The sequence below is a fragment of the Peribacillus sp. NPDC006672 genome (assembly GCF_050274955.1).
GTDB lineage: Bacteria > Bacillota > Bacilli > Bacillales > DSM-1321 > Peribacillus.
In genome coordinates this window covers 115,344-230,686 of record NZ_JBNNOR010000006.1, presented here as the reverse complement: position 1 = coordinate 230,686, position 115,343 = coordinate 115,344, and the positions used below count along the sequence as shown (strand labels likewise).

Sequence of the window (115,343 nt, the reverse complement as noted above, 5' to 3'; positions counted from 1 at the left end):
CCGTTGCAATTTGGACCCAATGAGGATTTTGAAACATATCCACGTGATTTGGAACGGGATGAGAACGTCGCAGCAAAGGCTGGAGTGGATTATCTCTTTTATCCAACAGTCCACGAAATGTATGGTGAAGAACCATCGGTTAAAGTTATTGTCCAAAGCAGGACGGATTGTTTATGCGGAAGGCAAAGGCCTGGACACTTTGATGGTGTAGCGACAGTCTTAACGAAGTTCTTCAATATCATCCTCCCTGATAGGGCTTACTTCGGTAAGAAGGATGCCCAGCAAGTTGCCGTGATAGATGGATTGATCCAAGACTTTAATTTCCCGATCCAGCTTGTTGCTGTAGATACCGTACGTGAAGAAGATGGGTTAGCGAAGAGCTCGCGTAATGTATACCTATCAGTTCAGGAACGCATGGAAGCTAAAGAGTTGTACCAAAGTTTATTAAAGGCAAAAGAGGCGGTTGAATCAGGTGAAAGAAATGCTGCAAGCGTCACTGCTCTAGTAAGTGAACATATTTGTGCACATACAAGTGGAGTGATTGACTATATTGAAGTCTATCAATACCCGGAACTTAAACCAATTGAAACGCTATCAGGAAACGTCATCATTGCAATGGCCATTAAGTTCGAGCATGCAAGGCTAATTGATAATATCACTATTAATATAGAATAAATAATGATCAGGGGGGAAATTAAATGTTTCGAACGATGATGAATGGAAAAATCCACCGTGCAAGGGTAACTGAAGCAAATTTGAACTATGTTGGCAGCATTACAATTGATGAAGACATAATTGATGCGGTGGGAATTCTGCCAAACGAGAAAGTCGCCATTGTGAATAATAATAATGGTGCGCGTCTTGAAACGTATGTGATTGCGGGTGAACGGGGGAGCGGTGTTGTCTGTTTGAACGGAGCGGCAGCAAGACTGGTGCAGCCGGATGATATCGTGATAATCATTTCTTACGTGATGGTATCAGAGGATAAACTGGGAGATCACAAACCAAAAGTTGCGATTATGGATGAAAACAACAAAATCATTGAGCTGATTTCAAACGAACCTGCAGCAACAATCATGTAAGCGGAAGGCCGGCACATGTGCATGAATCATGCATACGGGTGCCGGCCTTTTTCGTCTAGAGATGAATGGCGGAATTTTTGGGAACTTGTTTTTTAGAATGGGTTTGATGAACGGCTTGTTTCCTTTATTACGATTATTATGGTATAAAAAAGATAAGAGAATTCCATCAGGAAGTGGAGAAAGCGAAGTTTGAGGTGTACAATTCATGACGCAACGATATGTAGTGGTCGATTTGGAAACAACAGGGAATTCCCCAAAAAAAGGGGATAGGATTATTCAATTTGCTGGCGTGGTCATCGAAAATGACCAAATTGTCGATGAATACTCGACATTCATCCACCCTGGTCAGGAAATTTCCTTGTTTATTGAAGAATTGACCGGAATAAGCAACGAGACCGTAAAAAATGCACCTGACTTTGAAGATGTCGCAGAAAATATTGCCCGGCTGATAGAAGGGGCTTGTTTTGTTGCCCATAATGTTTTATTTGACTTATCTTTTTTACAGGAGGAACTAGTACGCTGTGGATTTGAGCCGTTTTATGGTTCCACCCTTGATACAGTGGAGTTAGCAAAAATATTAAAACCAACATCCGATGGATACAAGCTGCACCAACTGGCTAAAGAAGAAAACCTAGATCATTCCAGGCCCCATCAAGCGGATAGTGATGCATATGCCACCGCTTTATTATTGTTGGAATTGAAAAAAAAGCTGATGAAACTTCCGGTGATGACGCTTAAACAGTTATATCGATTATCTTATTCCTTACAAAGTGAGATTTCCGAATTGATAGATGCTTGCATTGCAAGCAAACTTGCTAAAGCAGAAGTCCATTCACCTGAACTTATAACTTATCGGGGCCTTGCATTTAAAAAGGCAGACGTAGAAAGTGATCATAAAGACACGGAGTCAGAATTCCCGCTCGATAATGAGGAAAAAATAGCCATGCTTCAACGTGCATTTCCTGCTTTTGAAGCAAGGAGCGGACAGCTTGATATGATGAACATGATTCACGATTCCTTCGAATCCAGCCATGATGCAATCATTGAAGCTGGGACAGGTATTGGAAAATCCTTAGGTTATCTGCTTCCAGCCGTTTATTTTGCAAGAAAACATCAAAAACCGGTCGTCGTTTCGACATATACGCTTCAGCTACAGGATCAACTTCTCCAAAACGAGGTTCCTAAGCTGAAGGCAATCCTTCCCTTCACCTTTCAAGCTGTTTTGTTAAAGGGGAGAAGTAATTATTTGAGTTTGGCAAAGTTTGAAAGGGCGTTGCGTGAAAAGGAAGATAATTATGAAACGGCATTAACGAAAATGCAGATATTGGTTTGGCTTACTGAAACTGTAACAGGAGATAAAGATGAATTGAATCTTACAAGCGGTGGTCAGCTGTTTTGGAATAGACTGCAAAGTGATGGTCTTACATACGCCGGTTTAAAACAGCCCTGGCTTGAATTGGATTTTTTTGAAAGGGCAAAAAGAACGGCGGTCAAGGCGGATATCATCATTACAAATCATTCATTTTTAATGACGGATCTACTTACAGAAGACGCTTTGATTCCCAAGAAAGGGTATCTGATACTCGATGAAGCACACCATTTTGAACAGGCTGCATCTAAACAACTAGGAAGCAGGCTTAACTATATTTCGGTGAAGACGGTTTTGAACAGAATAGGGACATCAGATCAAAAGCAATTATTGTACAAACTGGACAGGTTACTCTTAAATAATGGACTGACAGATGGGAAGCCTACGCATGAATTAGACCAAAAGCTGAATGATTTCTCCTATGAATTCGAACAGCTATTTTATTACATCTCCAATCAAGCGGAAAAACTTTCACGTTCCATGAGTCCGAAACGACTTTCATTCAAAATAGATGATGGTAGATGGGGTAAAGCGATCCTGGTTGCTGAGCGATTGGTGGACTTGTTAGGATATATCATTACGGAGTTAGAGAAAAGATTGGCTCTTTTATTGAATAATGAGTCCCCCTTAGGGAAAAATTCATTATTTTACTTAAATGATATCGAAGTGCTGCTTGGACAATTGCAGGACACAAGGGACTCCTTACATGAATTTTTCATTAAGCCGCATGAAGAGAATATATATTGGCTTGATTATACGAATGCGGCACCTCAGCATGGGGTGACACTGACGGTTCAGCCGATTGCAGGAAGCAAATGGTTGTGGGATTCCTATTTCGGGCACCAAAAAAGTGTAGTAATGACATCAGCGACCCTTGTCGTGAAGGATTCTTTCAATTATTTTAAAGAGCAACTCGGTTTAGAGAATGAGCCAATGCAGACAGCAAGATTTCCTTCACCTTTTCCATATAAGGAACTCGTAAAGGTACTGGTTCCAAGTGATATACCGGATATCAATTGCTTATCAATGGAGGAATTTTCCGAAACCGCGGCAAACCACATTATTGCGGCCGCTCAGGCAGCCAAAGGCAGGATGATGGTATTATTCACCTCTCATGAGATGCTGCGGGCAACCTATTATTCCATCAAAGACACTGGGGTTCTGGATGAGTTCACCCTGTTTGCACAAGGGATTTCTGGTGGAAGCCGTATGAGGCTGCTCAGGAACTTCCAAAACTTCGAGAAAGCCGTCCTTTTTGGGACAACAAGCCTTTGGGAAGGCGTCGATATTCCAGGCGAGGATTTATCTTGTTTAATCATTGTCAGGCTGCCTTTTTCTCCACCGGATGAACCAGTGACAGCTGCAAAATGCCAACTTCTTGAGAAGCAAGGGCGTAATCCTTTCTCTGCGTATTCTTTACCAGAAGCCTTGTTAAGGTTCCGGCAAGGCTTCGGCAGGCTTATACGCACTCCAGAAGATAAAGGGGTTTTGGTTATTCTCGATCGCCGCATCGTCACGGCCAAATATGGTCATGAATTTCAAAAGGCCATTCCGCAGGTCGACTGGCACCAAGCCTCAATAACAGAAATGGCTGATATGATAGAAGAATGGATTTAATGAATCTTTAGATGATTCATTATGCTAATTGAATTTTTATGAATTTATAAAGAAAAATAACTTTTGAACTGGTATAATGTGAAAGGTGGTAAAGCCTTCAAATCCTATTCATACCAGTGGTTGTTGACAAATTTTAAAAATGGAGGGGCGTTTCATGGAAAGTAAAATAGAAGTAATTTCGACAGTCAGGTTGCAACATTCTCCTGATTTGTATAAAATTGTGGATTCTTTGAACCGAACATTGAAAAGAGATGACTTAATGTTCGGTCTGGCATTGGATTCCCAAGATCAAGAAAAAGCGATATTTACAATTTATCGTACATAGAAAGAGGGAAAAGCAGCTTTGAAAAAATGGTTGATTATTGCTTCTATCCTAGTCCTTTGTTTTATCGGATTTGTCGGCGGGGCATATATTAAAGCGTTGCAGCCTAAAAAAGAAGCTGGTAATGAGGCTTTTAAAAAGGCGAAGGAAAAAGGCGGCCTTGTGACCATGGATGAATTCTACCTTTATAATGGAAAGGATTCATACTCCGTCATCATTGGTAAGGGAGAAAAAGGGACTAAAAAAATAGTCTGGCTTCCTGAGGACAAGAAGAAAGAAATAGTAGTGGAAAATTATAAAGATGGTAAAACAAAAAAAGAAATATTAAGCATTGTCAAAGATAAGCTCAATCCTCAAGAAATCATTTCAGTTAAGCTGGGCATGGAAAAGAACGTTCCGCTTTGGGAAGTAACTTATCTTGATGAATCCGAGCGTTATAACTATGATTATTATGATTTTAAAACTGGGGAATGGCTTAAGTATTATCGAAGCATTTGAATGGGGGATTAATTTAAAATGAAATTAGCTAACCGAGTTCAGTCATTAACGCCATCAACAACATTGGCCATCACGGCAAAAGCAAAGGAACTTAAGGCTCAAGGTCTTGATATTATTGGTTTGGGGGCAGGTGAACCAGACTATAATACGCCCAAACATATTATAGATGCAGCTGTTCAATCCATGAATGAAGGTCAAACTAAATACACGCCATCTGCAGGCCTGCCGAAGCTAAAAGAGGCAATTGCAGCTAAATTGAAGCGTGATCAAGGCTTGGAATACAAACCGTCTGAAATTGTAGTTGGCTCAGGTGCAAAGCATGCGCTTTACACATTGTTTCAAGCGATCCTGGATGAAGAAGATGAAGTCATCGTTCCGATACCATATTGGGTGAGCTATCCTGAGCAAATCAAGCTTGCTGATGGTAAGCCAGTTTATGTAGTCGGTACAGAAGAAAATCAATATAAAATCACTAAAGAACAATTAGAACAAGCAATCACCGAAAAAACGAAAGCGGTTATCATCAACTCGCCAAGCAATCCAACTGGCATGCTTTATTCCAAGGAAGAACTAGCGGCTATCGGGGAAGTTTGCCTAGCTCATGATATCTTGATCATTTCCGATGAAATTTACGAAAAATTGGTTTATGGAAATGCTAAACATACATCCATTGCAGAGATTTCACCTGAATTGAAAAAGCAAACGATCATCATCAATGGTGTTTCTAAATCGCATTCGATGACCGGCTGGAGAATTGGTTATGCAGTTGGTGAAGAGTCCATCATTAAAGCAATGACGAACCTTGCTAGCCATAGTACATCAAACCCTACGACAACTGCTCAATATGGGGCGATTGCCGCTTATGAAGGTACACAGGAGCCTGTTGAAGAAATGCGTCAGTCATTTGAAGGCCGTTTGAATAAGATATATGATAAATTGGTTGAAATTCCAGGGATCAGCTGCATTAAACCACAAGGAGCATTTTACTTATTCCCGAATGTTAAGCGTGCAGTTGAATTAACGGGGTACAGCAATGTCGAGGAATTTACGACTGCGTTGCTGGAAGAAGCTCAAGTGGCTGTTATTCCAGGTTCAGGGTTTGGTGCACCTGATAACATCAGGCTCTCTTATGCAACTTCATTGGAATTGCTGGAAGCAGCCGTTGAAAGAATCCATTCATTCGTTAAATCAAAAATGGCATAATTTTTTTAAAACCTGCAGACTTCCTGGCTACATGAGGGTCTGCAGGTTTTTTAGTTTGAAAAAATCGAAATAATTCATTTGGGAAGAAGGCATGATAATGCATTCTTAGGTTATTTCAAAAGGCGAGGAAAAAGTGACAGGCTCAAGGATTTCCTGGAATTATTAAACCCATCCCTTCACCAAGGGAGTTTTTCTCATTTGCATACGTAACCGATCATAATGAGAATCAGGATTTGCAAATAAAAAAGAAAATCATATATGATATTTTATAAAAACCAATTGCAATCATATATGATTTCATATATGATAAAAATATGGAAGATAAAAACAAAAACCCCAGCAAAAAGCAAATTGCTTATGAGCACCTTCGTAAATTAATTTTGGATGGAACATACGGTTCCGGACAGCGGATCATTATCGATCAGATGGCAAAAGAACTTAGTTTAAGCCCGATTCCTGTCAGGGAAGCGATCAGACAACTGGAGTCTGACGGCCTTATTCAATATAAGCCTTATAGTGGAGCAGTGGTTACAAGTATTAATGAAAGCGAATACATTGAAACCCTTTCTGTTTTATCTTTGCTTGAAGGCTATGCAGCTGCTCTCAGTTCTTTAACGATGAATGATCATGATTTTGATCATCTAATTAAATTAAACAAAGAAATGGAAAAAGCGCTACATAACTTTGAATTAGAGCTGTTTGGTAAGTTAAACGAATGTTTCCATGCGGAAATTTATGAAAAATGCGGAAATTCCTTTTTATTAGAGGAAATTAAACAGGCGCAACAAAGAATGAATAGAGTCAGAAAATCCATGTTCACCATGGTGCCGCAACGAGCAGTCCAATCCATTCGTGAACATGAAAGCATCATAAAGCTTCTACAGGAAAAAGCTTCTTTTGAAGAAATTGAATCATTGGTAAGAAAGCATAAATTGAATGCCATCAGTACATTCAAGCAGAGGGAGGAATCTAATCACGATCAGGCACTTTGATGACCTAGGCTTTGTTTTATGATAGTCGATCGATTATTTATAAAAACAAAGCCGATTTTTTTACTTATATTAATCCGAATATTCAAATAATGAAAGGGTGGAAGAAAAAATGTATGAGGATATCAAAAGTCGTTTAAGAGGATCCATCGCTCCAGTAATCACTCCGTTCGATGAAAAGATGGAAGTGGATGTAAAAGCAATTGAAAATCTAGTAAACTGGCATATTGAAAGCGGTTCCCATGGAATCTCGGTATGCGGGACTACCGGCGAGCCGAGTTCACTAACGATTGAGGAACGGGAATTAGTGATGGAAACGGCAATTAAAGCAGCAAAAGCCCGTGTTCCAGTTGCACCAGGCACTGGATCTGCCAATCAGAAAGAAACGTTGCATTTGACAAAAAGGGCACAGGAAATGGGTGCGGATGCTGCTTTAGTCATCGTTCCTTATTACAATAAACCGAATCAACAGGCACTTTACAATCATTTTAAGACGGTAGCTGATTCTGTTGATATCCCGCTTATCGTTTATAACATCCCCGGAAGAACGGCGACGAATTTAGAAGTGAAGACATTGGCACGTCTTGCTGAAGATTGTAAGAATATTATTGGTGTAAAGGAATCAAATAAGGATTTTGAACATGTGAACCGTGTCTTATTGAATTGTGGAAGGGATTTTCTCTTATATTCGGGCATCGAATTATTATGCTATCCAATGTTGGCTATTGGAGGGGCAGGACATATAAGTGCTACAGCTAATATCACTCCTAAAGAAGTGGCGGAAATTTATAACCATTGGGTGGAAGGTGATGTTGATAAGGCACTTGACCTCCATTACAAATTAATGCCATTGAATGATGTGTTGTTTAAAGAAACCAATCCAGGACCATTAAAAGCTGCGATGGGGATGATGGGGAAAATCAATCCTGCATTAAGGCCGCCTATGGGGCCGCCTTCGGAACCATTGGAAAAAGAACTGCGTGAAACCCTTCAATCATACGGGCTGATTGACCAAATAATCCAGTCATAATTGCTAGATTGGGAAGATTGCAGAAATCCTAACGATTATTGTCATCTTCCCGAATTAATTTTTAAAGGAGGATTTATCATGCAAACTTTTCCCGTGCAAGATGTCAAGCATTACATCAATGGTCAATTTGTCGATGGTATCTCAGGAAAAACATTTGAAAATATAAGCCCTTTTAATAATCAAGCAATCAATAATGTGGCAGAAGGGGTTAAACTGGACATTGATCAAGCGGTAGCTGCTGCAAGAGCTGCATTCGATAACGGTCCATGGAGAACGATGAAAGTGGAAGAAAGATTGAAGTACATTAATAGGATTGCTGATTTAATTGAAGAAAATGCCGAAGAAATTTCCTATTTGGAATCACTTGATACAGGGTTGCCGATTAGCCAGACAAAAAAACAGGCAGCTAGAGGAGCGGAGAATTTCCGTTTTTATTCTGAAATGGTGAAAAGCAGGCTTATAGGAGAATCGTATCAAATGGATGATACTTTCATCAATTATACGATTCATAAACCGATAGGAGTAGCGGGATTAATCACTCCTTGGAATGCGCCTTTCATGTTAGAAACCTGGAAAATCGCCCCGGCCCTTGCAACAGGTAATACTTGTGTCCTAAAACCGGCGGAATGGTCTCCTTTAACAGCCAATAAATTGGCTCAAATCATTGATCAATCCGGTTTACCAAAAGGCGTATTCAATATCGTACATGGTTTTGGGGAGACAGCAGGGGCATCCTTGGTTGCCCATCCTGAAGTCCAATTGATATCCTTTACCGGGGAAACGACGACTGGCACTGAAATCATTAAAAATGGCGCGGATACAATGAAACGTTTTTCCATGGAACTCGGAGGTAAATCACCAGCGATCATTTTTGAAGATGCCGATTTAGAAAAGGCCCTGGATTCAGTGGTTTGGGGAATCTATTCATTCAATGGGGAGCGCTGTACAGCTAATTCCAGGTTATTTGTCCATGAATCGATAATAGACCAGTTCGTTGCAGAATTGAAGGAACGTGTTCATAATATCAAAATTGGAAATCCAATGGAATCAGGAACGGAAATCGGACCGCTGATCCATCGAAACCATTTTGATAATGTCTCCCGTTATCTGGATATAGCAAAAGATGAAGGTGCAGATATTGTAAGCGGTGTCATACCGAGTGAATTTAAGGAAGGGAATTATATCGCCCCGACGCTTCTCCTGAACTGTACAAATGATATGACGGTGGCACAGGAAGAGATTTTTGGACCAGTCATGGCAGTCATTCCTTTTAAGTCGGAAGAGGAAGTACTGAGAATGGCCAACGATGTAAAGTATGGGCTTGCTGCTTATGTATGGACCAATGATATGAAGCGTGGACATAGATTTGCTCAAGCTGTCGATAGTGGGATGGTCTGGGTGAATTCACAAAATGTAAGGGATTTGCGGATACCTTTTGGAGGATCGAAATATAGTGGGGTAGGACGTGAGGGTGGCCATTATAGCTTTGAATTCTATACAGAAACACAGGTTATCCACGTGGCAATTGGAGAACATCACATTCCAAAATTTGGGGATGTAAAACAAAATGCCGTTTCTTCTGCTGAAAAATAATCCGGGTTTCATTTAAGAAGGGGAGAATACTATGAACTTTTCTATTATTCGTGTTGCGAGAACGATACTTAATGTCACAGATTTAGACAAATCAAGAGCCTTTTATGTGGATGCTTTAGGTTTTATTGAAACGGAACGAACAAATGATCACATATATTTACGTGGTTTAGAGGAAGCGCATCATCACTCGCTTATCTTGCAAAAGGCAGAAAAGCCAAGCGTGGAAGTGATAGGATACAAGGTTGAAAAAGAGGAAGACCTTAAAGAATTGGAAACTTTTTTCCTTTCCAAGGGAATGAAAATGAAGTGGATGAAAGAAGGAACACAGCATGCACTGGGCAAATCCCTCCGAGTTCAGGACATTTCCGGATTGCCAGTGGAATTTTTCAGCAAAATGGATAAAGCCGAAAGATTGCTGCAACGATTCGATTTGCATAGGGGTTCAAGGGTCCAAAGGATCGATCATGTGAATTGTAGTGTTCCAGATGTACAAAAAGCCCATGATTTTTATGTAAAAGAATTAGGCTTTGCCTGTTCAGAAGATACTGTCGATGAGTCGGGTCAATTATGGGCCACCTGGCTACATAGAAAACAAACTGTCCATGACCAAGCATTCATGAACGGAATCGGTCCAAGACTTCATCATGTAGGCTTCTTTCTGCCAGATCCCCTTGCACTTATCCATGCGTGTGATGTGCTGGCATCACTCGGATATGCAGGGTCCATCGAACGCGGACCCGGAAGGCATGGCCTATCCAATGCATTCTTCCTATATTTAAGAGACCCGGATGGTCACAGAATCGAATTATACAATGGGGATTACTTAACGTCTGACCCAGATACCGAACCGATTCATTGGAATCTGGATGATCCAAGGCGGCAGACATTCTGGGGGGCAAAAGCTCCGGATTCATGGTTTGATGAGGCTTCTGCTGTCCTTGATATAATATCAGGTCAAGAAGTTTCTCTTGAGGAACCGATACTGGAAAAAAGCAAGCCTGAATTCATTATCTGATTGAAGCGGGGGTTAGCGGGTGAATGGTCGAGTGTCTCAACAAAACTGACTTGACATTAAAAGGCCAATTTGGAGAGAGTGCTAATTCAATACCTGTTTCAATGACTACTGAATCTTAGAACCAATCCTTTTGTTACTGGTTAAGAGATGGACTAAGGAAGGTCTGTCTTATGAAGTTTTTAATGGAACCTTTCAAGAAGCAATGAAAGGAAGATGGATTTGGATTCATTCATGTACAGCACTCACTTTCCAATATTAATATACAAGCAGAACCGTTTGTGATGGCTCTTGCAGTTTCGAGGGAATTCATTTGTGACATCAAGAATTTATAAGCGAAAAGCATTGTTTTACAGCAAGATTTGAAATTGGCGGTCATGACATTTCCTCACAAGGAAAATCATGGATCGATCAACACCTAACATTACTTCATTAGAGCAAAAAGTAAAATTAATGCAGGAATTAGGTGTAGGAACCTTTATAGAGATCATTAAGGGCAAATGCACGCCTACTAAAAGATATGGTCTGGGGCAGGGCAGCAGTGGGTACTTACTGCTGCCCTATCTGTAAGCGTCAGACGGAAGGAATTCGGGTTGTGAACCGAGGAGCAAAAGGAGTGGGACCTTAGAACCTCTTACAGTAGATTTTTTTATCCCCTGACTTGCAATTCATTTGAAATCTGGCAATTGGATGGAGGAAGGGGATATATCCCATTGAAGAGAGATGCCTACAATGGTGAAGATCAAGACTTTTGCTAAGTTACCGTCCTTGGAAATATAAATACCAGAAGAGGTGTGAAGTGATGGTTCAGTTTGAAAAACAAAACCCTGAAGAATCGGAACAAACCAATCTATTGGATTATGAAAAGATTGTTGTTTCCAAAGAGTTTCAGCAAATGATTTCCGATAAAAAGAAATTTGTCATTCCTTTTACGATTTTTTTTATGGGATATTCGCTTCTTCTGCCCTTCTTAGTTTTTTACACAGATATCCTGGATCACCCTTTCATTGGAGACATAACATGGGCATGGGTGTACGGTGTCTCCATTACGGTTATGTCTGTATGGGTTTGCAGCATATATGTAAGGAAATCAGAAAGAATCGATGAACAAATTAAAGAAATCATCGAGAAAGAAGGGCTTTAACATGAATTGGACAGTTATTATTCTATTTGCGCTAATGTCGATAGGCACCCTTTTCATCACGTATTTCGCATCCAAAAAAACTAAAACGGCAGGTTCTTTTTATACGGCTGGGGGCGGGTTGACAGCTAGGCAAAATGGACTTGCATTGGCCGGAGATTTTATGTCTGCTTCCACGTTTTTAGGATTGATTGGGGCATTTTCCCTAACGGGGTATGATGGTTTTTTCCTTATGTACGGGGCACTTGTTTCATTCCTGGTCGTTTTATTCCTAGTAGCTGAACCTTTACGGAACTTAGGGAAATACACATTGGCCGATATGGTGACTACGAGGTTTAAGTATAAACAGGTCCGGGGAGTGACCGCCTTTAATACTCTGGTGATATCAGTCATGTACATGCTGGGTCAACTTGTTGCGGCAGGTGCTTTATTTAAATTGCTTTTAGACATCCCGTATAATGCATCTGTTATCATCGTAGGTATTGCAATGTTGGTATTTGTTCTTTTTGGAGGAATGACGGCAACAAGTTGGGTGCAGATCATTAAAGCCATCCTGTTAATTGGCGGGGTGTTTATATTATTCATGATTGTCATGTGGAAGTTGAATTTTAATTTCGTCGGGATTTTCACGGCTATGAAAACAGCGACACCTATGGGTGCAGATTATTTGAAAGCAGGTATTAAATATGCCAGTGGTTGGGATGCAGCTTCCTTGTCACTAGGCCTTATTCTAGGAACAGCAGGTCTGCCTCACATTTTAATACGTTTTTTGACTGTCCCGAATGCACAAGTGGCAAGAAAGTCGGTTGTTTGGGTGATGTGGATTATGGGTGCTTTTCACATCATGGTCATTTTTCTCGGATTCGGTGCAGCGAAGTTGGTTGGAACATCGAATATCATAGCTGCAAACCCAGCGGGGAACATGGCTGCACCTTTATTGGCCCAACTTGTGGGCGGGGACATTTTATTCGCCTTTATTGCAGCGGTATCATTTGCAACGATACTCGCAGTAGTTGCGGGAATCGTATTAACAGGTGCTACGGCTTTTTCACATGACTTTTATAATGAAATATTAAAAGATGGAAAAGCGACGGAAAAACAGCAAATGATGATGGCAAGATGGGCTTCCGTAGGCGTGACGGCACTTGCGATCGTTTTATCATTAGGTCTGCAGGAATTCAATGTAGCGTTTCTAGCATCGATTGCCTTTACATTGGCCGCAAGTTCGAATTTGCCAGTCATCCTTCTTACGATCTATTGGAAAAAATTCAATAAAACCGGTGCAATATTCGGTATGATGACTGGTCTTTTAGGTACACTTTTACTCGTAGCCTTAAGTCCAAATGTTTGGAACCCTGTTCCGGGAGCCACCATTATTACAGGTAACCCGATTTTTCCTTTGAATTCACCAGGGATAGTGTCCATTCCGCTTGGGTTCCTGGCATGCTATTTAGGTGCCCTGTTCGGTAACCGCCGGTCAAATTTAAAAACGGTTACAAAAGATAATTTTAATGAAATCCTCGTAAAGTCCAATACTGGGCATGACGTTAAGGGTGTTGTGCGACATTGAAGGATGTAAAAGCATGCCTATAAGGATTTCAATGTTATGGTTAAATAAGGAGCAAGTTACTGCCCTTGTGAATGAACTGGGAAAAATCAGCCATCTACCTTAAGGTTGATTTTCCCTTTTTTTTTTGAATAAAATTCAAATCCAGACAAAATTGATCGATGAATGAGGTACAAATGAAATGAAGATCCATGGATAACTGGCAACTCATTCAGAAAATGTTTCCAGAAATTTGATGGCACCTTTGGAAAGATAGCGTTCTTCGAGCCATATAAGGGCGGCTTCCGATTTTACTTCACAATCTTTGAATTTGACTATTTTTATACCCTGAGTTGAAAAAGACTTGGAGGTGGTGCGTGGCATGATGGTAGCACCTATTCCTTCTTTCACTAAAGATAGTATCATTGCTGCATCAGGACATTCACATACAATGGCAGGTTCAAATCCATGTCTGAAGCATTCATCCACGATAAGTTCATAAGTACCTTGGCCGCTTACCCTATGCAGCAATAAAAGGGGAAATTCTTTAATATGTTTAAATTCAATGGAGTCTGGGATATCCCAATCTATTGGGGTGACAAGCACAAAATCTTCAGGTGGAAGATTGATCGATGAGAATTGCTTACCGTTAATAGGAAGTCGTACAATGGCCAACTCGATTTCCCTATTTATTAAACCTTCCGTCATACGGAACGTATCGCCTTCCATTAACCTGAAGCGTATGTCAGGGTAATTTGCTCTAAAAGTTCTCAACCTTTGCGGAATGTAAGAAAAGCAAGTTTTTACAGACCCTATGGAAAGAGTGCCCTTTAACCCTTTACTGACCTCCTTCACTTCCAAAAGTGTTTCTTCAAACTGGTTTAATAGAGCTTCAGCTTTTTTATAAAGGACCTTGCCAGTTTCAGTAAGTTCAAGTTTCTTTCCATTGCGATCGAAAAGCTTTTCACCTATTTCCATTTCCATTAATTTAAGCTGCTGGCTAAGAGGCGGTTGGGCCATATGTAATTTTTTTGCGGCTTTTGTTACTTGTTTTTCCTGAACGATGGTCACAAAATACTTTAACTGCCGGATGTCCATTTTATACACCTCATACATATGATTTACATATACAGATTGAATTTTTTAAGTATTTTATATATATCATAACACATGGTATATTTTGTTATAGTAGTTAATTAATTGGAATTCAATTATTTGTAAGCGCTTCATTTATATTTTAAAGGGGGATGCAATCATGCCGGCAAAAACAGGTGAAGAATATATTAATAGGGTAGACAACGCAAAGGCGAATGTATGGATAAATGGGGAGCAAGTAAAAGATAAAATCAGTGAACACCCAGCTTTTAAAGGGGTCATGAAAACACAGGCCGAATTATATGACCTTCAGCATGATCCCGAGAAAAAAGATATCATGACTTATATTTCACCAACTTCCAATGAAAGTGTAGGGGCCTCATTCATGCAGCCTCGGACTAAGGAAGATCTTGAAAAAAGGAGGAAAATGATTCAAGAATGGGCAAGACATAATAATGGAATGATGGGCCGTTCTCCTGATTATATCAACAGTGGAATGATGGCGTATGGTTCCGCGGCGGATATGTTCGGCACTCAGGATTCGGCATTTGCTAAAAATATGAAAGATTACTATGAGCTCTGCCGGGAAATGGATTTGTCGTTGACACATACCCTGATTCAACCCCAGGTTAATAGGGGAGTTAGTGCGGCAAAGCTTCCGGACCCTTACATCGCTGCACGGATTGCTGGCAAGGATTCAGAAGGCCTTATTATAAAGGGAGCCAGATTATTAGCTACACAAGGCGGAATCACGGATGAAATCATGGTTTTTCCTTCAACATTGCTTAAACAATCAGAAGAAGAAAACCCTTATGCATTCGCATTCTCCATACCGAATAATACACCGGGGGTAAAATTCATCTGTCGTGAATCATTCGACTATGGCAAATCAAATTTTGACCATCCACTTGGTTCACGATTTGAAGAAATGGATACTATAATCGTTTTTGATGATGTAGTCGTTCCTTGGAATCGGGTATTCGCATATGGTGATGTCGGCATTTGCAACCAGGCTTATAATGAAAGCAATGCGGTTGTTCATATGACCCATCAGGTGGTATCGAAGAATATTGTCAAAACCGAGTTCATTCTGGGTATTCTGCAACTAATGGTGGAAACGATCAATATTGGGCAATACCAGCATGTTCAGGAGAAAATCTCGGAAGTCATCATAGCGCTTGAAACGGTAAAAGCTTTCATTACAGCTTCGGAGGCAAACGCCAAAGTGGATAAGTGGGGAATAATGACACCTGATTTCACACCGTTAAACATTGCCCGTAATTATTATCCAAAGATTTACCCTAGATTCAGTGAAATAATGCAGCTTCTTGGGGCTAGTGGCTTAATGGCGATACCAAATGAAGCCGATTTCAATTCGGAGCTTCGACCGGATTTGGATAAATATCTTCAAGCCGCTAATGGCGGAGCGTATGACAGGGTTAAATTGTATCGTCTCGCATGGGATGTATGCATGAGTTCATTTGGAACAAGGCAAACACTGTATGAACGCTTCTTTTTTGGAGATCCGGTTCGCATGGCCAGCGCTTTATATGCCGGCTATGATAAACAGGAACATGTGGACCGTGTCAAGGAGTTCTTAAACCGTTCTGAAAATCTTGCAGAAATCAACTGAGCCCTATAGCAGTATGTAACCATAAAGGCCTTCCAGATGCTAAGGAAGGCCTTTAAATATGAAATCTTTTATTTAAATCGGTTATGGATATTATTCTTTTTATATGTGCCAAAATCACTGAACTCCGTGAGCTCCATGGAAAGGGCAAGATATCTCTTTGAAAAGAGGGCTGCCAAATGGGATTCCAGCGTTTCAAAAAGTTGGTCACATACTTTGGTTTTATCCTTGTCATGGCGTCCAGCGCCAATTTTTAGTATGGCATGAATAAAGGCATCATCCTCTGAACCATCGGCAACACGATAATGCTTTAATTCAATGGCTCGAGATCGAATGCCGCCAATTGGAAAGATGGAAGGATAGGAGATTAATACATCATTCACTTTCTTTAATAAACCGTCAATCTGGAGTTCATCTTTTATATTATCCGTATATTCTATAATTATATGAGGCATGTGATCATTCCCTTCCGTTAATTGTGAATTTTTAAATGCGACCGATCCCCGTCTTCTCTAAATATATCGTCACCGACTATTGTGCTAACGAGTTTTCCGATCCCTTCAATTTCAGTGGTGATTTCATCACCTACAGCAGTATCCGCCAATCCTTCGGGTGTGCCTGTCAATATGATATCGCCTGGACTCAATGTCATGAAGCTGCTGAAATATTCAATTAAATCAGCAATGCTGAATATCATGTCTTTCGTGTTTCCTTCCTGAGTCAATTTTTCGTTGACGTATGTCTTGATTGAAAGATTCGAAGGATCTGGAATATCTTCGGCATCCACTAGCCAAGGTCCAATTGGGGTGCAGGTATCGCGATTTTTGACCTTTAAGTTTGGCCGGTAGTAATTCTCCAGATAATCCCGTATTGCATAATCATTTGCAATGGTATATCCACTTACATATTTAAAGGCATCTTCTTTTTTTATGTTCTTCGCCTTTTTACCGATGACGACTGCCAGTTCACATTCATAATGCATATAAGATGCATCAGAAGGCCGTCTTGTCTGTCCCCGGTGCCCGATAAAGGTATTGGGCCCTTTTAAGAACGCGAGGGGTTCTTCCGGGGCTTTAAAAGCCAGCTCCTTCGCATGGTCGGCATAATTCAAGCCAAGCGCGAATACAGTACGGGGTTCCACAGGGGGAAGCCAGACAACATCTTGCTCATTGACAATCCGGCCATCCGTTAATTGGAGCCGGCCATTATATTCACTTGCTAGATGTATGGCACCTGCATAGGCTACACGGGCTCTCTTCATAAAACCCCCTCCTTTGATAGCTTTACTTCAGAAATGATTGTATTTTCCAAATATCCGATTTCATCAATTTCAATTCTTATATGATCATCGGCTTTTGCCAGTGGTGCATTCTCAGGAACTCCAACTAGAAGGACGTCACCCGAATTCAGAGTCATGAAGTCTGTTACATCCTCAATGAGTTCGGAAATGGAGCGAATTAGATTTACAGTTGAATTTTCTTGCCTGAGCTCCCCATTTATAAATACACGGATTCCTAATGAATCGGGGTTGGATATGGATTCCTTGGATACGACCCAGGGACCGATCGGGCAAAATCCATCTCGGGCTTTAAAGCGGATCGCAGGACGGTAAACGCTTTCATGCGGGATGCTAATATCATTGACGATCGTATAACCTTCTATATAATCCGATGCATGTTCTTTCTTGACCCTTGTGGCCGTTTTATTGATCACTATTCCAAGTGCCGCCCCGATTTCCAATTCAGGTATGCCATTTGGAAGGGGAACTGGATTTGAAAAAGAAGAAAACGTGTTTCTAGGTTTAATATAAAGGATCGGCCCTTTAGGAGGCTCATTATAAGGAGGATGGTCGACCTTTTCCTTCAGTGCTTCCAATGATCCTTTATAGTTTAATAATGTCCCATATACAGTTCCTGAAATAGGGATATCCAACTTTATTTGGGATACATCGTATTTTTCACCGTTCATTAATATATAACCGTTCGACAATATATCCGTTTCCTCTGAATAATCTGATTTTTTTAGTTTCACTCTTGCTTTTGCCATGGAAAATCCCCCCTTGATTTTTTATTAATCATATATGATATCGTATATGATTTTTTGTTTAAGTTCAACATTTTTAGATTATTCAGTATAATGAGGTAAAAACTGTTAAGTGAAAAGGTTGGTTTCAACAGAAAAATGCCCTGAACATTTTGTTAGGATGGAGCAAATATCAAATCAACAAATTCGCTAGTGAAAAAGTGTGCAATATGGCGGATGCACTTTGAAAAATTGATAAGAGTGATATAAAAGGGAAGCAACTTCCGCTCCAATTGATTTATTTGCTTGTAAGCAGGGCTATGGGTATAATAAGTAGAGTAAATTCCTTAGTGAGTTAAGCTATTTTTGGAGGGAAATCCCGTGAAAATTACAATAAAAGATGCTAGCAAATTCGTTGATCAAGAAGTTACCATTGGAGGCTGGCTTGCCAGCAAACGTTCCAGTGGTAAAATTGCATTCCTTCAAATCCGTGATGGCTCAGGTTTCATTCAAGGTGTCGTCGTGAAAGCTGATGTGGGTGAAGAAATTTTTGCACGTGCGAAATCGCTTTCGCAAGAGACATCCTTGTATGTAACAGGTGTCATTCAAAAGGATGAACGCTCGCCGTTCGGTTTTGAGTTACAAGTGAAAGATATTGAAATCATTCATGAATCATTGGATTATCCCATTACACCTAAAGCGCATGGTCCTGAATTCTTAATGGATAACCGCCATTTGTGGCTGCGTTCAAAACGACAGCATGCAGTCATGAAAATCCGGAATGAAATAATCCGTGCTACATATGAATTCTTTAATGAAGAAGGTTTCGTTAAAGTCGATCCCCCAATTTTAACAGGAAGCGCACCAGAGGGAACGAGTGAATTGTTCGCCACTAAATACTTTGATGAGGATGCATACCTTTCACAAAGTGGTCAGCTTTATATGGAAGCGGCAGCAATGGCACTAGGGAAGGTATTTTCCTTTGGGCCTACTTTCAGGGCGGAAAAATCCAAAACAAGACGGCATTTAATCGAGTTCTGGATGATTGAACCAGAAATGGCTTTCATCGAATTCAAAGAAAATCTGGAGGTTCAGGAACAATTCGTATCTTCCATCATCCAATCTGTTTTGAAAAACTGTCAGCTTGAGTTGAATACGCTGGGCCGTGACACAGCGAAGCTTGAACAAATTAAAGCTCCTTTCCCGCGTATTACATATGATGAAGCCATTAAGTTCCTTCATGAACAAGGATTTGATGATATCCAATGGGGTGATGATTTTGGAGCACCGCACGAAACTGCGATAGCAGAAAGTTATGATAAGCCAGTCTTCATAACTCATTATCCAACCAAAATCAAACCTTTTTATATGCAGCCTGCTCCTGACAGGGAAGAAGTCGTTCTTTGTGCCGATTTGATTGCTCCGGAAGGGTACGGAGAAATAATTGGAGGCTCGGAGCGGATACATGATCAGGAATTGCTTGAACAGAGAATCAATGAGCATGGCTTGAGCGAAGATGCTTACAAATGGTATATGGAATTAAGAAAATACGGATCTGTTCCGCATTCAGGCTTCGGTTTGGGGTTAGAACGTACCGTTGCTTGGATCAGTGGTGTTGAACATGTCCGTGAAACCATTCCGTTCCCACGTCTATTAAATCGTTTATATCCTTGATCTTGTAATGAAGCGGTTATCCTGTCATATTGGGCAGATAACCGTTTTTTGTTAAAATTATAAACTTATTAGGGGAGCCATATTCATGTTATACTTAATCAGAGGTGTCCAATAACATGAATAAAGAACATTTATATGCGTGGTTTAAGGAAGGAACGATAACGATTCCATCCTTTTTGTTGACTAACTATAAGACAATGGGACTGAATGAACAAGAAATGGTCCTATTATTACAACTGCAAAGCTTTATCGATAAAGGTAACCATTTCCCTGCACCATCGCAACTATCTGATCGAATGACATTACAGGAAACGGAATGTCTATTCTTAATTCAGCGTTTGGTTCAAAGGGGATTTGTTGAAATGGTGGTTGAAGGGAGTCAAGAAATCGGACAGGAAAAATATTCGTTGGCTCCACTTTATGAAAAAATGATGGACTGTTTCTTAAAAACTTTGAAACAGTCAGAGTCAGCTGAGGTCCAAAAAGCGGGAGAGAGCCTTTATACGATTTTTGAACAGGAGTTCGGCCGCCCACTATCTCCATTTGAATGTGAGACATTGGCAATGTGGATGGAGGACGACCATCAACCTGAAATCATTAAGACAGCTCTTAGGGAGTCTGTCATTTCCGGTAAATTGAATTTCCGATACATTGATCGGATTTTGTTCGAGTGGAAAAAGAATGGAATTAAAACCTTAGAACAGGCAAGGGAGCAAGGAAAAAAATTTAGAGTTCATCAAAAGAGGGAACGAAAGACGGAAACTGCACAACCATTGAAAGATGTGCCCTTTTATAACTGGCTCGAGCAGTAATGTAAATTGAAGGAGAACCAATATGTTGAATAAAGCTCAAATTCGATATTGTCTGGATACAATGGGTGAAATGTTTCCGGATGCCCATTGTGAGCTGAATCACTCCAATCCATTTGAATTGGTGATTGCTGTTGCTCTTTCAGCTCAATGTACGGATGTATTAGTAAATAAAGTCACGAAGGATTTATTTCAAAAATATAAAACGCCTGAGGATTACATAAGCGTTCCGATAGAAGAGTTGGAAAATGACATTCGCTCAATCGGTTTGTTTCGTAACAAGGCTAAGAACATACAAAAGTTGTCGCGAATGCTGATCGAAGATTACGGTAAGGAAGTTCCCAGGGATCGGGATGAGCTTGTTAAATTGCCTGGCGTAGGCAGAAAGACGGCGAATGTAGTCGTTTCAGTTGCGTATGATGTGCCAGCGATAGCTGTGGATACCCATGTAGAGCGGGTTTCCAAGCGCCTGGGATTATGCCGTTGGAAGGATAGTGTCCTTGATGTTGAGAAAACGTTGATGGCTAAGATACCAAAGGATGAATGGTCCGTTACACATCACCGTCTGATATTCTTTGGACGCTATCATTGCAAGGCCCAGTCACCAAGATGTGAAACCTGCCCACTCCTTGAATTATGCCGTGAAGGAAAAAAAAGAATGAAAAGGAAAGAGGCCAAGTGACGCAGTCCATATCATTAAAAGTCCCGGCCGAATTGGACCATCCGTTCTTTTTCCCTGAAAAGGAAATCATCTTGGAAAAAGAATGCTATACAGGATGGAATGGGTCAATCCCATTCGAGGCTTTCCCGTATGAGTTACTTTACTATAATAATGTAGAGTCGTATGCTCCTTGGTCTAAGGGGGCAATGCATATAAAGGAACTACTGGAAAAATGGAAGGGAATAGATACTGAATGCAGCCTACTATTTTCAGAGCGAAAAGTGGGAAGGACCTTGGGACTCATGAAGCAGGGTATCGGTTTATTTTTAAATGCAGTCTTCTGGATGCATGGAAAGCCAGTGGTATTGAGTGATTGCCGAGTACAAATAGAGTCCTTTAATAATATTCCGGTGAACGTGGCTGAAAGGGTTTCTTTTATCCTTGCAAGACCCGCTTCTTTTCATTCTTATAGACAACTTAGTGAGTTGTTCCGAGAATTTGAGAAACTATATGTGAAGTTCATGATCATAAATAAGAATAAAAAAAACGTCTAAGCTTTTAGCTTAGACGTTTTTTAGTCAGTCTTTGTTTTCTTTATCCTTGTCTTTCTCTTTTTCTGGATCAGGGTCCGGGTTAGGGTTAGGGTCAGGGGTTTCGCCTGGTTTTTCTTCTTCTACATTCCCAGGGTTGGTGACAGTATCCCCACCTTCAACGTCTTCATCATCCTTATTGCCTTTTCCATCATCAGTATTGTTTCCATTTCCATTATTATCAGTGTTTCCATTTCCATTGCCGTTGTTGCCGCTGTTATTTTTATCTTCGTCTTGCTTATCTTCTTCACCTTCAGCTGGAGTTTCTTGTTCCGGATTTTCACCCTCTGCCGGATCTTTAATCTCCTCGTCAGTACCCTCAGAATCTTCCGCTTCTGCAGGGATTTTGACGGATGTACTTGCAGGATCACTTTGTTGGTTATCCACTATGGCTACCACTGAGAAAGTATATTTACTTCCAGGTTTTGGATTAGGGATCGTTAAACTAGTATCCTTCGATTTTTTTAACACGCTTTGAGCTCCGCCATCAACGGACATCTTAACCTCGAACTTGGCATTACCTTTAGGATATGACCATGATAGCTGAATTTCATTGCTTTCTTGATTATAGGAAGCGTTGATACTAGGTGAGTCCACTTTCTTATATTCCGTAGTCACTTGTGTTGGTTCGTGCCCTTTAACATAATATTCATATGTGATTTTATCACTTGGCGTATATTCATTTGCTTTAATAGCTGGATTCGAACCTTTTATGATGCCTACTTTTACTACACTGTCAGGTTGTTCAAAGTCTTTCGTTTCTTTTGATTGAGCCATATGTTCCATCAAATTCTTAAAAATTGATTTAGGGATCCTTTGAGATGAATCGCCTAGATATTCCATTTTCTTACCTGGTGCATTATCATATCCAGCCCATACTGCAACTGTATAATTGGTTGTATAACCCGCCATCCAGCTATCTTTTACACCGGAGGATGGGATGTTGTTCTTTGCACGCTGTTCAGGCGTGAAATTGGTTGAACCCGTTTTACCGGCTAATGGAAGATTAGGTATATTGGCTAGCCTTCCTGTTCCATAAGGTTCTTTAATGACGCTCTTCAACATGTCCGTCACGATGAAAGCCGTGGAATCTTTCATGACCGGTTTCGATTCCGTCTTGTTTTTGATAGTGGTTTTGTCACGTAAAACAATCTTTTTCACACTATGCGGTTTATTATAGATACCATTGTTTCCGAATGAACTGTATGCACCGGCAAGGTCAAGTGTAGAAACGTCCTGCCCGCCGCCAAGTGCAGCAGGTTCATATATTTCCTCATTAAAAGGGATGCCAAGGTCAATGGCAAAATCACGTGCCCGGTCCAAGCCGACTGCTTGAAGCGTCTTTAAGGCAGGGATATTTAATGACCGTGCTAGTGCTTCGCGAGTCGTTACAGTACCATAATGTCTCCCGGAAGCATTTTTAAGCGGTGTTCCATCACTGTAAGTATATTCCTCATCTTTGATTTGATGATAGGTGGACCAATTTAAATATTCTACAGCAGGACCATAATCCAGAATTGGCTTAATGGTCGAACCTGGTGAACGCTTGGCATCCGTTGCATAATTCCAGCCGCGTTTAACCGTCGTGTTCCTGCCGCCGCCCACTGCTTTAATTTCACCAGTTTCAGTATCTAGTAAGGTGACTCCAGCTTGGAGATCTTTACTTGGATAATTGATGATTTCATCACTGTTCAACATTTTATAGACATATTCTTGGGCATCTTTATCAATGGTCGTTTGGATTTCCAAACCATCGGTAAAGACGTTATAGTCACCCATATTTCCAACTTCTTCAATGACCAAATCGATGAATGCATCATAAGCAGTCGTGTCTTTTTGGCTTTTATCGATTTCTTGAAGTCCTTCTGCTATATTGATGCTTTGTGCATCTTTCATTTCCTTTTCAGTGATATATCCATGTTTATTCATTAAGTGAAGGACGATATCACGGCGTTCTTTCGCGCGTTCAGGGTGTTTATAAGGGTCATAACGGTTTGGGCTTTGCGGTAAACCTACAAGCATGGCCGCTTCGTTCAATTTCAATTGGCTTAGATCTTTTCCATAATAAGTTTGGGAAGCAGTTAAGATCCCATTGGCGCGGTTTGCAAAGAAAATCTTATTCACATACATTTCGAAAATTTCTTGTTTTGTATATTTTCTTTCAAGCTGTATGGATAGCCACATTTCCTGGACTTTCCTTTTAATGGTCTTATCAGGTGTTAAATAAGAACGCTTGATAACCTGCTGCGTCAATGTACTTGCACCCTCTGAGCCGAATCCGTGTTTGACGTTGGCGATGACGGCACTGCCTAGACGTAAGAAATCCACCCCGTGGTGTTCATAAAAGCGGGAATCTTCCGTAGCCAGGAAAGCATTTTCGACAAGATCGGGAATGTCTTCATAATTTACATAATCCCGGTTTTCTGTTCCGACTTCAGCTAGCAATTTACCATTTTCATCGAGAATTTTGGATGTGACCGGATCTTTTAAAAGCTTTTCATCAAGTTTTGGAGCATCGCTTATAAAGTAAGCCATTGCAGCTCCTCCGGCAACCAAGCCTATAATTCCGATTGTAACAAGTATAAGGAAAATGCGCTTAAGCATATTGGTAGGCTTTTTAGGTCCTTTACTCGGTCCCTTTTTTTGTGTCTGCCCCTGCTTTCGGCGTTCTTCTCTAGTATTATATTTTTCAGCCATTACAGCTAACCTGCCTTTCTAAAAAAACTAAAAATTTTCTGAGATGAGCGAATCTACTACTTTAATATAGTCAATTCTCGGTTGAAAGCCAAGAGTAATCTTTTGTGAACTGCTTTCAACTTCTTGAAGAGTTATAGATTTGCGTCCGCCGTCTTTCATTCTTTTCCAATAAAAACTCAGTTGTTCAGAACCCATTAGATATATATCATCCATTGCGGAAAACCGAATGATGACAAATGCAATTCCGTCATGCTGAACGATGTGTTTCATATGTTCAATTTGATGTTCATGAAAATTTTTCAGAGGGAACGAACTGCTGTTTTTCGTTTCCTTTGCCTCAAAATCAATGTACTTTCCTTTATAAACACCATTGTAATCGGTGGTCGATGCTTGTTTAAAGTAGGCTTCTTTAATGACTGCAGCGCTTCTCTTCGGGTAATGGACATCAACAATTTGAATGGGTGTCGGTTTTTTATGAATGACGGCAATGCCGTGTGCTAAATAAAACTGATTGGTTTCGTTCAAATCGTCTTCCAATGTTTTTCCTCGGTTGCTATAACTGATTTTTTTTAGTGGGCTTTTCTTTTCTTCCATAGCCTGCGGTACAAATCTTCGTCCATTGGGATAATGAAATGCCACTTTTACCCCTCCTTTTTTTCACTTATCTATATTAGCAAAAAAAGAATCCAATATGTGAATAAAAAGAATTGTTTCTTAGAACGATAGGATTTATGTACAACTATATGTCACAATTCATCGCTATGGAAAGGATGGACACATAGATGCGAATATTGAATACGGAAAAGCAGATGCTCCATTCCATAAAAGCCCAAACCGCGAAAGGGAATAGGGATAATATATCAAGAACAAAGGCATATGAACAATTTTTCAGAATGCATCCAGAAATACAATGGTCTTTTTTAGCCGGGATGGTTTCTAGAAATGCAGGCTGGAATATGTGTGACCTTGAAGGAGTATGGTATTCCCATTTGCTTAGCCTTAAATACAGGCACCACCTATTCCTAACTTATGAAGAAGCCAATTGGAGAATATTCCAGGATGCTTATCCTCAATTGCTTCTCTATCATTATTCGACGAAGTATGGACGTCCTATGTTTCACTTATGTCATTATTTTTTTATTACTGAATTCATGACGAACGAATGGTATTCCTTTTGGAAACATGGAAATCGTGAAAAGTTAGTCACTGCGCTTATAATAAATGAACAAAACATCATTGAAAAGCCGGTTATTAAAAAGCAATCTTTCGTTTTTCATTCTATTTTATTTTTCCTGCAGGACTGGATGCATTTTAGCACTGTATTATTTCCTACCTGCAATGGAAAGCTGTATGGTTCGTCCGTTTCGAATTTTAGAAATATCGATAAAAGGATTGAATTGGGGAAAAGGTTGGCCGGCCTTTTATTTTCTGAAGATTTGTTTCCGCTATTTTATGAATTTTCCTGCAGGACTGAACCAACTGGGGCTAGATTTGATTACGAACAATATCGAAAAAAGCCTAGGTACCATGAAACCCCGATGCTGAGGGGAGTTTATCCATTGATTCATCATAAAGCAGGGGGGACAGAGCAATGGGATGTGAATAAAAGGATTAAAAAAGATTGGTTTATTGAACCCCAATGGGAGAAAGACCCACAATTGACCGATTGGTATGACCATAAACAAAAGCAGCTGCACACAGCCGCAATGATCAAAAAGTGGTTTTTTTAAAAGGAAACAGGGAAGGAGTCGATTAACCCTTCCCTGTTAATTGTACAAGTAATATTGCCTTACGTTGAGGGGCGGTTTTCTCCACTAAGTTTCGGATTTCCCGTTCCTGCCTTTTTAGTGGGCGGCTTTTGTCGTTTTTCGTTTTCTTGCTGTCTGCTTTCATTCGACTGCATAAAATCACCTCCTGTCTGTATTTTTGTTTAAAACTCCATTCTTCATTCTGCCATTGTTGTCGAAGTGCATAATAAATTAAGTGAATAGCACTTTCTTTGCCGATTCCCTTCTAGTTTTGTCAGTCATGAAGGGCTTTCTGATAAAAAAAAGAATAGTACAGGTAAAGAATGGGAGGGATCAGCATGGTCAATAAAAGTGTAGCAACAGAGGAGATATTAAGGATGATAGCTGAGATCAGTACCAGCCTGGATCGTTTGGAAATTTCATATGGGGAAACTGTAAATACAGTGCGATGCAAACTTTGGGCAGAGCAATATACTTTGGTTAATGATGCCCAGGAAGCCATTGAGAAAGCCGAGGATTATTGGGTTAATGCTGAAGGTGAAAACCATTCCTTTTCCATTGTTCTGGAAAAACCAATTATAAAGCACAAGGTGTTCACTGAATTGCACGTATAAGCCGGCAGAATTTCATTTTATAAAGAACTGGATTATACTAAGAGGAAACAATTGTGCGGAGGAATATATTGTGCAAAAAGAGAAAATGCAGCTATTAACTGAACAACTAATAAAATATACGGTCCAAGCGGATGATATCTATGAGGATGTACGCAAAGAAGGAAAGGAAAAGGATTTCTTTTCGGAAGTCAAGCCGTTTGCAGATCAGGTCAGGTCCTCATGCATCGATTGGGAATACGGAATGAAGGAGTGGATGAAAGAAACCGAGTTTAAGCATCTTTTCCCCGAGCAAATCGAACAAACCGCTCATAACCTTTCTGATGTGGCCGTTCAGGCATTCTTTCCTAAAACCAGTTACAAGCGATTTAAAAGTCATGTCCAATCAGTCGAATTTATCCTTCATAATGTAAAAGCGGAGATAAATCGGATTTTATCATAAAAACACCTACACTTTATTGCCTCTTTTTTCATATATTATCAGAACTATGTAATGAAAAAAGAGGAGGGCTCATTGAACATGATGAGATCCGGTTTTAACCAAGTCTCCCCAAATCAAGGACAGTATCCTCAATCAATGCCGGAATATTGGGGAGGGTACCAGCAGTCAATGCTGTATCCTCTGCAAAATAGTCATAATCTTGAACGACCATTTATGTATCCATATCATACCCAGGATACAGGGGGCTATATGACGCCAAACCATGATCCTTATCAGCAGGCGGCCTATCACCCATTCCAACCAATTCAGCAACAGGCGATGCCTGTTGGAGCTTATCCGGGCAACAGTGTAATGCAGCCAATGCCACAAATGCCACAAATGCCACAAATGCCACAAATGCAGCAAATGCCGCAAATGCAGCCGATTCAGTCCAATCAGCAGCCGCAAGCTCTTAGTCCGTTCGATAATCCGTTGCAGCCAGCTAAACGACCCCCGCTAGGTCAGCAGCAGGCTCATAACCCCTATCCAAAGCAGCAGTTCATGCAAAAACCCCAGCCATCTGGTATCAAATCGGTCATGAATCAATTCAAAACACAAGATGGATCCATGGATATAACGAAGATGATGAATACAGCTGGACAAATGATGAATACAGTTTCTCAAGTATCGTCAATGGTCAAAGGAGTAGGGGGCTTCTTCAAAGTTTAGATGGTGAATAAAGGAAAAGCAGACTTACAAGTGACCCAGCCACTTATTTAAGTCTGCTTTTAAATTTGCCTAATTGATTTCAATCCGATTGCCTCTAATTTTGGGCAGGTGAAGCGTGAGGATGCCATCGCGATGTCGTGCGGTCACTTTTGCTTCATCAATGGGCTTTGGAAAGGAAATAGTTCTTGAAAATGTACCGTCAGAAACTTCTTTTTGAAACATTCCTTGTGTTTTATGCTGCCTATCTACATGCTTTGCAGAAATGGTTACAGCATGGGACAGCACATCAATGGATATTTGGCTGCGGGAAATACCGGGCAAGGTAGCGGTAAGGGTATACTCTGAATTTGTCTCATTGACATCAACCGGAAAGCTGCGTTCTTTAGTAGAACCGAAGAAATCGTCAAGAGATTGCAGCATGCCTTTTGGAGGCCTTTCGGAAAACATTCGATCCATTTTGTTAATAAAATGGGTAAAGGGTTCAATTCGATTTCGATTATTATTTTTTTCAGAAGAGGTCATCACGGTTCTCCTTCCTAAAAAATTCCTTTGCCTATAGGCTATGTAAGGACTGAAGAATTGTGAATGAAACCGATGTGTTTTAGATACGAATCTATAGGGAATAAAGTTACTGATTGATTAATAAAGGAAATGAGGGATTGATATGACAGAAAATAGCAAGCTTTCCTACATAGATACCGGGAAAGGAAATAAAACATTGTTGTTCATCCATGGGTTTTGCGGAAGTCATGAATATTGGAGGAACATCATTGCTGAATTAAAAGATGAATACCGAGTTGTTGCTGTTGATTTACGAGGGCATGGTGCAAGTGAAGAAATAGGGGCATCTTTCTCGATTGTTGATATGGCTGCTGATATTGCGTCATTTATGGAAGAACAGGGAATCGGTCAGGTTTATATGTTTGGTCATTCTCTTGGAGGATATATCACCTTGGCATTCGCAGAAAGGTTTCCTGGGAAATTGTCTGGTTTTTCACTGATTCATTCTACAGCTTTGCCGGACGATGAAGCTGGTAAGGAGGGGCGTTTAAAATCTGTCGGGAAAATAGAAATGGATGGAATCCCTGCTTTCATTGATGGACTTGTACCAAAGCTTTTCGCTAATTCAAATGATCCGAATATTGAACATACAAAGGAAATCGGTTATAAAACAAGTGAAAGTGGTGCGATTGGGTCTTTGCATGCCATGAGGAACAGAACAGACAGAAATCATGTACTCAAAGAGACGAAGCTGCCAGTCCTTTTGGTTGCAGGTGAAAAAGATAAAGTAATTCCCGCTGAAAAAACCTTTTCTGTTAAAGGGAGCCATATTTATGAAGTTATACTTGAGGGAAGCGGACATATGGGAATGTTGGAAGCTCCAAGCAGACTAGCCGAAGAAATCATTCGATATGTCGAGAAGAATTAATTGAAAAAGAATGATCAGGAAGCGGGAGTAGCCGTTTCCTGATTTTTTTTAGGAATAGGAAATAGTTTCCCTTTTGCATAGAACGTTCATTCGGTAGAATAGGAGTATGAGGTGGTTATATGAAACTGCGAAAAAATTTACAAGAAGTCATCACGGAATTAAAAACCAATGAGGATTATAAAGAGAATATTGTACACTGGCAAGTAATTGAAGCGAAAGAGGCAAAACATGTTCCTTTTCCCGATCGAATGAATGATAAGATCAAGCATGCTCTTGAAAAGCGTGGGATAAATGGGTTGTATACCCATCAGGCAACTGCATTTGAGACGGCTGTCAGTGGCAAAAGTCTTGTAGCGGTCACCCCAACGGCTTCTGGTAAAACATTATGCTATAATTTACCGGTCCTTCAAAAAATACTTGAAGATGAAAAAACTAGAGCGCTTTATATATTTCCGACAAAAGCACTGAGTTATGATCAAAAAAGCGAATTGAACGAAATGATTCATGAAATGGATGCTGAGATAAATAGTTATACGTACGATGGGGACACACCTTCAAATATCAGGCAAAAAATCCGTCAGGCAGGGCATATCGTCATCACCAATCCTGATATGCTCCATTCCGGAATCTTACCGCATCACACGAAATGGGTCTCATTGTTTGAAAACTTGAAGTATGTGATCATCGATGAACTCCATATTTACCGCGGCGTTTTCGGAAGTCATACGGCTAACGTCATAAGAAGGTTAAAAAGGATCTGCAAGTTTTATGGCAGCGACCCTGTATTCGTCTGTACTTCCGCAACGATCAATAACCCAAAAGAGTTGGCAGAAGAACTTACGGAAAAACAAATGGTGCTTATCGATAATAACGGGGCCCCGAGTGGGAAAAAACATTTTGTTTTCTATAATCCCCCAATAGTCAATAAACCGCTAAACATTCGAAGGAGTGCGGTTTTGGAAGTCAGGAAGCTCGCAAATGAATTTTTGAAAAATAAAATTCAAACAATCGTTTTTGCACGAAGCAGGGTTCGTGTGGAAATTCTATTGACCTATTTACAGGGACTCGTGTCAAAGCAATTGGGGCCAAAATCAATCAGGGGCTATCGTGGGGGATATCTGCCAACACAGCGTAGAGAAATTGAACAGGGCCTTAGGGATGGTTCCATTTATGGAGTGATATCTACGAATGCTCTTGAGTTAGGTGTCGATATCGGGCAGCTTCAGGTGTGCATAATGACTGGTTATCCAGGTTCGATATCGAGTGCCTGGCAACAGGCGGGACGAGCAGGAAGAAGGCATGGTGAAGCGCTGATCATCATGGTCGGCAGTTCCAGTGCACTCGATCAATATATCGTCCAGCATCCCGATTATTTCTTTACCAGAAATCCAGAAACGGCAAGAATCAATCCAGATAATCTTTTGATCCTGGTTGATCATGTCAAATGTGCAGCGTATGAGCTGCCATTTAAAAAAGGTGATGCCTTTGGAAAAACAGAAATTATGGACGTTCTAGAATTCCTTACCGAAGAAAGGGTCTTACATCAAAATGGGGACAAATGGCATTGGATGAACGATGCTTTTCCAGCAAGCAATATAAGCCTGCGTTCTGCTGCACAGGAAAATGTCGTAATCATCGACCAAACGAATGCACCGGTTAACCGGGTCATAGGAGAAATGGATACGTTCAGTGCAATGACCCTTCTCCACGATGAAGCCATTTATTTGCACCAGGGAATGCAATTTCAGGTGGAAGAACTTGATTGGGATGAAAAGAAAGCATATGTACGTGAAGTCAATGTGGACTATTATACGGATGCTAATCTTGCTGTGCAGTTGTCTGTATTGGAAGTGGATAAACAGCGAACTTTCGCTTCCACCTCAGCTGCCTTTGGTGACGTCGCCATCCGGGCGATGCCTACGATCTTCAAAAAAATCAAATTTGAAACTCATGAAAATATTGGTTCAGGGCCAATCAGCTTGCCTGAGATGGAACTGCACACGAGTTCGGCCATGCTTTCCATGGAGCCAGATATATTCGAGTGGGACGAAAATCGAATAGAGCAAGGAATGATAGGTGCATCCCATGCCCTTAATTACATGATTCCGTTATATGTTATGTGCGATCCGCATGATATTCATGTTTATCCGCAGGTTAAGGCAGCACATAACGAAAAACCAACCATTTTTATCTATGATAGTTATCCGGGGGGCATAGGGTTAAGTGATAAAGTATATGAAAACTCTGAAGTCATCCTAATGGAAACCATATCCATGATCGGAAATTGTTCTTGTGAAAGCGGCTGTCCCTCCTGTATCGGAACGGAATCCGCTGCGAAAACAGCCAAGAGTGATGCAAAACAGTTATTAGGTCAATTTTGTAAGGAAAAACAATGATAGAATACGGGGATAAGTGAAAAGAGGTGTAGTTTTTTGTCTTTGAAAAATAAATTGAACCGTATGAAAACGCATATGAATATAGAACCAGTGAAACATCCTTCTCCTGAACAAGAAAATAGCCAAGCGGTGAATGAAGAAATTCCTTATCTTGAAAAGTGGCTGAAGAACGATACCGTTTCCTTTCATTTCGATGATGACTATTGTTTCATTAGGGAGGTCCGCTACCCATTAACTCACAAACACGGATTATATGCATTTTCCGAGCTGAAAAAGATCGTAAAAGAGTGGAATCAAACTCAATTGGAGCATCCCTTATCCGCTAGGGGCGTTAAAAGTGAAGACCTGTTTTTCTTCGATACAGAAACGACAGGACTTGGAGGCGGAGCGGGGAATACCATTTTTTTACTGGGTTATGCCTATATAGAAGGTGATGAAGTTGTGGTGAAACAACATATCCTGCCGCAGCCCGGAAGTGAAATACCGCTTTACCAAAGCTTTCTGGAAAACATCAATTACGAAACGCTTGTCACATATAATGGTAAATCCTTTGATTGGCCCCAGCTAAAAACAAGACATACCTTGATAAAAGAACATGTTCCAAAACTACCGGAATTCGGACATTTCGATTTGTATCATGCTTCAAGACGTCTTTGGAGAAACAAATTGGAACGAGTGAAATTATCAGCAGTCGAAACGGATATTCTAGGTGTACATAGAGAAGATGATATTCCTGGATATTTGGCACCGATGATTTATTTTGATTTTGTCGAGAGGAAAAATCCGGAAATTCTATTTGGAATCATGAAGCATAATGAATTGGATATTTTATCACTGATCACATTGTATATTCATTTGTCCCGGAAAATCCTTCAAATCGATGGATATTCGGAAGATTCCATGGAAATTGCACGCTGGCTCGCTTATCTAGGAAAAAAAGAGGAGTCCTTCGAGACATATGAAAAAATAGTGGAAGCGGGAAATGAGGAAGATCGGATAATAGCTTACCATGCCTTAGCCTTTCAGAAAAAGAAGCAAAAACAATTCAATGAAGCGTTGGAAATTTGGAAGGAAGTCACCTTAAAAGGGAATGTTCAAATAAGGATACAGGCACAGATTGAATGTGCAAAATTATATGAACATCAATTTAAAGAAGTCGGCAATGCTCTAAAATGTGCATTAAACGCACATCAAGAGATGGTGAGGGAAGGAACCATTGTGGGGAAAAAACAGTCGGAATTGGAAAAGAGGATCAGGCGTCTCGAAATGAAAGAGGATTCCAAGGGTATTTCTGTATAAGATAAGCCAATCAGAATTGTTTTTAAGTGCGAAGTGATGAAAATAAAAAATATGGATACAAATATTGTAGCCTTCAACTATAATGTGTAAAATGGAAAGAGTTGAGGGTGAATTTCCGAATTTCATACCTTTACATCATATAAATTTAAGGTGAAAGCGGAGCGGAGAAATGTATAAAACGACTTTATTTCTATTTTTTGTTGTCCTTTGTTTAACGATTGTTTTATTTACATCATTAAAAGACAGTCTCTATTCCTTTTTATAGAAAAACCCACAGTGCATTTGAAGAGTAGCCATATATTATAATAGTGTACTTATTGATGGCCATACAAAGTTTTAAACTTATTCTGTATAAATAGGTCATTTCATCAGTACACGTCTCCCCTTTTTTTCATAGTCTGTAATGGTAAGACTAAACTTATCATAATGAAAGGGGACGTATTATATATGTATTTTCGTAATTGTGGAGGAAATAAATCCAATGTAATGGGAGCATACGGGAACGCTCCTGGAGTAATGGGCGCATCAACCGGTAAACATAAACACGCTAATGTAATGGGAGCCTATACTGGTCCAACGGCGGTATCTCCAGCGCAATATGGCCCAACGGCTGTATCTCCAGCGCAAATGGGCCCAACGCAAGCACTTCCTACTCAAATTGCCCCAACGCAAGTCTCTCCAACACAGCAATTTGTTAATACGAATGTATCGAACACAGTGATTCCTGTCGTTCATCCATCACATACTACAACTGTCAATAAGCATTGTAACACGTATAAGCATTACTTCCCGCATACTTGTTCCGTGGTGAACGAGTGCTTTACGCAAAACTTGATTTGCAGCGGAAGGCCGCCGATTAACCCATGCTGTCCGCCCCCCCCATGCTGTCCGCCTATGCATTTCGGATACTAAAAAAATAAGGGCTTATTAAGCCCTTATTTTCTTACATAAACATGTTAAAAGGGAGATAACCAAGCAATGAAGGTTTTGTATATGACTGGCTATAAGGCTTTTGAATTCGGGATATTCAAAAATGACCATGAAGCCGTAAAATATATTAAGAAAGCGTTGAAGCAACGTCTTCTGCCATTGGTTGAAGATGGGCTGGAATGGGTGATCATATCAGGTCAGTTGGGCACGGAGCTATGGGGTGCCGAAGTGGTGTTCGATATACAGGACGAATACAACCAGCTTAAATTAGGGGTGCTTACTCCTTTCCTGAAACAGGAGGAGTCATGGAACGAGACGAATCAAGACTATTACCGATCCATATTGGCCCGTGCCGATTTTGTTGAGTCCATTTTCAACAAACCATATGAAGGACCGCAACAGCTGAAAATCAAAAATAGGTATATGGTTCATAAAAGTGATGCCATGCTCATCATATTCGAAGCCGAAAAAGAAGGGTCAGCACGATATCCATATTTCGAAGCGATGAAAAAGGCGGAAACACAGCCATACCCCATCTTTCAGATAAACTTCGATGATCTGCAACTGGCTGCGGAAGAAGGTAGCTGGTCCGAAGAATGACGGAGTAAAAAAATTATGGATTAAAAGTTGTTTCTAAAGCATATTCATATTATGATGAAATTTAGATACAGATTCATGGGAGTACATATCGTTCACTGAAACATTATGCAGATAAAAAGGTGTTTCGTTGACAAACCCATGCAGATTTGAAAAAATAATAAAAAGTCGATTGTATTGGCGAAAGTATTGAGGTGAAGTCTTATGCTATCCGATAAGATAAAATTAACGGCTAAAGATATTCTTGAAAAAGATTTTAAAACAGCAATGCGTGGTTATAAACCAGAAGACGTGGATCAATTCCTGGATCTGATCATTAAAGATTATGAAGTGTTTCATCAGGAAATTGAAGATCTTAAACAAGAAAATCTTAAATTGAAAAAACAAGCCGAAGAGAGTACAAAACGTCCAAATCAACCTGCTCCCAGTGCCACTCCGGGAACCACTAACTTTGACATCCTTAAACGGTTATCCAACTTGGAAAAGCACGTTTTTGGAAACAAGCTTTTTGATTGAGGTTTTGCATGTTAAAAGTGAAATTGATTTAGGTATTGTGTTTTAATGAATAATGGAGTATAATCAATTATATTATGTTAACGTTTGGGTAATTGCTGCTGCATTTTTGCAGTAGAGGAAAGTCCATGCTCGCACGGACTGCGATGTCCGTAGTGTTCGTGCCTGGCGAAAAAATAAGCTTGGGCAGCAATCTTAGATTGCTGACGGCTGGGAAAATGCCTAAGTCCTTTTGGATATGGCATGAATACCTATAAAAGTGCCACAGTGACGGAGCCTTTACAGAAATGTAAAGGGTGGAACGAGGTAAACCCCACGAGCGAGAAACCCAAATTAATGGTAGGGGCGCTTTCTTCCTTGGAATTGAACGAGGAGAAGGACAGAAGCCAAGCTTCTGTAGATAGATGATTACCGCCGAAGTACGAGACGCGAGTCGCTTGCAGTACTGAGGAACAAAACATGGCTTACAGAACGTTATCATATGACACCAAAAGCACAACTCTCCTTTTAAAAGGGGAGTTTTTGTTTTTGGGGATTGCCCATTAATAAAAAGGCGGGCATTCAAATTATTTTTCGTTTTCTGAAACCCTGCTGTGTTAAACTAAGGTCTTGGCAAGTATTTAATTCCATCGAAATATTTCTAATTGAAAGTGTTCAGCAGAAGGACAATGGCTAATTGACATCTAACCGTAACCTTTTTAAAAAATGTTAAGCATTTCCTTGATTCTGGGTATCCTATTTATAAAGGTTTCCTTAACTTTTCTGTTTGCCCTTATTTGAAGGTATTAAGGTATACATAATTGGTTGTGAATAAATGGTCCGTTGCCTGGGATAATTTCATATATGAATATTTGAATCGTACCTTATTGATACATAGATAATTGAGTAAAACTTTATTTTATCGCGTTGGATATCCTGGTTATTAAAAAATGCTGACATTTAATATAGGCAATCAATGACGGACTATAAGCAAAATATAAATTGACCGGTGGAACTTTTAAATATGGTTTACATGTCTAAAATCGATCTTATTCTTAATTAGGAGAATTTAGGTAGATGTGCAATTGAGTTGGATTAATGGAAAGAAGGTGCAGGATTAATGAAACAATTCGATATTATCGCAACATCAGCAATGGGATTGGAATCAATTGTTGCCAAGGAGGTTCGGGATCTTGGTTACGATTGTCAAGTCGAAAATGGTAAAATTACTTACAAAGGGGACCAATCTGCCATTGCCCGCTCTAATTTATGGCTGCGGAGTGCCGACAGGGTTAAAATTAAAGTTGCAGAATTTAAAGCATATTCATTTGATGAGTTGTTTGAAAAAACAAAGGCCTTGAATTGGGAAGATTACTTGTCAGCCGATGTCGAGTTCCCTGTGAGTGGTAAATCGGTTAAGTCACAGCTTTACAGTGTTCCTGATTGTCAGGCTATCGTCAAAAAGGCGATTGTTGATAGATTGAAAAGCAAATATAAGCAAGTATCTTGGTTTGCAGAGACTGGTCCTTTGTTTAAAATTGAAGTGTCTATCTTAAAAGATTTAGTGACACTTACCATGGACACTTCAGGAGCAGGTTTGCATAAAAGAGGATATCGGACAGACCAGGGGGAGGCGCCCCTTAAAGAAACATTGGCAGCTGCGTTAATCATGCTGACCAATTGGAAACCGGATAAGCCTTTCATTGATCCATTTTGTGGATCTGGAACGATTCCTATCGAAGCTGCCTTAATTGGGCAAAACATAGCACCTGGGTTTAACCGGGAATTCGTTTCTGAAACCTGGTCGTGGATGGACAGCAAGGTTTGGGATGAAGCGAGGGTTGAGGCTGAAGATTTAGCCGATTATGATCAGTACTTGGACATAACCGGTTGTGATATTGACCATCGAATGGTCGATATATCAAAAGCGAATAGTTTTGAAGCCGGTCTTGGAGATCTGATTGAATTCAAACAAATGCAAGTGAGGGATATTTCGACTAGGAAAGAGTATGGAGTCATTGTCGGGAACCCACCTTACGGAGAACGTCTTGGTGAGAAAAAAGCGGTTGAACAGATGTATAGAGAAATGGGCCAAGCCTTCAAGAAGCTTGATACTTGGTCAGTATACATGATTACCTCCAATCCTGATTTTGAACAGCATTACGGTAAACCTGCAACGAAAAAAAGGAAGCTTTTCAATGGTTTCATCCGTGCAGATCTTTATCAGTATTGGGGAAAAAGGCCGCCGAGACAGCCTCAAGGTGAAAATTAATAGGTAAATTATAACGGAGGCTTTGATAGTCAGGACGTTTTATTCATAATAGGTTCCAGTCTTGCTTATCATTTCCTTTTCTGTTATTCTAATAATGAATTATTTTTGTTCAGATTTAAGGATTTACCTTAATAATCTTTTGAGCAAGGATAGTAATATAATGTGTGGAAAACACACTAGGAGGCAACAAAAATGGAACAAGGTAAAGTAAAATGGTTTAATGCAGAAAAAGGTTTTGGATTCATCGAACGTGAAGGTGGAGACGATGTATTCGTACATTTCTCAGCTATCCAAGGCGAAGGTTTCAAAACACTTGAAGAAGGCCAAGACGTTACATTTGATGTAGAACAAGGTCAACGTGGACCACAAGCATCAAACGTAAACAAAGCTTAATTCAACCCTATATTACTTACAGACAGGCTCTCTTTTGGAGCCTGTCTTTTATTTTACGAGTCGGGAAACATGGCAGCATACATAGAAGAAAGACATACTTTTTACATTTCATTTCATATGGTAGGGTAAATATCTTGACTATTAATGTGAAATAAAGGATAATATACTTTTGCCTAGAAATAATATGATACGGATCGATACACTGATGATAGATAAAAGGGGAGACCAAGATGCTTAAAACACTGCCTTTTTCGGTAACAAAGGAAGATTCTTTTTACGATAAGCTTTCAGAATGGATCGGTGATGTTTTTTACGATATTCTTCCCGAAAAAGGATTTGAGCTGCGTGACGAACAAATCTTCATGGCTTTTCAGTTAGAAAAAGCCTTTAAAGAAAAGAATGTAAGCTTTGCTGAAGCAGGGGTAGGGACCGGTAAGACCTTGGTCTATTTACTATATGCGATTTGTTATGCGAGATATACGAATAAACCGGCAATTATTTCGTGTGCAGACGAAACGTTGATTGAACAGCTTGTCAAAGAAGAAGGTGACATCCAAAAAATTAAGAATGCTTTAGGTATTGAAGTGGATGTTCGGCTTGCCAAATATCACGATCAATATGTATGTCTTAAGAAATTGGATTACGCTGTGAATCATGAAGATTCAGAGGGAATAGATCAACTCTATGATGAACTTCCCAAGTTTGTCCATGATAACTCATCGATGAACGCCTATACTGCATATGGCGACCGTAAACAGTATCCATATTTGAATGATGAAGACTGGTCTAAAGTGGGCTGGGATCAACTTCAAAACTGTTTTACTTGTGATAAGCGCCATCGTTGTGGACAAACCCTATCACGGGACCACTACCGAAAATCAAGCGATTTGATCATTTGTTCACATGACTTCTTCATGGAGCATGTATGGACTAAAGAAAAACGTAAGCGTGAAGGGCAATTACCGTTATTGCCTGAACATAGCTGCGTTGTCTTTGATGAAGGTCATCTATTGGAATTTGCTGCTCAAAAGGCTTTAACTTATAAAGTTGGGGAACAAACCCTTGCTTCGGTTTTAGAATTGCTTACAGCCAATCAGGTTCGTGAAGAAACGTTATACATCATTGAAGATCTAATTGATATCAATGAAGAGTTTTTTGATTTATTGGACGAAAAAGCCATACATGTCAGCGGATCTAATCGCTATGAAATCCCGATGTCCAAACAAATAACAAGCTTTGCACAAAAGCTTCATAAAAAGGTTGAAGAGTTAGAGGAGAACCTTGTTTTCGAAGCGGAAATGTACACGATCAATGACTACGATTTGAAGGTGACGGAAGAATATTTAGAGCAGTTGGGCTACTCCCTTTCTCTATTTGTGAAGGATGAACAGGCTGTTTCCTGGTTTGAAGAAAATGAAATGACCAAAACATTGGTCATTATGCCAAGGCTTGTACAGGATATTTTGTCTGAACAGGTATTCTCTAAAAAAATCCCTTACATTTTTTCATCGGCGACATTATCGGATAATAAATCTTTCCAATACATTGCAGATAGCTTAGGGATAGAGAAGTATGACAGTTTCTCTGTTGAATCACCATTTGATTATGATGAAGTCATGAAAATGAACATGCCGGGCTTTGAAAACGGAGACCAATTGGCAAAACTTCAATACACCATGAAGACAATCGAGGAAAATGAAGGCCGAACGCTTGTGTTATTCCAATCAAAAGAAGAATTGCATTGGTTCAAGGAAAACTGCCCAACATCATCCTATCCTTTTTATTTTGAAGGAGAAGCGGAAATCAGCGAGCTTGTTAAAAAGTTTCAAGAGGATGAGCAATCTGTTCTTTTCTCCTATCATTTATGGGAAGGGCTTGATGTTCCAGGGCCTTCATTACAAAATGTAGTCATACACTCACTTCCATTCCCGCCACGCGATCCAGTGTTCGAGGCGAAACGTAACTCGGTTACCAATGCATTTGAAGAAGTGGATCTTCCATACATGCTCCTTCGTTTGCGTCAGGGAATAGGGCGTTTGATTAGGACTAGCAATGATTCGGGAACCGTACAGATTTTGATAGAAAAGGATCTATCGGAACAGGTGAAAGAGAAGATTGTCTCCGTTCTTCCTGTAACGCTTTAATAAATTTAATTTGTGAGCCAAGGGAAATCTTCCCTTGGCTCTTATTTAATTTATTATATGGGGTAGTTCTGAAGTGAAAGATTTTTGTATAATATGGTAAAGTGAAGTTTGGAAGGAGCAGTGAATATGAATAAAAAGGGCACAGATCTGATAGAAAAAGAATTTAAAGAATATGTCAAGAAAATCTCGGCCTATAATGAAGCGCTCGCGTTAATTTTTTGGGACTTGCGTACTGGTGCACCGAAAAAGGGAGTTGAGCAGCGTTCTGAAGTAATCGGGGTGCTTTCCTCTGAGGTTTTTAATATGATCACAAGTAAAGAGATGGAATCCTTCATTACGGAACTTTCGAAGGAGCCTCTTAGTGAAACGACGAATAAAATGGTACAAGAGTGTAAAAAAGAGTTTGAAAGGAATAGGAAGATTCCTGCGAACGAATATAAGGAATTCGTCATTTTACAATCCCGCTCTGAAAGTGCATGGGAAGAGGCAAGGGAAAAAGCGGATTTTTCGTTATTCCAACCTTATCTGGAGCAAGTTGTTGCTTATACCCGTAAATTCGTAGAGTACTGGGGATACGAAGGACAGAAATATAATACCCTTTTAGACATGTATGAACCAGGCATGACTGTAGATATACTTGACAGCGTATTCAGTGAGCTTCGTTCGAGTATAGTTCCTCTGGTAAAACAGATTGCTAATAGCGAACACAAACCTGAAACAGCGTTCCTTTATAAAAAATTCCCAAAAGAAAAACAACATCAACTCAATCTTGAAGTTTTAAATCAACTAGGATACGATTTCAAGGCTGGCAGGCTGGATGAAACAGTTCACCCATTTGCAACTGGAATAAATAGGGGCGATGTCCGTGTCACGACCCGTTACGATGAATATGATTTTAGGGGGGCAATCTTTGGTACCATTCATGAATGCGGACATGCCATTTATGAGCAGAATATCGCCGAAGAGTTAACCGGAACACTGCTCGATAATGGGACATCAATGGGAATTCATGAATCCCAATCATTGTTTTTTGAAAACTTCATTGGACGGAATCATAGTTTCTGGAAAAATAAATTCTCCCTATTGAAAGAATATGCTCCTGAACAATTCAATGATGTGAGGCTAGATGAATTTTACCGGGGGATTAACGAATCAAAACCATCGTTCATCCGTATTGAAGCAGATGAACTAACTTATCCCCTACATATAATGATTCGGTATGAACTGGAAAAGGCTCTCTTTAATGGTGAACTTGAAGTGAAGGATTTACCGGAAGTCTGGAATGAAAAATACAAGGATTATTTGGGAATTGTTCCTGAAAATGATGCAATGGGCGTGTTACAGGATGTACACTGGGCAGATGGCAGTTTTGGTTATTTCCCATCGTATGCATTGGGGTATATGTATGCAGCCCAAATCAAGCAGTCGATGCTTAAAGATTTGCCTGATTTTGATGGACTGTTGGAAGCGGGTGATATTGCTCCAATCAGGAAATGGCTTAATGAGAAGATACATAAATATGGAAAAACAAAAGAGCCCCTAGAGATTTTGAAAGAAACGACAGGGGAAGGCCTGAATGTTCAGTATTTAATAAAGTATCTTGAAAATAAATATAAAGAAGTTTATAAAATCAAATGAAATCAAAAAGATGGCCTTGGAATAATTATCAAGGCCTTTTTCTTTTTTCAATGGTTCACCACAATTTTAATCCTTATGAACCTGGTGGGGCATTTTTGATAATATCAATAAAAGGTATCATATAAGCGAATAAAATGTGCCCCCGTTACTCTAACTATAATATTTCCATTTTTTCTTAAAATCCCCGTAATTTCCGAGTCATGGCTTTTTGTTGATAGCAGATCCAGGTTAATTAGTCTTGGTGATTTCGCAATTTTCTAAAATTACGAATAATGTTTTATATTTTTAATTGAAAGTTCGGTTTTTGTTAAAAATGGCTTTTCAAAATGAGCAACCGTTGTTATAATTTATATATTAATAAAATATAAAGTTTCACTCGTATAATAGCAGGGATATGGCCTGCAAGTTTCTACCGGATTACCGTAAATAATTCGACTATGGGTGAGTAATGGATCTTGTTGCATAATGGAAATATTTTGCTGTTTCATTTTTCATTCATGCCCAAGAAATATTGCTTCACTCAAAAAAGTGCTGCAATGTTTCTTGGGCTTTTTTATATCTGGGAAACATTTGCATGGTTTAAAGGTCAATAAACATCCAAGATTGGGAGGAACCTTCATGCAACTTTTAAAGGAAAAAATCTTGTCCGAGGGTCAAGCGTTATCAGAAGATATTTTAAAAGTAGATTCATTCTTGAATCATCAAATGGATCCTATGCTGATGAAAGAAATAGGTAAAGAATTCGTTAAACGCTTCGAACAAAAGGAAATAACGAAAGTGCTGACCATTGAATCTTCAGGCATTGGACCTGGTTTGATGGCTGCCTTGGAATTGGAAGTTCCGCTAATTTTTGCCCGTAAACGTAAATCACTTACTTTGACAAATGATTTAGTGACGGCGACCGTTCATTCCTTTACAAAAAAAGAAACCAATACAATTACAGTTTCCAATAAATATATAGAAGCTGGTGATAAGGTTCTGATCATCGATGACTTCCTTGCGGTTGGACAAGCAGCCCGGGGCTTGGTGGATATCTGTGAGCAGGTTGGAGCAGAAGTGGCTGGAATCGGAATCGTTATTGAAAAAGCATTCCAAAGTGGTGGTAAGGACCTTCGGGAACAAGGGTTTCAAGTGGAATCCCTGGCACGAATTGCAAAGTTGAAATTCGGTGAGATAACTTTCGTTGAGGAAAAGGAAGGGGCATCTGTCAATGTCTAATCAATCACCGTTAAAAGTTGCTTCCTTAGGATTACAACATGTTCTTGCAATGTATGCTGGTGCGATTGTCGTTCCATTGATTGTTGGGGGAGCGCTAGGTTTAACTGCTGTGCAGTTAACCTATTTAGTTTCGATTGACATCTTAATGTGCGGAATAGCGACTTTATTGCAAGTCTGGAAGAATAAATTCTTCGGAATCGGGCTTCCCGTCGTTCTAGGCTGTACATTCACGGCAGTCAGTCCAATGATCGAGGTAGGTACCCAATATGGAGTCACCACCATTTATGGGGCCATTTTAGTGTCGGGATTGATCGTCGTTTTAATTAGTAAATTCTTCGGGAAACTGGCTAGGTTTTTCCCGCCGGTCGTTACTGGTTCAGTCGTTATGATCATTGGAATCACACTCATTCCAGTCGCCATCAACAATCTTGGGGGCGGACAAGGTGCTGCTGACTTTGGAAACTTGGATAACGTAGCCCTTGGTTTTGGAACTTTGCTTTTCATCATTTTTATGTATAAATTCTCAACGGGGTTCGTACGCTCCATCTCTATTTTATTAGGACTGTTAGTCGGAACTTTTGCAGCTTTCTTCCTTGGGAAAGTTGATTTTAGCTCAGTTGCAACTGCCAGTTGGTTGCATCTTCCACATTTTTTCTACTTTGGCACTCCGACTTTCAATATCACTGCGATCATTACCATGACTTTGGTGGCGATAGTCAGCTTAGTGGAATCGACTGGCGTCTATTATGCCTTAGGAGAAATCACGGACAAAGAGATTTCTGAAGATGATCTGGCACGTGGATACCGGTCTGAAGGGCTTGCCATCATGCTTGGCGGTTTGTTTAATGCTTTTCCTTATACAGCTTTTTCACAAAATGTCGGTTTAATTCAATTGTCAGGTATTAAAACAAGAAATGTCATTTATACAACGGCAGGGATGCTCATATTCATTGGTTTTGTCCCGAAAATTGGTGCATTTACGACCATTATCCCTAAGTCCGTGTTAGGCGGGGCAATGGTTGCCATGTTCGGCATGGTAATTGCCGCTGGAATTAAGATGTTAAGTAAGGTGGATTTTGCCTCCCAAGAAAATTTATTGATCATCGCTTGTTCCGTAGGTATGGGACTTGGGGTAACGGTCGTTCCTGAGCTATTTGCTCAAATTCCGGAAAGCGTTCAAATATTAACGGATAATGGAATTGTGGCTGGAAGTCTGACAGCCATTTTCTTGAATATCGTCTTTAACATTGTCCCTACAAAAGGGAAAGTAAAGGAAGCTCGTATTGAAAGACAGAATGTTGCCTGATTAAAAATAGAATCTGTAAACTATTAAATGCCCCCTAATCCACAGGTGATGAGGATTAGGGGGCATTTTTTATTTAGCCCGAAAACTCATCATTGATAAATGAAGTTTTTTAATGTTAATGGAATTTTGTCAGATAAAAGGAAACTCTCTTCACTTTTTGAATATATTGATAGTATATGTTCAGGAAAGTAGTGATAGAGATGGAGAAAAAATATTGTATTCATTGTCGGACCATTTTAAGTCAGGAGTATAGGTGCAGTGTATGCGGTAAAGAGGAGTTTCAAAATATCATTATACAAGTACAAAATCAATCTTCAGTAAAGAAGGAAGAATGAAAGCAGCCCCCTTACCGATTATTTAGGTAAGGGGGTTTTATTGTTTTCGATTACATTTTGTTCATTAAGATGGCCATCCAATGAAATGGGTAAATTGCTTGCTTCATTTAAACCTACACATTTTGGTATTGCCTGCAATGACGGGGGGAATATCCATGATTGTATTCTCGCAAATGCTAAGGAGGTGGCGATATTGCCGGCTTAGCATGTTGCCTTAGTTCTGCTGCGAAAAATTCAAGAGTTTCACATTATATAACCATAAAGCTACAGAGCATAAATGATATCCTGGTGGGTATATTAACCATATCATGAATAATAAGGGGTGGGATTATGCCATATTTATTATCGGCATCACATATAAAGCTACCATATTTACTTTCACAGGAAAAAATCATGGAATTTTCGAGAGAAATCTTTGGATCCTCATTTAAGAGTATTGATCGGTTATTAAAGGCCTTTACGAATGGTCAAGTGGAAAATCGATATTTTTCAAATGATCTTGATTGGTTTAAAGAGGATCATTCTTTAGCTGAGCGGAATGATTTATACATCCAGCAGGCTGTAAAGTTTGGGAGAGAGGCTGTAGAAAAATGTTTAACCAACCCAGAATTTTTAAAAGAAGAGCTGCAGGCATGCGATATAGATGCTTTCTTTTTTATTTCAAGTACCGGGATGGCTACCCCGACCATTGATGCCAGGATAATGAATGAACTTCCATTTAACCCGCATGCAAAAAGAATTCCGATATGGGGGCTTGGATGTGCAGGGGGAGCGAGCGGCCTATCACGTGCTTTTGAATATTGCCAAGCATACCCGACTGCGAAGGTCATTGTTTTAAGTGTGGAGTTATGCAGTCTGACTTTTCAAAGGAATGATATCTCCAAAAGCAATTTAATTGGAACCTCCTTATTTTCTGATGGAGTAAGCTGTGTTTTGGTTTGCGGTGATGAAGTTCCGGATGAACAGTTTTCAAGAAAAGGACGACATTTGAAATTTTTGGATTCGCAATCCACGCTAATGCCGAATTCATTGGATGTAATGGGGTGGGATGTTAAAGACCAAGGTTTATATGTGATCTTTTCGAAAGATATTCCTACAATCATCAAGGATTGGCTTAAACCGAATGTCCAAGAACTCTTAGCGGGAAATGGATTGGATCTCGGGAATATAAAAGATTTCATTGCCCATCCTGGAGGGAAAAAAGTAATTGATGCTTATCACGAATCCCTAGGATTCGATGAAAGCATGACTGCAGTGTCAATGAGTATATTAAGGGAATTTGGAAATATGTCCTCAGCAACTATTTTGTACGTCCTTGAGAGATTCATGCAGCGTGGCGGGAATAAAGGTGAGGTGGGATTGGCTGCTGCATTGGGGCCTGGTTTTTCATCTGAACTTGTGTTAATGAGGTGGAAATGATGATCTTTGCCATTTTCATTATCTTGATTGCCATTCAGCGCCTGGTGGAATTATATATTGCCAAACAAAATGAAAAGCAGTTGAAAGGTGCAGGAGCTGTAGAATACGGTGAGTCCCATTACAGATGGATGGTTCTTATGCACCTTAGTTTTTTTATTGTTCTCATTATTGAAGTGCTCGCGTATGAAAGGGATGTGGCTGGACTTTGGCCGATTTGGCTGACCCTTTTTCTGATTGCACAGTCTGGAAGGATTTGGGTAATTAGTTCATTGGGAAAACATTGGAATACAAAAATCATAGTGGTTCCTAATGCCGAAGTAGTCATTAAAGGTCCTTATAAATATTTTAAACATCCGAACTATCTAATAGTGGCAACTGAGATTATCGTTATTTCTTTATTATTCAATGCATATTATACAGCTATTATCTTTAGTTTTTTGAACGCATGGATGATGGCGGTTCGAATCCCCCTCGAAGAAAAGGCATTAAAGGAACATACGGAATATTCTACGGTTTTTAAGGGAAAATAATAAAAAATTTATTTTCTTATTGAAAATGATTATCGTTCATGATAAGATTCTAAATGAAGATGAAAATTATTCTCAATCACATATCGATAAATTTTTTAATAAAACTAAAAGCTACTCAATATATAAGAGGACGGTGTTGGTAATGGTCTGGGTATTCATTTTATTGACAATCGCTACATATGGTTTTGTGATGAAACATGTATTAAATAATATTCAAAAACCGGCAAAGGCAGTAAAATCCTTTACCGGGTCAACAATGGAAAACCGAGCTGCATTTAACCCCACTCCTACAACCAGGTAATCATCCTGGTTTTTTTTATTCCAATGAATTTACAAGATATGAATCAAACTACATGAATCCGCCAATCGGTGGTTTTTTTTTGAACACGGCCTGTAATAAATCATATAGTAAAACTAAAGCTGACTGTATGAATAACAAACAAAATCGTTTACAATAAGAGTATCAAAATGACGATAGATTAAGGGGTATGGATTCATGATTCAAGAAACATTAAAACAACGTTCCAAATTGGGGATTTTGACTGCCATGTATGATAAATTTCAATCGGCAGGCGATACAGGCAATGCAGATAAACTGAAACAGTTAATCATGAAAGTGAATGATGAGGAGTTCATCATTGCTTTTTGCGGGCATTTTTCAGCGGGTAAATCAAGTATGATCAACTTTCTCCTTGGTGATCAAGTATTGCCTTCAAGTCCGATTCCAACGAGTGCAAATACGGTAAAGGTCCAAAAAGGGGAAGACTATGCCAAAGTCTTTTACCATCATCAGCCACCAGTCTTATTTCCTGCACCTTATGATTTTAAAGAGGTCAAGAAATTTGCCAAGGATGGTGATTCAGTATCGGCAATAACGATAAGTTCCAATCACTTTTCACTCCCGGAATCATGTGCAATCATGGATACGCCAGGAATTGATTCGACGGATGATGCACATCGGGTTTCTACGGAATCCGCCTTGCATTTAGCTGATGTCGTCTTCTATGTTATGGATTATAATCACGTCCAATCAGAAGTCAACTTCCTATTCACCAAAGAATTGTTGGAGGCTGAAAAACCGACATACTTAATTATCAATATGATCGATAAGCATGATGAGAATGAGCTTAGCTTCCAAGACTTCAAGCTTTCCGTTTCTGAAGCATTTGCGAACTGGAATGTATATCCTGATGGAATTTTTTATACATCTGTAAGAGATTTGAACAATAGCGAAAATGAAATTGAAGTGGTTCGGCAATTTATATATGAAATGGCGGGGAAAGGTCAGAATGATGGGAAAGATGCCATCATGCAATCGGCTAAAGCCCTTGTCGAAAGGCATCTTATTTGGCTGAAGGAACAGTATGAAGAGGAACATGCCGATGATTTTGAAGTATTATCAGAACTTCCTCATGAAGAGAGAATTCACCTGACGAATCAAGTGGACAGCCTATTAAAAGAAAAAAAATCATTAACGGGACGGATAGAGGACATCAAGGTCCAATATGCTGAAGCATTAGAAACAATTTTGAAAAGTGCATACATCATGCCCGCGGCTACACGGGACCTAGGTAAATCTTTCTTGGAATCGGCTCAGCCGGATTTTAAAATGGGTCTATTATTTGCCAAGAAAAAAACGGAGGCCGTGCGTGAGGAACGTATCAAAGCATTTTTGACCGATTTACAAGAAAAGGTGAAAACCCAGCTTGAATGGCATCTTAAAGAATTAGCCGTTAAAACGCTTAATCAAGCGGAAATCCATGATTCAACATTTGAAAGTAAGGCGCAGGCACTTCACATCGAGGTAACGGAAGCTTACATAAAAAACTCTTTAAAGCCTCAAGTCGATATTACAGGTGAATACGTTTTAAACTATACGAATGATTTAGCCTCAGCCATCAAGAAGAAAGCACGTGAAATATCTGAAGGATTTTTGAATGGAATGGTCGCTGTTATGGAAGAAATAGTGGAACAGCAGTCCATCTCCATAGATAAGGAGCTTGAAGGTTTTTCCGAATTTGCGGAAGCCCTTAAAGTTATAGCGGCGATGAACGCGGAAATCAAGTACCAAACGGAACGATTAGAGGCCATTGCCAATCAAACTGAAACATCAGTCGATGAGCGTGATATCGATACGCTTTTAACTCAATGGAATGAAGAAGAAAAAAATATTACAGTAAAAATCATGAGAATCGATAAAGGAAGTAATTCCATGCACGTCGAGGAACAACCTGAAACTAATCATGATACAGAAAGTAAGGAAGCTGTTCCTTCTGTAGCTGTTTCTTCATCTGATGGTGCTGATTTACGCGGAAAAGAAAAGCTAATGGAGACTGCAACGAGTTTACATCAGGCGGCCAAGCTGATACAGCCTTTGAAAGGGTTTCAATCACTTTATAAAGAATTGACAGATAAGGCAAATCGCTTGGAACAGCAGACTTTCACGGTTGCCCTCTTCGGTGCATTCAGTGCAGGTAAATCTTCCTTTGCCAATGCACTGATGGGAGAAAGCGTCCTTCCTGTTTCACCTAATCCGACAACTGCGGCAATCAACAAAATCATGTCTTCAGATGCTGAGCATCCACATGGAACGGCAACCGTCAAATTAAAGACGGAAGCGATGCTGTTAGAAGATGTGAGCCTGGCTTTGGCAGCTTTTGATAAATCGGCAAAGACACTGGATGAAGCACTTCACATAGCAGGGCAAATCATTGCGAAGGCAGGGGAAGTTGATAAAGGGAAAACGCATTTATCCTTCTTAAGGGCTTTCCATCAAGGGATGCCCCAGCACCAAGATGATTTAGGAAATGTGGTTACGGTAGATCTTGAAGGGTTTAAACGTTTTGCTGCAGAAGAGTCCAAGTCATGCCTTGTTGATTTGATTGAATTGCGTTATGACTGTGAAATGACAAAGCAGGGGATGGTGCTTGTTGACACCCCTGGGGCGGATTCGATAAATGCCAGACATACAGGAGCAGCTTTCGAATATATTAAGAATTCGGATGCCATCCTTTTTGTGACCTATTATAATCACCCATTTTCAAGGGCAGATAGGGAGTTCTTGATACAACTTGGACGTGTGAAAGATTCTTTCGCGATGGATAAGATGTTCTTCATTGTCAATGCAGTCGATCTTGCACAAACCACTGACGAGTTGGACGAAGTGATGGATTATGTCACAGATCAATTGAATGGATTCGGAATCCGTTTTCCAAAACTGTTCCCGCTTACGAGTAAGGGAGCATTGCTGGAAAAACAGACGCCTGGTTCATTTAAGCATTCGTTCCTTCAAAGTAGCGGTATTTCGGAATTCCAAGACCAATTCGATTCTTTCATCGAAAACGATTTAGCTGGACTTGCAATCGAATCGGCTAAAGCGGCCGTAAAAAGAACGGAAGAACTGCTCCGTGATGTAATTACAGCTTCCAGGCAGGATGAAAAGGCGAAACGAAAAGCCCTGGAGTCCCTTTCACAAGAGGTACAGTCCATTTCGGAACTACTCTCTGTCATTAAAGGGGATGCAGAAAAGCAACGTTTGAAAAAAGAAATCGATGAATTGACTTTCTATAGTAAACAACGGGTCTTTTTCCGATTTAATGATTTCTTCAAGGAATCGTTCAACCCGGCTGTCTTAAAGGATGATGGAGGGGATCTGAAAATTGTCCTCAAGCAAGCGATGAAGAACTTATTGGATGCGTTAGGTTTTGACCTTGCCCAGGAAATGCGGGCAACGGCTTTAAGGACGGAAATGTTCGTAAATAAATTGCTGAACGAGAAGCAAAGCAGTTTGCTTCAGCAAATTCAAAAAGTAAGAAAAACCCTTTCATTACAGCCATATGAACCTAATGAGAGGGAGTCCATTGAATTCACAGGAGCATTTGTACAATTGGAAACTGGGGAATTCAAAAAGGAATTGGCGTTATTTAAAAATCCAAAATCTTTCTTTGAAAAAAATGAGAAATTGAAAATGAGCGAAGGACTTCAGAAGCGGCTGGATGATCCTGCCCTAATGTATGTAAAAGGACAGGGTGAGCGGATTTTCGAGATGTATAATGAAGTCCTCGATCAGGAGTTACTTGCGATTCAAAAAGAGTTTAAGACAGAAATATCGGAGATCTTTGCAGGTTTACGTGCAGCAATGGAAGAAACGGTAGATTTACCGTATTATGAAAATGCAGTAGCGGAATTGGCAAAAATGCATTCGAAATAGAAACGAGGTTCATTCATGAAAGAAAACCTTATTTCAAAATTGAAATTCCTAGAAAGAAAAGAGAATATGACCATTTTGATGGCTGCTGTTACTGGCAGCCATTCTTTTGGTTTACCATCCGCCCATTCGGATTTCGATGTTCGGTTTATATATGTTCATAATGATAAGCGGTCTTACCTCAGCTTGAGTCCTGCAGTTGAAGTGATTCATTTGAAAGAAAACATATATGACATGGAAGGCTGGGATCTATTTAAATCATCCCGTCTTACGGTAAAGAGTAATCCAGCACTATTTGAATTATTTCAGTCGCCAATCAAGCTGATTACACATCCGGATTATTATAGGAAGATGGATGGTTTGATAGCGGATTGCTATTCCAAAAAGGCACTAGGACACCATTACTATCGGATGATGGGCGATAACCTTCAGAAATTGACAAAAAACAGGGACTCTGAAAGAAAAGGACTAAAAACATGGGTACAAGTTTACCGTTCGTATTTAATCCTGGAATATATCATCCAACAGGGGTCATTGCCACCTTTATCCGTTTGGGAATTACTTGAATCGGTTTTCATCGATCAAGAAATGAAAACCAGTATGACCCGAATATTTAAGGCAAAACAAAAGGAAGAATATATAAGCAACAATGAAAGTGAAAAGAATCTTTCATTATTAGAAGGGAAATCACTTTCCTTAAAGAATGAAATAAATAAGCTTCCTCCAGGAAAGAACATGGAAACGGAGCTTAATCAATTAATCTGGACCATATTGAATTAGGGGGTTATGCAGATGGGTTATATAATGGAAAAAGAAGAGCTGTTGCCGTTGTTGAATTCTAGTGATATCAGAATCTGTGACTGCCGCTTTCAGCTGGGCTCTCCTGATGCAGGGCATAATGAATACGAGAAAGACCATATTTCCGGCGCTGTTTATTTCGATCTCGAAAAGGATTTATCGGGGCAGGTTCAAAAACATGGCGGAAGACATCCTCTACCTGACCTGGAAAAGTTTAAAAATAAACTAGAATCAAATGGAATCTCCAATGATACGGTGCTTATCGCTTATGATGGGGGGGAAGGTTCTTTTGCTTCTAGGTTTGTCTGGTTGCTAAGCTATCTTGGGCACCAGAAAGTCTATGTTCTTAACGGGGGGTATCGCGCCTGGACGGATGCGGGCTATCCGATAGACTCGAATCATCCCAATAATAGTACTAGAGAATATCGTATCGATTTAAATGAAACCGTGCTTGCATCTTTTCAAAAAGTGAAGGACTATACAATGAATAGGCCTGACCATATCGTTTTAATGGATTCAAGGGAATCTAAACGGTACGAGGGAATCGATGAGCCGATTGATAAAAAAGCAGGGCATATACCTGGTGCAGTTAATAAGGTGTGGACGGACGTTTTGGATAATGGCTATTATAAAAAGAAGGAAGATCTTCAGGCAAATTTCACAGGCATCGGCAGGGATAAAGAAATCATTGTCTACTGTGGTTCAGGTGTAACGGCATCTCCCAATTATATCGCCCTGAAAGAAGCGGGCTTTAAAGATGTGAAGTTATATATTGGCAGTTTCAGTGACTGGATCTCCTATGATGATAATCCGATTGAATAATATTTTTTCCAATTAAACGATCCTTAAAAAAGGGGATAGTTATGTTAAAATGGATGTACATCATGATAGAGGTGATAATGTGTTAATGAAAGAAAATGAGCAACATCCTTCCTTTATGCTTGTCGACGGGATGGCGCTATTATTCAGAGCTTTTTATGCAACGGCCGTTACTGGTCAATTCATGATTAACTCAAAAGGCATTCCTACTAATGCCGTCCAAGGTTTTTTGAAACATATGCTGACGGCGGTGAATCATTTTTCACCTAGCCATATAGCAGTGTGCTGGGATATGGGCAGCAAGACTTTCAGAAATGAATTATTTGATGGATACAAGGCTAATCGTTCAGAAGCTCCCGTCGAAATGATCCCTCAATTCGACTTAGCGAAAAAAGCGGTTGAAGCATTTGATATCCCTAACATAGGGCTCTCTGGATATGAAGCGGATGACTGTATCGGGACAATTGCGAAGGCATCTGCCCAACATAGTCGGGTAGGTATATTGACAGGCGATCAAGATATGCTCCAGTTAATAGAAGAAAATATTTCTGTGCTATTGTTAAAAAAAGGATATGGTAACTATGAAGTGCATAATCCTGATAGCTTTTTTGAATGGAAAGGGATCACTCCAAGACAAATGATCGATTTAAAAGCTTTAATGGGCGATACAGCTGATAACTATCCCGGGGTTAAAGGAATTGGGGAGAAGACAGCGTTGAAATTATTGATTCAGTATCAAAGTATCGAAGGGATTCTTGAAAATGTTGCTTCATTGACAAACGGGCAGAGAGCTAAGATTGAATCTGCCGTAGATATGCTTCATTTATCTAGAAAACTGGCCGAAATAAAATGTGATGTACCAATTTCATGTTCTTTGGACGATGCGGTTTATCAGTATGATCGTGAGAAGGTCAAAAATCTGGCCAAGGATCATGAATTCAGGACTTTACTGCGAATGATTTAATATTGAAATAATTCGGAGCTTCCCTTTTGGAGCTCCCAAGTGTATAGACAAAAAGGTTTCGGAATGTACTCCCTTCCGAAACCTTTTTCATTTTTTATTGGTTTTGAAGCCGTTATAGAGAATAGTTGATCTCTCCAAGTCCAGTTTGCCATCTTCTTTACATTCATGGAAGCGAAAGTAAGCATCGACTGTATCGACAAATATTTAAGTCCCCTTAACGTTGTCCAACACATGCCATGCTTTTCTTTGCATCTGCGAATACTCGTTCAATTGTTTCTTTGCGTTTCGCATAAATTGGCTTTATATCTTCGTGATGGCGATGATCTGCTACTTCCACGTATTCTTGCCAAATATGACGCGTCACTACCTTTTGATGGTCTTTACTGTCCGTACAATGTGCTAAAAAAGGGCCACGTTGGGCAAATTTATTTTGGTGATTTGTACTCACGATTCCACCTGTCGGGCGAAGATAACAGTCACAGAATGCATCGTAAAACTATTCATGTATACGGTAGAATCCTTCTTTTTACGTGGTCGTGTATATGGTAAAGCCGGTGTAATCTCCGGTTCAAATAAGTATCTCGTAATCCCAGGTGTTTTATATGCGGCATCTGTGGCAACAAATTCGGGTTTTCCAACTTTTAAATAATCACGTTTAGAGGCTCTAAGATATTGCTATCATGTGTGTTACCTGGTGTAACAATAGTGCCCACTACAAAACCGTATCGATCTAAGGTAGCATGGAATGAATAGGCAAACTGTTTTGTTCGTTCGTCTTTGACGAGTATCCACTCTCTGGATTAATTGTACTTTCTTTCATTTATACGGTGAATTTTTTGTCGAAAAATGGATAGTCAAAATCTTTGATATACGGTAAGATGAAAATAAGGCATGAAGTATGGAGTGGATGCAGAAGTGGCGAGATCAACTGAAGAGTATGTTAGTTTTTTAGAGGGTAAGGGATTCACTTTTGGTAATGGCGATATTGGTTTTATTTATTTTGGTAAGCGCTACACGGACGCAAGTGATATTTTAGTCAATGCAGCAATAGAATTGACTTTGAAGGCTCAAAAGAATTTTGATGGCAGCTTTTATATCTCTTTTTTGGAAAACTTAAAACAAAATGGTATTGAAACCCGCGGTGAAGCAGTATCGTTTGCCAAAGAACAGGGGCTGCTTAAATAAATCGGACTTCGTAACTTTGAAGTCCGATTTATTTTTATGGCTTTTCAAGAAAACTCCTTTGCTATCGGTTTCTTTTTCTTAGCAGGCAGCTCAGCAAGTATCATCCCCAAGAAAATGAATGCGCAGCCAATGATGGAAGCCGAAGTCAATTTTTCCCCAATCAATATGTATGAGGATAAAGCAGCAAAAACCGGTTCCATTGAAAAAATCAATGCGACCCTCGTAGGTGTCGTATAGGCTTGGAAGAATGTTTGTGCGAAAAAGGCGAACGCAGTGGCAAGGGCTGCCGTAACCAATAAAGCAGTCCAAACGTCTTTCTGTAACATGACCTCTGAGCTGAAGATGACGGAATGATTCTCTTTGAAAATGAAGGCTGAAACATAGGATAATAGAAATACGGTGGAAATCTGAATCAGCGTCAACGGTAATGCGGGAAGGGTCTTGGCATATCTAGCGGTCGTAATGATCTGCATGGCAAAACTTATTGCGCATAAAAATACCAATAAATCACCGATATTCAAATTGGACCGGTCAGCGAGAGTCATTAAATAAAGCCCAGCGGTTGCGGCTGTGACACCTATAATTGTATTACGGGAAAGTCTATGTTTTAAAAGAAGCAGAGAAAAAACGGGTACCATGATGACACTTAATCCTGTTATGAAGCCTGTCTTCGCAGGAGTTGTATAATTCAATCCAATCGTTTGAAGCCCATAGCCCAGAAAAAGCCAAACCCCGATATGAAACCCAGCTTTAAAAAGGCCCTTGTTCCAAGTTTTCCCCTTTTTGCTTAAAGTCGATAAATAAGGGATAAGCAAGAAAACGAAGGCCATGAAGAAACGGACGGCATTAAACGTGAATGGTTCAAGAAAAGATAGGGCATTTTGAACCATTACAAAAGTGACGCCCCAGATGAATACAACGAATAATAATGAAAAATCAGCTGTCTTGTTCATGAATTTCCTCAGCTTTATTCAATCGAATGGCCCGTCTCGCCAACTCATCCGCGGACTTGTTTTCGAGATTTGGAATCCATTTCATGAAAAATAACTCAAGCTCGTCGGAAAGCTTTAGCGCCCTTTCCAGCAGTATGGCATACTTCTTTTTTGCAAATCTTTTTTCAATGGCCTGGTTGATGGCTTGGGAGTCAGTCCGAAAAGAAACGATTTGATACTTATTGACTACACAAATTTCCAATGCTTTGATTAAAGCATGGTACTCCGCTTCATGGTTTTCCATATTTCCAAGCGGAATGGAATGCCGCTCGACCACACCGTTATTATTTATGAAAACACCTGCGCCGCTCGGCCCTGGATTGCCCGCACTGGCACCATCAATATACACTTCGATCAAGATGTGCTCCTCCTCGAGTTTAACAGTCAATATGCTATGGTAAAAAACATTTCCTATAAAATTAAGATTGAAACATGAGAATTTCAGGCTGATATGGGAACTATAATTAAATAGTGATTCAAATGCTTACAATATATTATAAAGGGTATGCCGAAAAAAAGGTATGAAAATTGTAAGCTGTTCTGCATGAATAGTGAGTTGATAAGGAGCTGGAAATCTTTGAAGGTAATTATGAAATGGACATATCATGCTTCAAAAAAACCATCTGCCGATTTCGTTTCGGATTGGCTTGATGCCGGAACTGCACTAGTCATAACAGAAGATCTTGAAAAGGCAGGAAGGCTGAAAGAAGTGGAATTCAAGGATGAATTCGACACAACATGGACGAAGAAGGAGCTAAAAAAACTCCTGACTGAAGTTGAGGAGGAGCCGCAGGATGTGACGGTTTTTTTTGATGGCGGTTTTCAAAAAGATGAAAAGGTGGCAGGAATCGGTGTTGCCATTTATTTTCGTCAAGGTAAGAAGTTCTGGAGGTTACGCACCAACGTGAAATTGGAGCAATTCGAGACCAATAATGAAGCAGAATATGCGGCCTTTCATGAAGCGGTCAGGCAGATGGACGAACTTGGAATCCACCATCAAAGCTGTGTATTTAAAGGGGATTCTCTAGTTGTCTTAAATCAACTTTCCGGTGAATGGCCATGTATGGAAGAAAACTTAAATAAATGGTTGGACCGCATTGAAGCGAAGCTGGATGCGTTAAAGATCATTCCGGTCTATAAGCCAATTTCCCGAAAAGAGAACCAGGAAGCCGATCGCCTGGCAACACTTGCTCTACAGGGAAAATCCATTTTCAGCAAAATAGAAATTGCTGGATCAAAGGAGTCATAACAACAATGAACAGGAAAAAAATATATGAAGAAGTGGAAGATGTTCTCGCTTCATTTTGCCAGGATTGTTTTTTACGAAAGCATTTTCGAAAAGAGAAGGGGCGTTCATATGCCCATCAGTTCTGTATTTCAGAATGTACAGTTGGTGAAAAATTAAAACAGCTGGGCAATGAACTTAGTGACCGTTCGTAAGTATCGAAAATTGCTTTCATTAAACACAAAGTCATGGAGGATATGGTATTATAGGTAAAAAATAGAGGGAAGTGTGAGAGTATTGATTAACAGAAAAGGGAAGCTGAACAATAAAGCGACTCCACCTCTTACCATCCCAGAAATTGACTTAATAATGGAAGAATTGAACAAAAGAATAGAAGGTGAATCCGCTTTAACTGAAGATCATGTACAGCCTAAGGTGAAGATTCATGAAAGAATAAACGAAGCCTCTATTCAAATCAAAAACATCTTTCAAGTTATCCGTAATGAAGGAAATATACAGATTGAAACGGTTGAAATGATTAACGCAGAGGTTGCGCCTGTTATTGCAGAAGCTGCAAAGCTTCCTGATATTTATTACCTTTTCGAAAAGATGCAAGCAAAAAATGAGTGCACGTATAGCCATAATATCGGTGTCGGAATCATTGCTACTTATTTGGGGATGAAGCTTGGATTATCGAAAGAAAGCCTTTCCGTTCTTACATTGGCAGCCACTCTGCATGACGTGGGTAAAACAAGGATACCAGAGAGTGTATTAGAAAAACCGGGTAAACTGACAGCGTCAGAATATGAAGAAGTGAAACGCCATACCATTTATGGGTATGAGTTACTTAAAACGATCCCGGGCATTCCACCATCGATTGCATTAACAGCCCTTCAGCACCATGAACGGGAAGATGGGCAAGGCTATCCTCTTGGACTGAAGGGGAATGATATCCATCACCATTCGAAAATCGTGGCAATAGCTGATGTATTCCATGCAATGTCATCAAATCGTGTGTATCATCAGGCCATGCCGTTTTTTAGGGTGATTGAGCAAATGAAAAGTGATATGTTCGGTAAATTCAATCCTGAAATCCTGCTGGAGTTTATAAGCCGATTAATGACCACCTTAGTCGGAAAAGAAGTAATGCTTACTAATGAACGAATCGGGACGATCATTATGATCAATCCGTACGATCCCCTTAAAGTTTTAATGAAAACCAGTGAAGGGATCATTGATTTGCGGGTGGAAAAGGAATGGCGGATTGAACGGATCATCGGTTAATGAAAAAAGAGCCCGATTATAAAAAATCGGGCTCTTCGTCATTCTGCTTTACCGAATCGAAATAGGCTTTGAGCATCACTTTATTTTCACTGAAGTCTGCAATCGTATATTGATCAAGGACCTGTAGAAAAGCATCCAAGGCATTATTAAGGACAAATTTCAATGAACAAACGGGAGAAATCACACAGTTATCGTGATCTTTAAAACATTCCACTAGATAAAAGTCCTCTTCGGTTTTCCGCACCAGTTCCCCTACATTTATGTCAGCAGGTGATTTTGCAAGCCGGAAACCGCCATTTCTTCCGCGTATCGTCTCAATATAGCCTAGTTTACCTAGATTATGAACAATCTTCATCAAATGATTTTTAGATAGTTGATAAACTTCAGAAATCTCTTTTATATTTGATAATTTGCTTTGGTCGTGGGAAGCCAGGTAAATCAACACTCTAAGTGAGTAATCGGAATAACTCGTCAACCTCATGTTTATCGCCTCACATTCTATCCCCATTTGACTATATCATAAATGTGAACATTTTATAAACATGAAAACTTAATTTTTGAAAAGATGTATTAAAAATATTGCTTTTAATTCAATTAAGTTCTAATATAAACATGTATTAAAAATACTTGTTTAAGAAGAGGGGTTTATCTATGCTATCCCAGAAAACTATCGATATTATCAAATCAACCGTACCTGTTTTAGAAGTGCATGGTACAACTATAACAACTGTATTCTATAAAAGTCTTTTCGAAGCACATCCTGAATTATTAAATGTCTTTAATCATGCCAATCAAAAAAAGGGGCGCCAGCAAAATGCACTCGCCAACACGGTTTTGGCGGCAGCTAAATATATAGATCAACTTGAAACGATTTTACCGGCAGTGAAGCAAATAGCACAAAAACACAGGAGTCTCGCAGTTAAAGCAGAACATTATCCCATTGTAGGAGAACATCTATTAAATGCAATCAAGGAAGTGTTACAAGATGCGGCGACAGAAGAAATCCTCCAAGCTTGGGGAGAGGCCTATGGAGTCATTGCCGATGTTTTCATTAGCATCGAAAAGGAAATGTACGATCAAGCTTCCAATCAGGACGGAGGATGGTCTGATTTCAAACCATTCATTGTAGTGGAAAAAGTACAAGAAAGCGATGTAATTACTTCCTTTTATTTAAAGCCAGCAAATGGCGATAAGGTTCCAGCATTTCTTCCTGGACAATATATTACCGTTCGTATCGAGATACCGGGTGAACGCTATTTATTCAACCGTCAGTATAGTTTGTCTGATGTTCCTGGAAAAGATTACTTCCGGATTTCCGTTAAAAAAGAAAAGCCGGGAACCTCTCCTGATGGAAGGGTCTCTAACTACTTGCATGAATTCATTCAGATGGGTGACAGTATAGACGTAACGGCACCTGCAGGTGATTTCACCATCGAATTGGAAAAACGAACACCGGCAGTATTCTTGAGCGGAGGCGTTGGCATAACACCTTTCATGAGTATGGTCCATGCGGTAGCTGAGCAAACACCTGAGCGTGATGTCCAATTCATTCATGCTTCCGATAATGGTCATTTACAGCCGTTCAGAGCGGAACTGACAGAACTAACGCACAAGCTTGCTAGCTATCGTTTATCCTTTGTCTTTAAAAATCCGAGTGAGGATGATAAGGACCTGCCGAATTTTGAAAAGGAAGGATATATCGATAAGGAATTATTGAGCAGTTTTGTAAAACCTGAAGCTGATTATTATGTGTGTGGTCCAGTTCCTTTCATGAAAGCCGTTATTACTTACCTGAAAGAGTTGGGGATAGGTCCGGGTAAAATTCACTATGAGTTCTTCGGCCCAGCAATGGCGCTTTAAGGTTCATTCATGTTAGGAAGGTTATTGACATCAAGAAGATTATTTTGCATACTATATTAAAACAATGAACGTTGAGGGAAGATTAGTATGCGAAAATCACTGTGACAGAGAGCGGGGTCAATTGCTGGAAGACCCGTGACAGGAAAGCGCAGAACCTGCTTCTTGAGTCCTATGCAAAACATAGGCGCAAATCCTGGCGTTATCAGGCAAAGTGGAATGCATGAATTTGCATTCAATGAAGGTGGTACCACGGAAAGCAGCCCTTTTCGTCCTTATTTCGAGGATGAAACGGGCTTTTTTTTATGTCTAAGATATTTATTGGGGGAAAAATCGATGGAAAAGAAACGCATCGTTGTAAAGATAGGAAGTAGTTCTTTAACCAACACACAAGGTGAAATCGACCAAACAAAATTTTCCGATCATATCCAGGCAGTGGCAGCCTTAAGGAAGGCGGGACATGAAGTTGTCCTTGTTTCATCAGGTGCTGTAGCGACAGGTTTTCGCAAGCTCGGTTATCCTACGAGACCTGTTACCCTCAAAGGAAAACAAGCTGCTGCAGCTGTAGGGCAAAGCCTATTGATTCAATCATATATGGAACAATTAGGGCACTTTGGAATCGTTCCGGCGCAGATTTTATTAACAAGGAAAGATTTCTCGAAAAAAGAAAGATATAAAAATGCATATGCAACATTGATGGAATTGCTTGAACGCGGCATCCTGCCGATTATTAATGAAAATGATACAGTATCAGTCGAGGAGTTGACTTTCGGTGATAATGATATGCTATCCGCCTTAGTAAGCGGGTTAGTTCACGCCAATAACTTGATTATTTTAACGGACATTAATGGGCTCTATGATTCCAATCCACAGACAAATCCAGGGGCCAAACGATTTGAAAAGCTTTCCGAAGTAACGTCGGATTTATTGCAAATGGCAGAAGGTACGGGATCTAATGTTGGAACCGGGGGGATGAAATCGAAGCTGATTGCAGCCCAAACTGCATTGTCTCTTGGAGTGAAAGTATTCATCGGTTCTGGTGTGGGGAGCGAAAAACTACTAACAATCCTTGAAGGTAATGGTGATGGCACCTATATTGGGAATGATGTCTTGACGACGGTAACGAAAAACAAACAGTGGATATTCCTTCATTCACAAGTATCCGGAAAAATTTTCGTTGATGAAGGTGCCGAAAGGGCTTTAGTTTCAAATGGCAGCAGTCTACTACCAGCTGGAATTTATGAAATTAAAGGAGTATTCAATAAGGGAGATGTCGTCGAGGTCTTCGGTTCAAACGGATTATTAGGGCGGGGTGAGGTCCTTTATTCCGACGAAGAATTAAAACAGGCTATGGGCAAGCGGACAACCGAGCTTTTGATCACTTCCATAGAAGTGATCCATCGCGATAAATGGGTAAGAGCATAGGTAATCAATTTTAGAGAAAGAAAAGGGGGGGCATTAAAATGAGTGAAGTGACTGCGAAAGGAAAGGCAGCCAAAAAAGCCAGTTATCAGCTAATTGGATTGACTACGGAAAAGAAGAATGAGGCACTTGGAAAAATTGCAAAGCAAATTGTTATCGATAAAGATCATTTGATAAAAGAAAACCAAAAGGATTTAGAAGAAGGCAGGAAAAAAGGCTTCAGTGAGTCGATATTAGATCGAATAATGTTAAATGTTAACCGTATTGATGACATGGCAGCTGCAATTACGCTATTAATCGATTTAAAAGATCCAATTGGAGAGAAATTGGAGACTATCGAAAAAGAAAACGGTTTATTAATTAAAAAATTACGTGTCCCAATTGGTGTTATTGGAATGATTTATGAAGCAAGGCCAAATGTGACCATCGATGCAGCTACATTATCCTTGAAAACGGGGAATGCGGTCCTATTAAGAGGTAGCTCTTCAGCCAAATACTCCAATATGGCACTAATCTCTTCCATTCATAAAGCTTTAGAGAATACGGAAATTCCTATAGAAGCTGTTCAGTTAATCGAGGATACGAGTCGGGAATCCGCTAAGGAACTTTTTCACCTTAATGAGTATTTAGATGTTTTGATTCCTCGCGGTGGAAAGAATTTAATTGAAACGGTCATTAAGGAGTCCACTGTTCCCGTCCTTGAAACGGGAGCAGGCAATTGCCATATTTTCATCGATGAGACGGCAGATTTCACCATGGTGGAGAATATTGTCTTAAACGGCAAAACACAGCGTCCTTCCGTATGTAACGCGATTGAAAGCCTGCTTATTCATGATAAATGGTTTGAAGAAAATGGGAAGAGTCTTTTGAAAGTCTTGAACGAAAATGGCATTGAAGTGTACGGTGATGAAGCAGTTTGTAACATTTTTCCTGAAGCAAAACCTGCCACGGAAGAAGATTGGTCAACAGAGTATTTAGCATTGAAAATCAGCGTGAAAACCGTTAGTTGTGTTTCAGATGCTATTGAACATATTAACCGATACGGTTCCAAGCATTCTGAAGCAATCCTAACGAGAGATGAACAAAACGCTTCCATATTTTTGAATAAAGTAGACGCGGCAGCAGTTTATCACAATGCTTCCACACGTTTTACCGACGGCTTCGAATTCGGTTATGGCGCTGAAATCGGCATTTCTACACAAAAGCTTCATGCACGTGGACCAATGGGCTTGCCGGCGTTAACTTCGAGCAAATATTTTATTTATGGCGAGGGACAAATCCGAGAGTAATTCCATTCAATAATAGATGGTTATCAAAACTCACTTAAGGGTATTGAATAGTACATTACTTTTAAAGGAGAAGATACCATGAACAATAGATTTATAGCAATTTATGATAATGAAAATGCAGCAACCTTAGCAGTTGAAAATTTAAAGAAAAAAGGTTTTTCATCCGATCAAATATCTATAGTCGCAAAAAATATTGATAAATTACCAAATGAAGCCGAGGAAGTGAGTCCTGCAAAGACTGATGGATTCGTAGCAGGTGCAGCGGCCGGCGGAGCTGTCGGTTTGACAGGCCTACTTATTGGAATGAGTGCATTGGTAATACCTGGTGTTGGTCCAATATTGGCTGTAGGCCCTATTTTTACCACATTTGGAGGAGCGGCAGCTGGAGCAGCCTCAGGTGCCGGAGGATTGAAAAAGCCATTATTGGATATTGGACTGGAGGAAGCTGAAGTCGACCGATATGTAGAAGATATCAAGTCCGGAAAAATTCTTGTCATTGCAGATCCCGTTTTAAGTAAATGAATATCGTAAGAAAAATCCCCTTATGACCTTTCATAGGGGGATTTATTTTGACCTTCTTTATTCATTATGGAAAGATTCATTCTTCCTTTGTTGTTCTTCCGCAAGAAACTCCAAAAAGACATTCATTGCAGATAGCGGCTGCTCATTTACCTTTTTATAGTAATTACTTTTCCTGGCATCGGTTAAGTAGTTGCTTTCTTTCATTCTCTCCAGCATATACTGTTGGCTCATTTTCGCTATTTCTTTTTGGTTGTGTTTGTTTTCCTTTAAAAGGGCAAATCCTACAGCACCCACTAATGCATATATTGCAAGGGCAATTTTAGAGATTGGGTATGAGTCGTTTTTAAATAAAAGAAAAAATAGATTTATGATAGAAAACCCTATCATTACGGTTGAAAAAAAACTATATTTCATATTTTTCTTCAATAATGGAGACAGTTTTGATTGAAGTTTTTCGATTTCGCTTTGCATGAAACGCGGTATATTATTTATCTTAATATTCATGGTTTCCTCCTTAATATGCATATTTGCATGGGTTAACTTTTGTTTCATTTCATGGTCGGTAAGGTATATTTATACAAACCTATTTAAGGAATCAGGAAAAGGAACCTAATTGTCTCTATCTTATCGCTTAGATACTGATTTGTCATTTATTATACTTTAATATTAAGGAATCAATCTGGGGATAAAGTAAAAAAAGAAGATAGATAAGAAGCCTTGAATATGATTTTCCTAAACTTAAAAAAAGATGCCTTGCTATTATTAAAAAAATTTGTTATTATCATAAAATAACTTATTGACTGTTTTGTTCAACTGGTCAGTTCGAGGTGATATATGTCAATTGACAGGAAAAAGTTAATATTAGAAGCTGCGACAAAGTCTTTTTCACTCTTTGGTTATAAAGCTACAACAATGGAACAAGTAGCTAAAATAGCAAATGTTGGAAAAGGGACCATCTATACCTTTTATGCCAATAAAGAACAATTATTTAAAGAGATTGTGTTAGGAATGATTGAAGAAATGAAAAATGAGGCTGAGCAGTCAATTAAACCAAACTTAACCTTTTATGAAAACCTGCATAGTGCACTATATCGAATCTTAGAATTCAGAAAGGAGCATCAATTATCACTGAAGCTATTTCAGGAAGAAAAAGAAATGGGAACGCCAGCCGTTTTACAAATGTTAAATGAAATGGAAATAGAAATCATTTCCTATATTAAGGAAAAAATTAAATTAGCTATCGAAAAGAAAGATATTTCTCCATGTAATCCTGAAATAACAGCTTTTATCATGTTGAAGATTTATTTAGCTCTTATATTCGATTGGGAAAGAAATCATAAACCACTTGAAAAAGAAGAAATAGCAGAACTATTTCAGTTATATTGGTTTAACGGATTGGCTGTCACTCCTGATAGTCCTTATTATTTGCAAAAAAATGACCAAATGAACAAATTGGTCAATCATACTTAGGGGGAAAATTCTTTGAAATCTAGTTTAATAAAACAGGAGTTACTTGGCCTGTTTAAAAATAAAAAATTGCTTATTCCAATTATCGCAATTCTGTTTATTCCTATCTTGTATAGTGGTATGTTTTTATGGGCTTTTTGGGATCCGTATGATCGCCTAGAAGATTTACCAGTTGCCATTGTAAATAATGACACTGGTGCTAAGTTAGAGGGAAAAGAATTAAAACTCGGTGATGATTTTGTAGAAAACCTGAAGGAAAGTAAGGATTTTAATTTTCAGTTTGTTGATCGTAAAACGGGCTACAAAAACTTAGAGGATCAAAAGTATTACTTACTAGTAGAAGTTCCAGAGAATTTTTCGAAAAACGCGACGACATTAATGGATGATAAGCCGCAAAAGCTCGAATTAAAGTATGTTCCAAATGAAAGCTTTAACTTCTTATCAGCTCAAATAGGAGAAACAGCTGTTCAAAAAATCCAAATGGCTCTAGCAGAAAAAGTAACTGAGACATATGCAGAAACCATGTTTGACATCATAACAGAAATGGGCGAAGGGTTTCAGTCAACGGATGAAGCAGCTGGGGAACTGAAAGATGGAATCCTGGACGTTGATAATGGTGTAAAAACTTTAGAAGAAAAATTAACATCATTAGCTGAGAAACAAGTTGAATTTACAGGTGGTACCAAGAAAGTTCAGGACGGAACCGTTGAGTTACAAAAAGGAGCAAAAACTCTTGTTGATGGTTTAGGCCAGTTATCTAACGCTCAAAATCAATTGATTGACGGAGCGAAAAAGGCAGAAGATGGGTCAGGAAGCCTTAAAGCAGGTATAGAAGAAGCTCATACTGGCATCGGTACAGTTGAAGAGAAGATGAATGAGCTTGTTTCGGGTACTGAAAAAATCCATGATGGAAGTAAGCAGCTTACTGGTTACTTGCAAAAGCTTGAAACAGGTGCAAATAGCGCAGCTAATGGGGCATCAGGATTGAAAGAAGGAGTTTCTACCCTTCAATCGCAATTAGAACCGTATATGGGAGCATTACCTGAAGAACAGCAAGCAGCTTTGAAACAAGCATTTGCACAACTGTCAGAAGGTGCAACACAGCTTGAAGCTGGGAATAAAGAACTTGCTAGCTCTGCAGGTCAAATAGAAGCAGGTTCAGCTAGTCTTTCTGAAAATATTGCTAGCCTGAGTAATGGGCAAAAGGCTCTTCAAACAGGTGTTTCTCAATTAAATGAAGGAGCAGTTCAATTAGCAACAGGGGCAGCTCAATTAAAAGAAGCTCAATCTCAATTAAGAGTAGGACTAGTAACATTCGGTGAGAAATTATCAGAAGCAAAAGCTGGTAGTCAAAACCTCGCTGCAGGTTCAACGACACTTGCAGATGGAGTCAATGAGCTTACAGCAGGATCGGCAGCATTAGCTGATGGATCTAGTCAATTAGCGGATGGTTCTAGTGAAATTGTAAGTGGAACAAGTAAGTTGGCGGAAGGATCGACAGAGTTTAAGGATAAAGTCAATAAAGCGGCCAAAGATTCAGCAGATATTAAAGCTGGTGAAGAAACGTATAACATGGTTGCAGAACCTGTTAAGGTTGAAAAAGAAAGTATGAATAAAGTTCCGAACTACGGAACTGGTTTTGCCCCTTACTTCCTATCATTAGGTTTGTTTGTAGGTGCATTATTGCTCTCAATTGTCTTTCCATTAAGAGAGCCGATTGGAATTCCGAAAAACGGGTTCACTTGGTTCTTAAGTAAATTTGGCATTATTGCTTCTGTAGGTATTATTCAAGCAATTATAGCCTCAGGATTAACATTAGTACTGCTTGATATGGAAGTGAAAAGTGTACCGTTATTCGTAATGTTCTCGATTATAACGAGTTTGGTATTCATTACATTGATTCAGTTGCTTGTAACAACAATGGGAGATCCAGGTCGTTTCATCGCGATTGTTATCTTGATCTTACAATTAACGACAAGTGCTGGAACATTCCCACTTGAATTAATACCAGAACCATTACAAGTATTCAATAACTGGTTACCGATGACTTTCTCAGTTAGAGGTTTTAAAGAAGTTATATCAAGTGGTAACTTTGGTTTAATGTGGCAAAATGTCTATGTTTTACTTGGCTTTACAATTGGCTTTATGATATTGACATTGCTTTACTTTGTCATGAAGCATAAAAAAAGCTATTCAGGAGTAAGCGAAACTGTAGAAAATTAAACACAAACAAAAGAACGATTCCTTTTAAAAGAATCGTTCTTTTTGCATGCAGCAGTAGAAGAATAAAATCTATATTTAGGTCAAATATTTGAGATCGTACACACTTTAATGACGAGAAAATCTGTATTTAGTAAATTTTCATTTGTTAATAAATCTTCGAATCTTTGCTAATGCAAGCAGAGCTAATATATATTGGCCTTTTTGTAAGTGTTTACCCAATAAAAGCTACCTATTTCACTAAACTAAAAAAAGGCGTTTTTTCCTGCTGCCATGATCTACTGTTAGAGTGGGCTAAATACTAACATAATAAAAAACCTTCATCTTATTGACCTAACAGATCATAAATAGCGAGTCCTTTTTTTATGGTAACATTGTCCTCATATGGTATGATAGATATAGAAAAGGAGTCTGTTAGCTATTGATAAACCCGAAAATATGCCGATTATTCCTTTTTTTTCATTAGTTGTGTGACCATTGTCGCATTTAGTACTTTTAAATCGAGTTTTTAAACAAATCAATATATAATTAGAAAGCGAGATAATAGATTCAAATTTATTAAGGAGGGACATAGAATGATGGAATGGGCTCTAATCATTTTGTTTGGTGTGGCAGTTTTACTGTTCATTTTATCGTTTATTAAAAAGGATTCTGTAAAAGTGGACAGTCAATTGGAACAGCTTGCTATCACTTTTGGAGATGAAATGAATGTATTACAGGAAAAAATCAGGAACATCGAGATAGATGCTGAAATTACGGTGCAAGAGGCAGGCATTCTTGCAATGTCTTCTGAAAAGCGGAACTTGTTGCGTGAAGTACTCGACCTACATAAGCGAGGCTATTCATTTGAAAGCATCGCACTGAAAACAAAACAGACGGAAAATGAGATAGAAGGCTTGCTTTCTCCTTACATTAAAACGAAGAGTGAAAGGAGAAATGTGGCCAATGACATCTAAATCAATGCGCAGCTTTGCCGGTGGCCTTATTGTTGCGGCAGGTTTGTGCGGTGCAGTGTATTTCTTTGGTCCAAGTGATGCGACAGGCACATCGGAGAAACTATCAGAAGATGAGATGAAAGAATCTCTGGCTTCTGAAGGATATGTCATACATTCAGAAAAAGAATGGGAAGATCAGATTGCTGAAGCAAAGTCGATTAAAGATAAAGCGGAAGCTGAAAAAGAAAAAGTAAAAGAACCAACAGAGAAAGTCATATACCGTACAGTTCTGAAAGTGTCTAAAGGCTCGACAAGCATCGATGTGGGTAAAACCCTTCAAAAAGCAAAAGTCATTAAGAATGCCAATAAGTTTTCAGACGAGGTTGAAAAGAAAGGCAAGGCCAATGGACTACGACCTGGAACATATGTGGTAGATAGTGAGATGACGACGGATAAGATCATATCTATCATATTTAAATGACCATAAAAACGATCATCAATAAGATGGTCGTTTCTGTTTGTCGACAAAAGGGTGTTAGGAATGGTCTCGTCTCGAACTCTTTTCGTTTTATATGGAATGAAATCTCATTAGATTGAAAAAATTTGCGACACTCCTGCCGAATAACTGTCTAGCCGAGACCCTGGAGACGTTTGCGTCGAGGAGGCTTGGCAGACAGTCGGCGGAAAGGGAGCGGATTTCTGAAATCAACTGGAACGTTTTTTCATGTTTTCCTTACCTTAAGCTTTGTCCGCACCCCGGCCCATATTGCAATAATGAGACCTCCAACAGTATCGGCGATTAAATCTGTCATCGTATCTTTATTTCCCCCACCTTGTAATGTCATTCCGAATAATTGATCAGAACTAAATTCGTAGATTTCCCAAATAACACCACCAAGTGCTGAGAAAGAGAGGGTAAACAAAAAGACAAACCAGGGGGAAATCCCACTACCTGCATTTCTGTATACTAAACGTTCATATAAAGCAATTGCAGTAAAAGCAAGAAGGGATCCACTTAGAAAATGTAAGAATGTGTCCCACCACCCCAGTCCATACCAGCCTAAAATAGATCCTAAATATTGTGAACCGAATAAGAAGATTAAATAGGAAATGATAATGGGCAGATTGAATTGAAGCTTGGTAAACAGGGCCAATAGCAGGGGAATTGCTCCGCAAACCACTCCTCCTATCGAAACAAGGGATTTGAAGGTTTCATCGGTTGTATAGTAAAAGATAGATAAAGCTGCCATGAAAAGTACGTAGACCAAACTAAATAAAATAACTAACTTACGATTCATATGATTACCTCTGCAAATCATCATATTTTTTTTGTACACTAGAATAAATAGAGATAAGAAGACCTCCAGTAAGACCGAAAATCAAATCGTACATAGTATCTTTATTACCGCCCCGCTGCATGGTTTGAGTAAAAGTCAGGTCTCCTGCAAACTCATAGATTTCCCAAAGAACAGAGGCAGTGACTGAAAGTGAGAGAACAAATAGAAAGATGACCCACCTTGAAATATCTTTTCTCGCCCATTGAGGGATGAAAAATTTATAGAGAGCAATTCCAACAAAACCTATAAAAATGCCCTTGTAGAAATGAAGGGTAGAGTCCCACCACTTAAAATCCACATAAAAATTTGCGATTGACCCTAAATATGTCGTACAGAACACAAAAACATAATAACCAATAATGATCGGTATGTTAAAGGGATTATGTTTAACAAATAATAATGAAATGGGCAAGGCGCTTACCAATATTCCCCCAAGAGCTACCATCCATCGAGAAGAATCATCTTTAATGAGGTAAAAGATGAGTAAAACAGTCATAAATACTACAAAAACTAAACTAAGAATAATGATTATTTTATGTTTCAACATACCACCTCATTCATAACATTCATTGGATCATATCCTATTTTATTCAACCCAAATGCAACCGTGAATATGGATTTTATATCGAAGTTCCAGCATATTTTTATGATGATCTTTATATGCCGCCAACTCGCATTATAATCATTTTGGCTACCATAAGTGCTTATGGGCATAATAGTGGCCCAAGAACCAAGATATCCAGAATTAAAATGATTCCTCCGATCAATGTCCGGTATAAAAAGCTTTTTCTCCTTCTATTCTTTTAGGGACCTTTGAAGGGAAAATCATTAAAAATACAACTAATTTGGTTAAAATTATCAATGTAAACTGGGTGTTTTGTATATTGCTTTGAGCAATGATAGAAATTTTTAAAAGTAGTAAGAAGATTTTCAACGTTCGTGTAACAGTTTCGATACCAAGCCGAACTTTCAAGACAACTACTACAGCTAACAAAATCAGCTAAAGGAGAAGGGGCATGTAAAATAACCTTCCAACTAAATACAAAGAATTAAATGTTCAGACGATCAGGCATTTACCTTTTTATTTGTTCCTTCCTTCTTAATACTTCTTATTTTTGGCCATTCATGTTCAAGTTATTCACATAGATAAATTAATTTGAATGGTCAGGGATTTTCTTCTGAATCCTACCCTTTTTCATTATTAGGTCTCGTTTTCCTGGCTTTTCCTAGTCAATAATATCTAAAAAAGGTAGGCAGCGTCTTATAGTTAATTAAAAGTTGACCATTTATTAAGCAGATACCCAACTCAAAAAAAAATCCATAATACGACATCAAATTGATGGCTCCAATCCCTAACGATATGAGTCAATTCCTCTGACGGGGGGCAGGCAATAATATTGAGTGGATTTATGATATTTTTTTCAACTTACAGTATAGGAAAATCAGGCGAAACCTGCCTGGTTTTTCTTCATGTTCAGTTTGGATTAATTTTTAATAAAACCGGTTAAGTTCAGTTATGCGATTATGGAACAACACACGCAGAAAATGCTAGTCTTTTCAAGTAATATTTTGTGTGAATTGAAAGCTTTTTCGGAAGATTAGTTATTTTTAACTATTAACACAAAGCGTTGGAGATGTCAGAATATTAGTAATAGTTATTTTTATGATTATTAAATGAAAAGGGAGGTTTTTTTTTGAATTTTAAGAAGAAAGTTCTAACAGTTTCATTATCCAGTTTAATATCTTTAAGCGCTGTAACAGCTGTTGCGCTACCAGTCGGAGCGGTTGGTAATGGTCCCAGTGCTGGAAATGGTCAAGTGACAACTTCAAATCTGCATACATATGAAAGCTTGGTAAGTTATCTAAAAACCCAGGATGCTAAACAAGAAAGGTTGGCATTGGAAGTAATCGGGGAAACGGTAAAAGGAAGAGATATTTATCTAGCGAAGTATATTTCCAATCCTAAAAACCCAACTATACTATTTTTAACTCAACAGCATGGAAATGAACAGCTGACTACTGAGGGTGCACTGGAATTCATTAAACATTTAGGAACGAATAAGACTAAAGGGATATTGGAAAATGTTAATATCCTTATCATTCCTATGTTAAACGCAGATGGGGCGATGGGAGATGTTAATTTCTCTCTTGATGACTATTTGGCAAAAGGTGATCGACATCTAACCCGAGCAAATGCAAACGGGGTCGACTTAAACCGGGAGCATGATAAAAAAACCAATCAAATGCAAGTCGAGGTAAAAGCTTTACACGAAAATGTATTTGCGAAATACGATATAGATTACATGATAGATTTACATCATCAAGGGACGCTAAGCGAAACAGATGGTGAACTTGTTTCAGGTTCAATACTTTATCCTACAAACGCAAACGTAAAGCCTGAAGTGTTAGAAGCTTCAAAAAAACTGGGTGCTGTTGTATATAACTCAATTGAACCTACTGGTTGGGGCCATATTGGTAAATATGATGGCGGTTCAGGAGAAAATATAGGTCGTAATGGTGCGGCTGTTCGTTATGATATTGCAACTTTACTCTTTGAGATGCGGGGTATGTCTGACCACAATGTCGAGACAGTTGCACTTGGACAAAAAAGTAATGGCTATTTAATAAAGCAAACAGTCACCACTTTGGATGCAGCTGTTAGAGCTATTGCTGATCATTCAATTGAAACGGTCGATGCAGGCTTTTGGGACACCCTACCAACACAATCGAATCGTTCTGGGGGAGAATCAGACGAATAATATGGTGGCACATCCCATTCTTTTTAATGGGATGTGTTTTTTATTCCCTTTTTTTACTATTCCTTATAAACCGGAAATTGAATGAAGTTCGAAATTTTCTAACACCGATAGACGCGTGAATAAGAATTTATTCGGGGAGATTAAATTGTTCACCAATTGATATAAAATTATTTACAGGGAAAATAGCATAAAAATATACAAAAAGCATCTGTTTGCACTAAAAGCAGGTGCCTTTTGTATATGGGACCCATTTTGTTATTGTTTCATGACTTTTTTATTTTGCCCTTTGATTTTTATATCTTTAGCTTGGATCTTTCCCTCCTATAGATAATCATCCTATAGTACTACTTTGGGGTGAATTCTCCTTTTTTTGTTCTTCTTTTATTTTTAAGGCTACTAAACTGGCAAAGTCATGGATGATGGTGGCTGCCAAAAGTGATGTGATTTGTGTTGGATCATATGGCGGGAGGACTTCCACCATGTCGAATCCAATAAAGTTGAATCCTTTCAGAGAACGTATCATCTCTAGAGTTTCAAAGCTATTTAGGCCGCCGACTTCAAGGGTGCCAGTACCAGGAGCACAGGATGGATCAACAAAATCAATATCAAAGCTCAAGAAACATGGTGTATCCCCAATGGTTTTCTTGACTTCCTTCACGACATCTTCGATTCCTCTTTCCTTGAGTTGGGGTGTAGTTATCACGTTATAGCCTAGATCCGTACTGGAATCTATATCTCCTGGATGATTGAGGGTACCTCTGATTCCAATTTGGAAAACTTTATCCGTTTGGAGCAACCCTTCCTCATATGCACGGATAAACGGGGAACCATGCCAATATTTCTCATCATAATAAGTATCCCAGGTATCTGTATGTGAATCAAAATGGAGAAGTGCAACAGGACCGTGTATTTTTGCGGCAGCCCTTAGATTAGCCAAGGTTACTGAATGATCTCCTCCGATGCCTATTGGAATGATCCCGGTTTTCATCAAGTTTGACAGAGCCCCTTCAATTAATTCATAGCTTCGGTGTATATTATGGGGAATCACCGAAACATCCCCAATATCAATCGCATTACATTCGTCAAACGGGTACACCTTGTGAATGGGATGGTAAGGAAACAGGGTCATGGATGCCTGACGTACTGCCTGTGGAGCAAACCTAGCCCCTACCCTGAATGAAGCAGCTGTATCAAAAGGCATACCTACCACTGCCAATCTGGCATTTTCTCTCGAAGAAGGTAAGCGCATAAATGATCCGGTCGTACAAAATTCTGGTTTAACATCAGGAGATAAAGGATATTTCATTTTTTATATTCCTCCATTTTCTTATAACTTTAATAATCTTAAAACTAATATAGAAATTATTCATGCAATTATCATGCCAACTCACAGTAAGTGGCTTTTTGCGGCTTCTGACCAGATATCATTTGCACGGGATATGCAAGTGCGAATAATTTATGGGAAATTGAATCGTCAATTTAAAAATGCTGAACGACTTCATTCCTATAAATCAATCCAATGCAGTTAAGAATATAGCAATATAAAACATTCCTAGCGTATTTCATTTATCGAAGTAAACCGAAATCAGATGGCACACAATTTGCATTAAGGTATACAGTTGAAATTTTTATAAAGAGGGAGGCATTTAAATTTATCAATTAAAAAATATTAATCCTACTATTTGAAAGCGGTTTCAAGGAGGAGTGATAAGTGGTAAATGAGGTAACATTGAAAAGAACGCTGAAATTATGGCAAATTGTTATGATGGGGTTAGCTTATATGACACCCATGGTCGTATTTGATACATTTGGCATTGTATCTGGGATTACGGGGGGCCATGTGCCGACTGCTTATATCGTAGCATTGGTAGGGATGCTTTTTACAGCTGCAAGCTATGGAAAACTAGTAAAGGTTTTTCCTGCTGCAGGTTCTGCCTATACTTATACACAAAAGGCCATTAACCGACATTTAGGATTCCTGGTCGGATGGTCTTCGTTGTTAGACTATTTATTTTTACCTATGGTAAATGCATTGTTGACCAAAATTTATCTCACTGCTTTATTTCCAGAAGTTCCATCATGGCTATGGGTAGTATTTTTCGTAGCAATTGTCACCATTCTCAATCTCCGGAGCGTCAATGTACTTGCTAATTTTAATGCTCTTTTTGTTTTAATTCAGATTGCCATCATGGCAGTGTTCATCATTCTTGTTATCAAAGGTTTGCACAATGGAGAAGGTACAGGAGAAGTGTTTACAATAAAGCCTTTCGTAAATGAAGGAATGGACTATTCGGCAATTATAACAGGGGCCACGATTCTTTGTTTTTCTTTTTGGGGTTTGATGCGGTAACGACACTGTCTGAGGAAACGCCAAATCCGAAAAAAACAATTCCAAAAGCGATATTTTTAACTGCACTTTGGGGTGGAATCATCTTCATTACCTCTTCTTTCTTTATTCAGCTCTTTTTTCCGGATATATCGCGTTTTAAAGAACCTGATGCTGCGTTACCGGAAATCGCCCTTTATGTAGGTGGAAAGCTATTCCAATCCATTTTCCTGTGCACGACTCTCGTCAATACGCTAGCATCAGGACTCGCATCACATGCCAGCGTTTCACGACTTTTGTATGTCATGGGTCGTGATAAAGTGTTTCCGGAAAAATGGTTTGGGTTTATTCATCCTAAGTGGAAAACGCCAGCCATTAATGTTCTCATAGTTGGAGTCATTTCATTGTCGGCTTTATTCTTTGATCTAGTCACAGCTGCATCACTGATCAACTTTGGTGCATTAATGGCATTTACCTTTGTAAATCTGTCAGTGATCAGCCATTTTATCATCCGGGAAAAAAAGCATCGTACTATAAAGGGATATATCAATTACTTAGTTATGCCTTTAATCGGAGCTATATCAATTGGCATTCTCTGGATCAATCTTGAGACAAGCTCACTAATAATGGGGTCAGGGTGGTTTATTATTGGTTTTTGTTATTTATTATATATCACAAAGGCATTCCGAACGGCCCCGCCTCAATATCAAGTTGAAGAAATTCAACTATGAGGCTCGCAAGTATGCGTCAGCTTGTAGACAAAAGGGGTTAGGTAGGTCGCCCAAGTATCGATCGAAGTCATGGCTGTCTTCATTTACGAACCAAATGGTTGCTGGCACACTAACATTTCAAGTTGATCTCGCTGAATAGAATCATGTTTAGAAAGTATCCTTATGACCAAGGACTGTAGGAATAAGTTCTATCTAAATGTTAAAACAAAGTTGGTTGGAACGGAAGGTACGAGACTCCTGCGGGAAAAGCGCGTCTACGGGAGACCCCGCAGGCGCAAAGGCGCCGAGGGCGGACCGCCCGCGGAAAGCGAGTGCCCTACGTTCCAATCAACGTTCAAATTGTCTACAGCCTGACGTATCCTAAAGGATGCGTTTTTTTATAATCGTATTTAATCATCATTTTTTCCATATGCAAACTTGAATTGCTTATGAATGATTACATATGTCTGGCTGATTGTATGGTGCCGATGATGATTGCAAATGGTGGTCTATTGCTATTCACACTATATCCTCAAAGCTGGCATGAAAGTTGCTTAATAAGTTATAAGAATAAAAGTGAGGTGCTAAAATGACAGGGGAAATTAAGATGATTGAAAAACGTCAATTGGACAATCCACTGAAAGTATTCCAGGATATTTTAAAAGAAGCCATTCATGTTTTGGACTATCCAGATCAGGTTTTTGATTTTTTAAAAGCACCAATGCGTTTTCTGGAAGTCTGTATTCCTATTCAATTGGATACTGGGGAGACAAGGATGTTTCAAGGATATCGGGCTCAACATAATGATGCAGCCGGTCCAACGAAAGGGGGGGGGATTCGTTTTCACCCGGATGTCACTCCTGAAGAAGTTAAGGCATTGGCGGGTTGGATGAGTTTAAAATGCGGAATAACTGATCTCCCATATGGAGGGGCAAAGGGTGGCATTGTGTGTGATCCCAGACAGATGAGTTCATCTAGCTAGAACGATTAAGCCGAGGGTATGTCAGGGAATTCTCAAATCATGGCCTGGATGCTTGATCCAATCAAGAATTATTGGAAAAAGAGTGTGATGTGCTGATTCCCGCAGCTATTAGCGGGGTGGTAAATAAAGATAATGCAAAACGATTAAAATGTGAAATCGTGATCGAAGCAGCAAATGGGCCGACAACAAAAGAAGCAATCAAGATTCTCGATGAAAAAGGCATAGTGCTAGTCCCGGATATTTTGGCGAATTCAGGAGGGGTGATAGTCTCGTATTTTGAATGGTGCCAGAACAAGCAAGGTTATTACTGGGCGGAAGAGCTTGTGGATGAACGATTGAAGGAAAAGGTAACAGCCAGCTTTTTGAATGTCTATCATACTTCCCAAAAATATTCCGTGAACATGAAAGTAGCTGCATATATTGAAGGGATTCGCAAAATAGCAGAAGCATCCCGTCTCCGGGGGTGGGTCAGGTTTTAATCGAATTGGGGCTTACAAGAAAGGAGGCTTTCCTTTGAATTTTGATATTCTTTCCGAAAATAAAGAAAACCAGGCCATTCATCATTATTGCTTATTGTCACAAGATTATAGATATGATGTGACCATTGTATATTCGGCCCAGTTTTTAGGTAAAGCAATGGTGACTTCCATTCAAAGCGGAAGAATGATCCTGTTGTGTGCCAATGATATTAATTTAGACCAGTACTGGGCTCCGACCCTTGGAATTGAACAAGAAGATATAGCTGACTTCCAAGACTTTCTCAAGTTAGTCTTACAATCTCCATTTCATGTTGAAGAATACTGAAGGAAGGAATGATGTAAATGTACGTTGATGTGATTCTTAGCCCTTGTGATGGCTCGGTTGAAAAAATTTCAATATCCAAAAATTCCAGATTCTACGAATGGGAACCGTTATTTCAGATTAAGAAGGCAGATGGAGGTGTGGAAATCATTGATATTGGTGTCAGCGGGGAGGTGGAGTCATTGGAGGTAATGGAGGGGGAACCAGTGGTAGCTGGAGAGGTCCTTGCCTATTTTAAAGAAGATTTATTCGTGACAGGCAGCGATTAATATAAAACGAAAAAGAAGATGAAATGATTCATCTTCTTTTTCCGCTTATCCGTTAATCCTCCGCTGCTCTTTTATTCATTGTCCCCTATACCCCAATTTTGAAGAAACCCGATTGCCAGTTTCCATCACATTCTCAATGAGGAACTCAAGTCTATCTTCTGTCAGGTTAAAGCTCACAAAACCAATGCTCACAGCCCCGTTCACTTCCCCAAAATGGTTCAGTATCGGAACGGCTACAGAACATGTTCCTTCTGTCCTTTCGCTTTGACTGATTCCATGCCCCTTCATTCTAGTCTCTTTCAATATATTCCAAAAAGCTGCTTTTTCTTGAATTGGCAGAAGAGCATCTACGATTTTTTTAGCTTGATTATATGGCATATAGGCGAGCATCACTTTATTAGCAGCTCCAATATGCATAGGTACTCGTGAGCCAAGCTGGTCATAAACCCGGATTTGGCTTTTTTCACTGTCGATTCGTTCGATAACGAGTGACTCCATACCTATTGGCTGGCTTAGATACACGCTTTCCTCCACTTTGTTCATCAGCCTTTCTAGTTCAGGCCTAATTTGACTGATGTAGTCCATTTTGTCATACATACGCAAACCATATTCGAGCCAAATATTCCCTAAACCATATTGTTTAGATTGTCCGTCCTGTTGAATTAATCCATGCTTGGACATTGCTTTTAACAAACGATGCATGGAACTGACAGGAAGCTCACATTCTTGAGAAAGTTCCGTAATTGATAGCCAGTTTTCCGATGAATTGGAAACTAGCACTTTTATAACGTTCATGGCACGGTCAATCGATTGCATAAATAAACCACCTATCTTTCATCACAATAAAATAAAATAAAATAAAATAAAATAAAACGAAATTAATTTGAATATTCTAAACATATTGACACTATATCAAAAGTGATTTTATAATTAAAGAAAAAATTCCTATTCATGGAATCGCTTTCCGTTATGCGGAAAAAAGGAGGGGGAGTCAGTGACATTTTGTTCGTCTATGTTCATACCATTGGAACGTGTCATTGTAAAACATCCGAACGATGCTTTTATCAGTCAAGAGCATTTAAGCAAAGCATGGCAGAACTTTAAATTTACGGAAGAGCCAGATTTCAAAGAAGCCCTAACAGAATATGGTGACTTTATTTCCATTTTGGAGAAATATGTTCCAAACATCGATTATTTGCCAGCATCTTCGGTAGTAGGGATTGACTCCTTATATGCGCATGACCCGGTCAAGTTCACAAGCGAAGGAGCCATTATTTTAAAGTCCGGGAAAGAATTAAGGCAGCCTGAAGCTAACGTATACAAGGAATTCTGTAAAGATAAAAACATCCCGATTATTGGGTATTTAACGGGTGATGCGGTCGCGGATGGCGGTGATATCGTTTGGCTTGATGATAAGACCCTTGTTGTCGGACATGGTTATCGTACAAACGCTGAAGCCATTCGGCAATTAAAAGAAATGACCGCTCATCTAGTGGATGAATTCATCGTAGTTCAGCTTCCGCATGATCAAGGCGAGGCCGAGTGTCTCCATCTTATGTCTTTCATTAGCATGGTCGACCATGATTTAGCCGTAGTTCATTCTCGCCTTATGCCAGTCTTTTTCAGAAAACTGCTTATTGAACGAGGCATTCAGCTTATCGAAGTGCCGGATGACGAGTACGTGAACTTAGGCTGCAATGTACTTGCATTAGCTCCGCGGGTTTGCGTGATTTCTTCTGGTAACGCATACACAAAGCAAAGGCTTCTTGATGCAGGAGCTACAGTTTATGAATACAAAGGGACAGAAATCAGTTACAAAGGCACTGGCGGTCCAACCTGTTTAACCTGCCCGGTGGTGCGTACAAATATAAATGATGGGGGATTGAACAGAATCTGAAGGTTATAAAGGGACGATAGTTCCATTAAAAGAGTTCTTCCATCTGAAAACAGGAATAGTCTACCTAGGGAATGACTTGATTGTTGCTGCAGGTGAATTTATCGAACATTCAAATTTTGCACAATACAAGAAAATCACGGTTTCAGCAGAAGACGAATACTCAGCAAACTGCATCCTCGTAAACAGCTATGTGATTATTCCGAAGGGATATGAAGAGAGACGACCCGTCAATTGAATGAAGTTGGTTATAAAACGATTGAGCTGGATATGTCGGAGTTTCAAAAGCAGGAAGGTGGACTGAGCTGTTTCTCACTGCGGTTTTAAAAACCGGAAAATTTCGATAAAGTGGTTTTTCCACTATAACTCTAATATTTGGTAAAAATCGGAAAGGGGATTCCAATGAGTCAATTACTATGGGGTAATCCGGAAACGCTTCGTGCTTTATTATGTGAACTTGTTAGCTGGGAAAGCCGTACTCTTACATTGGGGGAACGGACGTTTCCTTATAAATTACATGAGAAATTAAGAGAGCTTGATTATTTTAAAAGGAATCCGGCATACTTATCGCTTCATGAAGCAGATTTAGGGAGAAATTTTGTCACTGCCTTTTATAAACACCCTGCAGCAAAGGAGACAGTTGTATTAATTAGCCACTTTGATACGGTTCATACTGAAGAATACGGTGATCTTGAGACTCTCGCTTTTCAACCGGAGGAGCTCACGAAAAAATTTCATGATCGGAAAGCTGATCTATCGGAAGAAGCGCGCATTGATCTTGAATCGGGAAAGTACTTGTTTGGTAGAGGAACGATGGATATGAAAATGGGGCTTGCCCTTCATATGGCTATCATCGAAAAGGCAAGCATTGAACAATGGCCGATCAATCTCCTGCTGTTAACGGTCCCTGATGAGGAAGTGAATTCTGCGGGAATGAGGGCTGCGGTTAAAGAACTTGTGACTTTACGTGATAAATATGATCTTTCCTATAAAATGTTTTTAAATAGTGAACCATCCTTTTCACAGAAACCAGGAGATGATAGGCATTATATTTATTCCGGAACGCTGGGAAAAATCATGCCGGCTGCCCTTTTTTATGGGAAAGAAACTCACGTGGGTGAGCCATTAAAGGGAATAACTGCTAACTATATAGCCTCGTTCCTTACGCAGCTCATAGAGTGGAATACTCTTTTTCAGGAAAGTGATCTTGGAGAGGAAACACCTTTACCCGTATCGCTTCAGCAAAAAGATCTGAAGCTGCAATATTCAACACAGACACCTTATCGGGCAGCCGCGCTTTATAATGTGTTCATTATGAAAAGAACAGCTGCAGAAATAATGGATTTATTCGAGCAGGTTGCAAACGAAGCAGCGATGAAATGCAATGAGTCATATAAAGCTCTTTGTCGGCGTGAACAAATTGAAGGTGTAGGTGTAGGTGAAGTACAAGTATTGCGCTACGAAAAGTTACTTTCTTATGCAGAGGGGAAATTTGGCGGATATTTTTTGGAGCAAATAAAAAGTGAAGTTAAAGGAAACATGGATTTGGATGAACGGGATAAATCACTGCGAATAGCTGATAAACTGATGATTCAATGTCCGGAGCTTGCACCTGCCATTGTATTGATGTTTGCACCGCCATATTATCCTGCCGTCAATTCGTCCGATGATCCGCTTATCATTGATTCTGTGAAATTAATAAAGAAAACTGCCCGCGTGTTTGATGAAGAAGTCAGCCAAATTCATTATTTTAATGGTCTTTGCGATTTAAGCTATGTTCAATATAGTGATCAGTCTGATGGCTGGACGGCTTTTGAAAAGAATACGCCAGTCTGGGGCGATACTTACAGAATTCCTTTCGCTGATATGCAAAGACTTCAGGCACCAGTGCTCAATGTAGGACCGTTCGGCAAGGATGCACATCAGCGTACCGAACGCCTTCACATCGATAGTGCCTTTATCCATACGCCCGTTATGCTTGAGAGGCTAATAAAGAGTATGGTTAAAAAGTGAAAGAGGGATCCTGCACTTCTGCAGGAAAAACTAAAAGATAACAGCTCATATAGTATTAAACTTTAACTGGGGGCCTATTATGAATAACCTGCCTGAAGGTCAAATCACTTCCGAGCCGCTTAATCAGAAAAAAAAAGCCACTTAACCAACATCCGTCACAATCTCATGGATGGGAATTGCTTTATCGCAATATATGTTTCGAAGGAAATTTATAAAAGCAGGTGGAAAAGTGGAAGAATTACAATACAAAGTGCCTTTTTATCCATTTGTCCCATTATTTTGTCTAGGCTTTTGCTTGCTGATTCTAGTATTCCTTGCCTTTGATCCTACTCAACGAGTTGGACTGATTTATGGAATCGGATTTTTGGTAGCCTGTATATTATTCTATAAATTTAAATTGGCTAGGAAAGTAGAGTCAAACACTAACTTTGAAAATGAAAAAATATTGTAATTTCTATATCATTGCCCCTTCGTATTAAAAGGTTAGCCAGTTTTTACTGGTTGACCTTTTTTATCTTTTAGTTGCGGTCACTTGGATGGTTATTACTGAATCCGGAGGAAAATATTGGCATCGTGACGAAATAGAAGGAATATCTTAATAAAAAAATAGGAAGGAGGAATTGAAATGTCTGATAACAAAGTGACTAACAACATCACAACGAGCTTAGAGGGGCGGGATCTCGTCATGGAACGTATATTTGACGGGCCGCGGGACCTTGTTTTTAAAGCGTTTTCGAATTCTGAGCGATTGGCTAGCTGGTGGGGACCGAGTGGATGGCAAACGGAAAATCGGGAGTTTAATTTTAAGCCTGACGGCGTATGGCATTATTGCATGCGGTGCACAGATGAAAACCAAGGTGAATTTTATGGCCAAGAATCTTGGGGTAAAGCTGTTTATCAAGAAATAATCATACCGGAGAAGATAGTCTTCACGGATATGTTTGCAGATGAAGAAGGCAACGCAGCCGATGGTATGCCAGTTACAATGGTAGTGATGACGTTTGTTGAACACGGGGGGAAGACAAAACTTATCATGCGTTCTCGATTCGCTTCAGTCGAGGGACTTCAGCAAGTGTTGGAAATGGGCGTAGTCCAAGGATGTGCCTCACAATCTTACCGACTCGACGACCTTCTTGAAAAGCTTCAAAAGATAGGGTAATAAGCATTCTATTAAACAAACGATCCTTTCTTAAGCAGGACCGCTTTTCTTATGCTGCTAAGGGCAGTAAAGCAGATGAAAAATTAACTCTCTTGCCAGATGGAGACGGAATTAGAATAGGGGGAAAGTGATGAAAATCAATCATTTAAATTTAACAGTTAATGATGTTACAGCATCAAGGGAGTTTTTAGAAAAATATTTTGGATTGACATGTGCAGGAAGCCGTGGAGATGGGTTTGCCGCAATGAGGGATGATGATGGATCCATATTGACACTAATGAAAGGAAGCGATGTTCAATACCCCAAGACATTTCATGTTGGATTCATACAAGAAAATGAAGAACAAGTTAACAGGATCAATCAGCGATTGAAAGATGATGGATTCATGGTAAAACCGCCAAAACATTTACACAGATATACTTTCTATGTTGAAGCGCCTGGAGGATTTAACGTTGAAGTACTATGTTGACTAGTTACTTGGAGAAAAATCGTAAAACTAACAGAAGCTAATAAGGCGGGCTAGTGAAAGAACAGGATATAATCCATAACGTTCATGATGTATAGGGTAGAAAATAACGAAAAAGCTGACTGCAAAAGCCTGTTCAAGACGGCTCCTGAGCGCAATGTCAAATCCTCCAGTGGCAGGAACTGCGTATTCAATACGAATAGGATGGCGTTGCTTCGTGGCATGCGATAAAATTTTTGTTCTTCAACACGCAAACGAACAAGTTTACCTGCATTTACCGGTGTTATCCGAGAACGCTTCGGTCCCCATACATCCATCGTTTCATAGTTTACATCCCAACGGTCTGCCACCAGGTTCCAGTTGATGCGTGTCCATGGCTTTCCTGGCTCGATGGATAATAAAAACTTTCGAACGCGATCTGCCAGTTCATCACCTTTCCGCGATACAAATGGAACAGGTGTACATGGATCTCAAAGGACATGCCTGTATTCCAGTTAGCCGAGAAGAGTGCCGCGTAAGAAATTTGCCCCACTTCCAAATAGAAATTACTATCGTTATGAACCATTAATACAAAATCATTGTGGAAATGGCGGCCTATATGATCAAGCGGCTCATTTGGAAGCATGCTGGCATCCGCCATACACGAATGAATCGGATTCCCCGAAAATGTGGTTCTTGAAGGTCCAGTTTTCTCCATCTTTAATGACCTCGAAATGTTTCGGATAGCGATCAGTTGCCATATCGATTGGCATTTCCAATACTTCCCACTGCATTTCTGTGGCGTCTTCACTATCGATGGGGCAAAAGGATTGCGCGTTATCAAGAAAGTACGGGCAGGCATCACATGGGTAAATGATTATCATCCAACATATGTCGAGGCGCCATGGGGCGGTTACAAACAGAGCGGGATCGGACGCAGTTTAGGAAAATACGGCTTAGATGAATACCAGGAAATTAAACAAATCAACATTAACCTCGATGTAAAACCGGTCGGCTGGTTCCCAAATTAAGCCTATGATTAGAGAGGAAGCAACCTAATTTCATTAATCAAACCAAAAAACCTAATCCAAATACGGATTAGGTTTTTCAAACTGCCGAGAAACGCCCTCAAAAAATTGTTTCTTAAGCTTAAATACCTGAGAGTTGACCAATCCCAAAGTTATTTCAGCCATTTTGCAGGCTTTCTTATTATGAAATAAACGGGTTAGTTTTCCGGTGATGAATGAAAATGGATTTGAACTTAAAAAACACCAATGGCATGTTGAACTACCCACCACTTAACGCCTTACGGTCTGATTGAAGTGAGTGATGCCTAAGAACATTAGACGGGGGGCCTTAGCTATCATACCGAATAAAGTTATGAAGAATTAAATGAACCCCCCCTAAGAAATTTCTTCAGGGGAAGGGAGGCTTTTATCTAACTTATTATATACTATGTTTCCTTACCAATTCGATGTGAAGGAGGGAAGGTCATGTTTCCAAGGATGACATCGAAATCCGCACCGGTAGCATTGGGAACGTTACTTGTATTACCATGGAAAGTCTCATTCGCAAGTAATGCAAAGGCCACCGCTTCTTTCGCTTCGGAAGAGTATCCCAAATCTTCTTGAGTCAAGACTTGAATAGAATTTCCGAGTAGTGATTGAATCATATTTAATAACGTTTTGTTATAGCTTCCACCGCCGCCAATAATCACTTCTTCAATATTGGTTTTTGGAAAGATGAAATTTCGATAGTTCTCTACAATGGACTTTGCTGTAAACATCGTTACAGTTGCTAAAATATCTTGACTTGGAAGTGATTCAAACATCTTTAATAGTTTTACTACATATTGCTTGCCAAACAATTCTCTACCAGTTGATTTTGGTGGAGGGGTCATAATATAAGGATGACTGATACAAAAAGATAAAAGTTCGTCATTAATATGTCCTTGTTTAGCTATGTTACCACTTTCATCATAGTTTATATTGAACATTTGGCGGCATACTTCATCAATGATCATATTCCCAGGCCCTGTATCAAAAGCATACATGTCATTCAGAGAAGCTTGCTTGGGTAAGACGGTTACATTTCCAATGCCCCCTATGTTTTGAAGTAATCTTCCCTTCGATTCACTTCTATAAAGAATGTATTCGGTAAAAGGAACAAGAGGGGCTCCTTGTCCACCAGCAGCCATGTCCATAGAACGAAAATTGGATATGACAAGTGTGTTTGTATCGTAAGCAATTACTGCAGTTTCCCCAATTTGCAACGTGGAGGGTATATAATTTTGTTCTTTTAAAGGCTGGTGGTAAATCGTTTGTCCATGGGATCCTATAAGATCCAGTTTATCAATTGGAAATCTAGCTTTATGACAAACTTCCTTCACCGCATTGGCGAATAATTGTCCTAATTTAAAATTCAAACTGCATATTAACTGCACATTGGATGTGTCTGCAGATAAAGACTGTATAATTTCTTTTTCAATATCTTTTGGAAAAGGGTATGTCATGAACTCAATCACTTCCATTTCAGTCTCGAGTCCACTATTATTCACACGAACCAGTGCGGCATCAATTCCATCCAGAGATGTTCCGGACATTAATCCAACTATGTACATCGTCATTCACCTACTTCGATTCTATTATAATCCTGATTTAGCATGAATAGTATATGATACTAAGATAAGACCATTTCTAATATATTGTTTAATACGTCCAATGTTCACTGATATGCGCCTCTTTAACTGTAAAGCTATTTTTTGAAGGTCATTTTAATCTGTTTAGTTTGTTTACTTTCATTGTGGGTACGGTCTAAGGCAGTCACAACATATGTGTAAGTCTTTCCTTTTTCTACACTGCGGTCATTAAACAATTGTCGTTTATTTTCTTTATGGACTGTGGCAAGTAAGTTCGTTGAGTCTTCTATGTTTCCTTTTTTCTTCCCATCAAAACGATAAATGGCATAATAGGATGTATCTGATTGCTTGTGATCGTGAATTTCAAATTGTATGCCATCTCCTGCTTGTGTTACCTTACTCACCTTTGGAGCCTTTGGGGCATGATCATCAATCCAAGGCATGGCAGGAACCAATGCGGGATGCTTATAAATATCCTCGCTTAAGCGATCCGCTATCCCAAGCGGGTTTTTCCGTAAATCTTTGGCACTGAAATGCATGCTTCCATCAAATTCTTTATATGTTCGATTCAGTTTTAACTGGTTTGGCATTTCTTCAGGATTGAACCAGTTTTGGACACCATTGGACTCTGTATTAATTTTATAGTCTCCTTGTCCAATATAGAGTTGAACATTTTTACCTTCGACTTCTTTTGTCCACCAATCAAGAAGTTTTGCATAGTCAGCTACTGGCAATCCTATATTCCAATATAATTGAGGGGCAATATAATCAATGTATCCATTATTGATCCACGTTCTGGTATCCGCATATAAATCATCGTAATTCGTTTGTCCAGCGGCAGTGTCAGATCCTGTGGGATCAACTGCTTTGTTGCGCCAAACTCCAAATGGACTTATACCAAACTTCACATATGATTTTTCTGCCTTGATTTCTTCATTTATATTCTTAACTAGGTTATTTACATTATCCCTTCGCCAATCTTCCACATTTGTAAATCTATCTGCTCCATATTTTTGATAGGAAATTTCATCTGGGAAAGGTACTCCTGCAATCTTGTAAGGATAGAAATAATCGTCCATATGGACTGCATCAATATCATAATTCTTAACAACTTCCATTATTCCATCGATCACAAACTGTTGTACGCCAGGAATGCCTGGGTCAAAGTACAACTGTTGTCCATATGGTATGACCCAATCAGGGTGCTTTCTAGCAGGATGAGATTCTGGAAGATTATCAATATCCGATAATTCAGCTGTCTTATCTAAAGGCATGGTAATGCGATATGGATTAAACCACGCATGAAATTCCATATTACGATCATGTGCTGCCTCTACCATGAATGCAAGAGGGTCATACCCAGGGTCTTTTCCTTGGACTCCTGTTAAATATTTTGACCAAAGACCGTATTCAGAAGGGTAAAAAGCATCTGCAGTTGGTTTAATTTGCATAACGACGGCATTCATCCCCATTGCTTTTTGTTCATCCAAATATTTTATGAATTCTTCTTTCTGTGCAGATATGGATAAACCTGGTTTGGACGGCCAGTCAATATTTAACACACTTGCAATCCAAGTTGCGCGCAGTTCCTGTTTTACATAAGTAGTTTGCTGAGGGATAGTCCTCGTTTCTGCATGTGCAATCAAATCGGATGGAAGGAGAAGTGATCCTCCCACCAAAGCGGCTAGAGCCAGTGAACCAAATCTTGTCTTTGTAATTCTTTCATTCATCAATAGTACAACCTCATTTCATAATAATATTTATATTTAATTATTTGTAAGCGTTAACAAATAATGAATATATGAATTTGTCACATATGAATAGTGAGATATGATTTAAACAATAAAAAGAATCGGAGGTTTGGTTCATAAAATGGCTAGTCAATCATTTCTAATTTTTAATAGAATGATAACAACCATTTAGCTATCTACCGTTTATTTTAAAATTAATTTTTAAAAATGTATACACAATATTGAAATTAATTTTTAATAGTGATATATTCTCTATAGCTAAAAAATTTTCACCACTTTCACCACTGAAATAAAAAAGGATGATATGTATGCTAGAGCATTTAACTACAGAGCGTCGTAATGAAAAGACCATGAGTTTGGATGAAATGGGAACACTTGAATTTTTAGAGGTAATGAACGAAGAAGACATTAAAGTTGCCCATTGTGTAAAAAAAGAACTTCCGCAAATTTCTAAAGCCGTGGAGATGATCGTTGAAGCCATGAAAAAAAATGGCAGATTAATTTACATGGGTGCAGGAACAAGCGGGCGCATCGGCTTATTGGATGCAGTAGAATGTCCCCCGACATTCAATACCGATCCTAGTGAAGTAGTGGGGCTTATAGCCGGTGGGGAAAAGGCTTTCATTAAAGCAGTTGAAGGTGCTGAAGACAGTTTTGAATTAGCTCCTGAAGATTTGAAGAAAATCGAATTAACAAACAGGGACGTCGTAGTGGGCATTGCAGCTAGTGGACGCACTCCATATGTTATTGCTGGATTGGAATATGCCAATCAAGTTGGTGCAGGAACTGTGTCGATAAGCTGTAACAAAGGTTCTGAGATAGGTAAGATTGCAAATGTTGCGATTGAAGTTGTAAACGGGCCTGAAGTCCTGACGGGTTCTACCCGTTTAAAAGCTGGAACATCGCAAAAGTTAGTATGCAACATGCTTTCCACCGCCTCAATGGTTGGAGTTGGTAAAGTTTATGGTAATTTAATGGTAGATTTACAGTTAACTAATGAAAAGCTGGTCGAACGGGCAAAACGTATTATCATGGATGCTACTGACTGTAGCTATGAAATTGCAGATGAATTTTTAGAAAAGGCACATGCACAGCCTAAAATTGCAATTGTCATGATTTTAACGAATGTATCGTATGAAGAAGCCTCAAATCGTTTAGTGAAAGCACAAGGATTCATAAGAAAAACGATTTAACGCTTTTAATAAAAAAAATAAAAAAATTGGAGGAACAAAGAATGAAGGTATTATTCGTATGCTCAGGTGGAATGTCTAGTGCAATCGTTGTAAGCGCTTTAAAAAAGGAAGGGGAAAAACAGGGTGTAACCATAGAAGTATTGGCAGTCGGCACTCAAGAATTTGATGCAGAAGTACGAAATGGCTGGGATGTTGCAATGGTAGCTCCGCAAGTCAAACATCGTTTCGATGGCTTTAAGGCATCGGCGGATGAAGCGGGTGTCCCATGTGAAGCCATTCCAGCCCAAGCTTACAGTCCTCTTGGCGGACCCAAGCTACTAAAACTTGTAACCGAACTAGCAAAATAATAAACTAATTACTATTTCTTTTCACTAAACGTAAAAGGAGAAAACACGAATGGACAAGTTTGTAGCTTTTTTAGAAAATAATCTTTCAACACCTATGGCTAAATTGTCTGAGCAAAAACATTTACGCGCAATTCGGGATGGTGTGGTTTCTGCGTTACCTTTCATCATTTTCGGCAGTTTATTCTTGATCATTGCATTTCCGCCGGTTGCAGCAGATACTGCATTAGGTGAATGGTCTGCAAAACATATAGCTGAAATTTTAATACCATATCGATTAACGATGTTTATCATGACGTTATATATTACTTTTGGTATAGGCTACAGTTTATCTCAAAGCTATAAACTTGATCCGCTATCTGGAGGTTTACTCTCATTAGCAGCCTTCTTGTTCACAATAGGTGTAAAGATGATGGATGATGTGGGGTTTGTTTTGCCAATGACAAATCTCGGAGGCCATGGTCTTTTTGTAGGAATGCTTGTATCCATTTTTGCAGTCGAAATTTTACGTCTTTGTAAGACAAAAAATATCACAATTAAAATGCCGGATTCTGTTCCAACTTCAGTGGCCCGTTCATTTGAAGCATTAATACCAGTTACAATTGTATTGCTTGTTATGACTTTAATTACAGTCGTTTTTGCTGTTGATTTACATTCACTTGTTGATAAAGCGGTTGCACCACTCATCAGTGCAGGCGATACATTGCCAGGTGTATTAATTCCAGTATTTTTGATTACATTCTTCTGGTCATTTGGTATTCATGGCGTTTCAGTGGTAGGTGCCGTAGCTCGTCCGGTATGGGAAGTGTACTTGGGGAATAACTCGGCGGCAGTTGCAGCTGGAAAGGCAATTCCCCACATAGCCCCTGAAACATTCTTTCAATGGTTTATTTGGATTGGTGGGTCTGGTGCAACATTGGGTTTGGTAATAGCCATGCTCTTAACGGCTAAATCTACCTATAGTAAAGCAATGGGGAAAGCAACAATTGTGCCAAGCATTTTTAACATCAATGAACCTGTTATCTTTGGGATGCCGATTGTACTGAACCCGGTACTTATTATTCCATTTATCATTACACCGCTAATTGGTGCGACACTTGCATATATAGCAACGTCCATCGGACTTGTGAACCCGACATATGTAATGGTTCCCTGGACATTGCCCGCTCCAATAGGTGCCTACCTTTCAACAGGCGGTGATTGGAGAGCCGTTGTGCTCGTGATGGTGAATTTAACAATTTCGGTCCTTATCTATCTGCCATTCTTTAAGATGTACGATAAAAAGCTTTTAGCGCAGGAAAACGTGGTAGAAACAACGGATAATCAAAATATCGCTTTATAAGGAATACCTAAAAGGGAGTTTGGGACTAAATGCTCCAAACTCCTTTTATAAATTGAGGGGGGAAGGGATATGAATTCAACATCCAGAATTCACTTTTTTAGTTACAAAAGTGCCTTTCTATTTTTTAGCTTCATTCTTGTTTTTAATTTTATCTTTAACGGATTAATGGATGCCTTTGAGATTAATAAACAATTATCACTATACTTGGGAAATACCTTTGCCATAAGCGCAGGATTGACGATGGTTGTTTGTTTTGTTGAAGGTAAGTTTAAAAACAAGAAACATGCATCACTATTATTCTTGTCTTTATTAGCGGTGAGTGCACTGGTTTGCTATGCAATAATCTATAAATAAAAATTCAGATTAGCTAACTATGAGGTGTTAGGGGAATGGAAATGAAAAAAGGGTTGAAGATTGCCACAATTGGTGGAGGCTCTAGTTATACACCAGAACTAATAGAAGGTTTTATTAAACGATATGATGAGCTGCCAATTAGGGAACTGTGGTTAGTGGATATTGAGGCAGGAAAAGAAAAACTGGAGATTGTAGGAACCTTAGCAAAACGAATGGTTGAAAAAGCAGGACTTCCAATGGAAATACATTTGACGTTAGACCGCCGGCAAGCCTTGCAAAATGCTGATTTTGTCACGACGCAAATGAGAGTGGGATTACTTGATGCACGAATCAAGGACGAGCGGATCCCGTTGGAATTAGGAATAATTGGTCAAGAAACAAACGGTGCAGGAGGATTGTCCAAAGGATTACGAACTATACCCATTCTTCTGGAAATTGCAGAAGAAATACAGGAGCTCTGCCCTGATGCTTGGTTAATTAACTTCACAAACCCAGCGGGGATGGTAACGGAAGCCCTTCTCCGCTACAGCAAGCATAAAAAAGTCATTGGGGTATGCAATGTTCCATTTAATATGCATATGTCTATTTCTAGCATGCTTGGTGTGGATATGAAGAGAGTACACATAGATTTTGCCGGGTTAAACCACATGGTATTCGGGATGCATGTGTTCGTTGATGATCAAGAAGTAACAGATAAAGTGCTTGAAATGCTTGGCAATCCTGAAATTCAGCTGACGATGAAGAATATTGCCCCATTGGCTTGGAACAGAAGATTTTTGAGATCCTTAGGAGTGGTGCCTTGCCCGTACCATCGTTATTATTACAAAACGAAAACGATTTTAGAAGAAGAATTGAAAGCATTCAAATCAGGGGAAACTCGAGCTGAAATTGTGAAAAGATTAGAAGAAGGTTTGTTTGACCTATACAAGGATGAAACCCTTGACATCAAGCCTCCACAATTAGAGCAGCGCGGTGGAGCTTACTATAGCGATGCAGCGTGTAACGTCATTTCTTCTATTTATAATGATAAAAAAGACACTCAAGTGCTAAATGTACAAAACAAAGGATCGCTTACTGATATTGATTATGATTCAGCAGTAGAAGTAAGCTGTATCGTAACGAAGAATGGACCAATTCCTTTGGCTATGGGTAAATTACCCATACAAGTGCTTGGCTTAATCCAACAAATCAAATCATTTGAAAGAATTGGTGCAGAGGCAGCCGTTACAGGTTCTTATGATAAAGCGTTATTGGCTTTAACGATTAACCCGCTTATTCCAAGTGATGAGCTGGCGGAAAACGTTTTACAAAAACTTTTAAAAGCGCATGAAGAATACTTACCGCGATTCTTCAGTGAAAGTGCCGTACTGAATATTAAGTGAATGGTGTATCAATTGGGATTACAGTAAACCAATGAGCCTTCATAATCTAACATAAAATAGGAGTGCAATGATATGTCAACTGAAATGAACAATAACGAAATGGAAATTTTCGAAATAATATCACATAGCGGAAATGCAAGAGGATTAGCATTCGAAGCACTGAAAGAAGCGGAAGAATTTAATTTTGAAAGTGCAGAGGAACTAATTAAACAGGGCCAGGAAGAATTGAACTTGGCCCATAAGACACAAACCAAGCTAATTCAAGCAGAATTGAATGGAGTTCCAAGTGAAAAAACTTTATTAATGATTCATGCTCAGGATCACTTGATGACGGCAATGAGCGAACAAAAACTAATTGAACATATGATCCGCATTGTAAAAAAGCTAGCCCCACAACAGTAAAGAGGTGATTAAATAATGGGTAAACTTGGTATATCTATCTATCCAGAGCATTCAACCGTTGAAAAAGACATAGAATACATTGCACTTGCACATAAATATGGGTTCAAAAAGATCTTTACTTGCTTGCTTTCCGTCGAAGGTGACAAAGAGAAGATATTAAAAGAATTTAAAGAAACGAAAGTTTATGCCAATCAATTGAATATGGAAGTGATGGTCGATATTGCTCCCCGAGTATTCGGTTCGTTAGGCATTTCTTATAATGACTTATCGTTTTTTGCAGGATTAGGTGCATATGGAATCAGGCTGGACATGGGTTTTACAGGTAACGAAGAGTCGGTTATGACACATAATCCATATGATCTAAAAATTGAAATAAACATGAGCAATGCAACAAGATATTTAGATAATATTATGGATTACAAACCAAATAAAGAGAATTTAGTTGGATCGCATAACTTCTATCCGCATCGCTATGCAGGATTGAGCTATCCTCATTTTATAAAATGCTGTGAGTCATTTAAAAAGCATAATATCCGCACAGCAGCTTTCATCAGCTCACATGCAGCCACGTGCGGTCCTTGGCCTGTAACGGAAGGATTATGTACTTTAGAGATGCACCGGGAATTGCCCATTACAACACAAGCGAAACATTTGTATGCGACAGGGTTGATTGATGATGTAATTATTGCAAATGCCTACGCATCTGAAGATGAATTGAAGCAGCTTAGCCTGTTAAACAGCGGTCTGTTAACATTTAATGTTAACCTTCACGAAACCATAACAGCACTTGAGAAAAAAATAGTATTGGAAGAATTCCATTTTTACCGTGGCGATGTTTCCGATTATTTAATTCGCTCGACCCAATCACGCGTGAAATATAAGAACGAAGAATTTAAACCAACATATACGCCTGATATTCGGCGCGGTGATATTTTAATTGAAAATGAGCTCTATGGACAATATAAAGGGGAATTGCAGATTGCATTAAAGGAAATGAAGAATTCGGGGAAAACAAATGTAGTTGGCCGAATATCAGAAGAGGAAATTTTTCTTCTCGATTATTTGGAACCATGGGGGAAATTCCAATTCAATATTAATTGATCAGGGAAGGAAGGTGATATTCCTTTCCTTTTTTACTGAATAGGAGAATAATATGAATTATATTATCGGAGTTGACGGCGGAGGCACTAAAACTGAGGCAGTGGCTTATGATTTAGATGGTAATAAAATTAGTGAAGGCATAGCGGGGTTTGGAAATCTGCTTATTAATGAAAAAAAATCCATCGCTAACATTATACAGGCAATTGAACAATGCGTAATGCCCATTAACAATGGAAGCTGCCATTACATTTGCTTAGGATTAGCCGGGTATGGAGGAGTTGAAAATCCGCAGGGCATAAAAAGTGCATTAAGCAGGGCATTTAAGGCCCCGTTCATCATTGTAAATGATGCAATTATTGCTCATGCTGCTTTGCTTAAAGGAAATGATGGCATTTTGACCATATCCGGAACTGGATCTGTAAGTATCGGCATCCATAAAGGAATCGAGAAATCTGCTGGTGGATGGGGACACATTCTTGGGGATGAAGGAAGTGGCTATTGGATCGCCATGCAGGCTTTTATAAAAATGACGAAAGAAGAGGATGAGGGATATAGCTATAGCCAGTTAACCGAGACAATACTTGAAAAACTTGGCTACAATAGTGTTATGGAACTGAAAAAATTCATTTATTCCGCCACGAAATCCGAGATTGCCGCGTTTGTTCCCCTGATTGTCCAACATGCGGAGAAGGGCGATAGTTTCTCGCAAAATATTCTGAATCAGGCCGGGTACCACCTTTCAAAACAAACGCTTGAGGTTATCAAGAAGTTGAAGTTAAGTGAGAATGTTACAATTGCAATAAAAGGTAGCATATTGACGAATATACCATTGGTGCAAAGCTCTTTCATCAATCATATTAAACTTGAAAACCCGAATGTGAAATTTGTTTTAGAAGACGTATCAGCTACCTTGGGTTGTTACTACATAGCAATGAAGCACTTAAAGTAAGTAAAGATCAAGGAGAGTAAATCATATGCACGTCGAAAATATTATATTGAGAATTGAAAGTTTATTGAACCAGTTGCCTAAATCAGAAAGGAAAATTGCCCAATATATCTTAGAAAATCCAAAAGATATTATAAGAATGACGATACATGAATTAGCTGATCATGCCAATGCCAGCAGTTCGGCTGTAACGAGATTCTGTCATTCAATAAAAGTTAACAGTTTTTCTGAACTGAAGGTATCCCTATCATCCCTGATTTCCCAACCGGAGAAAAAAGGTTTCCATGACATTGAGCCTAATGAAACAATAGCGTCCATTAAAAATAAAATAGTCTCCAACTCTGTACAAGCTATACAAGAAACGGCACATTATTTGGATGAGGCCGTTCTTGACAATATCATTGAAACCATGAGGAGTGCAGATGTAATTTATGTCTATGGTTTAGGAGCTTCATGGCTAGTTGCTGAAGATATTACACAGAAATGGTTACGGTTAGGAAAGATTGTAAGTGCCAATCAAGACCCGCATATTACGGCCACTGCGCTTGCTGCATCATCAAAGAACACCGTTTTTTTCTGTATTTCCAATAGTGGTGAAACTGAAGAAGTTCTGGAACTCGTAGATATTGCTAAAGCATATGGAATTAAAACAATTGGTTTATCGCGTTTGGGGAACAATGGACTAACTAAAAAAGTTGATATGTCCCTAAATCATGTACGTGCACCGGAGGCTAAATTCCGTAGTGCTGCAACAAGTTCGCTTTTTGCACAATTTCTAACGGTCAGCATTATTTTCTATGCATATGTTTCAAAATTCTATAATGAAAATAAAAATGAAATCGAACGTTCAAGGGAATCGGTATTGAAATTCACAAAAAGGAATTTGGATACTTAGAAAGGTAAGTCTAACCTTATATAAGCCATTGATCAGATCAATGAACGTTTTTTAGCTTGAGATGTTTCCAACCGGGATGTCTTTTAGAATTTATCACGGTGAAAGGATATGTTCGCTAGATGATCCAAAAGGATTCTCCGAGTCCCATTTATCTTCAACTTGAAGAGGAGATAGAAGCGGTTCAAAGCTTTGAATTGGTGCCAGGAGTGATGATTCCTTCAGAAAAAGAATACACTGAAAAATATGGAATAAGAAGGATGAAGGTTAGACAGGCCATTTCTAACCTTGTGAATGGCGGTTATTTATACAGGTGGCGCGGAAAGGGAACGGGAGCAGCATTTGCATGGATTGGATGTACGTTTTTTCAAAGAAACGTTCCTGGATTTGGCCTAATTAAAACAGAGAAAAAGCCCTCCAAAAAGGTTTTGAAGGGCTTTTTGGCGGGTGAAAAAATAAATTTGTTTTTCCATAATCGGCGGTTTTTGTTAACTCATTTGTGTGTGTAGCAAAAGAAGATTATTAGTAGGCGATACCTACACGTGATTTTATATAATCGCTACTTTTTATGAGACTAAATGTAAACTCTGCTGTATCCGGCACGGATATTTCTAAGCCGTCCTCCGGCAAAAGATTAACTTCTACACGGTATTTACCTACACTTTCCCCATCCGGCAAATACGTAGGACAGACAATAGTCCATTCGAGTGGTGACTGTTTTAGCATATCGTAAACTTTATGATGTTCTATCGCTGCACGGGTAGACTTACGCTTTGATTCAATTGACTGATAGCGCAGTAAATTTGGGGTGGTTCTGCTTTGCAGGATACCTGCAGTTCCTATAGTGATAATTCGTTGTATTCCTTCATCTTCCATTGCTTCGATAATTAGTGGCATACTTTCTGATAGAGTGGTTGTCCCATCAGTATTCAGTGCACTAATAACTACATCAATCCCATGCATTGCATGTGAGATATCACCTTTATTTAAAACGTTACCTTGAATAATAGTTAAATTTTCATTATTTATTTGAAGCTTCTCTGGATTTCGAACTAATGCAGTAACATGATGTCTATCATGAAGGGCATAAGTAACTATTTGACCTCCAACTCGTCCAGATGCACCTAAAATTAAAATATTCATGAGAATGAACCTCCTTTTTACAAATACAAATATTACACTACATTTTAAAAGTTATTATATCGTCTTTTTCAATACTGGTATATCCTTAACGTTATAACTTCTGGTTTTGCTGACAGTACTCCAAAAAGGAGAGCTACAAAAATCTTTCTTAAGTAAATCTAACCAACATTTAGAAAACAATACAAAAAGGGCCACCCAAAAGCTTTATGAGTGATCCCTTTGAAAATGTTCTCTTGATTGAAAAGATCTGACTTCCTTTGGTAAGAAGTGACTCTATCTTTTCTTCTCGCTTTTTTTTTTGAATCATTTAATCGGAGGATAGTTGAAAATATAAAGGTGGATTAGGTGGCTCTAAAAACATGCCATTAGCGAGCACAATTCCTTCTCTAATATTCCTGTCCTTCTTTCGATTTTAGAAAAGAAACAACTGATTCATCTAATAATTTTTCCCGATTTGGATCTTCATTGACATCTGTATCCACTTCCATTTCTTGTTTAAGTATGCCGAAAGTATCATCTTCTGTCTTTAATCGACTGTCCTGACTTTTATGTTGGGCTGGATGATGGTCATTATTTTTTTGATTTGGCATATAAACTCCTTCTTTAACATGTATTTTTTTATTTAGTATGAACAATTGATCCAAAATAAAATCCAATATTTTTTATGGATTATATTCAACTTCTTTCACGAACTTTGACCTGTAATTAATAATCTTCCGCTTTCTTGTTGTTCTTGATGAAAGGTTAAACTGCTTTAGGTTAAGTTGATTGAATATTAAAAATATTGTAATATTTATTTGATGAAAGTAATACCGAAACGTTGTTTTGTATTCGAAACAAACACTCGAAAGGATGCTGGAACGGATTCCTATTAGTAAAGTCAAATAATTTAAGGAGGATTTTGCTATGAAGAAAAGAATAAGGAATACCTCTATTTGCTTTTTGTTGGTAGTTTCAATACTACTATCATTATTACTTCCTTCTTTTGGTCAATCAGCTGGAATGCAATCGAATTTTAAAGTAACTCTATTAGGAACAGGTTCGCCTATTTTAAGTACATCTCGGTCCGGTCCTGCTACCCTTGTGGAAGTTGGTAATGAAAAACTCCTCTTTGATGCAGGCCGTGGAACTGCTTTGCAATTATATAAAGCGAATATGTTACCAGGCAGCATTGACAAGTTATTCCTTACACACTTGCATTCGGATCATACGATTGGCATCCCAGACATATGGCTTACAGGTTCTTTGCCAACAGGTGGGAAAAGAGCGCCAGCATTTAACATTTGGGGACCTAAGGGAACAGAGAAAATGATGTTACATATGAATAAAGCTTTTAAAGCCGATTTGGATGCAAGGGAGGAATCTGGAAATGGAAACGTTGAAGGAGCAAGTATTGTAGCACATGATATCAAGGAAGGCGTCGTGTATCAACAAAAGGGAATAGAGGTAATAGCCTTCAAGGTTGACCATAAATCAATTGAACCTGCTTTCGGTTATCGGGTTAATTACAAAGGACATTCAGTAGTTATCTCAGGTGACACCCGTTATAATGAAAATCTAATTCAATTTGCTAAAGGTGCTGACGTAGTCATTCATGAGGTTGCAGCCGCAAGGCCTGATAATGAATCAGAATCAATATCCAATATTCTTGATCTTCACACTACACCCGAGGAAGCAGGTAAAGTCTTTAGCCGAATACAACCAAAACTTGCTGTGTATTCACATATTGTATTATTAGGTGGATTAACAGAAGAAAAAGCTAATTTACTCGGAAGAACAAAAGAAACATATGAAGGAACAGTTGTAGTAGGAGAGGATTTGATATCCATTGAAATAGGCGACAAGGTACAAGTGCTGCACCCGTGAAGGACGAGCTTCAGCTGGCATGTTCTTTAAACCTATTAATCAATGCGATAAGCGTTTGGAACATGTGCTACCGTCAACATTTTGACTTATAAACCAGGCTAAGACTCTTCCAATAAAAAAAACGATATCCCCAGCGCACCGGCTCATGACTATTATGATATAAAAACCTAAAAGTCCTCATCGAGCGAAAGCTTCTAACACCTAGAGGCATAAAGACCCCTTGCCCAAAATGGACAGGGGGTCTCTATTCAAAAGAAAAGTATAATACAAGTTTAAGAGTTTTCCAGCTCGAAATATACTTTAATAATCATATTAGGGCAATCTTGGTCTTTAATTATCCAGATGGCGCCTCGTTATTAAGCTAATCTATCTGCTAATCGGTTTTCTTTCCAAATGACTGTAATACCTAGGCCAATGACCATAATGACAGCAGCAAAAAGATAAGGATAGTGGATGTTTACGTCAAATAGTATTCCTCCCATTGCTGGTCCGAAGATATTCCCTAAGCTCGTATAGGTTGAGTTCATTCCAGCAACAAACCCTTGCTCTTTCCCGGCGGTTTTCGATAAAAATGTCGTCAATGCCGGACGAAGCAAGTCAAATGCAAGAAAGACGAAGCTAGTTACCACCAGTACTGCCAAAAAGCTAGATATCAAAGTGGAAGCCACTGCGAATATTGCGCCGATGATTAAACATAATTGAATCAACTTCTTTTCACCAAGGATATCTACCAGTTTTCCAAACATAAATACTTGCACAACAACTCCGAAGATTGAGCTTATTGTAATGATAGTTGCAATATCCTTCGGCGTGAAGCCGAATTTATGATCAGAAAATAGGCTAAAAACAGTTTCATACGCTGATAAACCAAAAGCGAGTACAAATACGATGATAAACGCAATAAAGTAAAGCGGGTTAAGTGATCTTTTTAAATCGCTAATAAAGTTTGTTTGTTTTGCATTAGCAGAAACCTCTGCAAGCTGTTCCTTTGTTAGCGGTTCTTTTAACATAAATATTGATGAAAGGCATGCTAAAAAAGCAATGGCTGCCGCAAGAAAGAAGGGCAAGCGTATACCATATTCCGCAATAAAGCCACCGATACCAGGTCCGATAATAAAGCCCAAGCTAATGGCGGCCGAAATATACCCCATTGCTTTTGGCCGTTCCTGAACTGATGTAATATCTGCAACATATGCAGTAACACCTGGCATTATAAAGGCGGCACTAATTCCCCCTAGGATCCTTGATATATATAACACGGATACGTTCGTGCCTACACCAAAGATAAGTTCTGAAACACCAAAAAGGAATAAGCCGATAATGATGACTTTCTTTCTGCCGTAACGGTCGACCCAACGACCTGCGAATGGTGACATAACAAGTTGTGATACCGCAAATACGGCAACAAGATAGCCCATCGTACTTCCTGATAAATGCATGATATTCATAAACGATGGCATAACGGGGATGATGAGTCCAATTCCTAGAAAGGCAATGAATATATTGCTAAGAAGAATAATTAATATCGCCTTTTGTTCCTTAATTGGTTTATTCATGTATTAACACCTCTTTCTATGTGAATCATTTTTGTGAAATACCTCTCCAAAATACTTTCCAAGAGGATGCTAATTTATCGTTCAGCCGTTGCTCATCATTGCCGTATACAAGCTCCAGCAGAATGGAATCCACTACTCCTAAGAAAGCAAAGGTCGGCGTAGTTGCTGCTTCTTCGACGATTAATTTAGCATTGATCCAATCCTGAAATTTTCCTTCCAATATCGCCTGCACCTTTTCCTCGATATCCATGACTTCCTGTCCGATTGCTTTTTCAAGATGGGCTGGCGGAAAAAAGGACATACGCAGCCAAAACTTTAAATGCTCATTTTTTTGGAAAAGATCGATGGTCAATTTTAGAAACCCGTATAAATCTTTTTCAGGATTTTTTGCATCAACTTTACTGAAATATTGGAGCTTTGAAGATAGCTCGGCCTCTTTCGCATCACGTAAAACTTTCAGAAAAAGATCATCCTTGCCTTTAAAATGGGCGTAAATGGATTGCTTTTTCATGCCGACTTCTTCAGCTATTAGAGATAGTGATGCTCCTTCATAACCATGGATCGTAAAATATTTTAAAGCTGCTTCCTTAATTTCATTGCTTTTCAATAATATCACCTCTAATTTAACGAACGTTCGTCAGTTATATTAGCAAATTAAATAAATATAAGCAAGCAGTTTAGTTTATAGAAAGGTTTGTAATCAAACTGTTTTTTTAAAATTGTATACTTAATTACTTATAACAGAGGGTGCCGCGGCCGTCTCAGGGCAGTTTAGTTGTACAAGGTGCTGATATAATATGAATATCATTAATTTTTGAAAAAAGGCGGACAATGTATGGATAGTGATGTAAGAATTGATTTCTTATTGCAAACACAATAAAAGAGACACGATACTTAAAAGAATCTGTTGAAGTTAATGAAGAGTTGCAGGGGTATCTTCAGATTAATGAAGAATACAGTAAAAGATATACGGAAACAACGAAGCGTTACTGAAAAGTTAATAGCAATTGGTAATTAAAGTATTTAGGATTAAACCCAACACAAATTGAGTATCTTGTTGATTGAACGAGTGCAATAGTTCTTTAATGTCTGTGAAGGTCAACTCTTTTTATGGAACTAAAGTGGAAGTTTTAAAAAAAGTGATAAAATAAAGGGATATTAGTTGTGAGGTGTAAGAAATGAAAACCATTTTAGAAGGGTTCTTCGAGTTAAAAGAAATATTAAACTCGTTCAACGGGCTCGAAAAAGATTATAATTGGCTACTTACAGATTTAGATTGGTCAAACCCAGAAAATTACCTTGATTACTTTGAAGATTATCGGATTTTTGACGACCTTCATAATAACTTCTGGATTACAGGCGAAAATCTAAAGAAACTTGCTAATAATAAAGATTTTTATTTTATTTGGGGTGTATTTTCGGCATTTGATAAAAACGAGAAAATTGATTTAGATGACATTAAAGTAGAACCATATGCAGACGGCAATCCAAATCTTTGGGGGGGAACTCCAAATATCCAACATCCTAAGGCAAAAGTTGAATTGGTTTTGTGGGACTCTTCAGCGATTCTACTTCTTAGTAAAGATAATGATTTATCAAGAAACTTCAGAAATACTTTTGAAGGTTGGAAAGATTTAAATTACTATAATCAGTCGTAAAACCTTTTCGAACTATATAGAACAATTAAGCCGTTTCAAGAACGTGCTAAGATGCGTCTTTTTGGCATTGCTGGAATAATGGGTTTTTGTGGTAATATAAGCAGGAATAGAATAATAGGGAGGATAACTATGGAAGGGTTGGAAATTTACGATTTTTTAAGATTAGTTTTTATTACTTTTATAATTAGTTTAATTATAATTTCCATTATTTTATTGGCTAAGAAACGAAGTAACCTTGTTAATGGATTCACAGTTAGTATTACTTCAATAATTTCAATAATTGTTTCTGGTATTAATCTTATTATTATGGGATACATTGCTGATGAATTAAATATAGCAGGAGACGTTATTTCCTCATATATGTTTCTTATAATTTTAGGGTTAAGCATATTTAATTTGTATATTTACTTTAAAAATAAAAACAGTATTATTAGTGCCTAATAAATAAATTTTGTTTTTAAAGTAACAGATACTTTACTTCAATAATAGAATTGCTTTGAAGTGCAGCTCTTTTTCTTATGGAGCTAGGGGCAGAAGAGTGGGGGGATTTAGTGAAGTATTTCTTGAAATTAAATACAGGTAGTATTTTGCATGCCTTTAATGATATTTGTTCCTCTCGAACGTATGGTTAATGAATATAGGATTAGTAGACTGACGGGATGGAATATTGGTACTGTAAATACATTAACTAGTGTAGCTATTGTTGTTGAATTTAATTTATATTTGGTACAATCGTACTCTTTCTCCTGACAAAAAAGTGGTTGAATGGTTGATGTTAGTTTGGTGTCTAACATTTACGGGGCAGTTCAAGCGTCTACAGTCTGGAAGGCCGCCAATGGCGGCCTTTTGATGTTAAGTCAGAAAATATGTCGGATAAATAATGTAAATATACTATAATTTTATTTGTTAGGTCGAACAATCATTTTTCAGATTTGATTGTTTTTTTCATTTTATTGTTATTAAATGAAATTTTTAATGATTTCAATGATCATAAGGATAGTTTTTTCTCTAATCATAGCAAGTATTTGGATTGCTGCACCAATACTACTTTGATGAAATCGTCCATTATCACCGCCTTAGATCCATATTAAGTTTAATCAAAGATAAATTCTTTGATACCGAATTGGGCGGAGGGAAAATCAATTAATGGGACGGATTAGCTCAATAAGAAAAAGTGGAAGGTAATCCAATTAATAGTATTTTTGTGTTAAAGTTGTACAGGGAATATTTTATTAAGAAGGAAGAAAATCTGCATGACAATATTAAGATATTTTTAGTTATAAAGGAAGGGATAAAATGGGGAAAAGAATATTAGGGAGTATGTTGCTTTTATTGCTAGGCATGGTTAGTTTTACTTTTTTACCTGGCTTAAAAGTTGAAGCGGCAGATCGAGTGCACACTGTATCCTCTCAAGAAACGGTAGAATCGATTGCAGCGACTTATGATATATCGGCAGAGCAATTAATGAAGACGAATGGTTTACCGGATGATAAGTTATATGTGGGCCAGCAGTTAATCATTAAGACTGTATATACTCCTTCCATCTATCAATGGTCAGAGAGAGGGAAACAGATTGGAAATTATGCAAAAACCTTTACAGGATTTAAAAAAACGGCTGGAGAAGAGACACCTATAAATGGTTTCGATTCTAGCGGATTGATTTATTGGGTACTCTCCCGACAAAAGGTGCCCATCGACCGTTTGTCAGTTGAAGGCTATTATAAGCAAGGAATGGTTACAGATACCCCTAAGACTGGAGATATTATATTTTTTCTTGAAAAGGAAAGCTCAAAAATCGTGACGGCTGGGATCTATCTGGGGGGAAATCAGTTTGTTAATTCTGGATATGGAGCAGAGACAGTTCAGGTGAGATCTATCACAGAAAAGTATTTTGCACAATTCCAAGTCGCGTATAAAACGTATACACCCAAGGGAGAGCATGTCGTTCAAAATAATGAAACCCTTAAAAGCATCTCGGAAAAATATGGTGTTTCTGTGGGTACAATCAAAAAGCGTAATGCTTTACCAACTGATAGCTTGATGCAGGGGCAGTATCTTCAAATATACAGCAATCCCCTTTATCCATTTTATGCAAATCAAGAGGCTTCCTATGATAAAGCTCTTGATGTCATCAAGTATGCATATACTCTCCGTGGGTTTACTTATGCTTTAGGAGAATATGATCCGATTATTGGAATGGATTGCAGCGGTTTTATCTATTGGGTCATGAAGGAGCAGGGCATTTCCGTTAAACGTGGTTCGGCAGCGGACTACTATTCCTTGCTGCCGAAACTCAAAAATCCAAAGGCAGGGGACTTAGTATTTTTTAGAGATACAGATTCAAGTAAAGAGATAACCCACGCAGGTATTTATCTAGGGGATGGTCTCTTTATTCATACAACAAAAAATACTGGCGTTCATATATCTGATCTTACTTCAAGTTATTTTGCTCAGAAGTTCGAAAGTTTTGGGCAAATCAATATGGACTAACATAAACACTTGAGAATGAAGACTGCTTGGATTTACTATTAATATGGTCCCCTTAAGGTACAATTGCTATCTAGAGGGGATTTTATCAATTGAAAAGCTGGGTTAAAATTCATCTTCAATTAACGAGTCCGATATTCTAGTAAGGATTTCACTTGAAAAAAATTTATAAAAAAGATAACGAAGGGAGAGTTATATGCAAATTATTAGTGTTAGAGAACATCCAGAGTATAAAGAAAAAGCGATTAAATATTTTCAGTGTAAATGGGCAAATGAAAACAGTATGAAAGTATATGAGGACTGTATTACACACAGCATAACAACGGACAGTCCGTTTCCTATTTGGTATTTAATGGAGGATTCAGGGGAAATTGTTGGCTGTGCAGGTCTAATTAGCAATGATTTTATCAGTCGTATGGATTTATGGCCTTGGATATGTGCTCTTTATATTGAAAACAGCTATCGTGGCAGGTCTCTAGGGAAAGAGCTTCTTTCCCGTGCTAAGACCGATGCCCAAAAAGCAGGATTCAATAAAGTTTTCCTTTGTACTGACCACATTGGATACTATGAAAAATATGGATTCTCTTATATAGGTGATGGATACCATCCTTGGGGAAGTAGTTCAAGAATTTATGAGAGCAATAACTAACATGGTCATTTTTTAGGTTAGCGCTTTTCTTAATGACAGGTGCACTGGCTTAAGATCGAACCTGTCTTTTATGCAGCTTTTTCTTTATGCAACTATCGGGAAAGTTTTGTTGAATAAGAATCCTTTTATTTCACTCGAATCAATGGAGTTATATGGTAATACAGAAGTGGAGGAAAATTGATTTTTAAAATGGAAAATCCAATCATTGGTGGTGTGACTCTCATTGAAAACTCTCTAAAAGATGTATGAGCATTTAAATTGGGCTAATCAACGTATTCTTAAAACATTGCAAAGTATTGAAGATAAAATTCAAAAGGTGAGCCGTTTGTTTTCCCATATCCTGCTTGCAGAAAAAGTATGGATAACTAGATTACGAGGATTTGACAGTTCACGACTGCCCATCTGGTCAGAGGTCGATATAGAAGTCTGTGCAGAGCTTGTTATGCAAAATAAAGAGAGCTTTACAACGTTTCTTACTAATTTATCACATACTGACCTAGATAAATTAATATTCTATACAAATAGTAAAGGGGAAGAGTTTAAGAATCCTGTCCGGGATATTAGGAATTTAGCTTTTGGACCCCCGGAATTTGTCAAGGCAACAGGAAATCGTAACAAATATGTATGTGTAAGCTAAACTTCAGTTTCATACCACTTTAGATCAAGTGTTTCCTGAATATCGAAAAGTTTTTGGCGATCTATATTCAAGGGCTTCTTTATTGATATTAAAATACTTCTTTATCCATACTATTCCTCCTTCAAAATTGATACATATATTACTTTATAAATAATCATGCTTGTAGCAAATCAATTTTAATATTCAATACATGGAATTCCCTACTACCAATGAATATTTAGAACAGATTCACTATAAGCATGATCACTAATAAATTGTTCGGAATTCTTCCTTTTTCATTCAGTGATTGAAATTATGCTCTCTTAAGACTCTTTGATCATAACTTTTTGTACTTTAGTACCAGAATCTTCCTCAGAGGCTTGCCCTACACGTTTAATAAAAAACGAAAGAATTAATCCAATAATTCCAATTGCTATAATTACAACATAAGCATCATTAATGCCCTGAATGGTGGCTTCTACTATCATATGTTCTTGACCTGCCATATTTCCTCCAGTGGACATCATTTCTTTAAAATGTGTTTCGGTACGGTTCGTCATAACTGTTACAAGAAGGGATGTACCAACTGCGCCTGCTACTTGTCTAATGGTATTGGAGATTGCTGTGCCATGAGCAGTCAAGCTGGAAGGCAATTGATTTAAACCTGCAGTTTGAATAGGCATAAGCATCAGTGCCATTCCGATACGACGGCCCGTAGACATGAGAACTAAATAGGTATAGCTAGTTGAATCTGTCAAATCAATAAAGCCGATCGTTGTAGTAATCGTAATTATTAACCCAATTATGGACAGCCATTTTGCACCATATCGATCAAACAGCCTACCTGTAATAGGCATTAAGAAGCCCATCACAAGCGCACCGGGGAGAAGTAACAATCCGGATTCTAAAGCTGTGTAGCCGCGTGCACTTTGTAAGTACAGTGGAAGCAACATCATATCTGCATACATAACCATGGTAACCGCAATGTTAATAATGGTTGTAAGGGAGAACATTTTATACTTGAAGGCCCGGAGATCCAGCAGTGGATCCTGAGAAGTTAACTGCCTCCAGGTAAAAAGTCCAAGTGCTGAGACTCCTACTGCAATAGATACAAGTACTTCACTACTGGACCACCCTTCACTGCCTGCTCGGCTGAAGCCATATAACAGAGTGCCAAACCCTATAGTAGAAAGGATTACACTTATAATGTCCATCTTGGTGATAACTTGTTCCGAGACATTCTTCAGGAAAATAAAGCCGAAGATAATCACCAAAAGGGTAAACGGAATCATACCATAGAACATTAATTCCCATTCATAGTTTTCCAGGATATATCCTGCTAGAGTAGGACCGATGGCAGGCGCAAAAATGATCGCAAAGCCTACCATTCCCATGGCTGCCCCTCTTTTATTAGGAGGAAAGATTGTGAAAATGACATTCGTAAGTAGTGGCATAATAATGCCAGCTCCCGCTGCCTGAATCATGCGCCCAGTCAAAAGAACCGGAAAGTTTGTTGCTACAGCTGATACTATCGTGCCTGCAAGAAAGATTAGCATCGAAGCTAGAAAAAGCTGGCGGGTGGTGAACCTTCGCATGAAATACGCTGTGATTGGAATTAGAATACCATTCACTAGCAAATAGCCAGTTGTCAGCCATTGTGCAGTTGCCGCCGAAATATTAAAATCAACCATTAGTTCTGGGGTTGCAACACTCATGATTGTCTGATTTAGCGTGGCTAGAAAAGCCCCCAAAATCATAATGAACAAGATAGGTCCTTTTTTAATGGACCTACTAGTTGTATTGATACCTTTACTCAAACTATAAACTTCCTTTCTATTTCTCACTAGATTTATTTTACAATGTGTAAGATAATTAACACTGTATAAAACAGATTATAGTTAGGAATTTCCGTTCTTACAATTTACAATAAAACGCAAAATGTAAATTAGTTTACACTAAATCTAATTGTGTTGTTTATTTGGGGAATATTGTACATTACCTAAAGAAATTGTATATTTTAATACTAAGGAGAAAGGAAAAGTAAAATGATGGATAATTACAAGGGTCATACAGACCCCCGAATTCTTCGTACGCGGCTTTTAATAAAAGAGGCTTTTGTTGATTTGCTACAGGAAATGGATATTGAGAGAATGTCTGTTAGCCGTATAGCGGAGCGCGCTACAATTAGCCGTGTTACGTTTTACCTCCATTATCGGGATATACCGGATATGCTAGAAAAAATGGCTGATGATATGATTAAAGATATTCAGCCCGCGGTGAACAGTCAACCTGTGAACGAGGGTGCCACTGACGATACGGATTTTGTAATGCTGGTGCGGATGCTTGATCATATTGCTAGACATGCTAAATTTTATAAAGTGATATTAGGTTCGAAGAGGGTACCTATCTTTACTGAACGCTTGTTAAATATGCTAACCGAAATAATAACTGAAAGGTTAGAAGTTTTGGGAAATGATTCTTTCTTTTATAAAGCAGGAATTCAAAAAGATATAGCTATATGGCACGGGTCTTCAGCTTTGATAGGCACTATAGTTTCTTGGCTGCGAAACGACATGCCGTATACACCGCATTTTCTCGCAAAACAGCACTTCTTGCTCTACCATTTTCAAGATAAAAATTCTTAATTATTTATAATTAGAAAATTCCTGGAATCTGTGGTAAAAGGGGTTCTATCTAAATGTTAAAACAAAGTTGATTGGAAAGGGTGTGCGAGGCTCCAGCGGGAAAAGCGTCCAAGGGAGACCCCGCAGGCGTAAAGGGTGCCGAGGGCGGACCGCTTCCGGAAAGCGAGTGCCTGGAATGGAAACCAACGTTCAAACTTTACAAAACCTCAAAAAACCTGTAGACAAACTCAATTATTTATCGAGTTTGTCTACAGTCTGAAAAGAGCATATTTATATCCTCTTTTGACTTCCTTGAAGAGCCAGATGAGTGCCATCATGTATAGTGATGTGACAATTAAAAAAGAAATAGACAAAGTCTTGCATTGGTCAATGGAGGTACCATCCTCATTCAAGGTGCCAATAAAAAGGGAAGCAAAAAAAGGTAGCCCCGAAAACACCATTTTCATCGTGTTTTTGGGGCTACTTGACGTTTACAGGCACAAAACGAAAAAAATCCGCGATGTAATGACTTGAACTGCTTCCAAGCCTATGACTATGTTAAAAATATTAAGAGACCCTATTTATTCTCATCCGGGAGAGAACGTATTGAAAGCACTATAGCATTTTTCACTATTCCATCTGCTTTATTCTCTTCAAGTGATTATTCATTTTGATGCAGCAAGAACGTTACTTTATGTAGATGGAACTAGAACCAAGACTGTTGAACTTCTTGAAGTTGTTGTTGAGCTTTTTCAAGCTGTTGCTGTGCTTGTTGGAATTGTTGTGAATTCTCATTAGCTTGAGCAGATTGAACAGCTTTTTGGGCTTGTAGAGCTGCATTGATAGCTTGCTGATATTGTTGTTTTTGTGTCAATTTAAAAGTCTCCTTCATTACTTTTACTAAAGGCTTATCCTTCAACTTTTTTTATTGTGTATAAAAATTTTAATATTATACATGTATAGGGCTTTATTCGATGGGGGCTTTTTTCGTTTTCGTGTATTTTAATTTTATCTTGATGACGATACGGTGGGAGCAGTTACAGATTGAATTTGCTAAAGGAAATCAGATGGATAGAAAAAAATTCGGAAAAGGGAGGCGAGGTGTGTAATGAAGGAGCCTGAAAAGATCTACAACACTGCGGTAGAGGCAACTTTGGAGGTGGTTGGAGGAAAGTGGAAACCTGTAATCCTCTTTCATCTAACATTGGCAAGAAACGTAAAAATGAATAAAAAGCTTGATACCCGCAATTACTCAAAAAATGTTGACGCAGCAACTTCGGGAGCTTAAAGAGGAGGCGTCATTATCAATATTGAGTTTTAAGAGTTTAATGTACATAAATGGAACACAAATTAAGTCACTTGTTGACCTAAAAGGTGGCCGCCAATTGGCGGTCTTTTGAAAGTATAAATCTTTCAATGATTATATCTTAAATAAAGAAAAACATTTACTTACAGTAGAATCCATCCTATTTTAAATAACAGATATACTGCCGATACTTAAATAAGAAAATTTATTGTCACTTCTAAACAGTATTTTTATGTGCTATCATTATTAATGCAAATATTTCCAATATTAAACAAACACCCTCTCTTCCTAATTTGAAATTTTTATTACTCGATATCACAATGAACAAGAATTATTCATTGTAATTGGTACATAAAGTACAAAATTGTGTGAAATATTTCTAATAAGTCCTCAAGGAGTGAAACCAATGTAAACAAATATTTTTTCTCTTAGAAAAATTAAATAAGAGGGGTTGTTTGCATTGAAGAATAAATCATTTAATGTATTGATGGGAGGACAATCTTTAGCAAATGCTGGAGATGTTTTTTATATTGTTGCGCTTATAACAAGTGTTTACAATGTAACAAATTCTTTATTTTATGTTTCGTTGGTTCCTGTAATAAATATGCTTGGAGGATTTTTAGGAGGATTATTAGCACCACTTCTTATAGATCGATACACGTTAAAAAAAATTTTATTTAACTCTCAATTAGTTAAAACTTGTATCTTACTGGTGCTAACCCTATACGAATCATTATTATTATCGAAAGATACGATTGTAACGATTTATATAATTATTTTCTTTATCACGTTTTTAGATAGTTTCGCTAATCCAGCAAGTAGTGCATTAATACCTCAACTTGTTTCGGAAGAATACTTATTAAAAGCAAATAGCCTTATGTCTTCTATATATCAATTCATTCAGATGGGTGGATGGGCCGCAGGTGGTATATTAGCAGCATTCTTGCATTCTAATGGGCTATTAATCTTGACGTTTAGTTTGTATGTATTATCTACCTCCTTACTGGCATTCGTTAAAGTCAAAGAAAAGAAACAGTCTGAAGAATTGGAAGAACTATCAGTAAAGGGAAGTAAAATGACTTCAATGTTTGAAGGCTGGAGAATAATTGCAGAAGATAAAAGGCTGCGTGTCCTCCATTCAACCCTATTTTTTGGTTCTATAGCTAGTCCAGTTTGGGTATCATCCATTCTATACCCTTTTATAGACAAAAGGCTAAATGTAGGAACTGAGTGGTGGGGTTATATAAACACGGCTTTATTATTAGGCTTATTTCTAGCAGGAATACTTGGATATAGAAAATCTGATTTCCTTAACAAAAATATTCAGAATGTGCTATTGTTAGGAGCCTTTATGGTTTTTCTAATGACTTTTTTATTTGGAATTAATGTAAATCCCTACCTTTCCCTTTTGCTTATTGGTATATTTGGTTTATTTGAAGAACTGAGGATGATTTCTATTCATACAATCATCCAAAGTTTAGTTAGGGAAAAGCTTTTGGCTAAGGTTTATGCTGTACAGAGTTCTTTAATAATGGCAACATTCGGTATATCAACTCTTATGATGGGGATACTTGGCCAGCGATATAGCATTGTAGTTGTATTTATTGTTGCCTCGATTTCCTTATGTTTTTCATTTATTAATCTTATTACCTCTAAAAAGTATTTAATATTAACCATAGAGGAATCTAGCAATAACTTTAAAAACTAATTGTAAATTTTATTTAGACAAAAGGGGTTCGGAATTAAAACATTCCGAACCCCTTTTGAAATTCCCTTTAGATTTTGCTCAATATTAAGGAATTGAGTCTCTACGAGCCCACTATGTTAGGCCATTTTGGGACCTTGCCATGTCCAATTGGCCATTTTCTTCACATTCATGTCAGCGAAAGTAAGCATTGCCTGCATCGACAATTTTTTAAGTCCCCTTAAAGTTTGTTTGATAATCTAATACATCTTTGGCATTATTAGTTAAATGGTATTCTTTTTTGTTTGAATCTAATTCCATATATTGATTGAATAATGTTGAGTTGTTCATGAAATATTTTTCGCTTAATTTTTCTGTTTCTTGAATTTCTTGATTATTAATAGGTGACACATCGTGAGCAAAAGCAATAGGAGTAACTGAAGAGGCTAGTGTAGTTACAATAGCTGTCGAAATAAAAGATTTTTTTGGTTTTTTTATGGTTGCACCCTCCTTTTGTTTAATGTTACCCACCCATCGGAATTAGTATAAAAAATCAAATTTATTATTGGAGGAGTTAATTAAAATATGAATAAGTTAATTTTATTAATAAAGTTTGTTATTACTATTTTAGGTCTCATATTAATTTTTAGTAATCAAGGTAATAACAATATTTGGTTTTTCCTTTTTACATCTTTAGTTATTCTTTATATAATTTCCGATCTTATTTTATCTTTTTTCAAAAAAAATAATAAATCAATGTAGTTGAATTTTGGATTGGTTTCCAAAGGAAAATAACAAGTAACCCTCTTTCGAGGGTTTTTGGTACTTAGCCCTCTTTAATTGTTGTTGTGTATTTTAATATCTCTCCCGATGGGCAGGGATAACAATCAAAAATGTTCATCGTACACATAGTCATGCTTGCGGAAGAATCCTTCTTTTGTTCGAGGACGTGTATAGGGTATTTCTTTGCCAAAAAGAGGCTCTAAGATGTGACTATCATGCGTATTTCCGGGTGTTACTATCGTCCCAACACAAATCCGTTGCGGTCTGCTGCCGCATGAAACGAATAGGCAAACTGTTTAGGTGGTTCATTCATCTTTCACATAGTAGCCACTCTTAGGATCAGTTGAACTTTAATCCCTTTGGACGTTACGGTTATCGTCGTATCACAAAAGAGTTAAAAAAATAGGGTTTTTCTCACACTCCAAAGACCATCAACCGCTTCATGAACGAAATGGGCGTAAAATGTTTAGTCTGAATGAAAAAGTATCCTTCTTATAGGGGGCATGTTGGTCAAATTGCCCCCCCATATTTTAAAACGTGATTTTCAAGCAGAGAAAATGAATAAAAAATGGGTAATGGACGTAACAGAGTTTCATTTATTTGGGGAGAAACGCTACTTATCCCCTGTCCTTGATTTATGTAATGGTGAAATTATTGTCTACAAAGTGATGAAACGGCCCGTTTATAAACTTGTTGGAGATATGTTAGATGAGGCGATTAAACACCTAAAATCAGAAGGTACAGTCATCCTCCTTTCGGATCAAGGGTGGCATTATCAAATGAAGGAGTATCAAAAAACGTTAAAAGATGCCCACATTATACAAAGTATGTCCGCAAGGGAAATTGTTTAGACAACGCAGTCATGGAAAACTTCTTTGACTTGTTAAAATCCGAATTGCTTTATCTCCAAAAGTTTGAAAGTATGGAGCACTTTGAAAAGGAATTAGATGATTATATTTATTACTATAACCACAAACGATGAAGGTAAAATTAAAAGACCTGAGTCCGATAGAATACCGAGCTCAGGTCTTAGAAGTTGCTTAAACTATATGTCTAACTTTATTGGGTCGGTTCACCCTTCACATCACCTTACGTTGTTTTACAACAAGACCGACTTTGATTACATAATCTGCATCCTCTATATCAGCACCATCCATAAAATCCACAGCATTATTTGACCTGACTTCCACTGTTTATAAAGACTTCCCCATCTGCAGGAAGAGATGCCAAATTTAGTCCATTCTTTTTAGTCATAAGTAGAAGCTTTCATGCGATTTATACAGGGGATTGCCGAGTAATGGTAAACCTCATTCTAATTTGGAGATTTGTAATTTGAGGTATTTTAAAAACTCTCTGGCTGCTAAAGAAAAATGTTTTTTCTTTGACCGTACCCATCCGAAGGATCGGTTGGATTCGAAATTCATTAAGGGTATTGGGATAATTTCTCCACTTTTTACATAATGATCATCTTTTAGTGCTATATCCATCAAAAAGCTAATCGCTAATCCTTCTGAAACGGCTTTTTTAATGACTTCAGTATTGTTTGAAGTAAATAAAATATTCAAGGAGCCGAATCTATTCATAAATACAGAAATGGAATCTTTCCATATTCCTCCATCGTACATTACTACTGTTTCGTTGATTAATTCCTGAGGAGTTAAATAGTCACTGAATGCCAATGGAGAATGTTTATTAACACATACCATTATTTCCCCTTCTAATAGTGTTTCGAAAACTAACTCTTCATGAGAATTCCAATTAATTTCATCGATCAGGGCCAATCCCATGTCAATTTTACCTTGTAAAACATCTTCAATAATATTTGGTGATTTTTTTTCCGTCATGACAATCCGGAAGTTGGGATAGTCTTTTTTGAAGTTTGATAATGATTTGAGTAAAAGTGGCGTGAATAAACTGGGGCTGGCAGATAGACTTATTTCTCCATTTATTAAGGATGTTTGCGCTTGCGCTTCTTCTTGTATTTCATGAATTTTAACTACAATTTCATACGCTTTTTTAATGATGTTTTTGCCTTCAGCTGTCGGTATAGCGCCTAACCGTGAACGTGTAAACAAATTAATTCCTAATTCTTGTTCTAAATTGGTAATAGCCTTACTAATTGTAGACTGAGAAACATGAAGATTTTTTGCAGCGATAGAAATAGAACGTGTTTTAGTCACTTCAACAATATATTTTAATTGTTCTAGGTGCACAACATTCCCTCCTTTGTATGAATTTGGTTCAAGTATATATGATATATAGCTATTTTACTTTAATGGCAACCATATATAAAATAAAATTATGAATATTAAAACTATTCGAATAACGATGAGGGGAAATGAAATACCTTTTAAAATCAGAAAACGTGTTTTGGAAAGGAGTAAAGTATGCAGAAAACAGAACAAATTGAGAATATAGAACATTTAAGGGATAGGCTGTTTCATTTCATTCACAAAGAGTTGTTACCTTTTGAAAGAGAACACGAAATTGACTCAGAAAAAGAAATTCCAATGGAACAAATTAAGTGGGTCAGAAAACGGTCGAAGGAACTGGGGTTTTACGGTATCAGCCTTCCGAAAGAGGCTGGCGGGGAAGCACTTAGCCTGAAAGGGCTATGTGTCTTAAAGGAAGAGTTGGCGAAATCAGGTGCGGCTTTATGGGGGCACGTATTAGGGGAAATAGGTGGCCCATTAAGGATAGGTCAGATGTTAAAAATATTTACTCCAGAGCAAATAACGAAATATGTATGGCCGGTGATTAATGCAGATGCGGGATGTTGTTTTGCGTTATCAGAACCCGGGGCAGGTTCTGATGCCCATGCCATTCAAACTACGGCAGTACGCGATGGTGATGACTACATTTTAGATGGGAAAAAGCATTTTATTAGCGCTGCTCCTTATGCAGATTGGGCTATTGTGATGGCGAAAGAGATCATGGAGACAGGCGTTGAAAGAGTGACCGCTTTTATAGTAGAGAAACAATCACCGGGAAGGTCAGGTTTTGAAGTAGGAAACATTCAAGTCCCGATTTCGGGAGAACGAAGCACGGCTGAGCTCATCTTTCACCAATGCCGGGTCCCAGCTTCCAATATTCTTGGTCAACAGGGCAAAGGGCTAATGCTGGGACTTAGCAGGATAAATGAAAATCGGGCTTCATGGGGCGCTACTTACCTTGGCGTGGCCCAACGGCTATTAGACTTATCCATTAATCATGCCAAGGAGCGGATCCAGTTTGGCCGTCCGATTGGAGAATTTCAAGCGATTCAACATATGCTGGCGGAAATGGCAACGGAAATATACGCCGCACGCTGCATGCTTTACGATGTAATTGAAAAGATTGATAACGGTGAAAAGGTAAGAGGGGCTTCATCTATGGTTAAAGTTTTTACTTCAGAGGTCGCCAATCGAGTTGCCGACAAAGCCGTTCAAATCTTTGGCGGGCAGGGGCTAATGAAAGGACATCCTGTCGAGAAAATGTACAGAGACGTAAGGATGTTTAGGATTTTAACGGGTACAACGGAAGTCCAAAAAAATACAATTGCGAAAGAATTGCTGAAAAAATAAGAAATGAAGGCGGATTCCTTTGTTTGAATATTCAGTGAAAACAAAAGTGCTGGATATATCCCGTTTATTACCGGGACCGTATTGCACGATGCTGCTCGGTGATTTGGGGATGGATGTATTAAGAATCGAAGATACGAAACATGGCGATCCGACTAGAAAGTCATCCTCATTTTTCAATATCCTTAATCGAAACAAGAAATCGGTTGCCCTAAATTTAAAACCCCAAAGGGAAAAGAACTATCTCTTAAACTTTCTCAAGAAGCCGATGTGATTGTCGAAGAATTCCATCCGAATGTGATGAAGCGTTTGAGACTTGGATACGAAGTCATTAAAGAGGGATTACTCGGGTATTTAGGCTGCGGAAAAAAGTACCATTCATGATTTAACAGCTAAGAATATCGTAAAGATTAATAGTTAATGTCAACCTATCATTTTGAAATTTTACTAGGGAGGAGAAATATTTTTGGATACTTTAACTTTTCAGGCTTTTCTGTTCAACAACATTAACAAATTTGATCATCAGCCAGCACTGACTTGTGTAGAGACAAATGAAACTATCACTTACAGGCAATTAAGGAATAAAGTGGAGACGGCAGCGAACCAATTGATACGGCTTGGTGTAAATGTCGGAACCCATGTTGCGATAGTCATTCCCAATAGCATTGAAAACGTCGTTTATAATCTTGCTGTTAGTC

Annotated in this window: 108 protein-coding genes, 1 other RNA gene, 11 pseudogenes, 1 riboswitch and 1 other annotated feature (2 of these 122 cut by a window edge); of the genes and pseudogenes, 90 read left to right on the top strand and 30 right to left on the bottom strand. The window is 38.7% G+C overall.

Features of this window, described 5'->3' with window-relative positions; all coding sequences use genetic code 11:
• From panC to ACQKKK_RS12160, 12 genes are all read left to right on the top strand, one after another.
• Positions 1 to 675, top strand: the 3' portion of a protein-coding gene (gene panC, locus ACQKKK_RS12215; RefSeq protein ID WP_427616424.1) for a pantoate--beta-alanine ligase. 174 nt of this gene lie to the left of the window's left edge; only the last 675 of its 849 coding nucleotides appear in the window; its start codon lies off the left edge, out of view; the stop codon is at positions 673 to 675.
• Between the two features lie 23 nt (positions 676 to 698).
• On the top strand, positions 699 to 1,082 hold the full coding sequence (gene panD, locus ACQKKK_RS12210) for an aspartate 1-decarboxylase (RefSeq protein ID WP_427616423.1): 384 nt from the start codon (positions 699 to 701) through the stop codon (positions 1,080 to 1,082).
• 205 nt (positions 1,083 to 1,287) lie between these two features.
• Positions 1,288 to 4,068, top strand: coding sequence for an ATP-dependent DNA helicase DinG (gene dinG, locus ACQKKK_RS12205; RefSeq protein ID WP_427616422.1), 2,781 nt, complete (start codon positions 1,288 to 1,290; stop codon positions 4,066 to 4,068).
• Between the two features lie 154 nt (positions 4,069 to 4,222).
• Positions 4,223 to 4,393: a YpmA family protein gene (locus ACQKKK_RS12200; protein WP_427616421.1), complete on the top strand. Its 171-nt coding sequence runs from the start codon at positions 4,223 to 4,225 to the stop codon at positions 4,391 to 4,393.
• Between the two features lie 18 nt (positions 4,394 to 4,411).
• Positions 4,412 to 4,888, top strand: a complete 477-nt coding sequence (locus ACQKKK_RS12195; RefSeq protein WP_427616420.1) for a DUF5590 domain-containing protein — start codon at positions 4,412 to 4,414, stop codon at positions 4,886 to 4,888.
• Between the two features lie 18 nt (positions 4,889 to 4,906).
• Positions 4,907 to 6,091 (top strand): pyridoxal phosphate-dependent aminotransferase, encoded by a 1,185-nt coding sequence (locus tag ACQKKK_RS12190; protein ID WP_427616419.1) that lies wholly within the window; start codon positions 4,907 to 4,909, stop codon positions 6,089 to 6,091.
• Positions 6,092 to 6,405: 314 nt separating this feature from the next.
• On the top strand, positions 6,406 to 7,083 hold the full coding sequence (locus ACQKKK_RS12185) for a GntR family transcriptional regulator (protein WP_427616418.1): 678 nt from the start codon (positions 6,406 to 6,408) through the stop codon (positions 7,081 to 7,083).
• A 109-nt stretch (positions 7,084 to 7,192) separates the two neighbouring features.
• Entirely contained in the window at positions 7,193 to 8,110 is a 918-nt protein-coding gene (hpaI, locus tag ACQKKK_RS12180) for a 2,4-dihydroxyhept-2-ene-1,7-dioic acid aldolase (RefSeq protein WP_427616417.1), read from the top strand.
• 78 nt (positions 8,111 to 8,188) lie between these two features.
• Complete coding sequence (hpaE, locus tag ACQKKK_RS12175; protein ID WP_427616416.1) at positions 8,189 to 9,703, top strand: 5-carboxymethyl-2-hydroxymuconate semialdehyde dehydrogenase; 1,515 nt, start codon at positions 8,189 to 8,191, stop codon at positions 9,701 to 9,703.
• Between the two features lie 31 nt (positions 9,704 to 9,734).
• Positions 9,735 to 10,718 carry a 3,4-dihydroxyphenylacetate 2,3-dioxygenase gene (gene hpaD, locus ACQKKK_RS12170; protein WP_427616415.1) on the top strand — a complete coding sequence of 328 codons (984 nt, stop codon included), beginning with the start codon at positions 9,735 to 9,737 and terminating at the stop codon, positions 10,716 to 10,718.
• Between the two features lie 799 nt (positions 10,719 to 11,517).
• Positions 11,518 to 11,859: a DUF485 domain-containing protein gene (locus tag ACQKKK_RS12165; protein WP_427616414.1), complete on the top strand. Its 342-nt coding sequence runs from the start codon at positions 11,518 to 11,520 to the stop codon at positions 11,857 to 11,859.
• A gap of 1 nt (position 11,860) precedes the next feature.
• On the top strand, positions 11,861 to 13,426 hold the full coding sequence (locus tag ACQKKK_RS12160) for a solute symporter family protein (protein WP_427616413.1): 1,566 nt from the start codon (positions 11,861 to 11,863) through the stop codon (positions 13,424 to 13,426).
• A 204-nt stretch (positions 13,427 to 13,630) separates the two neighbouring features.
• Here ACQKKK_RS12160 and ACQKKK_RS12155 read toward each other — a convergent pair whose 3' ends face one another.
• Positions 13,631 to 14,500 (bottom strand): LysR family transcriptional regulator, encoded by an 870-nt coding sequence (locus tag ACQKKK_RS12155; RefSeq protein ID WP_427616412.1) that lies wholly within the window; start codon positions 14,498 to 14,500, stop codon positions 13,631 to 13,633.
• Positions 14,501 to 14,657: 157 nt separating this feature from the next.
• Between ACQKKK_RS12155 and hpaB the strand changes: the two genes are divergently transcribed.
• Positions 14,658 to 16,130, top strand: a complete 1,473-nt coding sequence (gene hpaB / locus ACQKKK_RS12150; RefSeq protein ID WP_427616411.1) for a 4-hydroxyphenylacetate 3-monooxygenase, oxygenase component — start codon at positions 14,658 to 14,660, stop codon at positions 16,128 to 16,130.
• A gap of 68 nt (positions 16,131 to 16,198) precedes the next feature.
• Here the strand turns inward: hpaB and ACQKKK_RS12145 are convergent, their stop codons facing one another.
• The 3 genes from ACQKKK_RS12145 to ACQKKK_RS12135 are packed head-to-tail and all read right to left on the bottom strand — an operon-like array spanning position 16,199 to position 18,173.
• Positions 16,199 to 16,582: a 5-carboxymethyl-2-hydroxymuconate Delta-isomerase gene (locus ACQKKK_RS12145; protein ID WP_427616410.1), complete on the bottom strand. Its 384-nt coding sequence runs from the start codon at positions 16,580 to 16,582 to the stop codon at positions 16,199 to 16,201.
• A gap of 17 nt (positions 16,583 to 16,599) precedes the next feature.
• Positions 16,600 to 17,388, bottom strand: coding sequence for a fumarylacetoacetate hydrolase family protein (locus ACQKKK_RS12140; protein ID WP_427616409.1), 789 nt, complete (start codon positions 17,386 to 17,388; stop codon positions 16,600 to 16,602).
• Positions 17,385 to 18,173: a fumarylacetoacetate hydrolase family protein gene (locus tag ACQKKK_RS12135; protein WP_427616408.1), complete on the bottom strand. Its 789-nt coding sequence runs from the start codon at positions 18,171 to 18,173 to the stop codon at positions 17,385 to 17,387. Before ACQKKK_RS12135 ends, ACQKKK_RS12140 begins: the two co-directional genes overlap by 4 nt.
• A 357-nt stretch (positions 18,174 to 18,530) precedes the next feature.
• On the opposite strand from ACQKKK_RS12135, the gene asnS reads away from it, so the two are divergent.
• The 4 genes from asnS to ACQKKK_RS12115 all read left to right on the top strand — a co-directional run bounded on the left by asnS (position 18,531) and on the right by ACQKKK_RS12115 (position 21,847).
• A complete protein-coding gene (asnS, locus tag ACQKKK_RS12130; protein ID WP_427616407.1) occupies positions 18,531 to 19,823 on the top strand; it encodes an asparagine--tRNA ligase in 1,293 nt (430 codons plus the stop codon).
• A gap of 116 nt (positions 19,824 to 19,939) precedes the next feature.
• Positions 19,940 to 20,635 carry a DnaD domain-containing protein gene (locus tag ACQKKK_RS12125; protein WP_427616406.1) on the top strand — a complete coding sequence of 232 codons (696 nt, stop codon included), beginning with the start codon at positions 19,940 to 19,942 and terminating at the stop codon, positions 20,633 to 20,635.
• 22 nt (positions 20,636 to 20,657) lie between these two features.
• Entirely contained in the window at positions 20,658 to 21,314 is a 657-nt protein-coding gene (nth, locus tag ACQKKK_RS12120) for an endonuclease III (protein ID WP_427616405.1), read from the top strand.
• Entirely contained in the window at positions 21,311 to 21,847 is a 537-nt protein-coding gene (locus ACQKKK_RS12115; protein WP_427616404.1) for a YpoC family protein, read from the top strand. The genes nth and ACQKKK_RS12115 overlap by 4 nt, the downstream gene beginning before the upstream one ends.
• A gap of 24 nt (positions 21,848 to 21,871) precedes the next feature.
• Here the strand turns inward: ACQKKK_RS12115 and ACQKKK_RS12110 are convergent, their stop codons facing one another.
• Both ACQKKK_RS12110 and recU read right to left on the bottom strand, forming a co-directional pair.
• Positions 21,872 to 24,580, bottom strand: a complete 2,709-nt coding sequence (locus ACQKKK_RS12110) for a PBP1A family penicillin-binding protein (protein WP_427616403.1) — start codon at positions 24,578 to 24,580, stop codon at positions 21,872 to 21,874.
• 27 nt (positions 24,581 to 24,607) lie between these two features.
• Positions 24,608 to 25,219, bottom strand: a complete 612-nt coding sequence (gene recU, locus ACQKKK_RS12105) for a Holliday junction resolvase RecU (protein ID WP_427616402.1) — start codon at positions 25,217 to 25,219, stop codon at positions 24,608 to 24,610.
• 143 nt (positions 25,220 to 25,362) lie between these two features.
• Between recU and ACQKKK_RS12100 the strand changes: the two genes are divergently transcribed.
• The 4 genes from ACQKKK_RS12100 to ACQKKK_RS12085 all read left to right on the top strand — a co-directional run bounded on the left by ACQKKK_RS12100 (position 25,363) and on the right by ACQKKK_RS12085 (position 28,089).
• A complete protein-coding gene (locus ACQKKK_RS12100; RefSeq protein ID WP_427616401.1) occupies positions 25,363 to 26,310 on the top strand; it encodes a DUF2515 family protein in 948 nt (315 codons plus the stop codon).
• A 356-nt stretch (positions 26,311 to 26,666) separates the two neighbouring features.
• The gene (locus ACQKKK_RS12095; protein WP_427616400.1) at positions 26,667 to 26,942 is read left to right on the top strand and encodes a hypothetical protein; all 276 of its coding nucleotides are present in this window, start codon (positions 26,667 to 26,669) and stop codon (positions 26,940 to 26,942) included.
• A gap of 70 nt (positions 26,943 to 27,012) precedes the next feature.
• Positions 27,013 to 27,381, top strand: a complete 369-nt coding sequence (locus tag ACQKKK_RS12090) for a YppE family protein (protein ID WP_427616399.1) — start codon at positions 27,013 to 27,015, stop codon at positions 27,379 to 27,381.
• Between the two features lie 78 nt (positions 27,382 to 27,459).
• Positions 27,460 to 28,089: a YppG family protein gene (locus tag ACQKKK_RS12085; protein WP_427616504.1), complete on the top strand. Its 630-nt coding sequence runs from the start codon at positions 27,460 to 27,462 to the stop codon at positions 28,087 to 28,089.
• A gap of 69 nt (positions 28,090 to 28,158) precedes the next feature.
• On the opposite strand, the gene ACQKKK_RS12080 is transcribed toward ACQKKK_RS12085, so the two are convergent.
• A complete protein-coding gene (locus ACQKKK_RS12080) occupies positions 28,159 to 28,611 on the bottom strand; it encodes an Hsp20/alpha crystallin family protein (protein ID WP_427616398.1) in 453 nt (150 codons plus the stop codon).
• Positions 28,612 to 28,753: 142 nt separating this feature from the next.
• On the opposite strand from ACQKKK_RS12080, the gene ACQKKK_RS12075 reads away from it, so the two are divergent.
• The 21 genes from ACQKKK_RS12075 to ACQKKK_RS11975 all read left to right on the top strand — a co-directional run bounded on the left by ACQKKK_RS12075 (position 28,754) and on the right by ACQKKK_RS11975 (position 53,275).
• Positions 28,754 to 29,518 (top strand): alpha/beta fold hydrolase, encoded by a 765-nt coding sequence (locus ACQKKK_RS12075; protein WP_427616397.1) that lies wholly within the window; start codon positions 28,754 to 28,756, stop codon positions 29,516 to 29,518.
• A 119-nt stretch (positions 29,519 to 29,637) separates the two neighbouring features.
• The gene (locus tag ACQKKK_RS12070) at positions 29,638 to 31,914 is read left to right on the top strand and encodes a DEAD/DEAH box helicase (protein WP_427616396.1); all 2,277 of its coding nucleotides are present in this window, start codon (positions 29,638 to 29,640) and stop codon (positions 31,912 to 31,914) included.
• A gap of 36 nt (positions 31,915 to 31,950) precedes the next feature.
• Entirely contained in the window at positions 31,951 to 33,213 is a 1,263-nt protein-coding gene (locus ACQKKK_RS12065) for a ribonuclease H-like domain-containing protein (protein ID WP_427616395.1), read from the top strand.
• Positions 33,214 to 33,660: 447 nt separating this feature from the next.
• Entirely contained in the window at positions 33,661 to 34,125 is a 465-nt protein-coding gene (locus ACQKKK_RS12060) for a CotD family spore coat protein (protein ID WP_427616394.1), read from the top strand.
• Between the two features lie 66 nt (positions 34,126 to 34,191).
• Positions 34,192 to 34,743, top strand: coding sequence for a DUF1273 domain-containing protein (locus ACQKKK_RS12055; protein ID WP_427616393.1), 552 nt, complete (start codon positions 34,192 to 34,194; stop codon positions 34,741 to 34,743).
• A 201-nt stretch (positions 34,744 to 34,944) separates the two neighbouring features.
• The gene (gene gpsB / locus ACQKKK_RS12050) at positions 34,945 to 35,256 is read left to right on the top strand and encodes a cell division regulator GpsB (protein ID WP_061463822.1); all 312 of its coding nucleotides are present in this window, start codon (positions 34,945 to 34,947) and stop codon (positions 35,254 to 35,256) included.
• An 80-nt stretch (positions 35,257 to 35,336) separates the two neighbouring features.
• Positions 35,337 to 35,725: RNase P RNA component class B (rnpB, locus tag ACQKKK_RS12045), an RNA gene on the top strand.
• A gap of 627 nt (positions 35,726 to 36,352) precedes the next feature.
• The gene (locus ACQKKK_RS12040; RefSeq protein WP_427616392.1) at positions 36,353 to 37,504 is read left to right on the top strand and encodes a THUMP domain-containing class I SAM-dependent RNA methyltransferase; all 1,152 of its coding nucleotides are present in this window, start codon (positions 36,353 to 36,355) and stop codon (positions 37,502 to 37,504) included.
• A 192-nt stretch (positions 37,505 to 37,696) separates the two neighbouring features.
• On the top strand, positions 37,697 to 37,897 hold the full coding sequence (locus ACQKKK_RS12035; protein WP_034307871.1) for a cold-shock protein: 201 nt from the start codon (positions 37,697 to 37,699) through the stop codon (positions 37,895 to 37,897).
• Between the two features lie 230 nt (positions 37,898 to 38,127).
• Positions 38,128 to 40,041 carry an ATP-dependent DNA helicase gene (locus ACQKKK_RS12030; RefSeq protein ID WP_427616391.1) on the top strand — a complete coding sequence of 638 codons (1,914 nt, stop codon included), beginning with the start codon at positions 38,128 to 38,130 and terminating at the stop codon, positions 40,039 to 40,041.
• Positions 40,042 to 40,167: 126 nt separating this feature from the next.
• Entirely contained in the window at positions 40,168 to 41,679 is a 1,512-nt protein-coding gene (locus ACQKKK_RS12025) for a carboxypeptidase M32 (RefSeq protein WP_427616390.1), read from the top strand.
• Positions 41,680 to 42,035: 356 nt separating this feature from the next.
• A riboswitch (purine riboswitch) is annotated at positions 42,036 to 42,137 on the top strand.
• A 160-nt stretch (positions 42,138 to 42,297) separates the two neighbouring features.
• The gene (locus tag ACQKKK_RS12020; RefSeq protein ID WP_427616389.1) at positions 42,298 to 42,897 is read left to right on the top strand and encodes a xanthine phosphoribosyltransferase; all 600 of its coding nucleotides are present in this window, start codon (positions 42,298 to 42,300) and stop codon (positions 42,895 to 42,897) included.
• Positions 42,890 to 44,203: a nucleobase:cation symporter-2 family protein gene (locus ACQKKK_RS12015; protein WP_427616388.1), complete on the top strand. Its 1,314-nt coding sequence runs from the start codon at positions 42,890 to 42,892 to the stop codon at positions 44,201 to 44,203. Before ACQKKK_RS12020 ends, ACQKKK_RS12015 begins: the two co-directional genes overlap by 8 nt.
• A 375-nt stretch (positions 44,204 to 44,578) precedes the next feature.
• The gene (locus ACQKKK_RS12010) at positions 44,579 to 44,743 is read left to right on the top strand and encodes a hypothetical protein (RefSeq protein WP_427616387.1); all 165 of its coding nucleotides are present in this window, start codon (positions 44,579 to 44,581) and stop codon (positions 44,741 to 44,743) included.
• Positions 44,744 to 44,868: 125 nt separating this feature from the next.
• Positions 44,869 to 45,957 (top strand): type III polyketide synthase, encoded by a 1,089-nt coding sequence (locus tag ACQKKK_RS12005; protein ID WP_427616386.1) that lies wholly within the window; start codon positions 44,869 to 44,871, stop codon positions 45,955 to 45,957.
• Positions 45,954 to 46,487 carry an isoprenylcysteine carboxyl methyltransferase family protein gene (locus ACQKKK_RS12000; RefSeq protein ID WP_427616385.1) on the top strand — a complete coding sequence of 178 codons (534 nt, stop codon included), beginning with the start codon at positions 45,954 to 45,956 and terminating at the stop codon, positions 46,485 to 46,487. The genes ACQKKK_RS12005 and ACQKKK_RS12000 overlap by 4 nt, the downstream gene beginning before the upstream one ends.
• A gap of 136 nt (positions 46,488 to 46,623) precedes the next feature.
• Entirely contained in the window at positions 46,624 to 46,788 is a 165-nt protein-coding gene (locus ACQKKK_RS11995) for a hypothetical protein (protein WP_427616384.1), read from the top strand.
• A gap of 195 nt (positions 46,789 to 46,983) precedes the next feature.
• Complete coding sequence (locus ACQKKK_RS11990; protein WP_427616383.1) at positions 46,984 to 50,697, top strand: dynamin family protein; 3,714 nt, start codon at positions 46,984 to 46,986, stop codon at positions 50,695 to 50,697.
• Between the two features lie 15 nt (positions 50,698 to 50,712).
• Positions 50,713 to 51,474 (top strand): nucleotidyltransferase domain-containing protein, encoded by a 762-nt coding sequence (locus tag ACQKKK_RS11985; protein WP_427616382.1) that lies wholly within the window; start codon positions 50,713 to 50,715, stop codon positions 51,472 to 51,474.
• A 12-nt stretch (positions 51,475 to 51,486) separates the two neighbouring features.
• Complete coding sequence (locus tag ACQKKK_RS11980; RefSeq protein ID WP_427616381.1) at positions 51,487 to 52,314, top strand: sulfurtransferase; 828 nt, start codon at positions 51,487 to 51,489, stop codon at positions 52,312 to 52,314.
• A gap of 85 nt (positions 52,315 to 52,399) precedes the next feature.
• Positions 52,400 to 53,275, top strand: a complete 876-nt coding sequence (locus ACQKKK_RS11975) for a 5'-3' exonuclease (RefSeq protein WP_427616503.1) — start codon at positions 52,400 to 52,402, stop codon at positions 53,273 to 53,275.
• A 131-nt stretch (positions 53,276 to 53,406) separates the two neighbouring features.
• On the opposite strand, the pseudogene ACQKKK_RS11970 reads toward ACQKKK_RS11975, so the two are convergent.
• A pseudogene (locus ACQKKK_RS11970) lies at positions 53,407 to 54,095 on the bottom strand (transposase); the annotation flags it as partial.
• A gap of 71 nt (positions 54,096 to 54,166) precedes the next feature.
• Between ACQKKK_RS11970 and ACQKKK_RS11965 the strand changes: the two are divergent.
• Entirely contained in the window at positions 54,167 to 54,460 is a 294-nt protein-coding gene (locus ACQKKK_RS11965) for a DUF6123 family protein (protein WP_427616380.1), read from the top strand.
• A gap of 44 nt (positions 54,461 to 54,504) precedes the next feature.
• Here the strand turns inward: ACQKKK_RS11965 and ACQKKK_RS11960 are convergent, their stop codons facing one another.
• Complete coding sequence (locus ACQKKK_RS11960; protein WP_427616379.1) at positions 54,505 to 55,413, bottom strand: DMT family transporter; 909 nt, start codon at positions 55,411 to 55,413, stop codon at positions 54,505 to 54,507.
• Positions 55,397 to 55,810 (bottom strand): reverse transcriptase-like protein, encoded by a 414-nt coding sequence (locus ACQKKK_RS11955; protein WP_427616378.1) that lies wholly within the window; start codon positions 55,808 to 55,810, stop codon positions 55,397 to 55,399. The genes ACQKKK_RS11960 and ACQKKK_RS11955 overlap by 17 nt, the downstream gene beginning before the upstream one ends.
• 219 nt (positions 55,811 to 56,029) lie before the next feature.
• Here ACQKKK_RS11955 and ACQKKK_RS11950 point away from each other — a divergent pair, with 219 nt between their 5' ends.
• The 3 genes from ACQKKK_RS11950 (at position 56,030) to ACQKKK_RS11940 (ending at position 57,961) form a co-directional block, all read left to right on the top strand.
• Positions 56,030 to 56,701 carry a reverse transcriptase-like protein gene (locus ACQKKK_RS11950; protein WP_427616377.1) on the top strand — a complete coding sequence of 224 codons (672 nt, stop codon included), beginning with the start codon at positions 56,030 to 56,032 and terminating at the stop codon, positions 56,699 to 56,701.
• A 5-nt stretch (positions 56,702 to 56,706) separates the two neighbouring features.
• A complete protein-coding gene (locus tag ACQKKK_RS11945) occupies positions 56,707 to 56,892 on the top strand; it encodes a zinc-finger domain-containing protein (protein ID WP_427616376.1) in 186 nt (61 codons plus the stop codon).
• Positions 56,893 to 56,974: 82 nt separating this feature from the next.
• Positions 56,975 to 57,961 (top strand): HD-GYP domain-containing protein, encoded by a 987-nt coding sequence (locus ACQKKK_RS11940; protein WP_427616375.1) that lies wholly within the window; start codon positions 56,975 to 56,977, stop codon positions 57,959 to 57,961.
• A 16-nt stretch (positions 57,962 to 57,977) separates the two neighbouring features.
• Here the strand turns inward: ACQKKK_RS11940 and ACQKKK_RS11935 are convergent, their stop codons facing one another.
• The gene (locus tag ACQKKK_RS11935; RefSeq protein WP_061463806.1) at positions 57,978 to 58,442 is read right to left on the bottom strand and encodes an RrF2 family transcriptional regulator; all 465 of its coding nucleotides are present in this window, start codon (positions 58,440 to 58,442) and stop codon (positions 57,978 to 57,980) included.
• Between the two features lie 170 nt (positions 58,443 to 58,612).
• Between ACQKKK_RS11935 and hmpA the strand changes: the two genes are divergently transcribed.
• The 4 genes from hmpA (at position 58,613) to ACQKKK_RS11915 (ending at position 63,051) form a co-directional block, all read left to right on the top strand.
• Positions 58,613 to 59,821 carry an NO-inducible flavohemoprotein gene (gene hmpA, locus ACQKKK_RS11930; RefSeq protein ID WP_427616374.1) on the top strand — a complete coding sequence of 403 codons (1,209 nt, stop codon included), beginning with the start codon at positions 58,613 to 58,615 and terminating at the stop codon, positions 59,819 to 59,821.
• Between the two features lie 62 nt (positions 59,822 to 59,883).
• Positions 59,884 to 60,098 (top strand) — a binding site (T-box leader).
• 56 nt (positions 60,099 to 60,154) lie between these two features.
• The gene (gene proB, locus ACQKKK_RS11925) at positions 60,155 to 61,243 is read left to right on the top strand and encodes a glutamate 5-kinase (RefSeq protein ID WP_427616373.1); all 1,089 of its coding nucleotides are present in this window, start codon (positions 60,155 to 60,157) and stop codon (positions 61,241 to 61,243) included.
• 38 nt (positions 61,244 to 61,281) lie between these two features.
• Positions 61,282 to 62,529 (top strand): glutamate-5-semialdehyde dehydrogenase, encoded by a 1,248-nt coding sequence (locus ACQKKK_RS11920; RefSeq protein ID WP_427616372.1) that lies wholly within the window; start codon positions 61,282 to 61,284, stop codon positions 62,527 to 62,529.
• A 78-nt stretch (positions 62,530 to 62,607) separates the two neighbouring features.
• The gene (locus ACQKKK_RS11915; protein WP_427616371.1) at positions 62,608 to 63,051 is read left to right on the top strand and encodes a general stress protein; all 444 of its coding nucleotides are present in this window, start codon (positions 62,608 to 62,610) and stop codon (positions 63,049 to 63,051) included.
• Positions 63,052 to 63,108: 57 nt separating this feature from the next.
• Here the strand turns inward: ACQKKK_RS11915 and ACQKKK_RS11910 are convergent, their stop codons facing one another.
• On the bottom strand, positions 63,109 to 63,555 hold the full coding sequence (locus ACQKKK_RS11910) for a DUF5392 family protein (protein ID WP_427616370.1): 447 nt from the start codon (positions 63,553 to 63,555) through the stop codon (positions 63,109 to 63,111).
• Between the two features lie 330 nt (positions 63,556 to 63,885).
• Between ACQKKK_RS11910 and ACQKKK_RS11905 the strand changes: the two are divergent.
• From ACQKKK_RS11905 to ACQKKK_RS11890, 4 genes and pseudogenes are all read left to right on the top strand, one after another.
• Positions 63,886 to 64,452, top strand: a pseudogene (locus tag ACQKKK_RS11905) (TetR/AcrR family transcriptional regulator); the annotation flags it as partial.
• 81 nt (positions 64,453 to 64,533) lie between these two features.
• Positions 64,534 to 66,741 carry a YhgE/Pip family protein gene (locus ACQKKK_RS11900; protein WP_427616369.1) on the top strand — a complete coding sequence of 736 codons (2,208 nt, stop codon included), beginning with the start codon at positions 64,534 to 64,536 and terminating at the stop codon, positions 66,739 to 66,741.
• 572 nt (positions 66,742 to 67,313) lie between these two features.
• Complete coding sequence (locus ACQKKK_RS11895; RefSeq protein ID WP_427616368.1) at positions 67,314 to 67,694, top strand: hypothetical protein; 381 nt, start codon at positions 67,314 to 67,316, stop codon at positions 67,692 to 67,694.
• Entirely contained in the window at positions 67,684 to 68,154 is a 471-nt protein-coding gene (locus tag ACQKKK_RS11890; protein WP_427616367.1) for a hypothetical protein, read from the top strand. The genes ACQKKK_RS11895 and ACQKKK_RS11890 overlap by 11 nt, the downstream gene beginning before the upstream one ends.
• A 241-nt stretch (positions 68,155 to 68,395) precedes the next feature.
• Here the strand turns inward: ACQKKK_RS11890 and ACQKKK_RS11885 are convergent, their stop codons facing one another.
• Both ACQKKK_RS11885 and ACQKKK_RS11880 read right to left on the bottom strand, forming a co-directional pair.
• Positions 68,396 to 68,971, bottom strand: a complete 576-nt coding sequence (locus ACQKKK_RS11885) for a hypothetical protein (RefSeq protein WP_427616366.1) — start codon at positions 68,969 to 68,971, stop codon at positions 68,396 to 68,398.
• A 4-nt stretch (positions 68,972 to 68,975) separates the two neighbouring features.
• Positions 68,976 to 69,557, bottom strand: a complete 582-nt coding sequence (locus ACQKKK_RS11880) for a membrane-spanning protein (RefSeq protein WP_427616365.1) — start codon at positions 69,555 to 69,557, stop codon at positions 68,976 to 68,978.
• A gap of 1,147 nt (positions 69,558 to 70,704) precedes the next feature.
• On the opposite strand from ACQKKK_RS11880, the gene ACQKKK_RS11875 reads away from it, so the two are divergent.
• On the top strand, positions 70,705 to 71,769 hold the full coding sequence (locus ACQKKK_RS11875) for a M14 family zinc carboxypeptidase (RefSeq protein ID WP_427616364.1): 1,065 nt from the start codon (positions 70,705 to 70,707) through the stop codon (positions 71,767 to 71,769).
• Between the two features lie 331 nt (positions 71,770 to 72,100).
• Here ACQKKK_RS11875 and speB read toward each other — a convergent pair whose 3' ends face one another.
• Positions 72,101 to 73,075, bottom strand: a complete 975-nt coding sequence (gene speB / locus ACQKKK_RS11870) for an agmatinase (protein WP_427616363.1) — start codon at positions 73,073 to 73,075, stop codon at positions 72,101 to 72,103.
• Positions 73,076 to 73,531: 456 nt separating this feature from the next.
• Here speB and ACQKKK_RS11865 point away from each other — a divergent pair.
• From ACQKKK_RS11865 to ACQKKK_RS11850, 4 genes and pseudogenes are all read left to right on the top strand, one after another.
• A pseudogene (locus tag ACQKKK_RS11865) lies at positions 73,532 to 74,826 on the top strand (APC family permease).
• Between the two features lie 568 nt (positions 74,827 to 75,394).
• Positions 75,395 to 76,266 (top strand): annotated as a pseudogene (locus ACQKKK_RS11860) (Glu/Leu/Phe/Val family dehydrogenase).
• Positions 76,267 to 76,300: 34 nt separating this feature from the next.
• Entirely contained in the window at positions 76,301 to 76,591 is a 291-nt protein-coding gene (locus tag ACQKKK_RS11855; RefSeq protein WP_427616362.1) for an SAV0927 family protein, read from the top strand.
• Between the two features lie 17 nt (positions 76,592 to 76,608).
• On the top strand, positions 76,609 to 76,857 hold the full coding sequence (locus tag ACQKKK_RS11850; RefSeq protein WP_427616361.1) for a hypothetical protein: 249 nt from the start codon (positions 76,609 to 76,611) through the stop codon (positions 76,855 to 76,857).
• A gap of 75 nt (positions 76,858 to 76,932) precedes the next feature.
• On the opposite strand, the gene ACQKKK_RS11845 is transcribed toward ACQKKK_RS11850, so the two are convergent.
• Positions 76,933 to 77,673 carry an IclR family transcriptional regulator gene (locus ACQKKK_RS11845; protein ID WP_427616360.1) on the bottom strand — a complete coding sequence of 247 codons (741 nt, stop codon included), beginning with the start codon at positions 77,671 to 77,673 and terminating at the stop codon, positions 76,933 to 76,935.
• Positions 77,674 to 77,869: 196 nt separating this feature from the next.
• On the opposite strand from ACQKKK_RS11845, the gene ACQKKK_RS11840 reads away from it, so the two are divergent.
• The 6 genes and pseudogenes from ACQKKK_RS11840 to ACQKKK_RS11815 all read left to right on the top strand — a co-directional run bounded on the left by ACQKKK_RS11840 (position 77,870) and on the right by ACQKKK_RS11815 (position 82,392).
• The gene (locus ACQKKK_RS11840; protein ID WP_427616502.1) at positions 77,870 to 78,754 is read left to right on the top strand and encodes a dimethylarginine dimethylaminohydrolase family protein; all 885 of its coding nucleotides are present in this window, start codon (positions 77,870 to 77,872) and stop codon (positions 78,752 to 78,754) included.
• Position 78,755: 1 nt separating this feature from the next.
• Positions 78,756 to 79,078 (top strand): annotated as a pseudogene (locus tag ACQKKK_RS11835) (N(G),N(G)-dimethylarginine dimethylaminohydrolase); the annotation flags it as partial.
• Between the two features lie 75 nt (positions 79,079 to 79,153).
• Positions 79,154 to 80,764: a M20/M25/M40 family metallo-hydrolase gene (locus tag ACQKKK_RS11830; protein WP_427616359.1), complete on the top strand. Its 1,611-nt coding sequence runs from the start codon at positions 79,154 to 79,156 to the stop codon at positions 80,762 to 80,764.
• Positions 80,765 to 80,933: 169 nt separating this feature from the next.
• Positions 80,934 to 81,215, top strand: a complete 282-nt coding sequence (locus ACQKKK_RS11825) for a hypothetical protein (RefSeq protein WP_427616358.1) — start codon at positions 80,934 to 80,936, stop codon at positions 81,213 to 81,215.
• Positions 81,216 to 81,389: 174 nt separating this feature from the next.
• Entirely contained in the window at positions 81,390 to 81,923 is a 534-nt protein-coding gene (locus ACQKKK_RS11820; protein WP_427616357.1) for an SRPBCC family protein, read from the top strand.
• Positions 81,924 to 82,053: 130 nt separating this feature from the next.
• On the top strand, positions 82,054 to 82,392 hold the full coding sequence (locus tag ACQKKK_RS11815; RefSeq protein ID WP_427616356.1) for a VOC family protein: 339 nt from the start codon (positions 82,054 to 82,056) through the stop codon (positions 82,390 to 82,392).
• 50 nt (positions 82,393 to 82,442) lie between these two features.
• On the opposite strand, the gene ACQKKK_RS11810 is transcribed toward ACQKKK_RS11815, so the two are convergent.
• The 3 genes from ACQKKK_RS11810 to ACQKKK_RS11800 are packed head-to-tail and all read right to left on the bottom strand — an operon-like array spanning position 82,443 to position 83,141.
• Entirely contained in the window at positions 82,443 to 82,781 is a 339-nt protein-coding gene (locus ACQKKK_RS11810) for a heme-dependent oxidative N-demethylase subunit alpha family protein (protein WP_427616501.1), read from the bottom strand.
• Complete coding sequence (locus ACQKKK_RS11805) at positions 82,718 to 83,014, bottom strand: hypothetical protein (protein ID WP_427616355.1); 297 nt, start codon at positions 83,012 to 83,014, stop codon at positions 82,718 to 82,720. The genes ACQKKK_RS11810 and ACQKKK_RS11805 overlap by 64 nt, the downstream gene beginning before the upstream one ends.
• A complete protein-coding gene (locus ACQKKK_RS11800) occupies positions 83,001 to 83,141 on the bottom strand; it encodes a hypothetical protein (protein WP_427616354.1) in 141 nt (46 codons plus the stop codon). The genes ACQKKK_RS11805 and ACQKKK_RS11800 overlap by 14 nt, the downstream gene beginning before the upstream one ends.
• Before the next feature lie 27 nt (positions 83,142 to 83,168).
• On the opposite strand from ACQKKK_RS11800, the pseudogene ACQKKK_RS11795 reads away from it, so the two are divergent.
• Positions 83,169 to 83,399, top strand: a pseudogene (locus tag ACQKKK_RS11795) (aldehyde dehydrogenase family protein); the annotation flags it as partial.
• A 422-nt stretch (positions 83,400 to 83,821) separates the two neighbouring features.
• Here ACQKKK_RS11795 and anmK read toward each other — a convergent pair.
• Together anmK and ACQKKK_RS11785 are read right to left on the bottom strand one after the other, a co-directional pair.
• Positions 83,822 to 84,988: an anhydro-N-acetylmuramic acid kinase AnmK gene (gene anmK / locus ACQKKK_RS11790; RefSeq protein ID WP_427616353.1), complete on the bottom strand. Its 1,167-nt coding sequence runs from the start codon at positions 84,986 to 84,988 to the stop codon at positions 83,822 to 83,824.
• Between the two features lie 134 nt (positions 84,989 to 85,122).
• The gene (locus ACQKKK_RS11785; protein WP_427616352.1) at positions 85,123 to 86,736 is read right to left on the bottom strand and encodes a family 10 glycosylhydrolase; all 1,614 of its coding nucleotides are present in this window, start codon (positions 86,734 to 86,736) and stop codon (positions 85,123 to 85,125) included.
• A gap of 329 nt (positions 86,737 to 87,065) precedes the next feature.
• On the opposite strand from ACQKKK_RS11785, the gene murQ reads away from it, so the two are divergent.
• The 10 genes from murQ to ACQKKK_RS11735 all read left to right on the top strand — a co-directional run bounded on the left by murQ (position 87,066) and on the right by ACQKKK_RS11735 (position 95,222).
• A complete protein-coding gene (gene murQ / locus ACQKKK_RS11780) occupies positions 87,066 to 87,950 on the top strand; it encodes an N-acetylmuramic acid 6-phosphate etherase (protein WP_427616351.1) in 885 nt (294 codons plus the stop codon).
• 41 nt (positions 87,951 to 87,991) lie between these two features.
• Complete coding sequence (locus ACQKKK_RS11775) at positions 87,992 to 88,297, top strand: PTS sugar transporter subunit IIB (protein ID WP_061463755.1); 306 nt, start codon at positions 87,992 to 87,994, stop codon at positions 88,295 to 88,297.
• 49 nt (positions 88,298 to 88,346) lie between these two features.
• Complete coding sequence (locus ACQKKK_RS11770; RefSeq protein WP_427616350.1) at positions 88,347 to 89,636, top strand: PTS sugar transporter subunit IIC; 1,290 nt, start codon at positions 88,347 to 88,349, stop codon at positions 89,634 to 89,636.
• A gap of 69 nt (positions 89,637 to 89,705) precedes the next feature.
• The gene (locus ACQKKK_RS11765) at positions 89,706 to 89,990 is read left to right on the top strand and encodes a hypothetical protein (RefSeq protein WP_350299248.1); all 285 of its coding nucleotides are present in this window, start codon (positions 89,706 to 89,708) and stop codon (positions 89,988 to 89,990) included.
• 35 nt (positions 89,991 to 90,025) lie between these two features.
• On the top strand, positions 90,026 to 91,372 hold the full coding sequence (locus ACQKKK_RS11760) for a 6-phospho-beta-glucosidase (protein ID WP_427616349.1): 1,347 nt from the start codon (positions 90,026 to 90,028) through the stop codon (positions 91,370 to 91,372).
• Between the two features lie 72 nt (positions 91,373 to 91,444).
• The gene (locus ACQKKK_RS11755) at positions 91,445 to 91,774 is read left to right on the top strand and encodes a PTS lactose/cellobiose transporter subunit IIA (RefSeq protein WP_101222292.1); all 330 of its coding nucleotides are present in this window, start codon (positions 91,445 to 91,447) and stop codon (positions 91,772 to 91,774) included.
• A 15-nt stretch (positions 91,775 to 91,789) separates the two neighbouring features.
• A complete protein-coding gene (locus ACQKKK_RS11750) occupies positions 91,790 to 92,875 on the top strand; it encodes a DUF871 domain-containing protein (RefSeq protein WP_427616348.1) in 1,086 nt (361 codons plus the stop codon).
• A gap of 52 nt (positions 92,876 to 92,927) precedes the next feature.
• The gene (locus tag ACQKKK_RS11745; protein WP_427616347.1) at positions 92,928 to 93,824 is read left to right on the top strand and encodes an N-acetylglucosamine kinase; all 897 of its coding nucleotides are present in this window, start codon (positions 92,928 to 92,930) and stop codon (positions 93,822 to 93,824) included.
• A gap of 25 nt (positions 93,825 to 93,849) precedes the next feature.
• On the top strand, positions 93,850 to 94,716 hold the full coding sequence (locus ACQKKK_RS11740) for a MurR/RpiR family transcriptional regulator (protein ID WP_427616346.1): 867 nt from the start codon (positions 93,850 to 93,852) through the stop codon (positions 94,714 to 94,716).
• 119 nt (positions 94,717 to 94,835) lie between these two features.
• Positions 94,836 to 95,222 (top strand): GntR family transcriptional regulator, encoded by a 387-nt coding sequence (locus ACQKKK_RS11735; RefSeq protein WP_427616345.1) that lies wholly within the window; start codon positions 94,836 to 94,838, stop codon positions 95,220 to 95,222.
• Between the two features lie 13 nt (positions 95,223 to 95,235).
• Here ACQKKK_RS11735 and ACQKKK_RS11730 read toward each other — a convergent pair whose 3' ends face one another.
• A complete protein-coding gene (locus tag ACQKKK_RS11730) occupies positions 95,236 to 95,856 on the bottom strand; it encodes an NAD(P)-dependent oxidoreductase (RefSeq protein ID WP_427616344.1) in 621 nt (206 codons plus the stop codon).
• 386 nt (positions 95,857 to 96,242) lie between these two features.
• The gene (locus tag ACQKKK_RS11725) at positions 96,243 to 96,446 is read right to left on the bottom strand and encodes a hypothetical protein (protein WP_427616343.1); all 204 of its coding nucleotides are present in this window, start codon (positions 96,444 to 96,446) and stop codon (positions 96,243 to 96,245) included.
• Positions 96,447 to 96,762: 316 nt separating this feature from the next.
• Here ACQKKK_RS11725 and ACQKKK_RS11720 point away from each other — a divergent pair, with 316 nt between their 5' ends.
• A complete protein-coding gene (locus ACQKKK_RS11720; RefSeq protein WP_427616342.1) occupies positions 96,763 to 97,722 on the top strand; it encodes an MBL fold metallo-hydrolase in 960 nt (319 codons plus the stop codon).
• 356 nt (positions 97,723 to 98,078) lie between these two features.
• Here ACQKKK_RS11720 and ACQKKK_RS11715 read toward each other — a convergent pair whose 3' ends face one another.
• Together ACQKKK_RS11715 and ACQKKK_RS11710 are read right to left on the bottom strand one after the other, a co-directional pair.
• Entirely contained in the window at positions 98,079 to 99,278 is a 1,200-nt protein-coding gene (locus tag ACQKKK_RS11715; protein WP_427616341.1) for an MFS transporter, read from the bottom strand.
• A gap of 25 nt (positions 99,279 to 99,303) precedes the next feature.
• A complete protein-coding gene (locus ACQKKK_RS11710; protein ID WP_427616340.1) occupies positions 99,304 to 99,894 on the bottom strand; it encodes a TetR/AcrR family transcriptional regulator in 591 nt (196 codons plus the stop codon).
• Positions 99,895 to 100,456: 562 nt separating this feature from the next.
• Between ACQKKK_RS11710 and ACQKKK_RS11705 the strand changes: the two genes are divergently transcribed.
• The 6 genes and pseudogenes from ACQKKK_RS11705 to ACQKKK_RS11680 form a co-directional block, all read left to right on the top strand.
• Positions 100,457 to 100,936 (top strand): hypothetical protein, encoded by a 480-nt coding sequence (locus ACQKKK_RS11705; RefSeq protein WP_427616339.1) that lies wholly within the window; start codon positions 100,457 to 100,459, stop codon positions 100,934 to 100,936.
• Between the two features lie 129 nt (positions 100,937 to 101,065).
• Positions 101,066 to 101,377 (top strand): hypothetical protein, encoded by a 312-nt coding sequence (locus ACQKKK_RS11700; RefSeq protein ID WP_427616338.1) that lies wholly within the window; start codon positions 101,066 to 101,068, stop codon positions 101,375 to 101,377.
• Positions 101,378 to 102,232: 855 nt separating this feature from the next.
• Positions 102,233 to 103,426 (top strand): NlpC/P60 family protein, encoded by a 1,194-nt coding sequence (locus tag ACQKKK_RS11695; protein WP_427616337.1) that lies wholly within the window; start codon positions 102,233 to 102,235, stop codon positions 103,424 to 103,426.
• A gap of 193 nt (positions 103,427 to 103,619) precedes the next feature.
• Positions 103,620 to 104,072, top strand: coding sequence for a GNAT family N-acetyltransferase (locus ACQKKK_RS11690; RefSeq protein ID WP_427616336.1), 453 nt, complete (start codon positions 103,620 to 103,622; stop codon positions 104,070 to 104,072).
• Between the two features lie 325 nt (positions 104,073 to 104,397).
• On the top strand, positions 104,398 to 104,709 hold the full coding sequence (locus ACQKKK_RS11685; protein ID WP_427616510.1) for a hypothetical protein: 312 nt from the start codon (positions 104,398 to 104,400) through the stop codon (positions 104,707 to 104,709).
• A pseudogene (locus tag ACQKKK_RS11680) lies at positions 104,645 to 104,809 on the top strand (IS110 family transposase); the annotation flags it as partial. The gene ACQKKK_RS11685 and the pseudogene ACQKKK_RS11680, both read left to right, overlap by 65 nt.
• A 202-nt stretch (positions 104,810 to 105,011) precedes the next feature.
• On the opposite strand, the gene ACQKKK_RS11675 reads toward ACQKKK_RS11680, so the two are convergent.
• On the bottom strand, positions 105,012 to 106,445 hold the full coding sequence (locus ACQKKK_RS11675) for a DHA2 family efflux MFS transporter permease subunit (RefSeq protein ID WP_427616500.1): 1,434 nt from the start codon (positions 106,443 to 106,445) through the stop codon (positions 105,012 to 105,014).
• 291 nt (positions 106,446 to 106,736) lie between these two features.
• Between ACQKKK_RS11675 and ACQKKK_RS11670 the strand changes: the two genes are divergently transcribed.
• Entirely contained in the window at positions 106,737 to 107,333 is a 597-nt protein-coding gene (locus ACQKKK_RS11670) for a TetR/AcrR family transcriptional regulator C-terminal domain-containing protein (RefSeq protein WP_427616499.1), read from the top strand.
• 685 nt (positions 107,334 to 108,018) lie between these two features.
• On the opposite strand, the gene ACQKKK_RS11665 is transcribed toward ACQKKK_RS11670, so the two are convergent.
• Positions 108,019 to 108,186, bottom strand: coding sequence for a hypothetical protein (locus tag ACQKKK_RS11665; RefSeq protein WP_427616335.1), 168 nt, complete (start codon positions 108,184 to 108,186; stop codon positions 108,019 to 108,021).
• 234 nt (positions 108,187 to 108,420) lie between these two features.
• Between ACQKKK_RS11665 and ACQKKK_RS11660 the strand changes: the two are divergent.
• Positions 108,421 to 108,607, top strand: a pseudogene (locus tag ACQKKK_RS11660) (winged helix-turn-helix transcriptional regulator); the annotation flags it as partial.
• A gap of 471 nt (positions 108,608 to 109,078) precedes the next feature.
• Positions 109,079 to 110,326 (top strand): MFS transporter, encoded by a 1,248-nt coding sequence (locus ACQKKK_RS11655; protein WP_427616334.1) that lies wholly within the window; start codon positions 109,079 to 109,081, stop codon positions 110,324 to 110,326.
• A 207-nt stretch (positions 110,327 to 110,533) separates the two neighbouring features.
• On the opposite strand, the gene ACQKKK_RS11650 is transcribed toward ACQKKK_RS11655, so the two are convergent.
• Positions 110,534 to 110,833: a hypothetical protein gene (locus tag ACQKKK_RS11650; protein ID WP_427616333.1), complete on the bottom strand. Its 300-nt coding sequence runs from the start codon at positions 110,831 to 110,833 to the stop codon at positions 110,534 to 110,536.
• A 298-nt stretch (positions 110,834 to 111,131) separates the two neighbouring features.
• Positions 111,132 to 111,435 (bottom strand): annotated as a pseudogene (locus ACQKKK_RS11645) (IS5/IS1182 family transposase); the annotation flags it as partial.
• A gap of 11 nt (positions 111,436 to 111,446) precedes the next feature.
• Here ACQKKK_RS11645 and ACQKKK_RS11640 point away from each other — a divergent pair.
• Positions 111,447 to 112,129, top strand: a pseudogene (locus ACQKKK_RS11640) (IS3 family transposase); the annotation flags it as partial.
• Positions 112,130 to 112,392: 263 nt separating this feature from the next.
• Here ACQKKK_RS11640 and ACQKKK_RS11635 read toward each other — a convergent pair.
• Complete coding sequence (locus ACQKKK_RS11635; RefSeq protein ID WP_427616332.1) at positions 112,393 to 113,298, bottom strand: LysR family transcriptional regulator; 906 nt, start codon at positions 113,296 to 113,298, stop codon at positions 112,393 to 112,395.
• A 174-nt stretch (positions 113,299 to 113,472) separates the two neighbouring features.
• On the opposite strand from ACQKKK_RS11635, the gene ACQKKK_RS11630 reads away from it, so the two are divergent.
• The 3 genes and pseudogenes from ACQKKK_RS11630 to ACQKKK_RS11620 form a co-directional block, all read left to right on the top strand.
• Positions 113,473 to 114,648 (top strand): acyl-CoA dehydrogenase family protein, encoded by a 1,176-nt coding sequence (locus ACQKKK_RS11630; RefSeq protein ID WP_427616331.1) that lies wholly within the window; start codon positions 113,473 to 113,475, stop codon positions 114,646 to 114,648.
• An 88-nt stretch (positions 114,649 to 114,736) separates the two neighbouring features.
• Positions 114,737 to 115,029 (top strand): annotated as a pseudogene (locus tag ACQKKK_RS11625) (CoA transferase).
• Between the two features lie 82 nt (positions 115,030 to 115,111).
• Positions 115,112 to 115,343, top strand: the 5' portion of a protein-coding gene (locus ACQKKK_RS11620; protein ID WP_427616330.1) for a class I adenylate-forming enzyme family protein. 1,346 nt of this gene lie beyond the right edge of the window; 232 of the gene's 1,578 nt are visible here — the first part of the coding sequence; the start codon lies at positions 115,112 to 115,114; the stop codon falls past the right edge of the window.

Bases quoted from the DNA above. Each gene is read 5' to 3' on its own strand.
- proB (WP_427616373.1), top strand. From the start codon at position 60,155: ATGGAAAAGAAACGCATCGTTGTAAAGATAGGAAGTAGTTCTTTAACC.
- ACQKKK_RS12060 (WP_427616394.1), top strand. From the start codon at position 33,661: ATGTATTTTCGTAATTGTGGAGGAAATAAATCCAATGTAATGGGAGCA.
- ACQKKK_RS11630 (WP_427616331.1), top strand. From the start codon at position 113,473: ATGCAGAAAACAGAACAAATTGAGAATATAGAACATTTAAGGGATAGG.
- ACQKKK_RS12020 (WP_427616389.1), top strand. From the start codon at position 42,298: ATGCAACTTTTAAAGGAAAAAATCTTGTCCGAGGGTCAAGCGTTATCA.
- ACQKKK_RS12075 (WP_427616397.1), top strand. From the start codon at position 28,754: ATGACAGAAAATAGCAAGCTTTCCTACATAGATACCGGGAAAGGAAAT.
- ACQKKK_RS12185 (WP_427616418.1), top strand. From the start codon at position 6,406: ATGGAAGATAAAAACAAAAACCCCAGCAAAAAGCAAATTGCTTATGAG.
- ACQKKK_RS12015 (WP_427616388.1), top strand. From the start codon at position 42,890: ATGTCTAATCAATCACCGTTAAAAGTTGCTTCCTTAGGATTACAACAT.
- ACQKKK_RS11980 (WP_427616381.1), top strand. From the start codon at position 51,487: ATGGGTTATATAATGGAAAAAGAAGAGCTGTTGCCGTTGTTGAATTCT.
- ACQKKK_RS11815 (WP_427616356.1), top strand. From the start codon at position 82,054: ATGAAAATCAATCATTTAAATTTAACAGTTAATGATGTTACAGCATCA.
- ACQKKK_RS11960 (WP_427616379.1), bottom strand. From the start codon at position 55,413: ATGAACAAGACAGCTGATTTTTCATTATTATTCGTTGTATTCATCTGG.
- ACQKKK_RS12055 (WP_427616393.1), top strand. From the start codon at position 34,192: ATGAAGGTTTTGTATATGACTGGCTATAAGGCTTTTGAATTCGGGATA.
- ACQKKK_RS12140 (WP_427616409.1), bottom strand. From the start codon at position 17,388: ATGAAGAGAGCCCGTGTAGCCTATGCAGGTGCCATACATCTAGCAAGT.
- ACQKKK_RS12200 (WP_427616421.1), top strand. From the start codon at position 4,223: ATGGAAAGTAAAATAGAAGTAATTTCGACAGTCAGGTTGCAACATTCT.
- ACQKKK_RS11735 (WP_427616345.1), top strand. From the start codon at position 94,836: ATGATCCAAAAGGATTCTCCGAGTCCCATTTATCTTCAACTTGAAGAG.
- ACQKKK_RS11895 (WP_427616368.1), top strand. From the start codon at position 67,314: ATGATGGAATGGGCTCTAATCATTTTGTTTGGTGTGGCAGTTTTACTG.
- ACQKKK_RS11800 (WP_427616354.1), bottom strand. From the start codon at position 83,141: ATGCCAATCGATATGGCAACTGATCGCTATCCGAAACATTTCGAGGTC.
- ACQKKK_RS12040 (WP_427616392.1), top strand. From the start codon at position 36,353: ATGAAACAATTCGATATTATCGCAACATCAGCAATGGGATTGGAATCA.
- ACQKKK_RS12190 (WP_427616419.1), top strand. From the start codon at position 4,907: ATGAAATTAGCTAACCGAGTTCAGTCATTAACGCCATCAACAACATTG.
- ACQKKK_RS11730 (WP_427616344.1), bottom strand. From the start codon at position 95,856: ATGAATATTTTAATTTTAGGTGCATCTGGACGAGTTGGAGGTCAAATA.
- ACQKKK_RS11785 (WP_427616352.1), bottom strand. From the start codon at position 86,736: ATGAATGAAAGAATTACAAAGACAAGATTTGGTTCACTGGCTCTAGCC.
- ACQKKK_RS11840 (WP_427616502.1), top strand. From the start codon at position 77,870: ATGTTCATACCATTGGAACGTGTCATTGTAAAACATCCGAACGATGCT.
- hpaD (WP_427616415.1), top strand. From the start codon at position 9,735: ATGAACTTTTCTATTATTCGTGTTGCGAGAACGATACTTAATGTCACA.
- ACQKKK_RS11845 (WP_427616360.1), bottom strand. From the start codon at position 77,673: ATGCAATCGATTGACCGTGCCATGAACGTTATAAAAGTGCTAGTTTCC.
- nth (WP_427616405.1), top strand. From the start codon at position 20,658: ATGTTGAATAAAGCTCAAATTCGATATTGTCTGGATACAATGGGTGAA.
- hpaB (WP_427616411.1), top strand. From the start codon at position 14,658: ATGCCGGCAAAAACAGGTGAAGAATATATTAATAGGGTAGACAACGCA.
- ACQKKK_RS11910 (WP_427616370.1), bottom strand. From the start codon at position 63,555: ATGAATATTAAGATAAATAATATACCGCGTTTCATGCAAAGCGAAATC.
- murQ (WP_427616351.1), top strand. From the start codon at position 87,066: ATGCTAGAGCATTTAACTACAGAGCGTCGTAATGAAAAGACCATGAGT.
- ACQKKK_RS11750 (WP_427616348.1), top strand. From the start codon at position 91,790: ATGGGTAAACTTGGTATATCTATCTATCCAGAGCATTCAACCGTTGAA.
- ACQKKK_RS11990 (WP_427616383.1), top strand. From the start codon at position 46,984: ATGATTCAAGAAACATTAAAACAACGTTCCAAATTGGGGATTTTGACT.
- ACQKKK_RS11830 (WP_427616359.1), top strand. From the start codon at position 79,154: ATGAGTCAATTACTATGGGGTAATCCGGAAACGCTTCGTGCTTTATTA.
- ACQKKK_RS12080 (WP_427616398.1), bottom strand. From the start codon at position 28,611: ATGACCTCTTCTGAAAAAAATAATAATCGAAATCGAATTGAACCCTTT.
- ACQKKK_RS12125 (WP_427616406.1), top strand. From the start codon at position 19,940: ATGAATAAAGAACATTTATATGCGTGGTTTAAGGAAGGAACGATAACG.
- ACQKKK_RS11985 (WP_427616382.1), top strand. From the start codon at position 50,713: ATGAAAGAAAACCTTATTTCAAAATTGAAATTCCTAGAAAGAAAAGAG.
- hpaI (WP_427616417.1), top strand. From the start codon at position 7,193: ATGTATGAGGATATCAAAAGTCGTTTAAGAGGATCCATCGCTCCAGTA.
- ACQKKK_RS11705 (WP_427616339.1), top strand. From the start codon at position 100,457: ATGAAAACCATTTTAGAAGGGTTCTTCGAGTTAAAAGAAATATTAAAC.
- ACQKKK_RS12085 (WP_427616504.1), top strand. From the start codon at position 27,460: ATGATGAGATCCGGTTTTAACCAAGTCTCCCCAAATCAAGGACAGTAT.
- ACQKKK_RS12145 (WP_427616410.1), bottom strand. From the start codon at position 16,582: ATGCCTCATATAATTATAGAATATACGGATAATATAAAAGATGAACTC.
- ACQKKK_RS11935 (WP_061463806.1), bottom strand. From the start codon at position 58,442: ATGAGGTTGACGAGTTATTCCGATTACTCACTTAGAGTGTTGATTTAC.
- panD (WP_427616423.1), top strand. From the start codon at position 699: ATGTTTCGAACGATGATGAATGGAAAAATCCACCGTGCAAGGGTAACT.
- ACQKKK_RS11675 (WP_427616500.1), bottom strand. From the start codon at position 106,445: ATGATTTTGGGGGCTTTTCTAGCCACGCTAAATCAGACAATCATGAGT.
- gpsB (WP_061463822.1), top strand. From the start codon at position 34,945: ATGCTATCCGATAAGATAAAATTAACGGCTAAAGATATTCTTGAAAAA.
- ACQKKK_RS12000 (WP_427616385.1), top strand. From the start codon at position 45,954: ATGATGATCTTTGCCATTTTCATTATCTTGATTGCCATTCAGCGCCTG.
- ACQKKK_RS11760 (WP_427616349.1), top strand. From the start codon at position 90,026: ATGGAAATGAAAAAAGGGTTGAAGATTGCCACAATTGGTGGAGGCTCT.
- ACQKKK_RS11850 (WP_427616361.1), top strand. From the start codon at position 76,609: ATGTACGTTGATGTGATTCTTAGCCCTTGTGATGGCTCGGTTGAAAAA.
- dinG (WP_427616422.1), top strand. From the start codon at position 1,288: ATGACGCAACGATATGTAGTGGTCGATTTGGAAACAACAGGGAATTCC.
- anmK (WP_427616353.1), bottom strand. From the start codon at position 84,988: ATGTACATAGTTGGATTAATGTCCGGAACATCTCTGGATGGAATTGAT.
- ACQKKK_RS11770 (WP_427616350.1), top strand. From the start codon at position 88,347: ATGGACAAGTTTGTAGCTTTTTTAGAAAATAATCTTTCAACACCTATG.
- ACQKKK_RS11975 (WP_427616503.1), top strand. From the start codon at position 52,400: ATGAAAGAAAATGAGCAACATCCTTCCTTTATGCTTGTCGACGGGATG.
- ACQKKK_RS11690 (WP_427616336.1), top strand. From the start codon at position 103,620: ATGCAAATTATTAGTGTTAGAGAACATCCAGAGTATAAAGAAAAAGCG.
- ACQKKK_RS12110 (WP_427616403.1), bottom strand. From the start codon at position 24,580: ATGGCTGAAAAATATAATACTAGAGAAGAACGCCGAAAGCAGGGGCAG.
- ACQKKK_RS11915 (WP_427616371.1), top strand. From the start codon at position 62,608: ATGAACAATAGATTTATAGCAATTTATGATAATGAAAATGCAGCAACC.
- ACQKKK_RS11755 (WP_101222292.1), top strand. From the start codon at position 91,445: ATGTCAACTGAAATGAACAATAACGAAATGGAAATTTTCGAAATAATA.
- ACQKKK_RS11740 (WP_427616346.1), top strand. From the start codon at position 93,850: ATGCACGTCGAAAATATTATATTGAGAATTGAAAGTTTATTGAACCAG.
- ACQKKK_RS12025 (WP_427616390.1), top strand. From the start codon at position 40,168: ATGAATAAAAAGGGCACAGATCTGATAGAAAAAGAATTTAAAGAATAT.
- ACQKKK_RS11695 (WP_427616337.1), top strand. From the start codon at position 102,233: ATGGGGAAAAGAATATTAGGGAGTATGTTGCTTTTATTGCTAGGCATG.
- ACQKKK_RS12165 (WP_427616414.1), top strand. From the start codon at position 11,518: ATGGTTCAGTTTGAAAAACAAAACCCTGAAGAATCGGAACAAACCAAT.
- ACQKKK_RS12035 (WP_034307871.1), top strand. From the start codon at position 37,697: ATGGAACAAGGTAAAGTAAAATGGTTTAATGCAGAAAAAGGTTTTGGA.
- ACQKKK_RS11890 (WP_427616367.1), top strand. From the start codon at position 67,684: ATGACATCTAAATCAATGCGCAGCTTTGCCGGTGGCCTTATTGTTGCG.
- speB (WP_427616363.1), bottom strand. From the start codon at position 73,075: ATGAAATATCCTTTATCTCCTGATGTTAAACCAGAATTTTGTACGACC.
- ACQKKK_RS12070 (WP_427616396.1), top strand. From the start codon at position 29,638: ATGAAACTGCGAAAAAATTTACAAGAAGTCATCACGGAATTAAAAACC.
- hmpA (WP_427616374.1), top strand. From the start codon at position 58,613: ATGCTATCCCAGAAAACTATCGATATTATCAAATCAACCGTACCTGTT.
- ACQKKK_RS12030 (WP_427616391.1), top strand. From the start codon at position 38,128: ATGCTTAAAACACTGCCTTTTTCGGTAACAAAGGAAGATTCTTTTTAC.
- ACQKKK_RS11670 (WP_427616499.1), top strand. From the start codon at position 106,737: ATGGATAATTACAAGGGTCATACAGACCCCCGAATTCTTCGTACGCGG.
- ACQKKK_RS12100 (WP_427616401.1), top strand. From the start codon at position 25,363: ATGCGAATATTGAATACGGAAAAGCAGATGCTCCATTCCATAAAAGCC.
- ACQKKK_RS11880 (WP_427616365.1), bottom strand. From the start codon at position 69,557: ATGTTGAAACATAAAATAATCATTATTCTTAGTTTAGTTTTTGTAGTA.
- ACQKKK_RS11885 (WP_427616366.1), bottom strand. From the start codon at position 68,971: ATGAATCGTAAGTTAGTTATTTTATTTAGTTTGGTCTACGTACTTTTC.
- ACQKKK_RS11745 (WP_427616347.1), top strand. From the start codon at position 92,928: ATGAATTATATTATCGGAGTTGACGGCGGAGGCACTAAAACTGAGGCA.
- ACQKKK_RS11945 (WP_427616376.1), top strand. From the start codon at position 56,707: ATGAACAGGAAAAAAATATATGAAGAAGTGGAAGATGTTCTCGCTTCA.
- ACQKKK_RS11720 (WP_427616342.1), top strand. From the start codon at position 96,763: ATGAAGAAAAGAATAAGGAATACCTCTATTTGCTTTTTGTTGGTAGTT.
- ACQKKK_RS12005 (WP_427616386.1), top strand. From the start codon at position 44,869: ATGCCATATTTATTATCGGCATCACATATAAAGCTACCATATTTACTT.
- ACQKKK_RS12160 (WP_427616413.1), top strand. From the start codon at position 11,861: ATGAATTGGACAGTTATTATTCTATTTGCGCTAATGTCGATAGGCACC.
- ACQKKK_RS11825 (WP_427616358.1), top strand. From the start codon at position 80,934: ATGGGAATTGCTTTATCGCAATATATGTTTCGAAGGAAATTTATAAAA.
- ACQKKK_RS11715 (WP_427616341.1), bottom strand. From the start codon at position 99,278: ATGAATAAACCAATTAAGGAACAAAAGGCGATATTAATTATTCTTCTT.
- ACQKKK_RS11725 (WP_427616343.1), bottom strand. From the start codon at position 96,446: ATGCCAAATCAAAAAAATAATGACCATCATCCAGCCCAACATAAAAGT.
- ACQKKK_RS12095 (WP_427616400.1), top strand. From the start codon at position 26,667: ATGGTCAATAAAAGTGTAGCAACAGAGGAGATATTAAGGATGATAGCT.
- ACQKKK_RS11965 (WP_427616380.1), top strand. From the start codon at position 54,167: ATGAAGTATGGAGTGGATGCAGAAGTGGCGAGATCAACTGAAGAGTAT.
- ACQKKK_RS12135 (WP_427616408.1), bottom strand. From the start codon at position 18,173: ATGGCAAAAGCAAGAGTGAAACTAAAAAAATCAGATTATTCAGAGGAA.
- ACQKKK_RS11775 (WP_061463755.1), top strand. From the start codon at position 87,992: ATGAAGGTATTATTCGTATGCTCAGGTGGAATGTCTAGTGCAATCGTT.
- ACQKKK_RS11700 (WP_427616338.1), top strand. From the start codon at position 101,066: ATGGAAGGGTTGGAAATTTACGATTTTTTAAGATTAGTTTTTATTACT.
- hpaE (WP_427616416.1), top strand. From the start codon at position 8,189: ATGCAAACTTTTCCCGTGCAAGATGTCAAGCATTACATCAATGGTCAA.
- ACQKKK_RS12155 (WP_427616412.1), bottom strand. From the start codon at position 14,500: ATGGACATCCGGCAGTTAAAGTATTTTGTGACCATCGTTCAGGAAAAA.
- ACQKKK_RS11805 (WP_427616355.1), bottom strand. From the start codon at position 83,014: ATGCTTCCAAATGAGCCGCTTGATCATATAGGCCGCCATTTCCACAAT.
- ACQKKK_RS11920 (WP_427616372.1), top strand. From the start codon at position 61,282: ATGAGTGAAGTGACTGCGAAAGGAAAGGCAGCCAAAAAAGCCAGTTAT.
- ACQKKK_RS11765 (WP_350299248.1), top strand. From the start codon at position 89,706: ATGAATTCAACATCCAGAATTCACTTTTTTAGTTACAAAAGTGCCTTT.
- ACQKKK_RS11820 (WP_427616357.1), top strand. From the start codon at position 81,390: ATGTCTGATAACAAAGTGACTAACAACATCACAACGAGCTTAGAGGGG.